The organism is Microbacterium sp. LWH7-1.2 (assembly GCF_038397755.1).
Classification (GTDB): Bacteria; Actinomycetota; Actinomycetes; order Actinomycetales; family Microbacteriaceae; genus Microbacterium.
The window spans coordinates 1980900-2094929 of the sequence record NZ_CP151637.1; the positions used below are offsets into that span (position 1 = coordinate 1980900).

109 protein-coding genes, 1 tRNA gene and 2 pseudogenes (1 of these 112 cut by a window edge) are annotated in these 114030 nt (G+C 69.5%); 51 read left to right on the forward strand and 61 right to left on the reverse strand.

Going from position 1 to position 114030, the window contains the following annotated elements:
- Positions 1–109, reverse strand: the start of a protein-coding gene (locus MRBLWH7_RS09310; RefSeq protein ID WP_342001458.1) for a DEAD/DEAH box helicase. 3269 nt of this gene lie to the left of the window's left edge; only the first 109 of its 3378 coding nucleotides appear in the window; it begins with the start codon at positions 107–109; the stop codon falls past the left edge of the window.
- 233 nt (positions 110–342) lie between these two features.
- On the opposite strand from MRBLWH7_RS09310, the gene MRBLWH7_RS09315 reads away from it, so the two are divergent.
- Together MRBLWH7_RS09315 and MRBLWH7_RS09320 are read left to right on the forward strand one after the other, a co-directional pair.
- Positions 343–750 (forward strand): DUF4383 domain-containing protein, encoded by a 408-nt coding sequence (locus MRBLWH7_RS09315; protein ID WP_342001460.1) that lies wholly within the window; start codon positions 343–345, stop codon positions 748–750.
- The gene (locus tag MRBLWH7_RS09320; RefSeq protein ID WP_342001461.1) at positions 747–1277 is read left to right on the forward strand and encodes a hypothetical protein; all 531 of its coding nucleotides are present in this window, start codon (positions 747–749) and stop codon (positions 1275–1277) included. The genes MRBLWH7_RS09315 and MRBLWH7_RS09320 overlap by 4 nt, the downstream gene beginning before the upstream one ends.
- Positions 1278–1394: 117 nt before the next feature.
- Here MRBLWH7_RS09320 and MRBLWH7_RS09325 read toward each other — a convergent pair whose 3' ends face one another.
- Positions 1395–1871, reverse strand: coding sequence for a MarR family transcriptional regulator (locus tag MRBLWH7_RS09325; RefSeq protein ID WP_342001462.1), 477 nt, complete (start codon positions 1869–1871; stop codon positions 1395–1397).
- 54 nt (positions 1872–1925) lie between these two features.
- Here MRBLWH7_RS09325 and MRBLWH7_RS09330 point away from each other — a divergent pair, with 54 nt between their 5' ends.
- Together MRBLWH7_RS09330 and MRBLWH7_RS09335 are read left to right on the forward strand one after the other, a co-directional pair.
- Positions 1926–2294, forward strand: a complete 369-nt coding sequence (locus tag MRBLWH7_RS09330; RefSeq protein WP_342001463.1) for a VOC family protein — start codon at positions 1926–1928, stop codon at positions 2292–2294.
- 228 nt (positions 2295–2522) lie between these two features.
- Positions 2523–2598: transfer RNA gene (locus tag MRBLWH7_RS09335), tRNA-Met, on the forward strand.
- A 451-nt stretch (positions 2599–3049) separates the two neighbouring features.
- On the opposite strand, the pseudogene MRBLWH7_RS09340 reads toward MRBLWH7_RS09335, so the two are convergent.
- Positions 3050–3587, reverse strand: a pseudogene (locus MRBLWH7_RS09340) (recombinase family protein); the annotation flags it as partial.
- Positions 3588–3727: 140 nt separating this feature from the next.
- Here MRBLWH7_RS09340 and MRBLWH7_RS09345 point away from each other — a divergent pair.
- Positions 3728–3898, forward strand: a complete 171-nt coding sequence (locus tag MRBLWH7_RS09345; RefSeq protein WP_342001464.1) for a hypothetical protein — start codon at positions 3728–3730, stop codon at positions 3896–3898.
- A gap of 308 nt (positions 3899–4206) precedes the next feature.
- Here the strand turns inward: MRBLWH7_RS09345 and MRBLWH7_RS09350 are convergent, their stop codons facing one another.
- Positions 4207–4425, reverse strand: coding sequence for a hypothetical protein (locus tag MRBLWH7_RS09350; protein WP_342001465.1), 219 nt, complete (start codon positions 4423–4425; stop codon positions 4207–4209).
- A gap of 239 nt (positions 4426–4664) precedes the next feature.
- On the opposite strand from MRBLWH7_RS09350, the gene MRBLWH7_RS09355 reads away from it, so the two are divergent.
- Positions 4665–4874 (forward strand): hypothetical protein, encoded by a 210-nt coding sequence (locus MRBLWH7_RS09355; RefSeq protein ID WP_342001467.1) that lies wholly within the window; start codon positions 4665–4667, stop codon positions 4872–4874.
- Positions 4875–5126: 252 nt separating this feature from the next.
- Positions 5127–5540 (forward strand): hypothetical protein, encoded by a 414-nt coding sequence (locus tag MRBLWH7_RS09360; RefSeq protein ID WP_342001469.1) that lies wholly within the window; start codon positions 5127–5129, stop codon positions 5538–5540.
- Positions 5541–6155: 615 nt separating this feature from the next.
- Here MRBLWH7_RS09360 and MRBLWH7_RS09365 read toward each other — a convergent pair.
- Positions 6156–6662: a hypothetical protein gene (locus MRBLWH7_RS09365; RefSeq protein WP_342001471.1), complete on the reverse strand. Its 507-nt coding sequence runs from the start codon at positions 6660–6662 to the stop codon at positions 6156–6158.
- 456 nt (positions 6663–7118) lie between these two features.
- Positions 7119–7553: a hypothetical protein gene (locus MRBLWH7_RS09370; protein WP_342001472.1), complete on the reverse strand. Its 435-nt coding sequence runs from the start codon at positions 7551–7553 to the stop codon at positions 7119–7121.
- A 480-nt stretch (positions 7554–8033) separates the two neighbouring features.
- On the opposite strand from MRBLWH7_RS09370, the gene MRBLWH7_RS09375 reads away from it, so the two are divergent.
- The 5 genes from MRBLWH7_RS09375 to MRBLWH7_RS09395 all read left to right on the forward strand — a co-directional run bounded on the left by MRBLWH7_RS09375 (position 8034) and on the right by MRBLWH7_RS09395 (position 12336).
- On the forward strand, positions 8034–8438 hold the full coding sequence (locus tag MRBLWH7_RS09375) for a hypothetical protein (RefSeq protein WP_342001474.1): 405 nt from the start codon (positions 8034–8036) through the stop codon (positions 8436–8438).
- Between the two features lie 444 nt (positions 8439–8882).
- On the forward strand, positions 8883–9287 hold the full coding sequence (locus tag MRBLWH7_RS09380) for a DUF4259 domain-containing protein (protein WP_342001476.1): 405 nt from the start codon (positions 8883–8885) through the stop codon (positions 9285–9287).
- A gap of 669 nt (positions 9288–9956) precedes the next feature.
- Positions 9957–10373 carry a hypothetical protein gene (locus tag MRBLWH7_RS09385; protein ID WP_342001478.1) on the forward strand — a complete coding sequence of 139 codons (417 nt, stop codon included), beginning with the start codon at positions 9957–9959 and terminating at the stop codon, positions 10371–10373.
- A gap of 241 nt (positions 10374–10614) precedes the next feature.
- Positions 10615–11145, forward strand: coding sequence for a hypothetical protein (locus MRBLWH7_RS09390; protein ID WP_342001480.1), 531 nt, complete (start codon positions 10615–10617; stop codon positions 11143–11145).
- 285 nt (positions 11146–11430) lie between these two features.
- Complete coding sequence (locus MRBLWH7_RS09395) at positions 11431–12336, forward strand: hypothetical protein (protein ID WP_342001482.1); 906 nt, start codon at positions 11431–11433, stop codon at positions 12334–12336.
- A 658-nt stretch (positions 12337–12994) separates the two neighbouring features.
- Here the strand turns inward: MRBLWH7_RS09395 and MRBLWH7_RS09400 are convergent.
- Entirely contained in the window at positions 12995–16294 is a 3300-nt protein-coding gene (locus MRBLWH7_RS09400; RefSeq protein WP_342001484.1) for a BTAD domain-containing putative transcriptional regulator, read from the reverse strand.
- Positions 16295–16705: 411 nt separating this feature from the next.
- Between MRBLWH7_RS09400 and MRBLWH7_RS09405 the strand changes: the two genes are divergently transcribed.
- Positions 16706–17272, forward strand: coding sequence for a hypothetical protein (locus MRBLWH7_RS09405; RefSeq protein WP_342001486.1), 567 nt, complete (start codon positions 16706–16708; stop codon positions 17270–17272).
- Between the two features lie 208 nt (positions 17273–17480).
- A complete protein-coding gene (locus MRBLWH7_RS09410; protein ID WP_342001488.1) occupies positions 17481–17669 on the forward strand; it encodes a hypothetical protein in 189 nt (62 codons plus the stop codon).
- Between the two features lie 227 nt (positions 17670–17896).
- Here the strand turns inward: MRBLWH7_RS09410 and MRBLWH7_RS09415 are convergent, their stop codons facing one another.
- A complete protein-coding gene (locus tag MRBLWH7_RS09415; protein WP_342001490.1) occupies positions 17897–18700 on the reverse strand; it encodes a nuclease-related domain-containing protein in 804 nt (267 codons plus the stop codon).
- 1281 nt (positions 18701–19981) lie between these two features.
- Between MRBLWH7_RS09415 and MRBLWH7_RS09420 the strand changes: the two genes are divergently transcribed.
- The 7 genes and pseudogenes from MRBLWH7_RS09420 to MRBLWH7_RS09450 all read left to right on the forward strand — a co-directional run bounded on the left by MRBLWH7_RS09420 (position 19982) and on the right by MRBLWH7_RS09450 (position 25370).
- Entirely contained in the window at positions 19982–20812 is an 831-nt protein-coding gene (locus tag MRBLWH7_RS09420) for a pyruvate, water dikinase regulatory protein (protein ID WP_342001492.1), read from the forward strand.
- Positions 20813–20860: 48 nt separating this feature from the next.
- On the forward strand, positions 20861–23266 hold the full coding sequence (gene ppsA / locus MRBLWH7_RS09425; protein WP_342001494.1) for a phosphoenolpyruvate synthase: 2406 nt from the start codon (positions 20861–20863) through the stop codon (positions 23264–23266).
- Between the two features lie 192 nt (positions 23267–23458).
- Positions 23459–23838 (forward strand): annotated as a pseudogene (locus MRBLWH7_RS09430) (recombinase family protein).
- 92 nt (positions 23839–23930) lie between these two features.
- Positions 23931–24182: a ribbon-helix-helix protein, CopG family gene (locus MRBLWH7_RS09435; RefSeq protein ID WP_342001991.1), complete on the forward strand. Its 252-nt coding sequence runs from the start codon at positions 23931–23933 to the stop codon at positions 24180–24182.
- A complete protein-coding gene (locus tag MRBLWH7_RS09440; protein ID WP_342001496.1) occupies positions 24179–24418 on the forward strand; it encodes a toxin in 240 nt (79 codons plus the stop codon). The genes MRBLWH7_RS09435 and MRBLWH7_RS09440 overlap by 4 nt, the downstream gene beginning before the upstream one ends.
- 394 nt (positions 24419–24812) lie before the next feature.
- A complete protein-coding gene (locus MRBLWH7_RS09445) occupies positions 24813–24956 on the forward strand; it encodes a hypothetical protein (protein WP_342001498.1) in 144 nt (47 codons plus the stop codon).
- A 6-nt stretch (positions 24957–24962) separates the two neighbouring features.
- The gene (locus MRBLWH7_RS09450) at positions 24963–25370 is read left to right on the forward strand and encodes a hypothetical protein (protein ID WP_342001500.1); all 408 of its coding nucleotides are present in this window, start codon (positions 24963–24965) and stop codon (positions 25368–25370) included.
- Positions 25371–25450: 80 nt separating this feature from the next.
- Here MRBLWH7_RS09450 and MRBLWH7_RS09455 read toward each other — a convergent pair whose 3' ends face one another.
- Entirely contained in the window at positions 25451–26299 is an 849-nt protein-coding gene (locus MRBLWH7_RS09455; RefSeq protein ID WP_342001993.1) for a DUF808 domain-containing protein, read from the reverse strand.
- Positions 26300–26464: 165 nt separating this feature from the next.
- Positions 26465–26812 (reverse strand): hypothetical protein, encoded by a 348-nt coding sequence (locus MRBLWH7_RS09460; RefSeq protein WP_342001501.1) that lies wholly within the window; start codon positions 26810–26812, stop codon positions 26465–26467.
- Between the two features lie 138 nt (positions 26813–26950).
- Between MRBLWH7_RS09460 and MRBLWH7_RS09465 the strand changes: the two genes are divergently transcribed.
- Entirely contained in the window at positions 26951–27271 is a 321-nt protein-coding gene (locus MRBLWH7_RS09465) for a GNAT family N-acetyltransferase (protein WP_342001502.1), read from the forward strand.
- Between the two features lie 259 nt (positions 27272–27530).
- Here the strand turns inward: MRBLWH7_RS09465 and MRBLWH7_RS09470 are convergent, their stop codons facing one another.
- The 8 genes from MRBLWH7_RS09470 to MRBLWH7_RS09505 form a co-directional block, all read right to left on the reverse strand.
- Positions 27531–28244, reverse strand: a complete 714-nt coding sequence (locus MRBLWH7_RS09470; RefSeq protein ID WP_342001504.1) for a head GIN domain-containing protein — start codon at positions 28242–28244, stop codon at positions 27531–27533.
- A gap of 214 nt (positions 28245–28458) precedes the next feature.
- Complete coding sequence (locus MRBLWH7_RS09475) at positions 28459–29136, reverse strand: signal peptidase I (protein WP_342001506.1); 678 nt, start codon at positions 29134–29136, stop codon at positions 28459–28461.
- Entirely contained in the window at positions 29133–30044 is a 912-nt protein-coding gene (locus MRBLWH7_RS09480) for a hypothetical protein (RefSeq protein ID WP_342001508.1), read from the reverse strand. Before MRBLWH7_RS09480 ends, MRBLWH7_RS09475 begins: the two co-directional genes overlap by 4 nt.
- Entirely contained in the window at positions 30041–30637 is a 597-nt protein-coding gene (locus MRBLWH7_RS09485; RefSeq protein WP_342001510.1) for a hypothetical protein, read from the reverse strand. The genes MRBLWH7_RS09480 and MRBLWH7_RS09485 overlap by 4 nt, the downstream gene beginning before the upstream one ends.
- Before the next feature lie 74 nt (positions 30638–30711).
- Positions 30712–31284 carry an alternate-type signal peptide domain-containing protein gene (locus MRBLWH7_RS09490; RefSeq protein ID WP_342001512.1) on the reverse strand — a complete coding sequence of 191 codons (573 nt, stop codon included), beginning with the start codon at positions 31282–31284 and terminating at the stop codon, positions 30712–30714.
- Positions 31285–31672: 388 nt separating this feature from the next.
- Positions 31673–32758: a glycosidase gene (locus tag MRBLWH7_RS09495; RefSeq protein WP_342001514.1), complete on the reverse strand. Its 1086-nt coding sequence runs from the start codon at positions 32756–32758 to the stop codon at positions 31673–31675.
- A gap of 407 nt (positions 32759–33165) precedes the next feature.
- Positions 33166–33480: a TraR/DksA family transcriptional regulator gene (locus MRBLWH7_RS09500; RefSeq protein ID WP_342001516.1), complete on the reverse strand. Its 315-nt coding sequence runs from the start codon at positions 33478–33480 to the stop codon at positions 33166–33168.
- Between the two features lie 83 nt (positions 33481–33563).
- Positions 33564–33728, reverse strand: a complete 165-nt coding sequence (locus MRBLWH7_RS09505) for a hypothetical protein (protein ID WP_342001518.1) — start codon at positions 33726–33728, stop codon at positions 33564–33566.
- Between the two features lie 437 nt (positions 33729–34165).
- On the opposite strand from MRBLWH7_RS09505, the gene MRBLWH7_RS09510 reads away from it, so the two are divergent.
- Positions 34166–35023 (forward strand): NmrA/HSCARG family protein, encoded by an 858-nt coding sequence (locus MRBLWH7_RS09510; RefSeq protein ID WP_342001995.1) that lies wholly within the window; start codon positions 34166–34168, stop codon positions 35021–35023.
- Between the two features lie 17 nt (positions 35024–35040).
- On the opposite strand, the gene MRBLWH7_RS09515 is transcribed toward MRBLWH7_RS09510, so the two are convergent.
- The 6 genes from MRBLWH7_RS09515 to MRBLWH7_RS09540 form a co-directional block, all read right to left on the reverse strand.
- Positions 35041–35367: an antibiotic biosynthesis monooxygenase gene (locus MRBLWH7_RS09515; RefSeq protein WP_342001520.1), complete on the reverse strand. Its 327-nt coding sequence runs from the start codon at positions 35365–35367 to the stop codon at positions 35041–35043.
- A 9-nt stretch (positions 35368–35376) separates the two neighbouring features.
- Positions 35377–37419 (reverse strand): VWA domain-containing protein, encoded by a 2043-nt coding sequence (locus tag MRBLWH7_RS09520; protein ID WP_342001522.1) that lies wholly within the window; start codon positions 37417–37419, stop codon positions 35377–35379.
- Between the two features lie 981 nt (positions 37420–38400).
- The gene (locus MRBLWH7_RS09525) at positions 38401–39789 is read right to left on the reverse strand and encodes an AAA family ATPase (RefSeq protein ID WP_342001524.1); all 1389 of its coding nucleotides are present in this window, start codon (positions 39787–39789) and stop codon (positions 38401–38403) included.
- A 192-nt stretch (positions 39790–39981) separates the two neighbouring features.
- On the reverse strand, positions 39982–40701 hold the full coding sequence (locus MRBLWH7_RS09530) for a hypothetical protein (RefSeq protein ID WP_342001525.1): 720 nt from the start codon (positions 40699–40701) through the stop codon (positions 39982–39984).
- Between the two features lie 56 nt (positions 40702–40757).
- Positions 40758–42053 (reverse strand): HAMP domain-containing sensor histidine kinase, encoded by a 1296-nt coding sequence (locus tag MRBLWH7_RS09535; RefSeq protein ID WP_342001526.1) that lies wholly within the window; start codon positions 42051–42053, stop codon positions 40758–40760.
- Positions 42046–42723, reverse strand: coding sequence for a response regulator transcription factor (locus tag MRBLWH7_RS09540; RefSeq protein ID WP_342001527.1), 678 nt, complete (start codon positions 42721–42723; stop codon positions 42046–42048). The genes MRBLWH7_RS09535 and MRBLWH7_RS09540 overlap by 8 nt, the downstream gene beginning before the upstream one ends.
- A gap of 75 nt (positions 42724–42798) precedes the next feature.
- Between MRBLWH7_RS09540 and MRBLWH7_RS09545 the strand changes: the two genes are divergently transcribed.
- From MRBLWH7_RS09545 to MRBLWH7_RS09555, 3 genes are all read left to right on the forward strand, one after another.
- Entirely contained in the window at positions 42799–43662 is an 864-nt protein-coding gene (locus MRBLWH7_RS09545) for an O-acetyl-ADP-ribose deacetylase (RefSeq protein WP_342001529.1), read from the forward strand.
- A 147-nt stretch (positions 43663–43809) separates the two neighbouring features.
- Positions 43810–44277, forward strand: coding sequence for a type VI secretion system tube protein Hcp (locus MRBLWH7_RS09550; RefSeq protein WP_342001531.1), 468 nt, complete (start codon positions 43810–43812; stop codon positions 44275–44277).
- Between the two features lie 57 nt (positions 44278–44334).
- Entirely contained in the window at positions 44335–44817 is a 483-nt protein-coding gene (locus MRBLWH7_RS09555) for a hypothetical protein (protein ID WP_342001533.1), read from the forward strand.
- A gap of 42 nt (positions 44818–44859) precedes the next feature.
- Here the strand turns inward: MRBLWH7_RS09555 and MRBLWH7_RS09560 are convergent, their stop codons facing one another.
- A complete protein-coding gene (locus tag MRBLWH7_RS09560; protein WP_342001535.1) occupies positions 44860–45888 on the reverse strand; it encodes an NADPH:quinone reductase in 1029 nt (342 codons plus the stop codon).
- A gap of 98 nt (positions 45889–45986) precedes the next feature.
- On the reverse strand, positions 45987–46736 hold the full coding sequence (locus MRBLWH7_RS09565) for an ABC transporter permease (protein ID WP_342001536.1): 750 nt from the start codon (positions 46734–46736) through the stop codon (positions 45987–45989).
- 93 nt (positions 46737–46829) lie between these two features.
- Here MRBLWH7_RS09565 and MRBLWH7_RS09570 point away from each other — a divergent pair, with 93 nt between their 5' ends.
- Positions 46830–47708 (forward strand): PhzF family phenazine biosynthesis protein, encoded by an 879-nt coding sequence (locus tag MRBLWH7_RS09570; protein ID WP_342001539.1) that lies wholly within the window; start codon positions 46830–46832, stop codon positions 47706–47708.
- 88 nt (positions 47709–47796) lie between these two features.
- Positions 47797–48771 carry an alpha/beta hydrolase gene (locus MRBLWH7_RS09575; RefSeq protein ID WP_342001541.1) on the forward strand — a complete coding sequence of 325 codons (975 nt, stop codon included), beginning with the start codon at positions 47797–47799 and terminating at the stop codon, positions 48769–48771.
- Between the two features lie 18 nt (positions 48772–48789).
- Here the strand turns inward: MRBLWH7_RS09575 and MRBLWH7_RS09580 are convergent, their stop codons facing one another.
- A complete protein-coding gene (locus MRBLWH7_RS09580) occupies positions 48790–50430 on the reverse strand; it encodes an amidohydrolase (protein WP_342001543.1) in 1641 nt (546 codons plus the stop codon).
- Positions 50427–51860, reverse strand: a complete 1434-nt coding sequence (locus MRBLWH7_RS09585; RefSeq protein WP_342001545.1) for a cytosine permease — start codon at positions 51858–51860, stop codon at positions 50427–50429. Before MRBLWH7_RS09585 ends, MRBLWH7_RS09580 begins: the two co-directional genes overlap by 4 nt.
- 81 nt (positions 51861–51941) lie before the next feature.
- On the opposite strand from MRBLWH7_RS09585, the gene MRBLWH7_RS09590 reads away from it, so the two are divergent.
- The 4 genes from MRBLWH7_RS09590 (at position 51942) to MRBLWH7_RS09605 (ending at position 54963) form a co-directional block, all read left to right on the forward strand.
- A complete protein-coding gene (locus MRBLWH7_RS09590) occupies positions 51942–52583 on the forward strand; it encodes a TetR/AcrR family transcriptional regulator (RefSeq protein ID WP_342001547.1) in 642 nt (213 codons plus the stop codon).
- Positions 52584–52699: 116 nt separating this feature from the next.
- Positions 52700–53755, forward strand: a complete 1056-nt coding sequence (locus MRBLWH7_RS09595) for an iron-containing redox enzyme family protein (protein ID WP_342001548.1) — start codon at positions 52700–52702, stop codon at positions 53753–53755.
- Positions 53756–53759: 4 nt separating this feature from the next.
- A complete protein-coding gene (locus MRBLWH7_RS09600) occupies positions 53760–54764 on the forward strand; it encodes a glycosyltransferase family 2 protein (protein WP_342001550.1) in 1005 nt (334 codons plus the stop codon).
- A complete protein-coding gene (locus MRBLWH7_RS09605) occupies positions 54748–54963 on the forward strand; it encodes a CDGSH iron-sulfur domain-containing protein (RefSeq protein WP_342001553.1) in 216 nt (71 codons plus the stop codon). Before MRBLWH7_RS09600 ends, MRBLWH7_RS09605 begins: the two co-directional genes overlap by 17 nt.
- Before the next feature lie 3 nt (positions 54964–54966).
- On the opposite strand, the gene MRBLWH7_RS09610 is transcribed toward MRBLWH7_RS09605, so the two are convergent.
- Both MRBLWH7_RS09610 and MRBLWH7_RS09615 read right to left on the reverse strand, forming a co-directional pair.
- A complete protein-coding gene (locus tag MRBLWH7_RS09610; RefSeq protein ID WP_342001555.1) occupies positions 54967–57327 on the reverse strand; it encodes a glycosyl hydrolase family 65 protein in 2361 nt (786 codons plus the stop codon).
- A 129-nt stretch (positions 57328–57456) separates the two neighbouring features.
- The gene (locus MRBLWH7_RS09615) at positions 57457–57774 is read right to left on the reverse strand and encodes a hypothetical protein (RefSeq protein WP_342001557.1); all 318 of its coding nucleotides are present in this window, start codon (positions 57772–57774) and stop codon (positions 57457–57459) included.
- A gap of 120 nt (positions 57775–57894) precedes the next feature.
- On the opposite strand from MRBLWH7_RS09615, the gene MRBLWH7_RS09620 reads away from it, so the two are divergent.
- Positions 57895–58671, forward strand: coding sequence for an alpha/beta fold hydrolase (locus MRBLWH7_RS09620; RefSeq protein ID WP_342001559.1), 777 nt, complete (start codon positions 57895–57897; stop codon positions 58669–58671).
- Between the two features lie 79 nt (positions 58672–58750).
- Here the strand turns inward: MRBLWH7_RS09620 and MRBLWH7_RS09625 are convergent, their stop codons facing one another.
- A complete protein-coding gene (locus MRBLWH7_RS09625) occupies positions 58751–59074 on the reverse strand; it encodes a metalloregulator ArsR/SmtB family transcription factor (RefSeq protein WP_342001561.1) in 324 nt (107 codons plus the stop codon).
- A 16-nt stretch (positions 59075–59090) separates the two neighbouring features.
- Between MRBLWH7_RS09625 and MRBLWH7_RS09630 the strand changes: the two genes are divergently transcribed.
- The gene (locus MRBLWH7_RS09630; RefSeq protein WP_342001563.1) at positions 59091–59555 is read left to right on the forward strand and encodes an SRPBCC domain-containing protein; all 465 of its coding nucleotides are present in this window, start codon (positions 59091–59093) and stop codon (positions 59553–59555) included.
- A 109-nt stretch (positions 59556–59664) separates the two neighbouring features.
- Here the strand turns inward: MRBLWH7_RS09630 and MRBLWH7_RS09635 are convergent, their stop codons facing one another.
- A complete protein-coding gene (locus MRBLWH7_RS09635) occupies positions 59665–60150 on the reverse strand; it encodes a MarR family transcriptional regulator (protein WP_342001565.1) in 486 nt (161 codons plus the stop codon).
- A gap of 91 nt (positions 60151–60241) precedes the next feature.
- On the opposite strand from MRBLWH7_RS09635, the gene MRBLWH7_RS09640 reads away from it, so the two are divergent.
- Positions 60242–60817: an NADPH-dependent F420 reductase gene (locus MRBLWH7_RS09640; protein WP_342001567.1), complete on the forward strand. Its 576-nt coding sequence runs from the start codon at positions 60242–60244 to the stop codon at positions 60815–60817.
- A gap of 10 nt (positions 60818–60827) precedes the next feature.
- Here the strand turns inward: MRBLWH7_RS09640 and MRBLWH7_RS09645 are convergent, their stop codons facing one another.
- The 3 genes from MRBLWH7_RS09645 to MRBLWH7_RS09655 all read right to left on the reverse strand — a co-directional run bounded on the left by MRBLWH7_RS09645 (position 60828) and on the right by MRBLWH7_RS09655 (position 64560).
- Positions 60828–61925 carry an ABC transporter permease gene (locus tag MRBLWH7_RS09645; RefSeq protein ID WP_342001569.1) on the reverse strand — a complete coding sequence of 366 codons (1098 nt, stop codon included), beginning with the start codon at positions 61923–61925 and terminating at the stop codon, positions 60828–60830.
- Positions 61922–62956 carry an ABC transporter ATP-binding protein gene (locus MRBLWH7_RS09650; RefSeq protein ID WP_342001571.1) on the reverse strand — a complete coding sequence of 345 codons (1035 nt, stop codon included), beginning with the start codon at positions 62954–62956 and terminating at the stop codon, positions 61922–61924. The genes MRBLWH7_RS09645 and MRBLWH7_RS09650 overlap by 4 nt, the downstream gene beginning before the upstream one ends.
- Before the next feature lie 593 nt (positions 62957–63549).
- Positions 63550–64560: a glycerophosphodiester phosphodiesterase family protein gene (locus MRBLWH7_RS09655; protein WP_342001573.1), complete on the reverse strand. Its 1011-nt coding sequence runs from the start codon at positions 64558–64560 to the stop codon at positions 63550–63552.
- A gap of 154 nt (positions 64561–64714) precedes the next feature.
- Between MRBLWH7_RS09655 and MRBLWH7_RS09660 the strand changes: the two genes are divergently transcribed.
- Together MRBLWH7_RS09660 and MRBLWH7_RS09665 are read left to right on the forward strand one after the other, a co-directional pair.
- Positions 64715–65635, forward strand: a complete 921-nt coding sequence (locus tag MRBLWH7_RS09660) for a Bax inhibitor-1/YccA family protein (RefSeq protein WP_342001997.1) — start codon at positions 64715–64717, stop codon at positions 65633–65635.
- A 95-nt stretch (positions 65636–65730) separates the two neighbouring features.
- A complete protein-coding gene (locus MRBLWH7_RS09665; protein ID WP_342001575.1) occupies positions 65731–66159 on the forward strand; it encodes a hypothetical protein in 429 nt (142 codons plus the stop codon).
- Positions 66160–66265: 106 nt separating this feature from the next.
- On the opposite strand, the gene MRBLWH7_RS09670 is transcribed toward MRBLWH7_RS09665, so the two are convergent.
- Positions 66266–69388, reverse strand: a complete 3123-nt coding sequence (locus tag MRBLWH7_RS09670; protein ID WP_342001577.1) for a S8 family serine peptidase — start codon at positions 69386–69388, stop codon at positions 66266–66268.
- Between the two features lie 261 nt (positions 69389–69649).
- On the opposite strand from MRBLWH7_RS09670, the gene MRBLWH7_RS09675 reads away from it, so the two are divergent.
- Both MRBLWH7_RS09675 and ligD read left to right on the forward strand, forming a co-directional pair.
- Entirely contained in the window at positions 69650–69988 is a 339-nt protein-coding gene (locus tag MRBLWH7_RS09675) for a helix-turn-helix transcriptional regulator (RefSeq protein WP_342001579.1), read from the forward strand.
- Positions 69989–70041: 53 nt separating this feature from the next.
- Positions 70042–71301 (forward strand): non-homologous end-joining DNA ligase, encoded by a 1260-nt coding sequence (gene ligD, locus MRBLWH7_RS09680; protein ID WP_342001580.1) that lies wholly within the window; start codon positions 70042–70044, stop codon positions 71299–71301.
- A 21-nt stretch (positions 71302–71322) separates the two neighbouring features.
- On the opposite strand, the gene MRBLWH7_RS09685 is transcribed toward ligD, so the two are convergent.
- From MRBLWH7_RS09685 to MRBLWH7_RS09740, 12 genes are all read right to left on the reverse strand, one after another.
- Positions 71323–71925, reverse strand: a complete 603-nt coding sequence (locus MRBLWH7_RS09685; RefSeq protein WP_342001583.1) for an ATP-dependent Clp protease proteolytic subunit — start codon at positions 71923–71925, stop codon at positions 71323–71325.
- Positions 71922–72551 carry an ATP-dependent Clp protease proteolytic subunit gene (locus MRBLWH7_RS09690; protein ID WP_342001585.1) on the reverse strand — a complete coding sequence of 210 codons (630 nt, stop codon included), beginning with the start codon at positions 72549–72551 and terminating at the stop codon, positions 71922–71924. The genes MRBLWH7_RS09685 and MRBLWH7_RS09690 overlap by 4 nt, the downstream gene beginning before the upstream one ends.
- Before the next feature lie 87 nt (positions 72552–72638).
- A complete protein-coding gene (locus tag MRBLWH7_RS09695; RefSeq protein WP_342001589.1) occupies positions 72639–73235 on the reverse strand; it encodes a TetR/AcrR family transcriptional regulator in 597 nt (198 codons plus the stop codon).
- A gap of 79 nt (positions 73236–73314) precedes the next feature.
- Positions 73315–74157 carry an alpha/beta hydrolase gene (locus MRBLWH7_RS09700; protein WP_342001591.1) on the reverse strand — a complete coding sequence of 281 codons (843 nt, stop codon included), beginning with the start codon at positions 74155–74157 and terminating at the stop codon, positions 73315–73317.
- 184 nt (positions 74158–74341) lie between these two features.
- Entirely contained in the window at positions 74342–75736 is a 1395-nt protein-coding gene (locus MRBLWH7_RS09705) for a glycosyltransferase (RefSeq protein WP_342001593.1), read from the reverse strand.
- 95 nt (positions 75737–75831) lie between these two features.
- Positions 75832–77430, reverse strand: coding sequence for a glutamine-hydrolyzing GMP synthase (gene guaA / locus MRBLWH7_RS09710; RefSeq protein WP_342001595.1), 1599 nt, complete (start codon positions 77428–77430; stop codon positions 75832–75834).
- On the reverse strand, positions 77427–77927 hold the full coding sequence (locus MRBLWH7_RS09715) for a DUF3817 domain-containing protein (protein ID WP_342001597.1): 501 nt from the start codon (positions 77925–77927) through the stop codon (positions 77427–77429). The genes guaA and MRBLWH7_RS09715 overlap by 4 nt, the downstream gene beginning before the upstream one ends.
- Positions 77928–77992: 65 nt before the next feature.
- The gene (locus tag MRBLWH7_RS09720; RefSeq protein ID WP_342001999.1) at positions 77993–78796 is read right to left on the reverse strand and encodes an SURF1 family cytochrome oxidase biogenesis protein; all 804 of its coding nucleotides are present in this window, start codon (positions 78794–78796) and stop codon (positions 77993–77995) included.
- An 80-nt stretch (positions 78797–78876) separates the two neighbouring features.
- Positions 78877–79995, reverse strand: coding sequence for a GuaB3 family IMP dehydrogenase-related protein (locus tag MRBLWH7_RS09725; RefSeq protein ID WP_342002001.1), 1119 nt, complete (start codon positions 79993–79995; stop codon positions 78877–78879).
- Positions 79996–80042: 47 nt separating this feature from the next.
- Complete coding sequence (locus MRBLWH7_RS09730; protein WP_342001599.1) at positions 80043–81731, reverse strand: ATP-binding cassette domain-containing protein; 1689 nt, start codon at positions 81729–81731, stop codon at positions 80043–80045.
- Positions 81732–81817: 86 nt separating this feature from the next.
- Positions 81818–82102: a DUF2277 domain-containing protein gene (locus MRBLWH7_RS09735; protein WP_342001601.1), complete on the reverse strand. Its 285-nt coding sequence runs from the start codon at positions 82100–82102 to the stop codon at positions 81818–81820.
- A 175-nt stretch (positions 82103–82277) separates the two neighbouring features.
- A complete protein-coding gene (locus MRBLWH7_RS09740) occupies positions 82278–82952 on the reverse strand; it encodes a TetR/AcrR family transcriptional regulator (RefSeq protein ID WP_342001603.1) in 675 nt (224 codons plus the stop codon).
- Positions 82953–83048: 96 nt separating this feature from the next.
- Between MRBLWH7_RS09740 and MRBLWH7_RS09745 the strand changes: the two genes are divergently transcribed.
- Positions 83049–84512, forward strand: a complete 1464-nt coding sequence (locus MRBLWH7_RS09745; RefSeq protein ID WP_342001605.1) for an MFS transporter — start codon at positions 83049–83051, stop codon at positions 84510–84512.
- Positions 84513–84654: 142 nt separating this feature from the next.
- Here MRBLWH7_RS09745 and MRBLWH7_RS09750 read toward each other — a convergent pair whose 3' ends face one another.
- Together MRBLWH7_RS09750 and guaB are read right to left on the reverse strand one after the other, a co-directional pair.
- Positions 84655–85278, reverse strand: a complete 624-nt coding sequence (locus tag MRBLWH7_RS09750; RefSeq protein WP_342001608.1) for a TMEM175 family protein — start codon at positions 85276–85278, stop codon at positions 84655–84657.
- A gap of 467 nt (positions 85279–85745) precedes the next feature.
- Entirely contained in the window at positions 85746–87248 is a 1503-nt protein-coding gene (gene guaB, locus MRBLWH7_RS09755) for an IMP dehydrogenase (RefSeq protein ID WP_342001611.1), read from the reverse strand.
- Positions 87249–87542: 294 nt separating this feature from the next.
- Between guaB and MRBLWH7_RS09760 the strand changes: the two genes are divergently transcribed.
- The 4 genes from MRBLWH7_RS09760 (at position 87543) to MRBLWH7_RS09775 (ending at position 91744) form a co-directional block, all read left to right on the forward strand.
- Positions 87543–88904, forward strand: coding sequence for a branched-chain amino acid ABC transporter permease (locus tag MRBLWH7_RS09760; protein WP_342001613.1), 1362 nt, complete (start codon positions 87543–87545; stop codon positions 88902–88904).
- Positions 88905–88906: 2 nt separating this feature from the next.
- Positions 88907–89914 (forward strand): branched-chain amino acid ABC transporter permease, encoded by a 1008-nt coding sequence (locus tag MRBLWH7_RS09765; protein ID WP_342001615.1) that lies wholly within the window; start codon positions 88907–88909, stop codon positions 89912–89914.
- A gap of 103 nt (positions 89915–90017) precedes the next feature.
- Positions 90018–90965, forward strand: coding sequence for an ABC transporter ATP-binding protein (locus MRBLWH7_RS09770; protein ID WP_342002003.1), 948 nt, complete (start codon positions 90018–90020; stop codon positions 90963–90965).
- Positions 90962–91744 (forward strand): ABC transporter ATP-binding protein, encoded by a 783-nt coding sequence (locus MRBLWH7_RS09775; RefSeq protein ID WP_342001618.1) that lies wholly within the window; start codon positions 90962–90964, stop codon positions 91742–91744. Before MRBLWH7_RS09770 ends, MRBLWH7_RS09775 begins: the two co-directional genes overlap by 4 nt.
- Before the next feature lie 195 nt (positions 91745–91939).
- Here MRBLWH7_RS09775 and MRBLWH7_RS09780 read toward each other — a convergent pair whose 3' ends face one another.
- Positions 91940–93223, reverse strand: a complete 1284-nt coding sequence (locus tag MRBLWH7_RS09780; protein ID WP_342001619.1) for an ABC transporter substrate-binding protein — start codon at positions 93221–93223, stop codon at positions 91940–91942.
- 311 nt (positions 93224–93534) lie between these two features.
- On the opposite strand from MRBLWH7_RS09780, the gene MRBLWH7_RS09785 reads away from it, so the two are divergent.
- The 3 genes from MRBLWH7_RS09785 to MRBLWH7_RS09795 are packed head-to-tail and all read left to right on the forward strand — an operon-like array spanning position 93535 to position 96430.
- On the forward strand, positions 93535–93744 hold the full coding sequence (locus MRBLWH7_RS09785; RefSeq protein ID WP_342001620.1) for a heavy-metal-associated domain-containing protein: 210 nt from the start codon (positions 93535–93537) through the stop codon (positions 93742–93744).
- Positions 93741–96089 (forward strand): heavy metal translocating P-type ATPase, encoded by a 2349-nt coding sequence (locus MRBLWH7_RS09790; protein WP_342001621.1) that lies wholly within the window; start codon positions 93741–93743, stop codon positions 96087–96089. The genes MRBLWH7_RS09785 and MRBLWH7_RS09790 overlap by 4 nt, the downstream gene beginning before the upstream one ends.
- An 11-nt stretch (positions 96090–96100) precedes the next feature.
- The gene (locus tag MRBLWH7_RS09795) at positions 96101–96430 is read left to right on the forward strand and encodes a metal-sensitive transcriptional regulator (protein ID WP_342001622.1); all 330 of its coding nucleotides are present in this window, start codon (positions 96101–96103) and stop codon (positions 96428–96430) included.
- A 3-nt stretch (positions 96431–96433) separates the two neighbouring features.
- On the opposite strand, the gene rarD is transcribed toward MRBLWH7_RS09795, so the two are convergent.
- Positions 96434–97348, reverse strand: a complete 915-nt coding sequence (gene rarD, locus MRBLWH7_RS09800; RefSeq protein WP_342002005.1) for an EamA family transporter RarD — start codon at positions 97346–97348, stop codon at positions 96434–96436.
- A gap of 291 nt (positions 97349–97639) precedes the next feature.
- Positions 97640–97936: a co-chaperone GroES gene (gene groES, locus MRBLWH7_RS09805; RefSeq protein ID WP_308867967.1), complete on the reverse strand. Its 297-nt coding sequence runs from the start codon at positions 97934–97936 to the stop codon at positions 97640–97642.
- A gap of 429 nt (positions 97937–98365) precedes the next feature.
- Here groES and MRBLWH7_RS09810 point away from each other — a divergent pair, with 429 nt between their 5' ends.
- The 3 genes from MRBLWH7_RS09810 (at position 98366) to MRBLWH7_RS09820 (ending at position 103594) form a co-directional block, all read left to right on the forward strand.
- Complete coding sequence (locus MRBLWH7_RS09810) at positions 98366–100150, forward strand: Hsp70 family protein (RefSeq protein ID WP_342001626.1); 1785 nt, start codon at positions 98366–98368, stop codon at positions 100148–100150.
- Positions 100151–100172: 22 nt separating this feature from the next.
- Positions 100173–102722 carry a LuxR C-terminal-related transcriptional regulator gene (locus tag MRBLWH7_RS09815; RefSeq protein ID WP_342001628.1) on the forward strand — a complete coding sequence of 850 codons (2550 nt, stop codon included), beginning with the start codon at positions 100173–100175 and terminating at the stop codon, positions 102720–102722.
- 128 nt (positions 102723–102850) lie between these two features.
- Positions 102851–103594 carry an IniB N-terminal domain-containing protein gene (locus MRBLWH7_RS09820; protein ID WP_342001630.1) on the forward strand — a complete coding sequence of 248 codons (744 nt, stop codon included), beginning with the start codon at positions 102851–102853 and terminating at the stop codon, positions 103592–103594.
- Between the two features lie 615 nt (positions 103595–104209).
- On the opposite strand, the gene MRBLWH7_RS09825 is transcribed toward MRBLWH7_RS09820, so the two are convergent.
- The 3 genes from MRBLWH7_RS09825 to MRBLWH7_RS09835 all read right to left on the reverse strand — a co-directional run bounded on the left by MRBLWH7_RS09825 (position 104210) and on the right by MRBLWH7_RS09835 (position 108922).
- On the reverse strand, positions 104210–105835 hold the full coding sequence (locus MRBLWH7_RS09825) for a dynamin family protein (protein ID WP_342001632.1): 1626 nt from the start codon (positions 105833–105835) through the stop codon (positions 104210–104212).
- A complete protein-coding gene (locus MRBLWH7_RS09830; protein WP_342001634.1) occupies positions 105832–107724 on the reverse strand; it encodes a dynamin family protein in 1893 nt (630 codons plus the stop codon). Before MRBLWH7_RS09830 ends, MRBLWH7_RS09825 begins: the two co-directional genes overlap by 4 nt.
- A 145-nt stretch (positions 107725–107869) precedes the next feature.
- Positions 107870–108922, reverse strand: coding sequence for a hypothetical protein (locus MRBLWH7_RS09835; protein WP_342001636.1), 1053 nt, complete (start codon positions 108920–108922; stop codon positions 107870–107872).
- Between the two features lie 176 nt (positions 108923–109098).
- Here MRBLWH7_RS09835 and MRBLWH7_RS09840 point away from each other — a divergent pair, with 176 nt between their 5' ends.
- Positions 109099–110286, forward strand: a complete 1188-nt coding sequence (locus MRBLWH7_RS09840) for a class I SAM-dependent methyltransferase (RefSeq protein ID WP_342001638.1) — start codon at positions 109099–109101, stop codon at positions 110284–110286.
- A 128-nt stretch (positions 110287–110414) separates the two neighbouring features.
- Here MRBLWH7_RS09840 and MRBLWH7_RS09845 read toward each other — a convergent pair whose 3' ends face one another.
- From MRBLWH7_RS09845 to tsaE, 5 genes are all read right to left on the reverse strand, one after another.
- On the reverse strand, positions 110415–110996 hold the full coding sequence (locus MRBLWH7_RS09845) for a hypothetical protein (protein WP_342001640.1): 582 nt from the start codon (positions 110994–110996) through the stop codon (positions 110415–110417).
- Positions 110993–112060, reverse strand: coding sequence for a tRNA (adenosine(37)-N6)-threonylcarbamoyltransferase complex transferase subunit TsaD (tsaD, locus tag MRBLWH7_RS09850; protein WP_342001642.1), 1068 nt, complete (start codon positions 112058–112060; stop codon positions 110993–110995). The genes MRBLWH7_RS09845 and tsaD overlap by 4 nt, the downstream gene beginning before the upstream one ends.
- Entirely contained in the window at positions 112057–112671 is a 615-nt protein-coding gene (rimI, locus tag MRBLWH7_RS09855; RefSeq protein ID WP_342001644.1) for a ribosomal protein S18-alanine N-acetyltransferase, read from the reverse strand. Before rimI ends, tsaD begins: the two co-directional genes overlap by 4 nt.
- Positions 112668–113327: a tRNA (adenosine(37)-N6)-threonylcarbamoyltransferase complex dimerization subunit type 1 TsaB gene (gene tsaB, locus MRBLWH7_RS09860; protein WP_342001646.1), complete on the reverse strand. Its 660-nt coding sequence runs from the start codon at positions 113325–113327 to the stop codon at positions 112668–112670. The genes rimI and tsaB overlap by 4 nt, the downstream gene beginning before the upstream one ends.
- A 190-nt stretch (positions 113328–113517) precedes the next feature.
- A complete protein-coding gene (gene tsaE / locus MRBLWH7_RS09865) occupies positions 113518–114030 on the reverse strand; it encodes a tRNA (adenosine(37)-N6)-threonylcarbamoyltransferase complex ATPase subunit type 1 TsaE (RefSeq protein ID WP_342002007.1) in 513 nt (170 codons plus the stop codon).

Sequence of the window (114030 nt, forward strand, 5' to 3'; positions counted from 1 at the left end):
GAGTGCGGGCGGACGAGATGGCGTCGATGAGCGCGACGAGCAGGTCGGCACCCTCGCCGTAGTTCGACAGCCGCCGCGGCTCCCCCGCCGGCTTCACGTGCTCCCCCATGTCCGGGCCAGCGTACCCGTGCACGCGGACACCGGTTTTCGGTCGTTGAGCGAGCGAAGCGAGTCGACACGCCCCCTCCCCGCCCCAAGTGATCGGTCGTTGAGCGAGCGAAGCGAGTCGAAACGCCCCGAGCCTCCGAGCAACCGCACCCCGCAGCATCCCATCCAATTCCCCCCTCACTCCGAACAACCCTCACAGCACGGCAGATCGCCGCTGGGAAAGAGAGGTCTCTCATGGGCTCGTCACCGAACCGCATCGTCGCCACGGTCTTCGGCGCCGTCTACCTCCTCGTCGGCCTTCTCGGGTTCTTCGTCACCGGCCCCGTCATCTTCATCGCGACCGAGGGCGGGCTGCTCCTGGGCATCTTCGAGGTCAACCCGCTGCACAACGTCGCGCACCTGCTCATCGGGGCGGCGCTGCTGATCGCCGGCATCGCCGGCTCGCGCCCGGCCAAGATCGTGAACATCACGGTCGGCGCCGCGTACCTGCTGCTGGGTGTCGTCGGCTTCTTCCTCGTCGGGACGCCGGCGAACATCCTCGCGCTCAACGCGCCCGACCACTTCCTGCACCTCGCCAGCGCCATCGTGCTGCTCGGCGTAGGCCTGGCCGCCGAGCGGTCGCCGCGAGTCGCGACGGCGTGACGATGGTTCAGGCACCCACGACGGGGCGCGTCAGCCGCGCCCCGTCGTGGGTGCCCGTCGCCGCGTGGGGCTTCGGGCTCGTCGCCGTCGGGCTCGGGGCCGCGGCGATGGTCGCCGTGCAGGCCGACGCGCTCTCGCGGGTGCTTGGCGCACTGTCCGTCGCGGTCGGGCTGGGTGCGCTGGGGTGGGGCGCTACGAGTCTCTCCCTCAACCGGACGCCGACGCCGCGAGCAGCCGTCGCCGCCCTGTTCGTCGGAATGGGTGTCGCGGTGGCGCTCCTCGCGACCGCGCCGGGGCGCGCGAGCATTTTCGCGGTGGCGCTGCTGCTCGGGCTCGGAGCCACGGTTGCGTGCGGCACAATTCGGGGCACGCGGCATCCGTCCGCGCGGTCGAGCCTTTGGGGTCTGATCGGTTCAGCGGCGCTGGTCACGCTCGTCGTGGTGCCCGCGCTCGGCGTGTGTCAGGGCGCCGCGCTGCTCGACGCCGACGGGGCCGTGCTCCCCGTCGTCACCCACGACGGACATTGACGGCTCTTCGGACCGTCTGTGGGTGATGGGTTAGGCCGTCGGCGCGAGGAGCATGCGGAGCCGGTAGTTGCCGCTGCTGCGGTGCCGCGGCGAGGCGTGGTGCAGGCGCGAGGAGCTCTAGTGCGCGGCTCTCGTCGTCTCCTGTCCCGTACCCGCGCTACCGGTCAGCGAGGCGACCATGCTTCTCAGCGCGGACCGCGCCACATCTTGCTCTTGCGGCGTCATCGCCCGCAGCATCTTGGCCTCAACCGATCGGACGGCGGTGCTCGCCTCGTCCAGACGCTGCCGGCCGAGTGCGGTGAGCTCCGCAGGCAGCACCCTCCCCACTCTCGCCTCCACTGGTCTCGTGACGGATCCGTCCTGCTCGAGGGATTGCAGCAGCACGTTCATCGACTGGCGCGTCACGAACGCTCCTCGCGCAAGCTCGGAGTTCGACAAGCCCGGTCGCTGTGCCAGCAGTTCGAGGCAGGAGTAGTGGGTCACCGTCATCCCGAGGGGCCGCAGCACAGCCTCCATGGCCGAACGGAGTGCGCTGGATGCCTCTTTCAGCAGGTAGCCGAGGGATGTTTCGAGGTCGATCACATCTTGACTCATGTCAGAAGTCTGACATAGGGTAGTTGTCAGTTGTTTGACATTCAGGAGTAAAGCATGCCGGTCACCGGTCCCGATTTCGTCTCCCTGCAGGTCCGCGACCTCGATGCGTCGCAGGCGTTCTACGAGCAGTACCTCGGCCTCGTGCACTCACCGGCGGGACCGCCTCACGCCGTCGTCTTCGACACGGTTCCGATCACATTCGCCCTGCGCGATATCACGCCGGGAACCGACCTCGTGTCGGCCACTCGCCCGGGCATCGGCGCAGCGATCTGGCTCCACGCGACCGACGCGCAGTCGATCCACGACGCTCTCGCCGACGCAGGCCACACGATCGTGTCGGCGCCCATCGACGGCCCGTTCGGCCGCACGTTCACCTTCGCAGACCTTGACGGCTACCACGTCACGATCCATGACCAGGCGTAGAACATGACGAAGTCGGACCGTTCAGACCCGACTCGTTCCATCGTCGCGTCGATCGTCCCGCAGTTGAGGATCGTTGATTCCCGCCCCACCCGATGGCCGAGGAGCCACACTGACGGATGCCGCGACTGCCGCCGTGACGCGGCTCGCGCCGCGTCACATCTCGTCATGACCCGACACGCTCAGACACTCACACGCGGACCACCCACGCGGCGTCTAGCGTGGTGACATCGCGGCGATCCGGGCGGTCCCGGGCACCGGCTCATACCCGGCAGCGTTGCGGGTTCGACTCCCCTCGCCGCGTCCAATCCGGGAGGACCGCGTCCCCTTGGAAACGCTGGCATCGCGCCCCTCGGCGTCACGGCTGCCGCCGGTCTCGACACAACTTGGACACAGCTGCAGAACGACCTCGCCGCTCCCGCGCGACCGAGCGGCAGCAACTCGCTCAGCGCTCGGAACCGGACCGCCACGCGCTCCTGCCACTCGCCGGTGCAGGAAGAGGCGTGATCCCCGTGCCTCACCGGCGCCCCGCGCAAGGCACGTTTGGCGTTCCGCACCCGCGCGGACCAGCGGGCAGGGTAAACGAGCGTCTCGCTCTTCATTTGCAGAAAGCTGCGGTCTCGCAGAGCCGACCTGGCGCCGCGCGACCGGCGTCCGCGCAGTGACGGACCGCAACCGGGCGCGTTCGCGGTTAGAAGACGTGTGCCTCGCAGAAAGCGAGGTACATCTCGCGGCGGTGCAGGAGCTCGCGGTAGACAGTTGCGCGGTACCCCGAACAGTTCGGCGATCTCGGTCTGGGAGTACTCGCCTCGGTCGTAGATTTCGAAGAGGAGCTTGCGCTGGGCTTTGGAGAGCTTGGGCTGCTTTCCCTTCAGTCTCCCCTTCGCACGCGCGACGGCCATCCCTTCCTTCGTTCGCATGCTGATGAGATCTCCTTCGAACTCGGCGACCATGGCGAGCACGTTAAACATCAGCCGCCCGACGGGATCGGTGGGGTCATAGCGGCTTCCGCCGGGACTGAGCGCTACTCCCTTCGTGGTGAGCTCATCCGCGATGCCCCGCATCCCTGAGCGATCGAGCGAGCCGATCGAGTTTGGTGACGACGAGAGTGTCCCCACCGCGCACCGCGGCGAGAGCTTCCCGCAGCCCCGGTCGGGCGCGGTTCGTACCGGTCATTCCGTGATCCACATAGATGTGTGCGTCTCGAACACCCACCCGCAGGAGAGCGTCTCGCTGGGCAGTGAGGTCTTGATCGGTGGTCGAGACCCTGGAGTAGCCAATCTGTATTCCACCCATGTCCCCAGCGTCCTCCGGCGCAATCGGCCACCTTCAGTGCAGGTGCCCTTGTGCTCCGCCGTGGACCGACCGACGTGCGCTGAACGACCGGCAGTCGCGCCGACGCATTCGCTCCCGTTCGCCCGCGTATGCTCGGCCGCATGACCGACAACGCGTTCAAACCTGGAGACGACGTCTTCACCCAGGGCGCACGCGGCACTGTGATCGACGTCCGGGCAACTCCGTCCGGCAAGTGGGTCTTCGGTGTCGAGGACGCCAACGGGACGGTCGACTACTACACCGCTAGGGCTCTCCGGTCGGCGTCGAGCTAGCGTCGGCCTCAGACCTCCGTCGAAGGAGGATGCCTCGCAGGACAGGGCTTGAGGCTAGCGCGGATGGAATCGAGTCATCCACACAAAGAAGAAGCCCCGACTGTTACCACACAGCCGGGGCGAGACGAATGAGAAGTTCGCCTATCCTGCCCAGAGTACCGCGCGCACCTGGGAGGTGACTGGCGCCGACACCGATCAATTGGGTCTGAACGCTCTATCCAGCCGACCGACAAGGGACCCTCCACCGAACGAGGAGGCTACGGGTTCAAGTCCCGCTACTCGGCCGCCGTCGGCGCGGTCGAGGATCCTCACTCGGCCAGGTAGCCCGTGCGCGGGTCGATCTCAGACAGGAACGCGCGGATCTCGGAGCGGATCTGCTCGTCTGTGAAGGCTGTGGCGCTCGATCCTCCTATCGAGAATCCGTAGCTCGCGTTCGGGCCGCTAACCCAGGTGTGGTGGATTGAGTTGTCATCTCTCACAACGTCGAACTCCTCACCGTCGACGACGAATCGCACTGGTTCGGTCACGACGCCATGATCTCACTCCGTCGCACCTCGCCCGCTGACGGACCCCCGTACAATCCCGCCGAGCTTCCGTCACAGCCGCCACCCGCCCTCAGCTGACAACGTGCATGTCGACTGGCTCGAGCAAGTTCGCAAACGACGCGCGCTTCCGACCTGGCCGCTTTGTCTGGCGAACGCACGCCAAAGGAGATGGCGCGCAGGCGAGTTCCATATAGTCTGTCGCAAACCAACAGGAGGATCGGGTGGATGCCTTTCCGCTGCTAATCATCATCGGGCTCGTGTTGTTCATCGGCGCGGCGCTCTTCGTCGACCGATGGAGGAAGAGCGACAAGATCACCGCCGAGAAGCGGCGCATCATCAACCTTTGGTTCTCGGCGCTCTTGACCATTGGGATCACCGCACTCATTCTCATCACGATTTGGATAGTCATTTCGGTGACCGTGGCTCGATAAGCCGCATGACACAAGCGGGTTGGTGGTCATGCGGCCGCACCGTCTGGGCGCGTCAGCGAATCTACGGTTGCGAACTATCTGGCCCCCGACCTGCACCCGTTCCCCGCCGCCCGGACAGCGACCGCCTGGCGCGCGGGGTCCTGGGCGTAAGCGGCTCCGCGTTTCGGCACCGGGGACATGCTCGACGAAGGACCCCCGTCCGCACCTTGGCCGACCTCCCACCCCTCAGGCACGACCGGACCATAATGAAGCGTGAGCCGAAGGATTGTGGGGCCTGACCCCGAGCCCGACGCGGGGCTAGACCCGCTTCGGATGGGCCTTGCCCGGGTGTACTCCGACACGGCTTTCGTCGGTTATCTATCGACCCGAGTTGACGTGCGGCGGACGGAGGTTCGCCGGCTTGGTCGGCGGGCGCTCTTGGTTGACCCGCATGAGTTCGTCGAGTGGTTTTTCGAGATGACGGCCGACTGGCCGAGACGACATCCTGACGGCTGGGATGACGGCTGGGAGCACCAGGATGAGGTCAGAACCGAACTGTTGGCAGGTCAATTCGTCTACCCCGATGGCCCGCCACTGACAGTGGAATGGGTTGATGGAACCGAAGCCACGGTGTGGCGGGAACACTACGCGTTCGCAGACCGCCACGAGGAGACAGCTGGGAAGTAGGCGCGATCCACCGGGCCAACGGTGACCTCATGAACGCGCATGCGGCGGCCGTTGAGGCCGTATGCGCGTGCATGGTCCGGCACGCATCACCGCTCTGCACAGGACCGGTTTTGCGTGCCGCGGGATGGGTGGGCGGCGGCATCTATGCTCGGCTCATGATTCAGTCCGGCCGAGCGTCGTTGGTTGTGCTTCCACCGACACGGAGCCCGCTGCCATATCGGAGACGCTTGCACTCTCGCCGACCAGGGTCGAACACAAAGGCACCGTGGGCCGATCCGGTCGCATCCGCGCGAACCACGTCTGGTCGCTCGATGTCGACTCTCTCGACAACACCGGCGACGACCAAACCGGTACGCGAGCCCTCCGAGCGCTTCTCATGCGCAGCGGTCCGGCATTTGGGCGGGTCACGGACTTGCCGAAGGACTGCGATGCCCGGATTTGGTGGTCGATGGATTCAGACTCGACCCAGGGCGGGTTCGTTCTCCCAGTGGACCTGGCCGGCAGGATCTCGGCGCTCGGTGTCGACCTCTACGCAACGGTCTACCTGGATGAAGATGACGAGTAACCGCGACGAGGTAGACGCCGCGCGTTGGCCGACTGGCGTACGGACGTCGATCAAGCTTGTCGTAGCAGTGCTGCTGCCCTCGCTCGGATGGCCGCTGCGGCGAGTAGCCCGGCCGCGGGCAACGTGTTGATGCTCAGCCCCGGTTGCAGGAGGCTCGCGAGGACGAGGCCGACCGCGGCGGCCGTTGACAGGATCACGGCCAGGCGGCCGCGGAGGAACAGGGCAACAATGGCGATCGTGAGGCTGACTCCGCTGGCAACGGCAGCCGGTCCGGCCGCGTACAGCCAGTACTGCTCGCCTGGCATCGGGGCGAACACGTCGTCGACGAGCTCGCTGGACCCGTATCGGGTGAGGCTGAGGATCCACACCGCCGAGGCGGCCGCGAGAAGCACGAGAAGTACACGTGCCGCTCGATCGTGGCGGACCAGCCCGGCGGTCAAGGATCCGAGAAGGACCGCGAGAAGCCACATGGCGCCGAGCGCGACCGCGACGCCGAGATAGCCCACCCCGTCGATGCACGTCCAGGTATCGGCGCCCTCCGAGCCGGGCTGCCCCATGCTGCACCTGATGTGCAGTTGCTCGCGAACGAGCCAGAGCGCACTGGAACCGAGGAAGAGCGCAAGCACTCCGCTGCAGAGGATCACCGCAACAGCGGGACTGCCGGCGCCCTTGCGCGCCCCACCGGGGTGCGTAGCGGCAGTCGGCGAACTCGTGACATCCATACCTGAGCGACGCTAGCAACAACCTGCCCGGCCAAGGCGCGTAATCGGACAAGCGTGTGCATGGCCCGAGCGGAGTGAGCCTTCCGCCAGTCGATGGCGAGAACGCCGCATCGCCGCCGCATGCACCTCAGCGGTCCCGTACTCGTTCGTCGCGCTGCCGGCGAAGCTCGTCCGCACGGAAGTGGACCGGCATGCGGTCGAGTGAGTAACGGGTTCAAATTCCGTTCCTCACCCTCGAATCAGCACGGTGGACGACCGGGAGGCGAAGGTCGGATCCGCACGGTGCGGCGCTCATCCGCCGGTGAAGCCCTCGGCCGCGAGCTCCGCTCCTGCGGCAGAGCAAGCATCCGCGAGCGACGCACCGTTGTACAACTCTGGGGTGCCGAGAGTCGTAGATCCCATGGCGCCTTGAGGAAGCGGTGGAGCCGCCTCCTTCAGCGCGGCGATCGCATCGCTGACAGCCCCTTTGCCACTTGTAGGGACGCGATCGAGAACCCGTGTTGCAAGCCGCAGCCATCCGTCGTACTCCTGCTGCGTCATCCGCTCCTCGGTGAGGCCGACCATCGCATTGTGCAGGATGGTGAGAACGTCTCCGAAGGCTGCGCACGATTCCGCATCCGTGACCATGTGCTCCGCGGCCGACGGTGTTGCGATGGCTGTCGACGCGGTGTCGGGCGCGGTGTCTGTTGGCGTTAGAGCGGCACAGCCGGCGGCGCTGGCGATCATCGCGACGACCCCAGCCGCCAAAGCACAGCGCAGCGAAAGGGTCGTGCGCCGGTGGGTTGTGACCACACTCTGGCCAGGTGTTCTCATCCGAGGGACTCGCTTTCCGATGGCTCGAGGCGATCTTTCGCGCAACGGCGCGGCGGGGGATCTCAGCGTATTGGCTTAGCCCGGCGCAGAGCGAAGCCCGGGTCTCGTGTCGGCGTTCAATTGGTGCTGAGCCGCGGACGCGGGGGCAGGGGGTGCCTCAACGAGCACCGGAGGCTTGAACGCGGGCGGGTTTGCGGTGAGGACCGGAGCCGACGTGCTCGCGCCCGCGTGGGCCCGCGGGCACGAGGACGAGCAACCACCACATGCTTGACCGCCCGTCGGAGGATCATGTGCCGCAAACACGCCGGCGGTGCCGCTTCTGTGAGCCGAGCGGTTAAGGACCGTTAATCGCGCCTCGCGACGGACCGCGGGTGGAGTTGATATCGTGCGGCCATGCGATCGTCGGCGAAGGTGCTTCTGCTGTTGTCCACGGCTTGGCTCCTGACGGCATGTGCACCGACGGTGGTCCCAGAGTTTGAGGCGCAGCAGAGCGACCGCGACATTCTTGCTGAGACATCGTCGGAGCCGGACATCGACGCCAAGACCACCCGGTTCGTAGGCGAGGTTGAGGGCATAGAGCTCTACATTGCCCGAGGGAGCAACGACACCCTCTGTGTGATCCAGGTCCATGACGAGGAATGGCTGCAGATGGGTTGCGGCGCCGGCGCAGGAGTGGGTATCGAGCTCGAGAGCGGCACCCGCATCGAAGCTGGGACCTTCAAGTTCCCCGAGCAGCAAGTCGGCGACGGAGTGCGCGAGCAGCTCAGCGAGAGCGTCACCGTGATTACCTATCCATAGGGGATCAACGAATCGCGTGGTCCCCCGGTCTCGTGACCTGAGGCATCGATAGGGTTCACGGATGGCGAAGAGCGCACGGACGTGGCCCCTCTAGCGACGCTGGTAGCGCTTCAATCCCCGTATGACCGCATACCCTTTGCGAGTGGCGATCAATGACGGTGACCGGCGCCAGACCCGACTGATCCTCCGCTGGGTGGGTTGTGGAGGCTGTGCTCTGCTCGCCCTGTCGTTCCTTGGTTTGGCCATCTCGGTTGGGGTCGCGCTCGGCATGCCCTTGTTCCGCGTTGGCGGCTAACTGCACGGTGGCCGACCGGCTACCGCACGTCATCATCGACGGCTCAGCCCTTGTCACTTTGGGTCGCCGGCAACACCCGAGATCCGTACTGCGGGCGATGTTATCCACAGGAGAGCATCGCGGGAGGCAGCTATCGCTACTCTCCCTGCATGGGGACTTGGAGTGGTGAACCGTTCGGCAACGATGTGGCTGCCGACTTCGCGTGGGAGCTCGATGAACAGAAGCGTTGGAATGTCGTGAGGGATGCGCTCCGTGAGGCGCTGCGGAGTAAGGAATTACTCGACGCCGACACCGCGTGCATCGCAATTGCGGCCGCCGAGGTCGTTGCCCACGGCCTCGGCCGCCCTACGCAGACCGACGCCTACACCGAGAGCGTTGAAGCGTTTGTCGGCCGGGCCCGCAAACCTTCGGGGCGACTAACGAAGGCTGCTTTGCGGGCTGTCGCCATCGCAAGTTCGCCGGAGGGAGAACTTGCTGAGCTTTGGGCCGAGGGTGACGCGCAGGAGTGGCACGACGCGAACTCGCGCCTCGTATCCGCGCTCACACGGATGTAGTCGCGGACTCGGAAAGCGATCCGATTCGCACGAAACCCACTCACCGCGACAGATCTCGGGCTCGGCGCCGATCTCTGCGCCGTGATGGACCGACAACCGCGCAGCTATCTTCTCGACGAGCACCAGCGCGGTGTTAGCGTTTGGTCGGAGCGAGGAGGGGCTGAATGCAGGGTCGGGTACAAGTGCCTTGGGGCGCCGTCTACTTGGTGCTGTTCCTCGGATTTGGCCTCGTCGCGACTCCGAGCATCTTCGCGTGGAACGTCATCCAAGCCGGCGGCGACTTGTCCGCGCAGGTCTGGTACGGGTCAAAGTGGGGATGGCAATCCCTCGCCGACGTCCTACCCGCCCTGGTCCTCCTGATGCCAATCATTCTCGTCGCGGAGATTCTTGCGGTCCGCCACCTGACATCGTTGGTGCGCCGAAGCGCACGGGAGCGGGAGCAATCAACTCGAGAGTCGGCAGACCCGGACGCCTGACCAGTTGCGAGATCGAGGACGGCGCCTCGCGTAGCCCAACCTCGTGCCTTCCGGGATCGCGGTCGCTGAGCCGGCTCGCATGCGACGGTTGCCATTGCGCCCGCCGAGCGACCCGCAACCGACACCAACGATCGGATGAGAGCGGCAAAAGCTCGGCCGCTTCACTGTCGGAGGTTAGCGCTAGCGTCGATTCGTGATCGAGATTGCCCGAACCCGCCGCACATCAAGTGCCTCGGCCGCGCTGTTCTTCGAGCGCTGGTGCGCTATCGAAACACACCCCGAGTGGGCGCCGAGCATGGAGTACTTCAAGCTGTCAGAGCCCTTCGGCGTGGGCGCCCGCGGAGTCCTGAAAGCGGTCGGCGGTCAAGAGTCACCGTTCCGCGTCACGACGGTGGGGCCGGGCTTCGTCTATGCCGACACCACCGAACTCGATGGGGCGGAGTTGACCGTGCACCACGAGGCCGTCGAAGGGCTCGACGGCACCGAGGTCACACTGTCTGCATGGCTCGATGGGCCAGGCGAAGCGCAGCTGGCACGGGGAATGTCTGACGGGGTTCAGCACAGCCTGGAGCGCGACCTGGCCGCGCTCGCAGCGCTGCTCGAGGGCTAGCATCAGTCGGCGAGCCAGGCGACGGTGCCCGCGGACGCGGAGACACGATCGAACAAGCGCTGCTGGTTCCTGAGCGCTCAGGAGACCGTCTCACGTTGCCCGTCCGCGGACCCACGTCAGGGCATTGCCTGAGAGCTAGCAACTGTGGTCGGCTGGGTGGATGCGGCGTGACCCGAGCGCTCCCGATACGTCTGACCGACCGCCGGCATGGTGGGGGCCAACGAATGACGAGCTGCCGGCTGTGCTGGCCGTCTCGGAGGTCATCGTCTCCACTGCGACCTTTGCGGTCGCACTCGTGGGGGCACACGCCTACTCCACGGGGCTGGAGGTGCAGTTGCAACTGCATGCGAGACGGCAGGACGAGGATGACGCCGGCTGGGAGCGAGTACGGGAGATCTTCTTCGGACGGCCGGGTACGCCCGAAGGTCCTGGCGGGAACCGGGCGCTGACATACGCAGTCGCGCTTGATGGTGGGCGAGAGGTTGTGGCGTTCTCGCCCTTTCACCATCCCCGCGCCTGGGGTGAGATGCCGGACGGGCTCTCGGTGATGTCGACGCGTCCCGGGGGCGGCGGTGGCCCGTCGTCGATGGCATCCAGTCCCGGGCTCTGGTTGTGGGGCTTGCCCGCTGCGCACAGGCTCGAGCTCATCGTCCGCTGGCCGGCGGCAGCAATTGCCGAGGCGCGAGCTGAAATCGATGTGAACGAGGTGGCTGGCAACGTAATGGCACGGCATCTCAGGATCATCGAGACGCTCGGCGCCTCGGCGTTCTAGTGACCATTCTTGGAGCGCCGTCGACACGGGTGAAACGGCCCTGGAGTTCGGCGCCGCAGTGTCCCTGTGCACGGTGTTTTCGTTTATGGGACACACCGTTGGTTGGATGCGTCTAGCCCCACTATGCTCACGTCTGACGCGCTGCATGGAAGCGCGTCAGGGTCGTCATCTGGGGGTTCCGACCTGTCGCGTCCGCTCGCCCTGCAGCGCTGTGTCGGCACCTCCCGGTATTGCTTGTACGCCCAGCTACACCTGCCGCCCTGGCACGATCACCGAGAGAAACACATGACCGACGCAACACAGCCCCCTCTCCTTCCACAGCAGGCTGCACCGCAGCAGCCCGCGTACGCGACTCCCCCGCACCAGCCCGGCTACCCCAACGCACCCCAGCCCTGGCCCGCCCCAGAGCAGCAGAAGCCGCAGCGCAACATCCTGGGCCTGGTCGGCCTGGGCATCGCCGCAGTGGGCTTCATCTTCGCCTGCATCCCCGGTGCGCTCATCGTCGGATGGGTCCTGCTGCCCATCGGCTTCCTGCTCGGGCTCATCTCCGTCTTCTTCAAGGGCAGGGCGAAGTGGCCCGGCCTGACCGCGATCATCGTCGCGGTCGTCGGCACCATCGTGGGAATCATCGTGTTCTTCTCGGTGGTCGCCGCGGCGTTCAACGACAGCTTCGCCCGGACCGACACTGAGATCAGCACCGGCGACGACACGTCCATCGTCGAGGAAGGTTCGGCTGAGGAGCCTGCGGAGGAGCCCGCCGCCGAGGTTGGCACCCGCGAGAACCCGGCGCCGCTGGGCTCGACTATCGAGGGTGGCGAGTGGACGGTCGTCATCAACTCGGTCACCCTCGGTGCGCATGACCAGATCCTCGCTGAGAACTCGTTCAACGAGGCGCCGGACGCCGGCACGGAGTACATCCTCGTGAACTACACGGCGACCTACACGGGCACCGATTCGGAGGGCCAGATTCCTGCGTCCGTCGGCGTGGAGTACGTCACCGCAGACGGCGTCACTGTCAACGCCCTCGACAAGATCGTCGTGGCGCCCGGGGCGATCGACAGCCTGAGCACGCTGTACAGCGGCGCGTCGGCGACCGGCAACGTGGCCATCCAGGTGCCGACCCCAGCTGACGGCGTCATCGCTGTCCGTCCCGGCGTGATCGCCGACAAGGTCTTCGTCGCCATCCGATAATCGAGACGAACATCACGGGGGTCGGGAGGAAATCCTGACCCTCGTGTCGCTCGACCACCGCCCCGTCGACGATGTCCACCCGCACCGGAGGCTACAGTCCAGCTCGATCCCCAGGCATCCTCGAAGGCGCACACCACCACCCCTTACCGCGCGAGGCACGCATGGGGATCCCGAGCGGGTAGCTGCGCAACTGGGTCGACGCCCATCAGTCAGCTCGCTGTCGCGCGTAGGGGATCCGCTGTTCGCCCCCGGGTCGTGCGCCGTCGAGTCCCAGCGGCCCCGTGACTCCAGAGGCAGGAGTCCCCGATCCCAGCGCGAACCGAGGACTCCTCCATCGATAGAGGTGAGGCGACGTCCCGTTCTTCCGCGGATTCCAACTTGGCATCTTCGACTGCGCGGTCGGGTTGCTCTTGGTGGGCTCTCTTGACTGTCAGTGCCGTCGCCTTGTCGCAACACGGTGAGGTTCTCGCCCCTCAGGCAACGGCCGGGCATCCGCCTTCCCGAACCGCCGTATACGGGGCCGCCGCCGGGCACCTACCGTGGGAGACCAACCCACAGTAGGTTCGGCGGTGAGATCGCCTTTCGCGTGCGAGCCCGCCTCCGAACACGGGGGGGTGATCCACGCGAGCCCAAAGGCGTTCTGAAGTCGCATCCGTGGTCATTCGCGGCATGCCGGGGAGTACGGCCGAGCCCCGAGGAGCTCTCCCCACTCCTGCTCGGTCAGCACTCGTCCCGCGACCTGACACGCGCGTTCCTCCCATTCCGCGGGGTTGGCGACGGTGACCTGCGTGGTCCCGTCTGACTTCTCGAGTGCAACGGTTCGTTCATCGAGCTCGACGGATGCGTTCGGCCGGTCGAACTGTTCGGTGCGGAAACTAGCCGACCAGTCGCCGAGATCCCACGTGATGATCGCGCCGTCTGCACCGGCTGTGACCAGCTCGCCGTTGGTCCGGAACTCGACTGCGATCACCGCGCCGTCATGGTCGCGGAGCATCTCGGCGATGACGCCCGTGCCGGTGCTCGCGACCACGACGACGTTGTCGGCGGCGATGGCGAGTTGATGGCTGTCGGGGCTGAAGTCGGCCACTGAGGGAAAGAATGAGAGCGGGACGGTGGTGGGTGGTGCTACCCCGGAGGGGTCGACGATGCGCACCGCCAACGAGCCATCTCTCACGGCGATCCGATGGCCGTCCGGACTGACCGCGAGTATCCCGTTTCCGGGGATGCGACGCAGCTCCTCGCCTGACGCCGTGTCGATCACGATGGTCGGGCCGAATCCGCTGGCGTACAGTCGCGAGCCGTCCGGCGAGAACTTCACCGCTCCGGCCTCCAAGCCGCGCTGTGGATCGAATCCGCTGACATTCAGATCCAGGAGCACGGGATCTCCCCCGCCGGCTCGCCAGATGGCGACGCGCCCGGGCGACTGGAGTCCCGTGGACGCGGCAAGGGCTGCGAAGAGGGAGCCGTCCGCCGAGTACTCGACGTCTGCCGCCGTCCTACCGAGGCCCTTGTAGGTCGTCACGCCCGAGCGGCCCGCGTCGCCGACGGAAAGGGTTGCTATCCGGCGGAAGTCGCAGCGGACCTCGGTGCAGGTGTCGGATGTCTCGCTGAACGCGACGGACCCAGTGATGGGGTCTATCGCCGACGTTCCCACTGTTTTGAAGAACGGCGAGTATTCAGTGAGCTGCGATCGGTCGTCGAGATCGAACAGGCGCACATCGTGGTCGCTGTCGATCACCGATGCCCGAGCCCCGTCCTCCGCGAGCGACATACTCAATGGGACCACTCCGTCCTCCGGCATCCGGATGATGCTCGTCAGTCGGGGTGCTCGTGAGATGACGCGTACCAGGTTGACGCGTGCCTCGGAATCGTCCCAGAGCCCGATCGCTTCGACGGCGAGCAGCAGCGCGCGGTCGAAGTCCGGTTCCTCGAGCGCGAGTGCGGCGACGCGCCGTGCCTCGGCGACCGTGTCACGCTCCGCTGCGAGGTTCGCCTGGACTCCCGCGATGAGGCTCGCCGTAACCGTGGCGATCGCGAGAACCGCTGCGCCGGCGGATACCCAGGATAGTCGCCGCACCATTCGGCGCTCTTTGCGCAGCTGATTCTGCGCGGCCGCGAGTGCCGCGGTCTCATTCGCCGAGGAGGCATCGAGGAACTCTTGTTCGACTGCGGTGAGTGCGGGATCGACCGCCTCCCTCCAGTGTTGGGCCGTCGTCAGTCGGCCGCCGCGATAGAGCTCGCTCGCGGGGCGTGCCATGGATTCCCAGGCGCCAGCTGCGGCACCGAGGTGTCTCATGATTCGCTGGCCTTCGACGTCATCGGCGAGCCAGTCCTTGAGCCGGGGCCACTCCCGGGCGAGCGCTTCGTGCGAGAGCTGCACGGAATCCTGATCGGTGGTGAGCAGCCGCGCGTCGACCAGCTGATCGATGATCCGCGCATGGGCGTCGTCGATCGCGATCCGGGTACGCTCCACCCGGCGAGCGACGACCGCGCCGTCCGTGGAGGCCTCGACCAGACGGAGGAGGATGTCGCGCAACAGCCGCTCGCCGTCCGGCGAGAGCGCGGCGAACACCTCCTCTGCGGTCTTCGCGACGGCACCGTCGATCTCGCCGGATGCCCGGTACGCCTCGACGGTCATGACGCGGCCCTCACGACGTGACCACACTTGACGCAGGGCGTGGGAGAGCAGCGGCAGTGTTCGCCCGTCGGCGTCGCGGAGGAGGATCTCCACCAGGCCCGGCTCCAGGATGAGCCCGGCCTGCTCTGCGGGCTCTTCGATCACGGTCCGCAGTCCGTCGGGGCTCAGCGTGGTGAGCATCAGCATGTGAGACTGGATGATCTGTGCGAATCCTTGGTGCTCGGCCAGGTCTCCGAGCCGGTCCGCACGGATCGCGACGACGAGCATGCCGCGGAACACCATCTGCGACAGCGCGTCGAAGAACTCACGGATCTCGGCGGGGTCATCCGCGGCGAATGCCTGTTCGCACTGATCCACGATGAGCAGCGACCCTCCGACCGGGAGATCGAGGTCGCGCAGAGCGTCGATCGGATGCTCGCCCGGAGTCACGATCGCGGCCGGGACTCCGCGCGTATTGAACTGCGCACCGATCCCGGCCCTGACGAACGAGGACTTGCCGACCCCCGATGAGCCGGCGACGAGTAGCACGCCGTGCTGCTCGAGCACCCGCACTGCGCCGGCGAGTTCCTGCTCGCGACCGAAGTACCGTTCTGCGTCGCCCACCCCCGCGGGGGGCAGTCCGAAGTAGGGACAGTCGGGGCTCGCGGCTCGGAACACCTGGTCGGACAGCAGCGAGGGATCTTGGCGGAGGATGGCCTGCTCCAGCGCCGCGAGCTCGGCACACGGGTCGAGGCCGAGTTCCGCTGCAAGCAGCCCCCGGGCGCGGCGCACCGTGTCGAGCGCGTCCGCTTGCCGACCCTGACGATACTGCGCCACGCCAAGGATCACCCAACGGCGCTCGCGCAGCGGTGCCTCGGCGACACGGGCGCGCGCCAGCGCGGCGACGTCTTGAACCTCGCCCGCCTGAAGCCGTGCGTCTAGGAGCAGCTCCTCGACGCCGAGAAGCATCTCGGCCAGGCGACCCGCCGCGATCTGGGCCGGTTCCCAGTCGGGGAGCTCGACGAAGGGCTCGCCACGCCACAGCGCGAGCGCCTCCGAGAACGTGTGCGCGGCGCGTTCGGGCTCACCCAGCTCCAACTGCTGCGTACCCCGCTCGACGAGTCGCTCGAACCGCTCGGCGTCGACCTCGACGTGCTCTGGGACGAGTCGGTAGCCGTGCGGAGTGGTCTCGATCTGGGCCGGTGCGATAAGCCGCCGCAATCGCATGATGCACCCCGGGACGATATGCGTCCAGGAAGCCGGCGGATCGTCACCCCACAGCGCCGCTGCGAGGGATGCTGCGGACAATGGCCCACCCCGGCGAACCGTGAGCGCAGCCATCACCGCACGATCGCGCGGAGCCAGTGGGACCCGGCCGTCGTCGAGCGTCAGCGTTCCAAGAACGCGCACCTCCATGGGGCCACTGTGCGCCCGGCTCCGACATCCGTCAAGACGGCTGATACCGGGCCGATACACACCCGATGATCGCCGTTATCCTGCTGATACACACGAGTCCTTGACTGATCGAGCAGCCATCGCGCTGCAGGGATCGAACGAAAGGACGTGGACATGTGGACTTCAAGCCGGCGCTTCCGCGCCGCTCACGCGACACGCTCGCGGCGGGTGGGTATTGCCGTCGCAGTGGTGGCGTGCCTCGGCCTCACTGCGTGCACTGCAGTCGATGCGCCGTCCCCCGCATCCACCGCGGAGGCCGACACGGTCACACCGTACCCCCCGCCGGAGACCGGCGTCATGGACGCTGGCACGTACCTCGTGACCGGCTACACGGTGCCCTTCGAGATCACGGTCCCCGACGGCTGGACGACCTACGACGGCGCGGGCGTGGGCAAGGACGATCCGGATCTCCCGGATTCATGGAATGCCACAGTGATTTTCTACCCTGCGCAGTATGTGCCGGCGGACGCATGCGCCTGGCGGGGCAAGCTCGTCCAGATTGACCCGACGGCTGAGGCGTTCGTCGATGCGATGACGGCGCAAGCGTCGGCGGTGAGCACCCCTCCCGTCAAGGTCGTGGTGGGCGATTACTCCGGTGTCGAGTTCGATTACGCCGTCGAGAGCGACGTCGACTTCACCGACTGCGACGGCGGCAGGTTCTGCGTCTACTCGGAGTCGGCGCAGGACTGCAATGGTCGCGTCTACTCGAGGGAAGGCGAGCGTGAAACTTACCTCGTGGTCGACCTGAACGGCGAGCGCGCCGTGATCGCGTTGGGTCAATCCGACGAATCGATGGATCCGGCGCTGATCGAAGAGGCACGCGCCGTCTTCGACTCGATCGAGTTCGTCCGACCCGACGAGTGACGGTGGACCCGTTGTGGGCGTCAGCGGCGTGAGCGGGACGAGTGGCGGTAACGGGTACACGGGGCGCTGACGATATGGATCGGTTGCGTGCGGCGCGGCCTTGCTCGTTCTCCATCGACGCGAACGCGCGTGTGCTGTGGGCGGCGAAGCCCGCGGCATCATGGGTATCCACGAATAGATCTTCGAGACAACAGCGACCAGGACGATCGTGTCCACGACCGAATCATTCGCCGGCTCACCGGTCGACGGACCTCGCGACGTGCTCCAATCTCAGCTCGACTTGTCACTCACCTCGTGGCTCGAAAAGCTCAAGACCGCGGGCGAAGCGAACGAGGCGCACGCGGTCGACCATCCTCTTCTTTACCTGTTCGCGATGAGCGTCCCCAACGGAGGCTAAGGAGACCCTGTCGTCGCGCCGAGCATGACGTGTTCCATACGGTCCCCGGTGGCGAGGGAGGCTGTCCATCGCTTGCCCGCAGGTCGGCTTGCCTGTCGCCCTCCGCGGCCCAGCGAGCGCACGCACGCGCGCCTCTTTCGCGCAGTGCCCGGATATGGATCGCGTGCGAATACGGTGGTCCCGGGCTTATTGGCGAGAGGCTTCCGGGGAACCGACCTCAGTGCTGACTATCCGCGGAGGAGCGATGAGTAGGCGTTGACCGCGAGCGTGGCGGCGACTGCCACGGAGCCGGCCATTATGGTCATCACCCACAGCGCACGCGCACGACGCGCGCTATCGACCTCGTGGCGAAGCGCGGCAAACGCTTGAATGTCGACCTCTGGCGCCTGGACAGAGGGTGCAGCCCAGTGATCCCGCTGTCCCAACGCGATGGTGAGGCGCTCCCGCACGTCCGCATCGAGTGTGGTGGGGCAGCGATTGAGCCAGCGGACCAATTCAGTGTCACGGAGTACCGCCACGTCTGCGGGTCGCTCCCGAATTGTGATGCTGCGGATCCCGACCAGAACGATTACGGGTCGAGTGTCGATCGGCAGTCCCGTGATCGCCGTGAGTGCTCGTGTGACGCGCTGCGCCTCGAACCGGGAGTTGCGGAGGTGGTCGGTCTTCTGGCCGCTGACGAGCAGTCGCTTGCTGCCGACCCAGATGCGGGCATCCTCGTGGAACTTCGTGTCGATCGTGAAGACGCCCGCTGTGCCGATGACGACGTGATCGATATCGCTTCCACGCTCTCCGATCGGGACGGAGTGCAGGACGGTCCACCCGGCCCCGAGCTTGGCCAACTGTTGCGCGACTTGCAGTTCGCCGAGTGCACCGAGGTACCAGGGGCGCGAGTCGTCCGAGAGCGGCGATCGACCGAACAGACGCGAGACACCTGATCGCGTGGGAACGCTGGACTGGGTCTGTAGGCAGGCGGCGATCACCGCAGCGGCAGGAGTGCTTCCGAACTGTTCCGTCGGGTCTCTCGTCGTCATCGGCGCCGACGCCGCCGGGCTGGGGTGAGCTGGAGCCAGACTGCCCCCACGACGATTCCCGCGAACAGAAGAGCTATCCACGGGTTCGCCGTGAGCGCTGCCCACAGCATGCCGAATCCCGTGGCGAAGCCGTCCCCAACGACTTCCCGAAAGTCGATCATGCGGTCAGCCTAGGGTGGGTGACGACGCCGCACCTGGATACACGCGACCGGCAACGTCCCCCGATCGCGCAATGTCCGTAAACGGATCGCAGTCGCGTGGAGTTCTCTCAGCTCCAGGTGCGCGCCGTCCGCATCGAGTCCGGAGTCGTGAGGCGACGTCGGCGTGTCCGGTGCGCGGGACAAGTCACGGGTTGAACTGAGCAAAGAGTCAATCGTTCACATGCCGAATTGCTTGGAGGGTGTCGTCTGGGACCAATATGGTGGGCGCAGGCGGAGCCCGTGTCTGGTTGCGTCGCACGGCATCCCCAGTGTCGGTCCCTCCCCAGTGGACGCGTGACGCGTCGGGCGATGCTTAGGTCCCTCGGACGTCTCAGCCACAATCTGTTACGTCCGAGGGACCGCCCTGCGCTAGCGGCGAAGTTAGCGGTCCCCTGCCCCAGAACTCCCCAGCTCAGCGTGTGGTCGAGTGAGTCGCCAGGACTCCGACACATCACGCTTCCACTCACCCTAAGTGTCCCCCTTTCGGGGGACAAGGCATCGACGGCATCGGGGCGAGTCTGCGGGAGACTTTCTCGGCATCGAGGGGTTCGCGGATCGCGACCATGGCAAGCCCGCGAAGTGGGCGTGGCCCGGGAACGTCCCGTGAGCGCGCCGGCGATCCCTCCGGATCGCCGCGAGTCAGGCCGATGCCTTCGATCTGCTCGAGCTCGCGACGGAGCGGATGCGCGACGGACGTCCCTATCGTGCCGATGCCCGCATACGGATCGCGTGTCGACGACATGGAACCCGCACAGCTCAAGCACCTCGCGCGACTTTGGGTTCGCGGATGAGTTAGCGCCGGAGGAGAGCCGCCGCGGGAGTGGCACGAGCGTCTGTAAGAAATCCGACCGTGGATCTTCTCACAGGGCGGACACTCGCCGCGATCTGGGAGTCGATCGGGTAATCGACGCCCTTCCCGCGACATCGGAGCCCTTGCCGCCTGACTCAGCGATGTCGGCCGTCTGGAGGCGCGACGAGGGATCGCACACATATCACCATGTCAAGAACAGGCCATCTTTCACTCTCACGTTCACGTAGGTTCGGGGCATCAGCTCTGTAGCGTCAATGCATGCAGGCGCTGATGACCGATGGACGAGCCGCGTCCTCGCGTCGCTCGGCGTACTTCGTCTCCGACAGCACGGGCATCACGGCCGAAACCTTGGGCAACGCCCTGCTGGCGAACTTCCCGGGCTTCGCCTTCGTCCGGCACACCGTCCCGTTCGTCGACACTCCGGACGGCGCGGCGAACGTGGTGCGCGACATCGCGCGCGACGCCGACGCGGGTCTCGCTCCGATCGTCTTCACAACGACCAAAGATGCCGCGGTCAGCCGCACGCTCGCGGCCGCACCCGCCACCATCATCGATCTGCTCGGCGGGCACCTCACGGAGCTGGAGTGTGCGCTGGGGACGACAGCATCCGAGCAGCTCGGCCAGTTCCACACGCTCGGCGACACGACGCAGTACTTCGCCCGCATGCGGGCCGTCGAGTACGCGATCGAGCACGACGACGGGCAGAGCTCGCGGGCGCTCGACATCGCGGACGTGATCATCGTCGCGCCGAGCCGTTGCGGCAAGACGCCGACCACGATGTACCTCGCCCTCCAGTACGGACTCCTCGTCGCGAACTACCCGCTGACCGACGAGGACTTCCCGACCGACGGGCTGCCGCGCCTCGTCGCCCCCTACGCCGCGCGCTGCTTCGGCATCACGACCACGCCGCTGCGCCTGAGCCAGGTGCGGCACGAGCGCCGACCGGACTCGCGCTATTCGAGCCTCGCGCAGTGCACCCTCGAACTCCGCCGGGCCGAGGACCTCTATCGACGCAACCGCGTGCCGTTCCTCAACTCCTCGACGAAGAGCGTCGAGGAGATGTCCGCCGTGATCCTGCAAACCCTCAGACTCCGCGCGTGATCCACCCTCAATCCAACCTGACCTGATCCCCTCACGAAGGAGAGCACTATGAGCAGCATCCTCTGGTTCCACGAACTCAGCATGACCGACCTGCCTCAGGTGGGCGGCAAGAACGCGTCACTCGGCGAGATGGTCTCGAACCTCTCGCATCTCGGCGTGCGAGTGCCCGGCGGCTTCGCGACGACCGCCGACGCGTATCGCGACTTCCTCGCGCACGAAGACCTGCGCGGGCGCATCCGCGACGCGATCGCGGGCCTGGACGTCGACGACGTGACCCGGCTCACGCACGTGGGCACCGAGATCCGGTCATGGATCGAGGAGCACCCGCTCCCCGAGGCCCTCGAGCGCGACATCCGCTCCGCTTTCGACAGCCTGGTGTCCACGGATGCCGAGCCCGAGACCGTCACGTGGGCGGTGCGCTCCTCGGCGACGGCCGAGGACCTTCCGGACGCGTCGTTCGCCGGCCAGCAGGAGACGTTCCTCAACGTCGGCGGCATCGACAACGTGCTCACCGCGATCCGGCAGGTCTACGCCTCGCTCTACAACGACCGCGCGATCGCGTACCGCGCGCACCACGGCTTCGACCACGACGAGGTCGCGCTCTCCGCAGGTGTGCAGCGGATGGTGCGGTCGGATGTCGGCGCCTCCGGCGTCATGTTCACGGTCGACACCGAGTCCGGGTTCGACGGCGCCGTCTTCGTGACGAGCTCGTACGGGCTCGGCGAAGCCGTCGTGCAGGGCGCCGTGAACCCTGACGAGTTCTACGTCTCCAAGCCCGCGCTGCGCGCCGGCCGGCCCGCGGTCCTCAAGCGCTCCGTCGGCGAGAAGGCCATCGCGATGCGATACACCGACAGTCGCGAGGCCGGTTCGAGCACCGCGTTCGTCGATGTCCCGCATGCGGAGCGCATTCATTTCTCCATCACCGATGCCGAGCTCGAGGAGCTCGCGCGCCACGCGCTCGTGATCGAGGAGCACTACGGCCGCCCGATGGACATCGAGTGGGGCAAGGACGGCGTCGACGGCAACCTATACATCCTCCAGGCCCGTCCCGAGACCGTCGTCTCGCGCACGTCCGCGAATGTCATCCGCCGGTTCCGGCTGCACGAGCGCGGTACGGTCGTCACGGCGGGCCGCGCGATCGGGCAGCGGATCGGCGCGGGCCCCGTGCGCGTGCTCACCGATATCGCGCAGATGGCCGAGTTCCAGACCGGCGATGTGCTTGTCGCCGACATGACCGATCCAGACTGGGAGCCGATCATGAAGCGCGCCGCGGCGATCGTCACCAATCGCGGCGGCCGCACATGTCACGCCGCGATCATCGCGCGCGAGCTCGGCATCCCTGCCGTCGTCGGTGCGGGCGACGCGACCCGCACCCTGCGCGACGGCCAGGCCATCACCGTTTCGTGCGCCGAGGGCGACACCGGCTTCGTGTACGACGGGATCCTCGACTTCGCCGAGGAGGAAACGTACCTGGATCGGATGCCGGAGGCTCCGGTCAAGATCATGATGAACGTCGGTACCCCCGACCAGGCCTTCTCGTTCTCGCGCCTCCCCCACCGCGGCGTCGGGCTGGCGCGCCTGGAGTTCATCATCAACCGGCAGATCGGCATCCACCCCCGCGCGCTCCTGGAGCACGACACGCTGCCCGCCGGGCTGCGCGACGAGGTCGACGAGCGCATCGCGGCGTACCCGTCGCCGCGCGACTACTTCGTGCAGCGCGTCGTCGAGGGCGTCGCGACGATCGCGGCGGCGTTCCATCCTGAGCCGGTAATCGTGCGGATGAGCGACTTCAAGTCGAACGAGTACGCCAACCTGATCGGCGGCGAGCTGTACGAGCCGCACGAGGAGAACCCCATGCTCGGCTACCGCGGCGCCTCGCGGTACATCTCGCCCGACTTCCGCGAGTGCTTCGACATGGAGTGCGAGGCGCTGAAGTTCGTGCGCGACGAGATGGGGCTCGCGAACGTCCAGATCATGGTGCCGTTTGTGCGCACCGTGGCCGAAGGTCACTCAGTCGCCGAACTCCTCGCGCAGAACGGGCTGCGCCGTGGCGAGAACGACCTCAAGGTCGTGATGATGTGTGAACTACCGACCAACGCGCTGCTCGCCGACGACTACCTTGAGTTCTTCGACGGATTCTCGATCGGCTCGAACGACATGACGCAGCTGACCCTCGGCCTGGACCGCGACAGCGCCCTCGTGGCGAGCACGTTCGACGAACGCGACCCGGCAGTGCTCAAGCTCCTGTCGATGGCGATCGAAGCCTGCCGCCGGCAGGGCAAGTACATCGGCATCTGCGGCCAGGGCCCAAGCGACCACCCCGACCTCGCCGCATGGCTCGTCGACCAGGGCATCGAGTCGGTGTCGCTCAACCCCGACACCGTCGTCGACACGTGGCTCCGGCTCGCCGGCGGCGCACCAATCGGACTGCCGGCCGACGGGAGCGCCGTGTGACGGTCGGCGAGAAGAAGCGCCTTAATAGCGGCAGCGTTGGGGTAATGACCGGATAGGCCTACTGGCAGAGACACGCATAGCGATCGCGGTCGCGCGCTCCCATGCCCGCTCGCTATGGGCCTCGTGCGGGCGATGCCCGAATGCGGATCCATCCCGGGTGCGCCTGCGCGCTGCGAGGAGCACGCTCGCGGCATGAATGGAATACAGATTGGCTATGCCAGAGTCTCCACCGCCGATCAGGACCTCACGTCACAGCGGGATGCGCTGCTGGGACTCGGGGTTCTCGATTCGAACATCTACGTCGATCACAGGCTAACGGGCACGAACCGCGCACGGCCCGGATTGAGAGAGGCGCTTGCCGCGGTTCGGGAAGGGGACACCCTCGTCGTGACGAAGCTTGATCGGCTCGCCCGGTCGGTGCGGGGATGGCCGTGGCCCGCGCGAAAGGACATCTGAAAGGCAAGCAGCCCAAACTGTCCGAGTTGTTCAACGTCTCGCGCGCCACCGTCTACCGCGAACTCCAGCGCCGGCGCGTGGCATTCCTCGCCGCCTGCGGCGTACATGTCTTCTGACACCTGCCAATGCCGCGGCTACAGCCGCTGCCGTCGCAGCGGCCAGCGGCCCGCGGCCCGCGGCCGCGGCCGCGGCGCGATCCGAGTGACCCATTCACTGCGCGAAAGCCTGGAGTGAGTCCGAGCAGATCACGGCATGGGCAAACGAGGCCGAAGCCGGCTACGACGTAGACGCTCTCAAGCGCCGCGGACGCGGACGCCCAGGGCGGGGAGCGGAGCCCGCACAAGTGGTCGCGCTCCGTCTGACCGCCGACGAACTCGCCGCCCTTGACGCCCGTGCCGCCCGAGAACACAAGTCACGATCGGAGTTGATCCGCGAGGCGATCGCCGCGTACGCGGCGTGAACATCCACGACGCCGCCCTCAAGGACGGAATCGCGCCAGACGACATCCGGCAAGCGGCCTCCTGGCCACTATGGATTGAAGACCTCGACGAAGACTCTCCCGCGCGCCAGCTGCGACTCGGCTTCGACACACAAGGGCGCCTGCTCGAGACCGTCGTCCTCGTCTTCGACAGCGGCAACGAGCTCGTGATCCACGCCATGAAGGCGCGCCCAAAGATGCTCAACCTCCTGCCCTGAGATCCCGCCGACACCAACGTCGCACCGGCCGCCGAGAGCCCGTCACGGCCCCCAACCGGGCATTGCACGCACGCGGACCGGCTACCGTGCGAACGACTGGGTGAGGCGACGAGCGTGGGATGCTCGTGCTCGCGAGAATGTCGCCAGAATCGACGAGGGCGATGATCGTCGGGCCGAACCCTGTGCCGACGAGTGTTGCTGCGGGACACTATTGCCAAGGCGCAGTTGCGCGCATTGCTTGACAGCTCCAGGGCGAAAGGGGAGCGCGTGAGATGGACAGCGTGCAGATCGATGCCGACTCCAGCTCTGCCCCAGATCTACCGCGCCCGGCAGAGCTGAGTATCCTCCTGGCGCGCTCCTCGGTGTCACCTGGGCCGCCGGTTTCCGGGCCTTCATGGCGGAGATCGCAGGCCCGGAGTCTACGTTCGGCTGGTACGCGACCTTCGTCGCCGTGCTCGGCGGCGCAGGAGTCGTCGGCGGGCTGCTGGGCTGGGCGGACCAAATCCGGCGCACGGGCGGTCGGCTGCACTGGCGGTAGCTCGCCTTGTCGCCGCTCATCCTGGGCCTCCTTCCCCTCACGGTGCCGGGGACCCTCGCAGCGCTCTCGCAGGGCATCGGCACGGCCGGGATGGCCGTCGCGCTCATCGCCATCGGCCTCGGTTACGGCCTCGGCGGCCGGGGACGCACCTGGCGCCGCGTCGTCATCGGCGTCTTCTCAGCTCTGGCGGCGGTCGCCCTGGTGGCCTTCACCCCGGTAATCAGCGAGGGGCGGATCTCGTTCACCGATCCGCGCGGCGCATGGGCGGGAACACTTGCACTGGGCTCCATCCTGGCGCTCGGTCTCGCGACGTCGATCCCGTTCAGACCGGTGCTCCCTTTGAGCCGATCTGCCGGTGTGCCGCCCACCATGTCCACGGACCCTTCGCCGAGCTCAGCGCGATCGAACGATTGAGACGGTCAAAGTTTCGGCCTGGCCCACAGTCCTCCGTCAATGCGGAGGGTCAACTGGCGCCTTGCGCTTCAGAACTCTCATCACCGCGATACGATCCCCGCGATGATCAGTCCGAGCGCCAGGCCGAACAAGCCCGAGAGCGCTGTGTCGACGATCCACACCACAACCGGCCCGAGCGATTCCACCGCATGCGTGGCGGCGTGCAGCAGATTGTACGGGCCCGCCCAGAAGGTCTGCGCCAGATTCGCGATCACCAAATGGCCGCCGACCCAGAGCATGGCCACCGTGCCGATAACGCTGATGATGCGGAACACCGTGGGCATGGAGCGCACGATCCACTCACCGGTGGCGCGAACCCGGCCGACCGAACTCTGCGCCATTCCTAGTCCGACGTCGTCGATCTTCACCAGCAGCGCAACGGCGCCGTACACGAGCAGCGTCATAGCGAGAGCGATCACGGACAGAACGCCGAACGTCATCCACAACCCGAAATCACGGTCGAGACTTGCCAGCGCGATCAGCATGATCTCCGTGCTCAGGATGAGGTCTGTGCGGATCGCACCGAACACGAGCCTGCGTTCGTCCCGCGGTTCGTCCTGACCGGGTCCATGGTGGGCTCCGAACCACTCCATGACCTTCTCAGCGCCTTCGAAACAGAGGTACGAGCCTCCCACAATGAGCAGCCACGGCAGCACCCACGGTGCGAACGCGGTGAGCAGCAGAGCGAGGGGGATGATGATGATGAATTTGTTGACCAGACTTCCGAGTGCGATCTTCCCCACAATCGGCAACTCGCGTGCGGGAGTGACTCCCTGCACGTACTGCGGAGTGACGGCCGCGTCATCGATCACCACGCCGGCGGTCTTCGCGCTGGCTTTGACGGCGGCGGTGAGGATGTCGTCCACGACTGCGAGCAAACCGACCGACATGCTCAAACCTCCGCGCTGGACCTCCGACGCGCGGGCGCGCGCCGATCGGACTTCATGCACGCTAATGCAGCCTCGCCGCCTCGACAAACGGGTTGCGTTCAGGCGACCACTCCCTGAGCTTTCAGGCGCCACGGCCCGAACGCATGACCGGCCCACTGCGATGCTCTAACCATGGGGAACCAAGTCGGCTTCGCGGGAGCGCTCATTTTGCCGCGATCGTGGGCTGCCGAGGTCACCTTTCGACGCCCATCTGGCCAACCCAAGGCCTCGGAGCGCGATGGGGCCGATGGTGACAGTTGTGGTGGCGCTGAAGATCTTCTGTTCCGGACTCGTGTCGAATCGCTCCGCATCGGCGGCCGCGATGGGACGAAGCTGGTGCAGAGCCTGCAGTCTCAGGTTCAGCGAGTCGCCGCGGCTCTCGGCGACGAACCGCCACACGTCACCGGCGTCCTCTGCCTTCTCGAAGCCGACTGGCCTCTCATCGGCGGCTCGTTCACGGTCGATGGTGTGCACTCTTGTGGCCCCGCCTGCTGTCAAGCGCATAGTTGAAGCACCACCGCAGAATGTCGAGGTCGGCCGCATCCACACCCGCCTTGCGACGGCTTCCCGAGCGCCTGACCAGAGGCCTGCGACGTTCGCTATGGTGCTGAGGTGCTTCCCCCAGACACCGCGGGAGTTCGTTTTCGCGAGATGCTGCCGACCGACATCGATGACATGGCTGACCTCGTGGGAGATCCCGAAGTGATGCGGTTCTACCCCGGACCGAAGACTCGCGAGCAAGCCGCGGCCTGGATCGCATGGAACCAACGCAACTACGCAGAGCACGGTCACGGGCTCTGGATCATCGAGACGCACGAGGGCGACTTCGTCGGGGACTGCGTGGTTCCGGAGCAGGGCCGACCAGCAGGCGTGGCGAGAGCGGTACCCGGCGAAGCTGGAATTCCGACCGCAGGAGATTCGGGGATGCGGTGATCTCTGGATCGCGGAGGGACTGCTGAGCTACGACGGAAGTGACCCGCTCCATTTCGTGAAGATCATCCACTTCAGAGGCGAACGGGTCGACCGCGAAACGCTCTACTTCGCTGAACCGTTTCCTGCGCCCGACTGGCGTCAACCATGGACCGCTCCCGGGCCCAGGCCGAGTCGACAGGACGATCTCCCTGCGCGCATCTCGGGCGGGCAGTGACACACCAGGCATCGACGTCGGCCGTCGACTCTTCACGGAGTCCGCTCAGCGGCGCACGACATCCCCCGAGCCCGACACGCGCACGTCGGTGCTCGGATCACCGGAGTACGTGACGCGGCCGCTGCCGGAAAGGTCGACCGACAGGCTGTCGCTCGCCGAGATATCCACCTCGCCCGACCCGGAGAGGGTGACGACGGCGTCCTGCGCCTCGAGCTGTTCAGCGTCGACGTTGCCGCTGCCCTCAAGGTCGATGGATAGCTCGGCGGCCGAGCCCGTCAAGGTGACGTCGCCCGACCCCGAGATGCGCACCTCGACACGATCGGCCGCCAGGCCCGACCAGTCGACGTCGCCCGAGCCATCGATATCGAGCTGCACTGTGCCGTCCGCCGAGACCGTCGCTTCGACATCGCCCGAGCCGTTCAGTTCGATCAGCTCCAACCGTCGCAGGGTCAGGTCGTAGCGCACGTCGCCCATCCCCATCGTGAAGCCGGGCGCGGAGTCCAGCACGAGGGTGTCGCCGTCCACGGCGGACGTGAGACGGTCGATCGCCCCCTCCGGCGCGTGCACCGTCAGCGCCGGCTCGCCCTCCGAGACGACAAGATCACCGGATGTCTCGAGCACCACGTGCGACACGTCGCTGATGTCTCGCTCCTCAGAGGTCATCGGCCCGACCGGGATCATCATCGAGCACCCCGACAGGGCGACCACCGACGCCGCTATCACGACGGCGCTGAGGCGGCGGCATCCGTGTGCGTTCACCGGTCGCTCCTTCCGCGATCGAAGGTGTGCCGTGAGATCTACGGTGGCCCTCGACTGCCCTCGCCAATAGGGGGCGAAGCCGCGAAACTTTGAGCGCCCCAGCCACACCCGCTGTCACCATGATGGAAGACCGAACGCGCCGGTGCCACCCCTCCGGAGTCACCCGACGCACTGACGAACGATGCGGCCGACGCGCCCAGCGCGGTTTGCAGGTTTACCGGTGCGCGCGGCGAGACGAGGCTTCCGCAGAGCGGCGGGTTGCGGCATCCGTCTTCTTCCGTCGATCGCGAACGGCCCCGCCGACCGACACCGCGGCGTAGAGGAAGAGCGAGCCGGCGACGACCGCCAGCACGATGGCGCGGTTCGAGCCGTTCAGCACGTTGTTCACCCAGCCGAGCAGCGGCAGGCTGTACCAGAGCGTGCCGCGGATCTGCACGGGGTTCACCGGCGCAGGGTCGAGCGTGTCGTTGTTGTCACCCTTCGTGATGAAGGTCAGCTCGCCGTCGGCGTAGGTCTTCGACACCACGCGGTGGCTCACCACGGCCGCCTCGCCCGAGCTGATCTGATACGTGATGACGTCGCCGACGCGGATCTCGTCCACCGGCGTCGGGCGGATGACGACGAGCGTTCCGGGCGGCAGGCCGGGCTCCATCGACTGGGTGAGCACCGTCATCGCACTGCCGCCGATGACGGCGGGCAGGCCGACCACGGCGACCGCGACTCCGAGCAGCAGCACGAGGATCGACGCGCTGACCGAGACGGCGAGGTAGTGCAGCAGGCTCTGTCCCTCGTCACCACGGCGGGCGTCGGCGCGACGGGTTCTGCGCGACGACGGCTCGGCCGCGCCGAGCGTCGGGAGGGTGGTCGTCGACACGGGAGTGGAGAGGGTCATGGCATCACGCATTCGTACTTGATGTTGGAGTTGCCGACGGCGGTCCGCCGTACCAGGAGGGTGGAGCTGTCGGACGAGACGGTGCCCGCCGCGGTCTTCTCGGTGGCGACGATGCGGAGCTCGTGGACGCCGTCCGCCGCGATGTCGGTGGCACCCAGAACGACGGACAGGGTGGCGGCGCTGGAACTCAGTTCCTTCACGACGACGTTCGCGGTGTCGACCACGCGGTACTGCAGGGTCGCGCCCGCGCCGCGGTTCGTGGGGGCGGTCCAGCTCAGCTGCACCCCGTGCGGCGGCGCCTGCACGCAGCTCGGAGCGCCCGCGGCGGCGAGACCGTAAACCGACTGGGTGAAGACGGCGGTCGTCGCGGTGGTGGTCCAGCTCGTGCCGACGACACCCGTCACGGCGAAGGTCGCCGTCACGGCCTGCCCCGCCATCGACGAAACGCTCTGCGCGTCGAGCTGCGTGGCGACGCACACCACCACGGATGCCCCGGGGGCGAGCGTGCGCGCCGCGGCCGGCAGAGCGGGCGCGGCGTTGGCGAGGGTCGTGTTCTCTGCCGTGCTCGGGGCGGTGGTCCCGCAGGCGCTGCCGGTCCACAGGCGCAGCGCGATCTTGTCGGCGAGGGCCGGGCTGCTGCCCGCGCCGAGCTGGGTGGCGAGCGTGTACGACAGCGGCGCCCCACCGGTGTTGGCGATCGTCAGCTGGCCGGCCGCCGGGGTGCTCGTGTCGGCACGGTAGGTCGTGGTGAGCCCGCCCGTGAGCTGCACCGTGGTGGCGACCGTGGTGGACGAGACGGATGCCGTCACCGGCGCGCTCGCCATCCACGCGGCGGCCGCGCCGCCCGCGCCGCCGAGCACCGCGAGGGTGACGAGCGCGGCGATCGGGCCGAGCAGGCGGCGGATCATCGGCGCACCTGCGTTCCCGAGATGGTGATGGTGAGAACGGATGCCGCTCCGCCGGCCGCTGCGGCAGGCGCGGCCTGCGGCAGGCCGACGCCGATGCAGAGCAGCTGCGACGCGCCGGGGGCGAGGGTGAGGCGCAGGTCCGACGCCGCGGCGGCGCCGACGCCGGTGGTCACCGCGGCGGCGATGCGGCCGGCGGCGCAGTCTGCGGCCGAAGCGGTCTGGCCGACGGTGACCGCCACCGAGCTCGTGAACGGCGTTGTCGCCGTCGAACTCGTCACCGGGTCGATCGTGAGAGCGAGCGGCGTGGTGCCGGTATTGCGCACCGTGGTGGCCGCGTAGATCGTGCGACCCGGGTACAGGCCCGTGGCCGAGAGGTCGAGGGGCGTGGCGGTGACGCCGGATGACCCGGCCTGCAGCGTGACCGCCGCAGCCACGGGTGCCGCCGCCGTCCAGAGTGCGAAGGTGCCACCGCCGGCGAGGATGCCGAGCACGATCGCGCCCGCCGTGCCGAGTGCGCCGAGCAGCATGCGCCGCGGAGCCGCCGCACGGCGGGCGTCGCGCCGTGCGGCGTGGCGGCGGGTGCGGCGGCTCATCGCGGTTCCTTCTCAGTGTCTGACGGACGTGGAACCGGAGACCCGCCTCTCGGGCAGAGACGGGCCCCCGGGGCTTACTTGGTGTTCTGCGTGAGGCTGACGGTGAGCTCGTCGAGCGTGACGGCACCGTTCATCGCCGCGTTGTTGCCGCCTACGACATCGCCGTACGGGAAGGCGATGGTGACGGTGACGGTGACGTCCTGGCTGACGACGTCGCCGGCCGGGGTGACGGTGAACGTGGGACCGGTGCCGGTGATGCCGGCACCCGAGGCCGTGAGGACCGCCGAGTCGGTGAGGTAGCTCGCGAGGGCGATGTCGGCGGGCTCCGCCGGGTCGGCGGGCGCGATCGACGAGTCGGTCAGGGCGAGCGTCGCGCTCAGGCTGTCGCCCTCGGCGCCGACGTTCATCGTCTTCGTGTAGGTGAGCACGTCGCCCGGGACGATCGCGTAGTCCGCGATGTCGATGGCAGAGCCGTTGGCGGTCCAGGTGCCGGCTTCCTGCGATGCCTCGACGACCAGGTTGCCCGCGACGATGGATGCGCCCTCGGCGGTCGCCGACGAGTTCCAGGTGGCGAAGGTGCCCGCGCCGCCGAGCAGCAGAACGACACCGGCGGTGGTGGCGATGGAGGCCTTGACGATCTTCTTCATGGGAGTGTCCTTTCGCGGGCGGCGCCCGCTTGTTCTGGTGAGGAGCGAAAGGTGCGGGTGGGCAGTCGGTGAGATTTCCGATCGCTCCTCGAGCACGACCCCAGTCTTCGGCCCGCACCGCAAGGTGCCGCCGAGCAAACGTCAGCGGTACCGCAAGATCGCGCGAAGGATCGAGCGGACCACGGAGTGCTTCCACAAGAAGCGCAAGATCAGCGCAAGACTGCACTGAGACGAACGGCATCGGTGCTCCGTCACCGGAGGACGGACACGTCGCCCGATCCGGTCAGGACCCCGAATAGTGGTGAGACCCGCGGATCATCGCGCGACGCCGGGCGGCGGGTTCCCAGCGGCACGCTCGTCGAGGTCGGCATCCGTCCCGCACGAGACCTCAGGGCTCGACGCGCACGAGCTCCGCGACACCGATCGACGAGTCGGCCATGCCGTAGAACACGAAATGCCGGTCGCCGATCTTCTCGATCGCGGTGGGGAAGACGACGTTGCTCAGCGTGCCGTGGATCTCTTGCGGAGTCTCGGGCTCGAGAAGCGGCTCGGTCGTGCGTGCGATCACGCGCCGGGGGTCGTCGGCGTCGAGCAGGATCGCACCGACGGCGTAGCGCGAACCCGGGGCGAGCGAGAAGCCCGTGGGCAACTGACCGGCGACGCCGTGGTGCAGCAGCAGCCACCCCTCGGGCACGCGCAGCGGGGGCGGGCCGGCGCCGATCTTGGCGGACTCGAACTCCGCCACCGGACCGGCCACCGGGGCCGAGTCCTCGACGTAGGTGAGAGCGGTGAGGTCGCGCTTGGCGGCATCGAGGTCGATGTAGCCGATCCAGATCGATGCGCGCACGTCGTCGACGCCCGCGGGCGGGCGCACGCCCTCGCCGGGCCGCAGCCAGTCCAGGTCCCACATGGGTCGATGCAGCAGCGCGAGCTTCGGCTCGCCGTCGGGGCCGGGCACCGGCTCGGGGAAGAAGACGATGTCCTTGTTCGTGTAGAGGTTGAGGTCGGTGTCGAGCTCGGGCTGATAGGCGAACCGCAGCGGGCCGAGGCGCTGCCACGAGATGGTGTCGTGCGACACGGCGAGCGCCGGCTTCGGGCCGAACGGTCCGAACGCGATGTACGACATGACGTGGACGCCCAGCGGTTCGAGGAAGGTGATGCGCGGGTCCTCCACCCCGGCATTGCGTCGGCCGTACTCCCAGCCCTCGTCGGGTGCGAGCACCACGCCGAGCCGCTCGACGCCGACGGGCACGCCGTCCTCGATGACGACGCGCGCCCGGCCGATGCGCGAGACGTTCGCCAGGGCGACGATGCGCGGGTACAGGTACAGCTCGCCGTCGCTCCCCCACGCCGTGGCGGGGTTGAGCACGCCTTCCAGTTCGAGCGGGTCGCTCACATTCGCCGTCATGAGGGTTCCCACCCGCCGCAGCGCGTAGGGCACCCGCTGCGTGGTGACGGTGTCGGGTTCGGTCATTCGGACCCCCGTGGTCGTGTCGGTCCCTGCAGGGCGAGCGGCGCAGGACGAACGGATGCCTCCTTCCGCGGCCGCACCGCGGTTGAACAACAGGATCGCCCACCCCGCCGCAGCGCGCCAGAGCGACGTCGACCTCGCGCTCTGCGCACCCGCCGCGCCGCGGCATCCGTTCTCGTTCTGGACCCGGTCAGCCCATCGCGACCCAGCGCGCGGTCACGCCGCGGAACGTGCTCGCCTGCTGAGCCGCTGGGTCGCTCGATCGGTCGACAGGAACGCCACGCGACTCGGAGAACCGATCGGCGAGGCGCCGATGCACCGTGCGATGGCCGTCTCGCGGTCGGAGGAGGTCGTCGTCGCGAGCTTCGTGACCGACGGGAGCGCGGGACGGGATCGCCACGGGCTTGCGGTTACGCGGCGTCAGCATGGCTCTGACATTCGATGCAGGCGGCGGCGTGCGGGAGGACCTCCAGCCGCGCGGGTGCGATCTGCCTTCCACACCGGGTGCACTGGCCGTAGGTGCCTCCGGCGATCCGGTTCAGCGCCGCGCTGATCTGCTCGATCGCGGCCCGGTGGGATGCTGCCGACTGGTATGCGACCGGGTCGACGCTCGGGAGGGCGAACGGCTCGAGCTCCTGGAGGACGGCCAGCCGTTCCTCGAGCTGCCGCTCAAGCTGGCGCTGCACGTCGGCGATGGTGCCGGAGTCGGGGGCTTCGATGGTCATGTCCTGCTCCTTGGGTACAAAAAAAGCGCCGCATGTGCGACGCGCTGGGTGTGTCCGGTTGGACCGATCGAGGAGATCGGTCATCACGGGGGCGCGACGCGGCGGATGGGCTGCGGGAACAGTCCACCCGCGGTGCTCCGCCGGGGCGGCAGCACTTCGTGGCGGGCGCCGGCGATTTCGACCACGGACGTCACCACGGAGGCGTCGGTGAGACGCTCCATGCGGTGGGGACGGGCCATCGTGGTCATGGCCATCACCATAGCCCGGTTCCAGAAAAAGGCAAGTCAGCGGTTTTTTCGTGGCGGGGGTGCAGCGAATTGACTTTCCCGGGAAGCCGACTATGGTCATGGGTTCACCCGCCAGCCAACAGGGGAAGCGAGTCGTCATGTCAGGCAGATCACCGCGAGCACGCGACACCAAGAAGGTCGCTCAGTCATCGATCAAGCAGAAGCGCGCGGAGAAGCGCGCGAGCGCGGAGTCACGGGCGTTCATCAAGCCACGCAAGGGCGCGTCCGGTTGACGAACGGCGCGGGCTCCTCGCCACGAGGGGCCCGCGACATCCTTCGATCACTCCGCGGGGCACCGCCGCGGTGCACCACCGCGAGGCGTCGCCCGCGGCGACCTTCCGCCGTACAATCGGCGCAGGCGCAACGGAGCGCCAACTCTCGCGTGGGAAGTGACGTCCATGTCGACGACGGGGCGAACGATCGCGGTCCTCGGTGCCACGGGCCGCCAAGGCGGTCAGGTCGCGCGTCATCTGCTCGACGGTGGATGGAAAGTCCGCGCGCTCACCCGCAGCCCGGATGCCGCCGAGGCGGCTGAGCTGAGGCGCCTCGGCGCTGACGTCGTGCGCGCCGACCTCGAGGATCCGGCGTCGCTCGACGCGGCTTTCGCCGGCGCGTACGGCGTCTACAGCGTGCAGCTGCCGAAGTCCGGGTCCATCGAGGTCGAGCTCGGCCAGGGCCGCAACGTCGGCAGCGCGGCGGCGGGTGCCGGCGTCCAGCACGTCGTGTACGGGTCAGCGGGATTGGATGATCAGAAGCGGGGCATCGAGCAGTGGGATGCCAAGATCGAGATCGCCGAAGGGTTCAGACGGCTCGGCCTTCCGCTGACCGTCCTGCGACCGATGGCGTTCATGGAGCTCATGACCGACGCGGCCTACTTTCCGCAGAGTTCGACCTGGTACACGATGCCGAAGCTCTTGGGAGACGACTATCGCGTCGCCTGGATCAGCGTCCGTGACCTCGGGGCCATTGCTGCCAAAGCCTTCGCCGATCCGCAGCGCTTCATCGGGCGGGACCTGAACCTCGTTGCGGACTCCACGTCGATCTCGGAGTGCAGAGAGATCTACCGAGAGGTCCGCGGCCGCAAGCCGGCCCGCTTCCCCATGCCGTTGTTCCTGTTCCGCCGATTCGTCGGCGACGACCTCATCAACATGTGGCGCTGGCTGCACGACAACCCGGTGAATGCCGATCCCGCCGAGACACGCGAGATCCTGCCTGAGGCGATGGATGTGCGTGCCTGGCTGAGCAGCACGAGCTGAGGAGGCGCGACCAGCACTCAGAGCGCGGCGGCGGGTCCGAGCTCGACGAGGAGCGGAGTCATCGTCGTCCACGTCGTCGGTGTGTCGACGAACGGAGCGACCCGACGGTCCAGCTCGGCGAGCGCCGGCGTCTCGTTGTGGCGGTCGAGATGCGCACGCGAGGCCCACTTCTCGATCAGCACGATCGTCCCGTCTTCGGCGTCGTGGATGGCATACAGAAGGCAGCCCTCCTCGCGATGCACCTCAGGAAGGTAATCGTGCAGCGCCTCGATGAGTTCGCCCTTCGCCTCCGGGCGCGGTGTGAACACTGTGACGACCACCACGGCCTCCGTGTCTTCGGCCATGTTCCCTCCTCACCACCACCACGATCGCCCGTGGAGCATGTCGCCGAAATCCTCCGGCGTCCCACGCCCGGTGTGCCGCGCGCCGAGGTAGCTGTCGACCACCGCGCGCCCGAGGTCGTCCAGCTCCGGCGCCACCACGTGCCCGCCCGCGCGCCGCGCGAGCGCGTCGATGAACCGGGCCAGACCCGGATCCTCCCCCAGGCGGAAGAACGTCGTCTGCGCGCCGAGCCGCTGCACGTTGTCGAGCTCGCGCACCGTCACCGCGACCGTCCGCGGGTCCGGCGGATACGAGAAGAACACGCTCCCGTCGGGGCGCAGGTGCGACGTCGGCTCGCCATCCGTCACGATCAGCAGCACCGGCTGCGCCGCCGGGTTCTTGCGGAAGTGCCGCTGCGCGAGCAACAGGGCGTGCTGCAGGTTCGTGCCCTTGTCCCACACGGCATCCTTCGCGGTGAGCTGCTCGATGTCGATCACCTCGGCGTGACGGGCGAACGCGATCAGCTGCAGCTTGTCGCCACGGAACCGCGTCGAGATCAGGTGATGCAGGGCCAGCGCCGTGCGCTTCATCGGCACCCAGCGGCCGTCCATCGCCATCGAGAAGGACGTGTCCACGAGCAGTGCGACCGCGGCCTGCGTGCGCTCCTCGGTCTCGACGACCTCGACATCGCGCGTGTCGAGCCGCACCCCGCCCGACACCTCTCCCCCGTCGAGCACCGTCCGTAGCACCGCGTTCGACACCGTGCGCGGGATGTCCCACGGCTCGGTGTCGCCGAAGGCCCACTCGCGCGTCGAACCCGTGCGGTCGCCGGCGGCCCCCACATTCCGCGTCTCACGGCGACCCGTGCGACCCGACTGCCGCGTCGCGATGTCGCGCAGCAGCGCACGCCCCAGCTGCCGCATGGCCCGCGGGGTCAGCCTGAGCTGTCCGTCGGACGCGCGCTGCAGCATCCCGGTATCCCTCAGCTCCTGCTCCAGCTCGCGCAGCGTGCGGGCGTTGACGGCGGCGTCCTCGCCGATGAGCCGCTCGAGCGCGTCGAGATCGATGTCGTCCATGCGCGCGCCCGGGTACATCTGGCCGAGCTGATCGGTCAGCGAATCGAGATCGGAGAGGTCCTGCATGATGCCGGTCGCCTCGCCGAGACCCGTCGGCTGATCGCCGGAGAAGGATGCCGAACCCGACCAGTCCTCGCCGGGCCGGAGCGAACGCAGATTGTCGTCGAGACGCGAGAGCGACTGCATGAGGTCGGGCGAGCCGAACGCCTGCTCGGCGAGGCTGAGCAGCTCGTCGCGCTGCTCAGGGGTCATGGAGTTGAGCATCCGCTGCGCCGCGGCGGAGCGCTCGGAGAGCGTGTCGAGGAGCTCGTCGAGGTTCTGCGGATTCTCGGGGAACTGATTCCCGTGCTTGCGCATGAACTCGTCGAAGTCCTCCTGCGTGTCTTCGCCGAGCCGGCGCTTCTCGAGCAGGTCGTTGAGATCGTTGAGCATGTCGCGGATCGCCTGGCGATCAGCATCCGTCGCGTTCTCGAGCGCGTTCTTCATGCCGGCGAAGCGCTGATCCAGCAGCTCGCGGCCGAGCAGCTCGCGGATGCGGTCGTAGTCGGCACGCGCGGTCGGGCTCTGCCACTCGTAGTCGGCGAGGTCGTTGACGGCCGCCGCGGTGCTGGTGGGGAGGCTCTCGAGCCGCATCTCTGAGAAGGCGCGGACGTCGTCGTCGAGATCGACGTCGCGGACGAGGTGCTTTCGCTCTTCGAGGACGGCGTGGTCGAGGAGGCGGCGGACCTCTTCGAGCGTGCCGTCGAGGCGGTGGCGCTGGGTGAGCTGGGTCCGGCGCTCGCGGACGCGGCGAGCGAGTTCGTCGAGGCCGGCGCGGTTCTGGTCGCCGCGGCGGAGGTATTCGCGCATGGCGCGCTCGGCGGAGGTTCCTTCCATGACCTCGCGGCCGATCGCCTCGAGCGCCGACTGGATGGGGACGGGAGGCGCAAGGGGGTCGCCGCCGGCGTAGCGGCCGTAGCGGGAGGTGTGCGCAGGGGTGCGGTGGAAGGAGCGCGGCATTACGAATGCCTCGGGGAGGGGTTGCGACCGCGTTCGGGGCGTTTCGACTCGCTCCGCTCGCTCAACGAGCGAGTCCCCGGCGAGAGGGACTCCGGCCCCCGGTCGTTGAGCGGAGGGCGCTCTAGCGCCCGAAGTCGAAACGCCTCGAGAATGCGCTCCGCGCCGGATCCGGGGCGTTTCGACTCGCTCCGCTCGCTCAACGAGCGAATCCCCGGCGAGAAGGACTCCGACCCCCGGTCGTTGAGCGGAGGGCGCCCCAGCGCCCGAAGTCGAAACGCCTCAAGAATGCGCTCCGCGCCGGATCCGGGGCGTTTCGACTCGCTCCGCTCGCTCAACGAGCGAATCCCCGGCGAGAAGGACTCCGACCCCCGGTCGTTGAGCGGAGGGCGCCCCAGCGCCCGAAGCCGAAACGCCTCAAGAATGCGCTCCGCGCCGGATCCGGGGCGTTTCGACTCGCTCCGCTCGCTCAACGAGCGAATCCCCGGCGAGAAGGACTCCGACCCCCGGTCGTTGAGCGGAGGGCGCCCCAGCGCCCGAAGCCGAAACGCCTCAAGAATGCGCTCCGCGCCGGGTCCGGGGCGTTTCGACTCGCTGCGCTCGCTCAACGAGCGAGTCCCCGGCGAGAGGGACTCCGACCCCCGGTCGTTGAGCGGAGGGCGCCCCAGCGCCCGAAGCCGAAACGCCTCAAGAATGCGCTCCGCGCCGGGTCCGGGGCGTTTCGACTCGCTCCGCTCGCTCAACGAGCGAGTCCCCGGCGAGAGGGACTCCGACCCCCGGTCGTTGAGCGGAGGGCGCTCTAGCGCCCGAAGTCGAAACGCCTCGAGAATGCGCTCTGCGCCGGGTCCGGGGCGTTTCGACTCGCTCCGCTCGCTCAACGACCGAGAAAGGGCGGGGCGTTTCGACTCGCTCCGCTCGCTCAACGAGCGGGAATAGGCGGGGCGGGGCGGGTCGACTTGCTCGTCCGGCGGGCGGGAGGTGACGTCAGCCATAGACCGTCTCACCGCCTGCGCTGTCTTTGCCGATCTTCTTCTCGAGGTACAGCGACTCGAGAAGGAGCTCCAGCGCGCCCGCGCGCTCACCCGGTGTGCGAGCCTCGAGGCGCTCGGCCACCTGGTCGTACAGGTCCGACTCGCCCAGCACCGGCATCGCCGACAGCACCTCGGCAGCCGGAACCTGCTCGCCCGTCATCACGGTCGCACCGGTGTGCAGCGCGTCCGCGAGAGCCCGCGAATCAAGACCGCGCAGGTGCGCCCGAGCCGTGTCCGCCACCGCAGTGCGCAGCAGGTGCTCGAGGATGGCGCGCTCACGGCCCTCCTCCCCCGTCTCGAACTCGATCTTGCCGCCGAGCACGTCGACGGCGGTCTCGAGGTCCACCGGGCGGGCGACGGCGACCTCTTCGTGCTGCCGCGTCGCGCGATGCAGGGCGGCAGCGGCGATCGTCTCGGCGCCGGCGATCGCGAACCTGGCGGATACGCCCGCGCGCTGGTCCACGGCATCCGATTCCCGAAGGTTGCGCGTGAAGCGCGCGAGGATCTCGAGCAGGTGGCCCGGGACCTCGGCGACGAGGTCCGCTTCCTGCCGGATGACGGCGATCTCCTCGTCGATGGTCTGGGGGTAGTGCGTGCGGATCTCGGCGCCGAAGCGGTCCTGCAGCGGCGTGATGATGCGGCCGCGGTTGGTGTAGTCCTCGGGGTTCGCGGTGGCGACCACGAGCACGTCGAGGTCGAGGCGCAGCACATAGCCGCGGATCTGGATGTCGCGCTCCTCCATGACGTTCAGCAGCGACACCTGGATGCGCTCGGCGAGGTCGGGCAGCTCGTTGATCGCGACGATGCCGCCGTTGCTGCGCGGCACGAGCCCGTAGTGGATCGTCTCGGGGTCGCCGAGCGAGCGGCCCTCGGCCACCTTGATCGGGTCGACGTCGCCGATGAGGTCGGCCACCGACGTGTCGGGGGTGGCAAGCTTCTCGGCGTATCGCTCGCTGCGGTGGCGCCATTTCACGGGGAGATCGTCGCCGAGCTCACTTGCACGACGGACGGATGCCGGGGCGATGGGGTGGAACGGATGCTCGCCGAGTTCCGACCCGTCGATGACCGGGCTGTACTCGTCGAGGAGCCCGTTGAGGCTGCGGAGGAGCCGGGTCTTGCCCTGGCCACGTTCGCCCAGGAGGACGATGTCGTGGCCGGCGAGGATGGCCCGCTCGAGCTGGGGGATGACGGTGGTGTCGAAGCCGTGGATGCCCGGCCACGGGTCGCCGCCGTTCGCGAGGGCGGCGAGGAGGTTCTCGCGCATCTCGATGCGGACCGGGCGGTAGGTGTGACCCGATGCGCGCAGCTGACCGGCGGTGGTGATCGCGGGTGAAGGCGTCATGTCGGCACGCTACGCCTGGTGCGCGCGGGTCGGGGCCGGATCGGAGGAATTCCTCAGGCTCCCCCGCAGATCGTCGCGGCCGCGCGCTGAGAACGACGCCGACCGGGCTTATGCAACGCGGGCGTCCCGATCGACGCGAAGGACGGCGACCGCCGGCGTGAGCCGGAGCGGTCGCCGCCCTTGGTGGCGCCCTCAGTCGTCGCTGTCGGTCCCCGTCGCGACCACCGCGAACTCGGCGTCCAGATCGAGCTCGACGAACTCGCCGGCGCCGGTGAGGACCGTGACGTCCCACGGGGACGTGCTGTCGTCATCGGCCTCGATCTCGACGATGCGGCCGTCGGCCTCGGCGAGCGCCGCGTCCACGATGGCCGCGATCGTATCGGCGTCGAGGACGTGCTGCGGGGCGCCGTCGTCGTCGGCGGACTCGGTGGAGACGACGGATGCCTCGCCGCCGGCGTCGACGCGGACCTCGGTCTCGGAGCCGTCGGCGACCTCGAGCGTCACCTCGGCGCTGCCGTCGCGCTTGAGGTCGATCGACGTGGGCTCGCCCTCGCCGGCGGCGGAGGCTGCATCGATCATCGCGACGAGGTCGTCGGCGGAGTCGGTGCCGAGGTTCGACACGTCGCCGCTCGTGCTGTCGTCGCTCGAGTCGTCTCTCGAGTCGTCGTCGCGGCGGTCATCCGACACCGACGACGCGTCGTCGTCTGCCGCGTCGGCGATCTCTGCACCGACGGCGATGCCGCCACCGGCGAGAAGCGCCGCGGCGAGCACCGCACCGCCGCCGATCAGCCAGCCGCGCGTGCGGCTGCGCTTCGGGAGGGGAGCGGGTGACGGCGTGGCCGTGGCGGCCTCGGCACGATCGGCGGGCTGAGCGGCGGGGGAAGTCTCGGGGGTGCTGTTCTTGTCATCCATGCTTCGATGGTGCCGAGCGGTCGCTGAAGCAGACCTGAAGCATCCTGAAGCTCCGTTCAGCGTGCCCCGGGCAGGTCGACCGCGAACCGTGCGCCTCCGAGTGGCGAGTCCTCGACACGGATGCTGCCGCCCTCCGCCTCCGCGATCGCACGCGCGATCGCGAGCCCCAGGCCGCTGCCGCCGGCGTCGCGCGCGCGGGCCTCGTCGAGCCGCACGAAGCGCTCGAAGATGCGCTCGCGCTCCGCGAACGGCACACCCGCACCGTCGTCATCGACCGTGAGCAGGACCCGCCCATCGCGCTCGAGCACGCCGATCGCGACGGCGGTTCGCGCGTGGCGGGCCGCGTTGTCGGCGAGATTGCGCACCAGCTGACCCAGCAGGCGCGCATCCCCGGTCACCCGCGCCGCGTGGACGCCGGACGCATCCACCACCGCACCCGCGGCGCGGAGCCGGTTCGCCTCGGCGAGCGCGAGGTCGTCCACATCGACGTCGCCCCGCTGCATCACCGCCCGCTCGTCGAGCCGGGTCAGAAGCAGCAGGGCATCGACGAGCTCCTGCATCCTGAGGCCCTCGTCGTGCACCACCCCGGCGAGGTCGTCGACGGAGGTCGCCTCGGGGTGCACCTGCGCCAGCTCGGCGTGCTGGCGGATGGTCGCCAGGGGCGAGCGCAGCTCGTGCGACGCGTCGGACACGAAGCGGCGCTGCGCGGTGGCGGCAGCATCCAATCGGTCCAGCATGCGGTTCATCGTTCCCGCGAGCGCGGCGATCTCGTCGCCCGACGGCGGAACGGCCACCCGCCGGTCGAGGCGATCGGCGGTGATGTCGTCGACCTCCGCACGGATGCGCGAGACCGGGCGCAGCGCCCGCCCGACGACCCACCACGTGATCCCGGCCACCAGCGCGACGACGGCGACGACGGCGACCGACAGCAGCATCGCCACCGTCGCGAGCGTCTGCTGGTCGTCCTCCACCGGCACGGCGAGGAGCAGCGTGCCGTCGTCGAGGTCTTCCCGCACGACGAGCATCGGCTCGTCGTCGTACGTGACGGTCCCCTCGGAATCCGGCAGGTCTGCGCTGTCGGCCTCCTCGGAGGCGGCGACGACACGGCCTTCGTCGTCGAGCACCTGGGCGAGGTCGTCGTCGAGCTCGGTCACCGCCGAAAGGCCCTCGGCGTCGATCCGCGCGGCGAGCTGCTCGGCACGCGTCTCCGCCGCGCGGACCGTCGCGTCATGGACGCTGGCCGACAGGATGCCGTAGAACGCCAGCGCACCCACCACCAGCGCGGCGGCGACGACGAGCGTCGCGACGGCCGTGATGCGCGTCCGCAGCGAGCGGCGTCGCGGCTCAGCCACCGTCCGCCGCCAGTCGGTAGCCCGCCCCGCGGATGGTCTCGATCGCGGCCCGCCCGAACGGCCGGTCGACCTTGCGCCGGAGGTGTCCGACGTACACCTCGACGATGTTCGGGTCGCCCTCGAAGTCGTCGTTCCACACGCCGGCGATGAGATCGCGCTTGGAGAGCACCTGCCCACGATGGCGGATGAGGTGCTCGAGCACGGAGAACTCCCGCGACGTCAGGTCGAGCTCGGCGTCACCGCGCCAGACCTTCCGCGCTCCCGGGTCCAGCCGCAGGTCCCCCGCTTCGAGCACCGTCGGCCGCTCGATCCCGCCGCGGCGGATCAGCGCACGCAGCCGGGCGACGAGTACGGCGAACGAGAAGGGCTTGGTGACATAGTCGTCGGCGCCCGTCTCGAGCGCTTCGACCTGGTCCCACTCGCCGTCCTTGGCCGTGAGCATGAGCACCGGCGTCCAGTTCTCCTCCGCCCGCAGCGCCTCGCAGACCTTCCACCCGCTCATGCCCGGCATCATGAGGTCGAGCACGATGGCGTCGTACGCCGTCTCGCGCGCCCGCCACAGTCCGTCCACGCCGTTGTGTGCGACATCCACCCCGAAGCCTTCGGCCTCCAGCCCGCGACGGATGCCGTCGGCCAGGCGCACCTCGTCATCCACCACCAGAATCCGCATCCGCTCCAGTCTGGCCCGCTGCGCCTGAATCCACCCTGAAGCGCGCGCGGCGGCAGCCTGCGCGAGACTGGGCACATGGTCACCGTCACCGCCGTTCACGGCGACATCACCCGGCAGCAGGTCGATGCCATCGTGAACGCCGCGAACAACCGGATGCGGGGCGGGGGCGGAGTCGACGGCGCCATCCACCGCGCGGGCGGACGGGCGATCCTCGACGACTGCATCGCCCGGTTCCCCCACGGGCTGGCCACAGGGGACGCCGGATGGACCACCGCCGGAGACCTTCCGGCGACCTGGGTGATCCACACCGTCGGCCCCAACTACGCCGCCGGCGAGCGGGACCGGGCGCTCCTCGAGTCCTGCTACCGGCGCGCGCTGGAGGTCGCCGACGAGCTCGGCGCCCGCACCGTCAGCTTCCCCCTCATCAGCGCCGGGATCTACGCGTGGCCGCTGAACGACGCCATCGACGCGGCGGTCACCACGATCGCGACGACGCCGACCCGCGTCGAAGAGGTCGTGCTGGTCTCGTTCAGCGAAGACACGCATCGGCGGGTGCAGGCACAGGTGCAGCGCCGGTTCCCGCCGCTCACAGAGGCGGGGTCGGTCGGACGACTTTTCGAGCGCGCGCCCGCACAGATGGGCATGCGGGGAGACGCCTACCTGTGGCTCGCTCTCCGTGCCGAATTCGCGACGACGCCGCTGCCGCCCACCTGGTTCGAGCTCCGCTCGATGATCCAGAAGGCAGCGGAAGCGATCATCGGCGCTCCCCTCGCGCACACCGATGATCCGATCCACGTGCCCGAGTTCGATCCCGGCCATGGCATGTCGGCGGGCAACGTGCTGCCGTCGTGGTGGCACGACACGGGCATCCCGATTCTCATCGATCGGTACGAAGCGGCGCAGCAGGCGATCGGCTCGGACGATGCCGAGGGCCGATAGGCGCGGCGTACTGCCTCCATCTCGGGACCATCGGCGCAGGGACCACCGACCCTCTTGCGGGAGCGGCGTGCCGGGAGTATCTGTGAGGTGGTCGCGCGAGCGATCGCGCGATCTGGGAATCGCCGAGACAGACGGGGAGCGTGTGCGATGACCGATGAGCAGTTCCTCACCATCGCGTCGATCCCCGGGGAGGTCGTCGACGACCGGCACCCGGGTGCCATCGAGGTCCTGAGCTGGAGTTGGGCGGTGTCGAACGCCGCTCCGGCCGGCGGCGGTGCGGGCGGAGGCCGCGTCGGCAAGCCGACGCTCAGCGACATCGCGGTGTCACTGCGGGTGGATGCTGCGACCCCGCGCCTCTTCGATGCTTGCGCACGCGGCATCCATCTGCCGGAAGTACTGCTATCCGCGCGACGCGTGGGCATGATCGGCGACTACTTCACGGTGCGCATGGAGGAGGCCGTCGTGACCTCGGCGACAACCGCTTTCGCGGGCGAGGAACCCGCCGTGCAGATCACCCTGGGGTTCGCCGCCCTGACCATGACCTACCAGACGACGCTGCCCGACGGTTCGCTCGGTGATCCGATCGCGGTCACGATCGGGCGCGCCCAGAGGTGATCGGCGGGGAGTGACGGTACGTGGAAATCAATCCACCGATCCGAGAAGGAGTCACCGATGAGTTGGAACGAGATCACCCCCACGGTTCGCATGCTCTCGCTGCTGGGGCGCATCAAGCCGGAGATCTTCGACGTCTTCCCGCCGCACGGTCATCGGGCGGCGTTGCTGAGCCGGGTCGAGGCGGTGGCGCTCAACCCGCAGCCGCTCCCGCCCCGGTGGATGCTGGCCGCCTCCGACCTGGCCGGCTACATCGCCCAGGAGGTGCTCGCCGCCGACCTCAGGGGTGAGGACCGTCCGGGCTGGGTGATGGAGGTACTGGACGACTGGTGCGGCACCGGCTGGCCGAGGAGGCTGCCCATCCCACTCCCCGGTCCGCGCGGCGAAGGCCCGCAGCCGGAGCCGTGGGATGTGGCGGCGGCGCAGATCACGGGTGCGGTGGCGTTCGCCTCCCTCGCGGCGCGGATGAGTGCGGGCGGCGCGCAGGAGACCTTCGCCCAGATGGCCGAGAGCCTGGCAGAGGCGTCGAGCCGAGACATGTAGCCGGCGTTCAGAGGCGGCGGCCGTCGCCTCTGAACCGTGCCATCAGTGGTTGTCGCCGGTGACGTCGATGAGCACCTTGCCGACGGCGCCCTGCTCGACCGCGTCGTGGGCGGCGGCGGTCTCCTCCAGCGGGAACCACGTGAGCGGCAGCCCCGAGTCCTCGCCGACGGGGAGAGCACCGTCGCGCAGCGCCGCTGTGATGTCCGCTGCAGCGGCGGTCAGGGCGGTCTCGCCGACCGTATAGAGGAGCAGACCCTGGATGCGCACGTTCTTCGCGAACGTGGGTCGCACCGGCAGCGTCGCCTCGTCGCCGCCGTTGTCGGCGTAGTACGCGATCGATCCGTGGTTCGCGACGATCTGCCCGTCGAGACCGGCGTTCTGCGCGATCGACACCTCGACGATGTGGTCGACGCCCTGGGGAGCGAGCGCGCCGATCTGCTGGGCGGCGTCGCCATGTCGGTAGTTCACGACGTGGTGCGCGCCCGCGGCGAGCGCGAGGGCAGCCTTCTCGTCGCTCGAGATCGTGGCGATCACCGTCGCCCCCGCCCACACCGCGAGCTGGATCGCGGCGTGCCCGACGGCTCCCGCTCCTCCGGCTACGAGCACGACCCGCCCCTCCAGGGCACCCGGCGATAGCCGAGTCGGCCCGAACTCGTGTACGGTGAGCGCCCGGTGCGCCGTCATGGCGGGAACACCGAGGCTCGCCGCCACATCGAATCCGATCCCGTCAGGAAGCTTCACCGCCCGCGCGGCGGGTACCACCGTGTACTCCTGCGCGGTGCCGGTCGGACGCTGGTGCTGAGCGAGGTACAGCCACACGCGGTCGCCGACCGCGAGGTCGGTCACACCATCGCCGACCGCGTCGACGACTCCCGCGCCGTCCTGATTCGGAACGATCTCGTCGAACGCCAGGCGCGCGCCGCTTCCCGCGCGTGCCTTCCAATCGGTCGGGTTGACGCCTGAGACGACGACCTTCACGCGCACCTCCCCCGGGCCGGGCTGCGCGGGATCCCGCTCGCCGAGCGAGAGGACGGACGACGTTCCACTGCGGGAATACACGATCGATCGCATGCGAAGGGCCAACGCACGCAAGGCGACGCGCATTTCCCGCGAACCGGGTGGTTCGGCCGCCCGAACCCGAGGACAGGCTCCGACGAAAGGGGCCCGTGTCAGGCCGGTTGCGCCGGCTTGGTGCGCACCGGCCCCATCCACGTCGCGACCAGCACCGACGTGATCGCGCCCGCCGCCATGATCGCGGCGAGCACCACGATCTGGAAGCGACCGGCCTCGATCGGCGAGATGCCGCCGAAGATCGCCCCGACGAAGGCGCCGGGCAGCACGACGAGCCCGGTCGTCTTCGTCTGGTCGATCGCGGGCACCAGCGCGTCACGCACGGCGCGGCGAGCGAGCTGCAGCGTCGACGTGCGTGGCGTGGCTCCGAGTGCGAGCCAGCCCTCGACCTCGCCCCAGTGATCCGCGATCGCAGTCGTGAACATGCGGCCCGTGAGAGTCGCGATGCTCATCGCGTTGCCGATGACGATCGCCCCGATAGCGAGCGCGTAGCGGGTCGTCAGCTCCAGTGCGCCGGTCGCGAACACCGCCGTCGTCGCGACGAGGACGCCCGCCGTGATCGACGATCCCATCATGAGGGCAGCGCGGCCGGACCAGCCGACGCGGCCCGTCGCGACGGAGGTAGCGATCGCGAGCATGACCACGAGCGCGACGGCGATCCACACCGGGCTGGTGATGACGCCGGTGAGGATGACGCTGATGACGGCGAGCTGCACGGCGCCGCGCAGGATCGCCACGACAGGCGCCCACAGGCCCGGAATGCGGAACGCCGCCAGGACGGCGGTCGCGATGACCGCGAGCACGAGCACGCCGACGAGCGTCGGGCCGAGGTCGGCGGGCAGGCTCACGGTCGGAGCCTACCGAGACGGACCCCGCGCCGGATCGAGTGACTTCTGCCAGGCTCGTCGTGTCGGACACGCCTCGAGACCGGATGGGATGACATGGCCGAGCTGCGCTTCTCCTGGGTGGACGTCTTCGCCGAGACGCCCCTGACCGGCAATCCGCTCGCGCTGGTGCCGGGCGCCGACGGGCTGAGCGAGCCGGAGATGCGCGCCGTCGCGCGAGAGTTCAATCAGTCCGAGACGACGTTCCTCGTCACGCCGACCGCTTCCGGCGCGGACTACCGCCTGCGGTCGTTCACGGCGGCCGGGGTCGAGGTGCTGGGCGCGGGCCACAACGCGATGGGCGCGTGGATCTGGCTCGCCGACACCGGCGCGCTGCCGCGGGAGCGGGATGAGTTCACGCAGCAGATCGGCGACGACGTGCTGCCGGTGTGGATCACCCGCACCGAAGGCGGGCGGTCAAGGATCACGATGCGGCAAGCCGCACCCCGGTTCCTGCACTCGACCACCGACCACGCGGATTTCGCCGAGGCCCTCGGCCTCGCCCCCGCCGCTCTCGCCGACCGGCCGGCCGAAGTGGTCTGGACCGGCGCCGAACACCTCATGCTCGGCTTCCGCACGCGCGCCGACGTCGACGCCGCCACCCCGGAGCCGGCGCGACTGCGGGCTCTCCTCGCCGGGGTCGGCGCAGAAGGGTGCTACGTCTACTCGACCGAGAGCGGCGCGGACGGCGCCGACGCGTACGCCCGCTTCTTCAACCCCACGGTCGGCATCGTCGAGGACCCCGCCACGGGCACGGCCGCGGGACCCCTCGCCGCGCTTCTCGCGCGCGACGGTCGGGCGCCGGCACGCAGCATCCGTATCCTCCAAGGCCACGCCATGGGAAGGCCCAGCATTCTCGAGGTCGCCGTGGACGGCGACCTCGTCAGCCTGTCGGGCACCGGCTTGGTGGTCGCCGACGGCGTGCTCAGGCTCTGACCGCGCACTACCCGGGCCGGTTGCGCTCCTGGCGAATCCCTCGGAATCCGCCCTGGAACGAACACTAGAGACGTAGTATCCTCGCGGCATGGGCGCGATCAAGCCCCGAGCGGGCACCGATCACCGAGGGGCGGCGGTCGCCGGCGCCACACCCGAGGCACTGCCGCATGTCGAGGGCGTGCGCCACCGGTTCGTCGATCTGCCGGGTCTGCGCATGCACGTCGCGGAGGCCGGCGACGGCCCGCCCCTCCTCCTGCTGCACGGCTTTCCGCAGCACTGGTGGGCCTGGCGAAAGGTGCTCCCGGCGCTGGCCGCCCACTACCGCGTGATCTGTCCCGACCTGCGCGGGTCGGGCTGGACCGACGCCCCGCCCGACGGCTACACGTCCGAACAGCTGGTCGACGACGTGATCGCGCTCCTCGACGCCCTGCAGGTCGACCGCGTCGACATGATGGGGTACGACTCGGGCGGGATCGTGGGTTTCCGGGTGTGCCTGTCGCATCCTCAGCGGGTCGGCCGGTTCGTGTCGTTCGGCACGCCGCACCCCTACCCCGCATTCCACCCGCGGATCCTGCTGCACCTGTGGCGGCTGTGGCCGATGTTCGCGATCGCCACGCCCGGGCTCGGACCGTGGCTGCTTCGAAGCGGGCGGCAGCCGCTGCCGCGGTGGCTGATGACCGCGGACACCCGGGATCCCGAGGTCTTTCCGCCCGACGTCGTCGAGCAGTACGTATCGCGCCTCCGCGACCCCGCACGGGCGCGCGCCGGGTCGCGGCTGTACCGCGACCTGGTCATGACCGAGGCACGGCGCTCAGGTGCGCGCGCCTACCACGGCACCCGCCTCACGACTCCCACGCTCTCGCTGTACGGAGCGGTCCTCTATGGCAGCAACCCGCCGTCAGGGGAACACCCCGAGATCCTCGACGGGTACCAGGAGCATGCCGACGACTTCACCCTCGAGCACATCCCGGGCGCCGGGTACTACATCGCCGAGGAGCAGCCCGACGTGGTGGCCGCCCGCGCCCGCGCCTTCCTCACCGCTCCCTCCCACGGCGAGGGGTAGGGGCGTCGGCTCGGCGCATCACCGGCGGCGCGCCTCAACGGGCTCGACGGACGCGGCGTAGCGGGAGCGCCCGGCGACGATCGTCTCCACGACCCGAGTGTCCAGCAGCGCTTCCGCCCCGACCGCGAACGGGTCGGTGTCGAGCACCGTGAAATCGGCGGCGAAGCCGGCGGCGATGCGTCCGCGCCACTCGCCGTCACCGACGGAGGCGGCGGCGTCGCGCGTCGCGTGACCGATCGCGCGCTCGAGCGGCAGCGCGTACTGGGGGTGGGTCGCGGGCACGGCCCTTTCGAGCGCGGAGGCGCGCGTCGCGGCGATGTACATGTTCGCGAGCGAGCTGTGCGGCGCCGTCGGCGCGTCGGTCGAGAACGCCAGCAGCGCCCCGGCCTCCTCGTACTCGGGCCATGCGAAGGCGCGCTCGACACGTTCGTCGCCGAGCATCTCGGCCCAGTTTGCGAAGATCGCGGGGTCGGAGTGGACCGGCTGCATCGACGCCGTGACACCGAGTGACGCCAGCCGCGCCGCGGTCTCGGGAGCGGCGTACTCGAGGTGCTCGATGCGGTGCCGCCGGTCGCGCGGGCCGTTGACCGCGATCGCGTGCTCGATGGCATCGAGGGCGATGTCGCTCGCGAGGTCGCCGATCGCGTGCTGCGCGATCTGCAAGCCGGCCGCGTCGGCGGCCGCGACCACAGGCTTGAGCTGCTCGAGTGGCCAGATCGGAGCCGCGTTCGTTCCGTGGGCGTACGGGTGGCGCATCGCGGCGGTGCACGCGTCGATGACGCCGTCGAGGATGAGCTTGATGCCGACGACCCGCAGCCATGGCGACGACGGGTTGTCGGCGAGCTCGGCCGCGCGGGCCACCTGCGCGACGTTCGCCGCGTCGTCCCCGGTGTTCTCGATGAGCCAGTGCGCGGCGACCCGGATCGGCAGGTCGCCCCCGCGGCGGGCGCGGGCGCGCTCGAAGGCGGCGAGTCCGAACTCGTCGAAGGCCATGTCGACGACCCCGGTGACACCGGTCGCGAGGTATGCGTCGATCGCACGCTCGGCAGCCTCGTCGCGGTCGGCATCGGTCGTGCTCGCGTCGCGGTGGGCCCACGCGAACTGCACCGCCGCCGTCTCGTACAGCATCCCGGTCGGCTCGCCGTCGGCGTCGCGGGCGATCTCGCCGCCCAGCGGATCCGGCGTGTCACGCGTGATGCCGAGCTCGGCGAGGGCCGCGCGGTTGACCCAGCACGAGTGGTAGTCGTTGGCGTCGAGATAGACGGGGATGTCGGAGACCACGGCGTCGATCATCGCCGCGGTGGGCGCTCCGCCGGGGACGGAGTCGAAGAGCCATCCGCGTCCGCGCAGGACCGCAGCATCCGGATCCCGATCGCGCGCCTCGCGCAGCCGGGACTGGATCTCGTCCAGCGACCGGGCGTCGGTGAGGTGCACCTGCCCGAGCGCCGCGCCCATCATGAGCAGATGCGTGTGGGCGTCGGTGAAACCGGGCAGCACCAGCCGGCCCTGCAGGTCGACGGTGTCGTCGGCCTCGGGGACCTCCGCACTGTCGCCGACGAACGCGATGACGTCGTCGCGGAGGGTGAACGCCTCTGCCCACGCGTTCTCGGGGTCGGGGTCGGCGGTGAAGACGCGACCGTTGACGTAGTTGGTGATCATGGACGACCCTTCCTTCCGAGCGGGGTGCGCTGCAGGCCGGCGTAGAGAGCGGCGGCGACGAGCATGCCGACCGGCACCGAGAGGTCGATGTACCCCGTCGCCATCGCGATCGGTCCCGACCAGACGCTCGTCGAGAGGCACAGCGCGGTGGCGAGCCCGCCGACCAGCAGGGCGATCACGCCCGGCAGTCCCCATCCGCCCGAGTACCAGAAGCGGCCGCCGGGGTGGTCGTCGAACAGCTCCACGCCGTCGTACCGGTACCGGCGCAGCAGCACGTCCACGACGAAGATCGCCATCGCGGGCCCCGAGACGATCACCAGGAACTGCAGCATGAGGTTCGCGGCCTCCAGCAGGCTCGACGACAGCACGAGGTAGATCGTCAGGGCCGTGCCCACCGCGCCCACGATGATGGCGGCGGGGATGCGGCGGAGCCGGAAGCCGATCGCCTGCAGCGCCATGCTCGAGGTGTACGTCGTCATCGCGTTCAGTGCGATCGTGTTGATGACGACGCCGATCACGAGGATCGGGCCGAACCACCCCGGCAGCAGGTCGAGCAGGGCCACGTCGAGGCCGGCCTCGAAAGCCGCTCCGCTGAGGCCCGTCGCCAGCAGCACGCCGACGATCGTGAAGACGATGAACGGGATGCCGCCGCCCAGCCCCGTCGCGAGCGCGATGTGCGACGGCTTCGTGGAGCGCGGGAGGTAGCGGGCGATGTCGGGGCTGTTGATGAACGACAGCGGCGTCGACGCGAGGATCGTGAACCCGATGGCCATCGCCGACCAGAGGCCGACCCCCTCGAGCGGCACCGGCGCGGTGTACTGCCAGTCGACCGTCGGCAGGATGAAGGCGGCCACCCCGAGGAAGATGACGAACAGTGTCGCGGCCATGTACGAGTAGGCGCGCACGATCAGCCCGTGCCCGAAGATCGCGACCAGGATCGTGATCGTCGCCACGACCACCGTCACGCCGATGGGGACCCAGACGGGATCCTCGAGGCCCATCCGGCGCAGCAGGTCCGCCCCCATGAACGACGAGGCGAGCCACGTCAGCGACAGGAACACCGCGCCGATGAACCAGCCGACGAACGCCACGAAGAGCCGGTTGCCGAGGATGCCGTACATCGCCCGCGTCACGACGGAGCCGGAGGTGCCGGACGCGGGTCCGCTGCCGGCGATGAGGCCGGGGAAGACCCACAGCAGCGAGGCGGCGAGGATGACCGCGATCGACTGCCACAGCTCCAGCCCGAGCAGGATGAGCGTCGCGCCGACGGTCAGATTCAGGATGCTGACGCTCGGCGCCGCCCAGATGAAGAAGAGGTCCCGTGCACGGCCGTGGCGTTCGGCGTCGCCGACCAGCTCGATTCCGCGCGTCTCGGGACGCGATGCGGTGTCGACGAACTCGTCATCGAGTGCCGTCTGTGAATGGGTCACGGTGTTCCTTCCGGGAAGCGTCGTTGCTATTGGTCACATGCCCAATGGACTATTGGTCACACATTCAATAGCATGAGTGGTGTGACGTCAAGCGAGATTCCGGTACGGACGCGCAAGCGTCCCGAGGAGCGCCGGGAAGAGATCCTGGAGCACGCGACGGCGATCGCCCTCGACGAGGGCCTCGAGCGCATCACGCTGCGCGCTGTCGCCGACCGGCTCGGGGTGCGCCCGGGCCTGATCACGCACTACTTCCCCGCCGCCGAGGCCCTCGTCATCGAGGCGTTCACGCGCGCCGCCGTGCAGGAGCGCGAGCGGTTCTTCACGACGTCGGGGACCCCGGTGGACCGCGTGGCGCATTTCGCGGCGCACATCGAACGGGGCGCGTCACTGCCGCTCGCGCGGATGTGGCTCAACGCGCGGCACCTCGCCCGCTTCAGCCCGGCGCTCGACACCGCGCTGCAGCAGCAGGATCAGCTCGACCGCGAGCGGCTGACCGCGATCATCGAGGACGGCATCGCCTCGGGCGACTTCCCGATCACGGATGCGGAGACCGCCTGCATCCGGATCCTCATCGCCGTCGACGGCGGCGGCTCGTACGTGAACACCGCGACCCCGCCGACGCACCGCGCGCATCGTCAGGTCGTCGCCGACGTCAGCGAATGGGCTCTCGGGCTTGAGCCCGGCGCGCTGCGCGCGGCCGTCGACGCGGCGTCCGCGGCCTAGTCACGCAGCCGACCGGACGCGGACGGCGTGTATCCGGGACGCGGAGTCCCGTCAACCCCCGTGCTCCCCCACCCGGGTTCTGCGACGCTTCAGGCGCCACATCCCGGGAGTTGACGATGACCGACCTGATGCCGCGCACCATGCCGGCCCCCTTCTCCGCTCGCGGCCAGCTCAGCGAGCTGCTCCTCGACACGCTGCCCTCCGAGCCCGATGACGCGCTCGTCGACGGCGTGGCCGAGGCGACCGCCGCCGCCCTCACGACCGACGACGTGCTGCGAGACGACGACGTGCAGCTGTCGCTGTTCCTGCTGTTCGCCCTGTCGTACGGGTCGGTGCCCGGACTCGACGCGGATTGGGAGTGGCATCCCGCGCTCGTCGCCGCCCGTCGACGACTCGAGCGGGCGACGGAAGCACGGCTGCGGGAGATCGTCCCGCTGCCACCGACGCCCGAGGCCACGCGAGACGCGGTCGCACGGTGCCTGTTCGAGCTGACCGCGCCCTCTCACGGCCCGAGCGTGTCGCGCTTCGTCGCGAAGAAGGCCGATCGCCGCCAGCTCGACGAGTTCCTCATCATCAAGAGCATCTACACGCTGCGAGAGGCCGACCCGCACTCGTGGGCGATCCCCCGGCTCACCGGCCGCGCGAAGGCTGCGCTCGTCGAGATCCAGTCCGACGAGTACGGCGGCGGCGACCCGGGCCGGGTGCACGCCGCCATCTTCGCCGGGACCATGCGCGGCTGCGGGCTCGACGACACCTACGCCGCATACGTGGACCAGGTGCCGGCGATCGTGCTCGCGTCGCAGAACATGATGTCGATGTTCGGGCTCAGCCATCGTCTGCGCGGCGCGACGGTCGGGCACCTCGCCGCGTTCGAGATGACCTCGTCGCTCCCGAACCGCTCCTACGGCGACGGCTTCCGCCGGCACGGCTTCGGGCCGGACGTCACCTGGTACTTCGACGAGCACGTCGAGGCGGATGCCGTGCACGAGCAGATCGCGGGGCGCGACCTCGCGGGCTCCCTCGCGGAGGACGAGCCCGCCCTGCTGCCCGACATCCTGTTCGGTGCCGCCGCCTGCCTCACCGTCGACGACCTCGTCGGCGAACACATCCTCGAATGCTGGTCGGCCGGGCGCAGCGCGCTGCGGCAGCCGGCATCCCGCGGTATCGGGTGAACGGATGCTGCAGCCCGAAGCCCTCGAGTACGTGCTGCCTCTGCGGTGGGAGAGCGACGAAGGACTCGACGAGCTGACGGCCTACCTCCGCCGTCTCTCGGAGTGGGTCGACGTGACGGTGGTGGACGGGTCGCCGGCGTCCCGGTTCGAGGAGCACCGGCGCGCGTGGACCTTCCTCCGGCACGTGCCGCCGGCCCTGGCCGGCGCGAACGGCAAGGCTCGTGGCGCGATGACCGGGATCGCCATCAGCCGGCACGACCGCGTGGTGATCGCCGACGACGACGTGCGGTACGAACGAGCGGATCTGGTCCGGCTGAGCGACCTGCTGCGCATCGCGGACTTCGTGCGGCCGCAGAACGTGTTCCGCCCGCTGCCCTGGCACGCCCGGTGGGACACCGGCCGCAGCCTTCTCAACCGAGCACTCGGAGGCGACTTCTCGGGCACCGTGGGCGTCCGCCGCTCGGCCCTGCGCGGCCGGCCCTACGACACCGACGTGCTGTTCGAGAACCTCGAGCTCGAGCGCACCGTGCGCGCCCACGGCGGCCGTGTCATCGTCGCGCATGAGCTCTGCGTGACGCGACGCCCGCCGAGCGTGAACCGGTTCTTGGAGCAACGGGTGCGCCAGGCGTACGACGACTTCGCGCAGCCGGCGAGGCTCGTGCGGGAGCTGCTCGTCCTGCCGATCGTGGTCACCGCGGTGCTGCGTCGCAGGTGGGCGGCCCTGGCGGTCGGGGTCACCGCTGTCGCCGTGCTGGCCGAGACGGGACGCCGGCGCGGCGGCGCAGCGAAGGCCTTCCCGCGGACATCCGCCCTGTGGGCGCCGCTCTGGCTGGCCGAGCGCGCCGTCACGGTCTGGATCGCGCTCGGTCTGCGCCTCCGCGGCGGCGTGCGCTATCGCGAGAGCCGGATCTCGCGGGCGGCCACACCCCTGCGGCGGCTGAAGCGAGCGGCCGCAGCATCCGCCGACGAAGAGAACTCGAAGGAGCACGCGCATGACCGAGCCGCATGACACCGTGACCATCACGCCCTACACCGACGGCCCGCTCATCGTGCGGGGCGCGGCGCAACTGATCGATGAGCACGGCGAGCCGATCGCGCGTCACCGCCGGACGGTGGCGCTGTGCCGGTGCGGCGCCTCGGCGATCAAGCCCTGGTGCGACGGCACCCACAAGCTCTCGGGGTTCCGCACCGAGCCACCCGCGGCCTGACGCTCAGTCGCCCTTCGCGGCGCGCACCTCCTGCGGCGAGCGCCCCTTCGGCTGCGACGGACGGGGGCCCGGGTCGGGCGCAGGCGGGATCGGCAACCGCGTCGGCTTCCCCGCACGCAGCTCGACGGCCGCCCCGAAGTGCCGGATCGGCAGCGGTGCGCCCTCGCTGAGCGTGTACGACGCCGTGTCGCCGGAGACGTCGACGCGCAGCATCCGTCCGCCGATCCTGATGCCGAACGCGAGACGTGTGATGGGCGCGGTCAGCCGCGGGCAGAACTCGAGACCGTTCGGTCCGTCCTTCATGCCGCCCAGGCCCGAGACGACCGCCGTCCACACTCCCCCGAGCGCCGCGATGTGCAGGCCGTCGTCGACGTCGTCGCGCAGATCGTCGAGGTCGATGGTGGCGGCCTCCGTCAAGTACTCGATCGCCAGCTCGCTCTGCCCGACCCATGCCGCCACGACCGACTGGGTCGACGCCGAAAGCGACGAGTCCCGCACGGTGAGCTCCTCGTAGTACGCGAACGCGCGGGCGGTCTCTTCCGTCGTGAACGCCTCGTGGAACAGCTGCAGCGCCAGCACCAGGTCGGCCTGTTTCAGCACCTGCTTGCGATAGAGGTCGAAGTACGGGAAGTGGTTCTGCAGCGGGTACTGCTCGGGCGACGTCGCCTCGAAGTCCCAGCGCTCGAGGTCGGTGTAACCGGCGGCCTGCTGGTGCACACGGCGCTCCTCGTCGTACGGCAGCGCGATCGCGTCGGCGATGATCTCCCACCGGCCGATCTCGTCGTCGCGCACCCCGAGCTCCCGCGCCCGCGCGTTGTGGCGCCTCGCGGCGTCGGCGGCGCCGCGGAGGTTGCGCTGCGCCGCCAGGTTCGTGAACGTGTTGTCGTCGACGAGCGCGGAGTACTCGTCGGGCCCGGTGATTCCGTCGATGTGGAACACGCCGCCCGCGTCCACATAGCCCAGCGAGACCCACAGTCGTGCGGTCTCGACGAGGATCTCGAGCCCCACGTCCCGCTCGAACTCCTCGTCGCCGGTCGCGCGCACGTGACGCGTCACCGCTGCGGCGATATCGGCATTGATGTGGAAGGCGACGGTGCCCGCCGGCCAGTACCCCGAGCACTCGCGTCCGCTGATCGTCCGCCAGGGGAAGGCGGCGCCGTCGAGGTGCAGCTGCTGAGCCCGCTCGCGCGCCGTGTCGAGTGTCGAATGGCGCCACCGCAGCGCGTGGGCCGCCGCCTCGGGCGCGGTGTACGTCAGCACCGGGAGCACGAAGGTCTCGGCATCCCAGAAGGTGTGCCCCTCGTAGCCCGGACCGGTGAGCCCCTTGCCGGGAATCGACCGCAGGTCGGCCCGCGCCGCCGACTGCAGCACCTGGAACAGCGCGAAACGCACCGCCTGCTGCAGCTGCGTGTCGCCCTCGAGCTCGACGTCCGCGGCATCCCAGAAGTCGTCGAGGTACGCCCGCTGCTCGCGCGCCATGCCCTCCCATCCGAGACGCACGGCCGTCGCGACGGCGGCTTCGACGCGGTCGCGCAGCGCAGCATCCGTCAGATCATCAGACCATTCGTGACCGACGAACTTCACGACACGGATGCTGTCGCCCGCCGCGAGCCGTGTCGTCACCGTGGTGCGGGCCTCGTCCTCCCACGCCTCGGTCTCGACGGACGACGCCGCGCCCGAGATCGCGTGTTCCATGGCGACGGCCACGCCGATGCGGCTGCGCTTGGTGCGATGCACGAGCGTCGCCCCGGTCTTCGTGACGACGCGGTCGATCGGCTCGTAGGGATGCCGGAGCGGCTCCATGACGCGCTCGTCGGGGTGCACGTCCGGCAGCGGCTCGTCCGCGACGATCTCGGAGAGCACCGTGATGTCGATCGGACCGCTGAGCGCGGTCACGCGGTAGTCGATCGCGGCGATCGCGCGATGCGTGAGCGAGACCAGCCGCACCGACTCGACACGCACCGTGGCGCCGGAGGGAGAGGTCCAGCGCACATCGCGCCGCAGCGTCCCCGCCCGGAAGTCGAGCTGCTGCTCATGGGATTCGAGTCGCCCCTCGCGGATGTCGAACGGCTCGTCGTCGACGAGGAGCCGGATGATCTTGCCGTCCGGGGCGTTGACCACGGTCTCGCCGTGCTCGGGATACCCATAGCCGTCCTCGGCGTACGGCATCGGGTGGTGCTCGAAGAGTCCGTTGAGATAGGCGCCCGGCGTCTCGCAGGGATCGCCCTCGTCGAGGGTGCCGCGCCAGCCGATGTGTCCGTTCGACAAGGAGAAGACGGACTCACGGCGGGCCTGGCGCGACGGCTCCCAGCCGCTCCAGCCGATGCCCCACGGTGAGACGTCGAAGGGCGAGATCTCAGGCATGCCGCCATTCTGCGAGCGGGAGGACGCACGCCGCGAAGGCCTTGCAATCCGGGCCGCGCCCCGGTAACGGGTGCGGGAGGCCGGTGCCGATCCGGTTCCTCGCGATCCGGTCGTGGTGAGGAGCGGCCCTCAGTAGAGGTCGAGCGGGTCGTCCACCGTGCGCGCGGGTGGAGGCGAGACGATGCGCCGCGTCTGCTCCTGCATGTAGCCGATGGCCTCGTCGTTCGTCGGACCGTCGAGCGCGTTCGGCGTGGTCTGCGTGAGCAGCGCGGTGGCCGCGTTCAGCAGAAATGTCGCGTCGATCTCGTTGCCGTCCAGTCCGATCGCGTGCAGCATGATCGAATCCGTCATCCCCGCGTTGCCCAGTGCGCGCGCGTACTCCATGAGCCAGTCGGCCGCCTCGTCCTCGAGGAAGAGTGCCCTGCCCGCGTAGGTCACGTGCTTCATGCCGCCAGGGTGCGCGCCGTCCGCCACTCCCGCACACGTGGTTGACACGGATACCGTTGCATGCATCGACAGGATGCTGCGCCCCTGTCGGATGTCGGGCACCCGTGGTTGGCTGGCGCAATGAACACCGCGACCTCCGCCGACGGCACCCCCATCGCCTACGAAGAGACCGGCGACGGCCCCGTCGTCGTCATCGTGAACGGCGCCATGTCGACCGCCGCCGACGCGGCAGGACTCGCGACGGCCCTGGCGGATGCCGGCTTCCGAGCCGTCACATGGGACCGCCGTGCACGCGGCTCCAGTGGTGACAGGCCGGGCTCGACGCCCGATCGAGAAGTCGAGGACCTGGCAGCGGTGATCGGCGCCGTCGGCGGCGAGGCGGCCGTTCTCGGGCACTCGTCCGGAGCGGTGCTCGGACTGGTCGCCGCCTCGCGCGGCGTGCCGGTCCGGGCGCTGTTCCTGTCGGAGCCACCGCTGCGCTTCGGCGAGGACGAACCCGCCGACGACCTGGCCGAGCGGCTGCAGGCCTTCGTCGACGAGGGGCGGCCCGAGGAGGCGATCGTCACTTTCCAGCTCGAGGGCGTCGGACTCCCCCGCGAGATGGTGGACCAGATCCGGGCCAGCGAGATGTTCCCCGGCCTGGTGGCGCTCGCGCAGTCGACCGTCTACGACACCAACCTCACGAGGGAGGCGTCGACGCCAGGCCCGGAGATGCTCTCGGTCGCCGCTCCGATCACGGTGCTGCGCGGAGCCCAGACCTTCCCCATGCTGATCACCGCCGCCGACCACCTGGCCGACGAGGTCGACGGCGCCGAGCTCGTCGTCGTTCCGGAGTCGGTCATGCATCGCCCCGACCCCGCCGCCACGGCGCGCGTGGTGCGGGAACGTCTCGCGTAACGCCGATCCGGGTCGCTGAGCGAGCGGGCAACCAGGGAGACGAGACGCCCACGGCGCAGCGCAGACCCCTGCGCCGGCGTCAGTCCCCGAGGCGGTCGAGCAGATCGACCGCCGCGCGCGTGTACTCCCCGATCCAGCGGTCGTGGATGCGCTTGATGGGGACGGGCGCGAGCGCCAGGTGGCGTTCGCGCCCGATCTTGCGACCCGTCACGAGCTCGGCCTTCTCCAGCACGCGAAGGTGCTGCAGCACTGTGGTGCGATCGACCTCGGGGAACCGGGCGCACAGTGCCCCCGTCGTAAGCGGCTCCTGTTTCAGCGCGTCCAGCATGCGGCGGCGCAGCGGCGCCGCGAGCGCTTTGAACACGAGGTCGTCGTCAGACCCCTTGTGCGCGGCATCCATCATGTTATAAAACTACAACATGTCTGAGGAACTCACCGCACTCTCGTTCACCGTGTCGGGGCGCGTGGCACGACCCGTCGCGGAGGTCTACGAGGCCGTCGCCGACCCCGAGCAGCTGTCGCGCTACTTCACGACCGGAGGAGCGCACGGCCGGCTCGAGCAGGGTGCCGACGTCACATGGGACTTCGCCGACTTCCCGGGCCGCTTCCCCGTGACCGTCGTCGAGTCCGAGCCACCGCGCCGGCTCGTCATCCGATGGGAGGCGCGAGCCGGCGTCGAGGCCGAGACCACGACCACGTTCGAGTTCGAGCCCGTCGACGACGGCGCCCGCACGCTCGTGACGATCACCGAGTCCGCCTGGCAGGCGAACGCGGACGGCGCGAAGAACGCGTTCGGCAACTGCGAGGGCTGGACCGGAATGCTCGCCGCGCTCAAGGTCTGGGTCGAGCACGGCATCAACCTGCGCGACGGCTTCTACGCCTGAGGCTGCCGCTATCGTGTGCTCTCGCCGAGAGGACACGATCCGTGCGTGCAGAACGTGTGGTCTCGGCGAGAGCACACGATGTCGGCACGCGAGCGGCGGCCGCGCCGGGTCAGCGCGGGCGGCTTGCGGCCATCCGCCCGTCGGGGTCGAGGCGGGCGAGCACGGCGGCGGTGATCTCCCGCAGCTGCTCCGCCTGCTCGGGCGTGATGACGTCGAGCAGCACCTCGCGCACGGTCTCCACGTGCCCCGGAGTCGCCTGCAGCACCTTGCGCCGGCCGTCGGCGGTGATGACCGCGTCGGTGGCGCGGGCGTCGGAGGCGTTGCGCTCCCGCCGCACGAGGCCGCGCGCCTCGAGCCGCGAGATCACGTGCGACAGGCGCGGCAGCGTCGCGTTGGTCATCGACGCGAGCTCCTTCATCTGCAGGCGGTGGTCGTCGGCGTTCGACAGCATCGACAGCGCGAAGTAGTCGAAGTGCGTGAGGTCCTCGTCGCGCAGCAGCTGGGCGTCGAGCTCGCGCGGGAGCAGTTCGAGGAGCGCGGCGAACGGCACCCAGGTGTCCTGCTCGTCCGCCGTGTAGAACCGCGGCCTGTTCATCCTCCGATTCTAGGAATAGTTGTGGCGACAAGCGAGTTGTTCCCTACAGATGCTTGAAGCTACAAGCAATTCGGACGACAGGAGAACAGCCATGACCACGATCACGATCTTCGGAAACGGCAACATGGGCCAGGCAATCAGCGGCGTGCTCGCCCGCGGCGGTGCCGACATCCAGCACATCGGCAGCGCCGACACCGGTGCCACCGTGAACGGCGACATCGTCGTGCTCGCCGTCCCGTACCCGGCGCTCGCGCAGATCACCGCCGCCTACGGCGCGCAGCTCGCCGGCAAGACCGTCATCGACATCACCAACCCCCTCGACTTCTCGACGTTCGACGCGCTCGTCGTGCCCGCCGGCAGCTCGGCGGCCGCCGAGCTCCAGGCCGAGCTCCCCGCGTCGAAGGTGCTGAAGGCGTTCAACACGAACTTCGCCGCCACCCTGGTAAGCGGTCGCGAGGGCGACGCCCCGACCACCGTGCTCGTCGCGGGCGACGACACAGACGCCAAGGCGGGCCTCATCGCGGCGATCACCGCCGGCGGACTCGAAGCCGTCGACGCGGGCTCCCTCGCGCGTGCCCACGAGCTCGAGTCGATCGGATTCCTCCAGCTGACCCTCGCGGTCGGCGAGCAGATCGGCTGGGCCGGCGGCCTGGCGCTCGTGCGCTGAGGCTCGACCGCTACGCGATGCGCGTCCCCGTCGGCAGGCGCCCGGCGGGGGTGCGCGTGCGGGCCCATGCCCACCACATCAAGCCCACTGCGAGCAGCAGCTGCAGCGCCATGCCGACGAACCAGCTCGGCGTCGAGTGGTCGATGACCTCCGCGGGCGTGGGCCGTTCGTCCTCGAGCGCGGGCGCGCAGTCGTCCCAGCGCTGCTCGAGCTCGGGCGGCTGCTGAGCCGCCCGCACACCGAACTTGATCTGGCCGAAGAGGTCGTTCGGGTTGCCGTACGCGTCGTACTGCGTCGGCGTCGCGTCCGCGAGGATCACGAACGGGTTGGCCGCGAACAGCCACCACACGTGGTCGAACCGCGGCATCTCGTAGGTCGACGTCCGCCACTCGCCGCACCGCACCTCGATGTCGTCATCGCACGGATACTCGTCGCTCGGCGTCTCGCCGGGCATGCACGGGAAGCTGTCGCCGGAGTACTGGTCGTACTCGATGGAGCGGTAGTGGTTCGTCACCTCGGACCGCATCGTCATGCCGACGAGCGCGAACGCGATGAGCGTGCCGACCACGAGCGCCGCGACCACCAGGTACGTGGTGGCGACCGAGAACAGCGGTCGCGACAGGATGCCACTCAGCGCGACGCCGATCGCGGAGATGATGCCGACCTCGAACACGAGCACGAGCAGCGACACCGTGATCGTCGCCGGCGCTCCCCCGCCCCCGAGCGTCGCGAGCACGAGGAACGGGACGGCCACCGCCACGAACGCCAGGCCCGTGACCCATGCGGCGAGGAACTTCCCGACCAGGATCTCGAGGGTCGTCGCCAGCGTGACCTGCACGGGCGCGAGGGTCGCGGCATCCCGGTCTCCGTTGATCGCGTTGCCGCTCAGCGTGGGCGACACCAGCACCACCAGCAGGAGCGTGATGTAGACGATCGTGGAGTAGATCGCTCCGCCCGGCTGGAGCGCCGACCCCCACGCGAGGAACGACAGCCCGGTCACGATCGCGAGCAGCAGCGCGAAGACGCCGAGCAGCACGTACCAGGCGATGCTCCGGGTGCGCTGGGTCAGCTCGAGGCCGACGATGGTGCTGAGTCGCTGACCGTTCACGACGTCGCCTCGCTCTCGTCCTCGCGCGGCAGCGGTGGTTCGGATGGCGGCGGCGCCTGCGGTGGGCGCCCGTCGCCGAGGTCGAGGAACGTGCGCTCGAGCGCGCCCTGCGCCGCGGCGAACTCCACGACGTCGAGCCCTGAGCGGACGAGGTCGCGCAGCGCGCCGGCCGCGGCATCCTCCGATTCGAACGACACCACGATGTCACGGCGGTCGACGCCCAGGCTCTCCGCCGGGATCCCCAGTGCGTCAGCAACGGCCTGGACGGCGACGGATGCCTCGGCCCCGGCGATCCGGACCCGCCACGGGCGGGCGCGGCGGGCGGCTGCCTCGACGCGGGCCGGGTCGACGGTGGCGCCCGCCATCAGGAAGACGGCGTCGTCGACGACCTCCTCGAGCTCGGACAGGATGTGACTCGACACGAGCACGGTGCGCCCCTCGGCGGCGAACCGCCGCAGCAGCAGGCGCAGGTCGATGCGCGCCTGCGGGTCGAGACCCGACGCCGGCTCGTCGAGCAGCAGCACGCGCGGGTCGTGCACGAGGGCGCGCGCCAGTCCGAGGCGCTGCTTCTGCCCTCGTGACAGTACGCGGGCGGGCGCATCCGCGAGATCGACCAGGCCCACTTCGGCGAGAAGCGCGTCGGCGCGGACGGATGCCTCGGCCCGCGGCATCCCGTACAGCCGCGCCGTCACCGCCAGGGTCTCGCGCGAACTGAGCGAGTTCCAGGCGCCGAGAGCGTCGGGCATCCAGCCGAGCAGCGCCCGGGCCTCCTGCGGGTCGAACACAGGGTCGACGCCGTCGATGCGGATCGAGCCCGCGTCGGGCGCGAGGAGGGACGCGAGCATGAGGAGAAGCGTCGTCTTGCCCGAGCCGTTCGGACCGACGAGGCCCGTGACCCGGCCGGCGTGCGCCCGCAGCGTCACGTTGCGGACGGCCTGCACCTCGCCGAACGAGCGGCGCACGCCCTGGACGACGATGCCGGGCTCGGCGGGGATTCCGGGGGCCCGAGGGGCCGGGCTCGGCGTGCTCACGGCCCCACCCTAGCGACCCGGCGCCGGTCGACCGAGCCTTGACGAGACGGGGAGTGCCAAGACACGGGGCATCCCGTCGACGATGCCGCCTGTCGCGCCACACGAGGCCCGCCGCTGCCCCGCTTCGGGGGCCGCGACACGCGGCATCACGCGAGCCATTCGGCGTGTTGCGGCCCCTGAAGGCCCAGGGCTGCCCCGCTTGGGGACCGCGACACGCGGCATCACGCGAGCCATTCGGCGTGTTGCGACCCCTGAAAGCCCAGGGCCGCCCCGCTCGGGGACCGCGACACGCGGCATCCCGCGAGCCATTCGGCGTGTTGCGGTCCCTGAAGGCCCAGGGCGGCCCCGCTCGGGGACCGCGACACGGGGCATCCCGTCGACAATGCCGCCTGACGTGCCACACGAAGCCCGCCGCTGCCACGCTCGGGGGCCGCCACACGCGGCATCACCCGAGCCATTCGGCGTGTCGCGGCCCTTGAAAGCCCAGGGCGGCCCCGCTCGGGGGCGGCGACACGCGGCATCACGCGAGCCATTCGGCGTGTTGCGGCCTCTGAAAGCCCAGGGCTGCCCCGCTGGGGGGCGGCCGCGCGAGGTCAGGAGCGGAAGAACGCGACCCCGAGGTCGGGATGGTCGACGAAGACGCCGTCGACGCCCGCGTCTCTGATCACCGCCCACTCGGATTCCCAGTCGCCGAACGACCCGGGACCGCCGCGGGTGCGGAACTGCCCGATCAGGAACCTGTTCTCGGGGCGGCAGGTCCAGGTGAAGACGCGCAGGCCCCGGTCGTGCGCGTCGGCGACGACGCGCGAGGGCCCGGCGGTGCGCCCGAGCCGGTCGGGGCGGAGGATGGTGCGCTTGTTGACGCTGATCCCGTCCACGCGCCCGACAAGTGCGTCGAGCCCCGCCGGCGCTGCCGTCTGCCGGTACGTCAGCGAGGCCTTGCCGTGCGCGCTGAACAGGTCGAACGGGCGTCCCGCGTCCTCGAGCAGGTACACGTAGGACCCACGGATGCCGCGCTCCTGAAGCGCGTACAGCACCGTCGACTCGAACGACTCGATGGTGAGCGGCAGCTCGCCCGACGCCCAGCCCGCCTCGCGCAGTTCGGCGTCGACGAGCTCCGCGACATCCCATCCGATCGATGCGAAGTACGTGGCGTGCTTGATCTCGAGCACGACGCCGATCTCGCGGCCGAACTCGAGCGAGGCCTCCCGCGTCGCGTCGAGCACGTCCCGCAGGCGCAGCACGTGCTGCTCGTCGTCGAAGCTCGCGCTCGTCGGGCGCACGTCGGAGATCCGCTCGCGGCAGCGCAGCGTCGACAGCTCGTCCCACGTGAAGTCCTCGGTGAACCAGCCGGTCAGCTCGGCCCCGTCCACGTACTTCGTCGCGTGCCGGTCGGCGAACTCCGGGCGGTCGGCGACATCCGTGGTGCCCGAGATCTCGTTCTCGTGCCGCACCACGAGCACGCCGTCCTTCGACACCACGACGTCGGGTTCGACGGCATCGACGCCCATCTCGAAGGCCAGGGCGTACGAGGAGCGCGAGTGCTCCGGCCGGTACCCGGGGGCACCGCGGTGTCCGATCACGAGGGGATGTCGACGGGGCACCGCTTCAGCGTAACCACGAGCGCCCCGCTGACCGGGCCGCAGCATCCGTTCATAGTCCACTCACAGCACGCACCCGTGCCGGCCGGGCACCCGTCGGATAGTGTTGATCAACAGCATCGTGCTGGGATTCCCTTGACATTGGAGTGTGAGAGCAGTGGCCCTCAACAACCCCGCGTTCAACAACCCGGCCTTCCAGGACCCGAAGGCCGTTCAGACCTACCCCGGCGGTTCGCAGGCGGCGAACCTGGGCGGCCAGTCGCAGTTCGCGACGGCGCAGCGTGCCGGAGCGGATGCCGCGGCCCAGGCGCAGCTCGAGGGCATGTACGCGGCACCGTCCGCGGGCGCCGCCGAGACCGGCCGCATGTCGTATGAAGACACCATCTGGAAGACCGTCGGCCTGTTCGCCATCCTCCTCGTCACCGCGGCAGTCGGCTGGGTATGGACGATGGCGGGCGTCACACCGACGAACCCCGCGCCCTCGATCCTCCCGTGGATGATCGGCGCGCTCGGTGGCTTCGTACTGGCGATGGTCGTCATCTTCACGTCGCGCAAGAAGATCCGCCCGGCGCTCATCTTCGCCTACGCCGCCTTCGAGGGCCTCTTCGTCGGCGCCATCTCGGCGTTCTTCGAGTTCCTCTGGCCGGGCATCGTCGTGCAGGCCACGCTCGCGACGCTCGCCGTCGTCGGTGTGACCCTCGCTCTCTTCGCCAGCGGGAAGATCCGTGCGTCGAAGCGCGCCACCAAGGTCTTCATGATCGCGATGGTCGGCTACCTCGTGTTCTCGCTCATCAACATCGGCCTCATGATCTTCAACGTGCCGCTCGCCGGCGGGGCATTCGGTCTGCTCAGCGGCGTCGAGATCATGGGGATCCCGCTCGGCCTGATCATCGGCGTGCTCGTCGTCATCATGGCGGCGTACTCGCTGGTGCTCGACTTCGACCAGATCCAGCAGGGCGTGCGCAACGGCGCTCCCCGTCAGTTCGGCTGGCTCGGCGCGTTCGGCATCATGGTGACGGTCGTCTGGCTGTACCTCGAGATCCTGCGCATCCTCGCGATTGCGCGCGGCAACAGCTGACGCCGCGCTCCGCTTCGAACGGCCGCCCGGTCCTCCGGGCGGCCGTTCTGTTCTGTGCGCACGACGCTTAGGCTGAAGGCGATTCGAGGAGCGGCATGTCTCGACGTCGTACGGCCTTCGGCGCGATGGCAGTGCTGCTCGTCTGCCTCACCGCCTGCTCAGGAGGCCCCGTGACCGAGCCCACGCCGTTCCCGCCGACGCCCGCGCAGCCGACGCCGGGCCGCACTCCCTTCGAGACGACCCCGCGCGGGCCGATCCTGCCGACGGGCGAACCGGTCGCCGTGCCATCCGCGCGCTGGGACGCCATCGTCGCCGACCTCGCCGAGCGCGGCGTCGCCGGCACGCCGGAGCTCGTCTCGGCTCACGCCGTCACATGGAACAACGGCGCCCTCGGCTGCCCGTCCCCCGGAGTCTTCTACACGCAGGCGCTCGTCGACGGCATGCGCATCGTCGTCCAGGTAGACGGCACGACCTACGACTACCGGTTCGGCACGACGGACACCCCGAAACTCTGCACCCGCTGACCCGAGACGGATGCGGCGACCCAGGGGCGCAGCATCCGTTCGTGTTCATGAATACGACGAGGTGGCGCCCCGCCCTGCGACGGAACGCCACCTCGTGTCGTGCGGCTTACTTGGCCTTGACCAGCAGCGCCTCGTCGGCGCCCGCCGCGTTGTCCTGCACGACGACCATGACGCCGAGCGGCTTCTGCGCCGAGAACGCGGCCCCGTTCACGGTGACAGGCACGTCGATCTTGCCGCCGACCGGAACCGACTCGAACTGCCCGTTGGTGAGCGCGGGCGCCCACGGGTCGTAGCTCGCCATGGCGTCGATCGCGTCCGAGCCGTCGTTGACCGACGAGAAGCTCTGCACGGTGTAGCTGAACGCACCCGACGTGATGCCCAGGTCGCTCGCGACCACCGGAAGCAGGATCGTGCTGCTGTCGGTGGGGGCGGAGGCGTTGAAGCCCGCGGCGAACACCTCGCCGGTGGCCACCTCGTACTCGAACACCTGCGAGATGCCGTTCGCATCGCCTGCGGTCACCAGACCGCCGTCGGCGGAGAACACGATCCAGTCGGGCTCGCCGTCGCCGTTCGTGTCGATGACCACGTCGAACTCGTTGGCGGCCGCGTTGGACCACCGGCTGTGGGTGTTGACCGCGAAGACGAGCAGCTGGTCGCCGGCGTCGTCCCAGCCGAACGACTGCACGCCCGCGGCGCGAAGGTCGTAGCCGGTGTCCGTGAACGCCTTGGGGGTGTCCTTCTTGTCTTCCAGGCCCCACGTGTAGAAGTCCGCGTCGCCCGCGAAGGCGCCCTGGTTGTTCTTCAGCGTGACGGCGACGTCACCGTCGACCGGGGTGTTCTTCTTCGTGACCTTGAGGTCGCCCACCGCCGAGACCGCGGTCGTGGCGCGGGGCACGAGCAGGTACGGGACCCGCAGGGCTCCGCCCGCCGACGTGAGCACGACGTCGCCGGAGAACTCGTAGAAGGCGAACCCGCCGGTGCCCGAGCTTCCCACCGCCGTGGCGGGAGCGCTGAGGTCGACCGTGACCTTCTCGGAACGGCCCGGCTTCACGGTGACCTGATTCGGGCTCGCCGTGACGGTCGCAGCCTCGGACTGGGCGGAAGCCTCGATGCCCACGCTGTAGGTCACGGGCTCGCTGCCGTAGTTCGTCACCGTCACCGTCTTCTTGCCCTGGAAGGTCTTGGCGGTTTCCTGGAAGCCGAAGCTGAGCGCCGTCTCGCGGAGCTTTCCGTCCTCGGTCTTGAACGAGTCGCCCGTCGCCGTCACCTGCTCGGCCACCGCCTGCGCGGTGTCCACGAGCCCGACGCCGCCGCGGACGAGGTTCTGGCCCACGACCTTGTCGGGGTCGGCGGTGGAGACGAGCACCGACGCGACCTCCGAGGCCGACCAGGCCGGGTGGGCCTCGACGGCGAGCGCCGCGACACCTGCCACGTGCGGGGCGGCCATCGACGTTCCCGAGATGGTCGCCGGGCCGTTGCCGGTGCCGACGCCGGTCGAGACGATCGAGACGCCGGGTGCCGCGACATCGACGCCGAGGGCGCTGTCACCGCTGCGGGGTCCGCTCGAGCTGAACGACGCGTATCCGCGGAAGGCGGGGTTCTCCAGGGGAGCGGGCTCGACCGTCGCCTCCGCGTCGTCGACGAGCTTGGGCCCGTCGGACATGCGCACGCCGAGGAACGGGATGGTGACGGTGTAGTCGTCGCCGGTGTCGGGGTTCTCGGTGATCTCACCCTCGAACGGCGGGTAGTCGTCCGAGGTGTTGATCATCACGGCTGCCGCCGCACCCGCCTGCTGAGCGAAGATCGCCTTCGCCACGCGGGCGCAGACGCCGCGCGTCGAGACCGCGAGCTGGTTGCCGCCGATGGTGATGCCGGCGTATTCGTACGCCGCGACCGAGCAGCCGAGCGCCTCGTTCTCCTCCGGGGTGGCGGGGTTGTCGGTGAGCCGCACGACGGTCATCGCGGGAAGCCCGGTGAGGACCGCACCGTTCGCGTTGATGGCCGGCACCGCGACACCGTCGACGGTGATGAGGGCACCGGGGAACGTGGCCGTGCTGTCGACGGCCGCCACCGAGACCACGCCGTCGCCGTTGCCGGCGAGGTAGGGGCTCGGCCCTTCGTTGCCCGCGGACTTGACGACGACCACACCGGCGCCGACGGCGTTCGACGCCGCGACCTCGTCGGGGTCGTCACCGCGCCCGAACGGTGAACCGAGCGACATGTTGATGACGTCCATGCCGTTGTCGACGGCCCAGTCGATGGCCGGCACGACCACGTCGGTCGAACCGCCGCAGCCGAAGACGCGGAGCGCGTAGAGGTCGGCCTGCGGGGCGACGCCCGGGCCGATCGTCCATTCGGCCGAGGCCGTGGACTCGTCGTACGGGCCTGTGTAGGTGTCGCCCTCAGCGGTGACGCCGCTGCCCCCTGCGGTGCCGGCGACATGGCTGCCGTGCCCGTTGCAGTCGAGCGGGTTCGCGTCGGGCATCGGCACGGGCTGGTAGTCCTCGGAAGCCGGATCGGCGTTGTACGAGTCGCCGACGAAGTCCCAGCCGCCCTTGATGCGCGGGGCGTCCGGGCCGAACTGCGCAGGGTCGGCCGGCTGTGTCTCGGCCGCGTTCGCCGCGGCGTAGGCCTCGGGTGTGCCGATGCCGCCGAAGTTCGCGTGGGTGTAGTCGATGCCGGTGTCGATCACCGCCACCTTGATGTTCTCACCGGTGAAGCCGGTGTTCTCCCACACCTGCGGCACCCCGAGGAAGGGCACCGACACCGCGTTGTCCAGCGTGTACGTCTTCACCGCGTGCACGGCGACGACGTTGGGCAGGGCAGCCACGGCGTCGACCTGCTCGGCGGGGATGTTCATCTGGATGCCGTTGTAGGCGGACTGCATCGTGGCTTCGATGCGGCCGTCCTTGGCTTTGATCGTGCCGGCGATGGCGTCCTGATTCTTCTTCAGCGAGCTCTTGATGGCCTTGCGCTCGGCGGCGGTCAGCTCGCTGCCCTTCTTCGCCTGGGCAACGGCGACCGGATCGCCGGCCATCTCGACGATGACGGTCACCCGGCCGTCGGCGCCGACGCTCAGCGGCCGGGCGGTCGTGCCGACCGGACCCTTGGTGTCTGACTTCTCGAATCGCGACGACGGGTCGTCGTCAGCAGTGGCGGCCATCGCCGCGGTGGGAGTGGCGATCGCGAGCGCGAGCGCGCTGACGACGGCTAGGGAACGTCGGAACAAAGGGGGAGCCTGCTTTCTCGTCCGCGAAACCGCGAGGGGTACGCCGCACGCTATGCGCGAACTCTCAAAAGATCAACAGAGATCTCCCAGGTTGAGCAAACCGCTCAGCTCATCACCCTCGCCGGTCGACGTTTCGCGCATCACGCCCATTCACCGAGGCGATCCACCCAAGTTGCCCAGTCGGCGAGCGCTGTGCGCCGCCATTCTGCTCAGAGCGGAATCGTCTCGGCTTCCGGCGTCCTCGCGTTCTATCGTGAGCGCATGGCCGAGATCATCCCGCTGCCGGCGAAGGCCCCGCGTCCCTCCCGTGAGCGCGAGCCGCTGTGGCGCGACGCGCTGGGCGAGCGGCTGCGCAACCTGCGCCATGAACGGGGCGAGCGCCTCGCCGACACGGCCGACCGCGCCGGCGTCTCTCCGCAGTATCTCTCCGAGATCGAGCGAGGTCTCAAGGAGCCGTCCAGCGAGATGATCGCCGCGGTCGCCGGTGCCCTCGAGGTGACGCTGATCGAACTGACGGCGGGTGTCGTCGACGACCTCCGCTCGCGCGCCGGCGAGCGTGCGGTGGTCGGATGCCGCGCCACTTACGCTCTCGCCGCGTGACCGGGCCGGCCGCGCCTCTGGCCGATGCCCGGGGCCGTCGCTAGCCTGGCCGAGTGACGCCCGCGAAGTCGGAAGCCGAGATCCTCGAGATCGACGGGCACGAGGTGCGCATCTCGAGCCCGAGCAAGATCGTGTTCCCCGAGCCGGGGATCACCAAGCTCGACGTCGTCCGGTACTACCTCGCCGTCGCCGACGGCGCGCTCCGCGGCGCGGGCGGCCGCCCGATGGTGCTCAAGCGCTTCCCGAAGGGCATCGACCAGGAGCCGTTCTTCCAGAAGCGCGTGCCCGAGAACCACCCCGACTTCATCGACACGGCGACGCTGCAGTACGCGCGGGGCACGTCCGCCGAGGAGGCGGTGATCCGGGATGCTGCGGGCCTCGCGTGGGTCGTCAACCTCGGGTGTCTCGACCTGAACCCGCATCCCGTCCGCGCGGAGGACCTCGACCGTCCCGACGAACTGCGTATCGACCTCGACCCCATGCCGGGGGTCGACTGGTCGCAGATCGTCGACGTCGCGTTCGTCGCGCGCGAGGTGCTCGACGACGTCGGACTCGTGGGCTGGCCCAAGACGAGCGGCTCGCGGGGGATGCACGTCCTGGTGCGCATCGCTGCGCACTGGGACTACAAGCAGGTGCGCCTCGCCGCCGAGACGCTCGCCCGCGAGGTCGAGAACCGTGCGCCCGGACTCGCGACCGCGCGGTGGTGGAAGGAGGAGCGCGGCGAGAGCGTGTTCGTCGACTTCAACCAGAACGCGAAGGACCGCACCGTGGCGTCGGCGTACTCCATCCGCCCGCTGCCCGACGCACGCGTCTCCACCCCGCTCGACTGGGACGAGGTGCGCGCACGGCGCCCCGCCGAGTTCACCGTGCTCACGGTGCCCGGGCGTTACGCCGACGTCGGCGACCCTCACGCCGGCATCGACGACGCGGTCGGCACGCTCGACGGGCTCCTGCGCCTCGCCGAGGAACTCGGACCGGCCGAGAAGCCGCCCCGCGGGGGTGACGGGTCGGGTCGCCGCCAGTCGACGATGCCGCTCATCGAGATCGCCCGAACGAAGACCAAGCCCGAGGCGGTCCACGCCCTCGAGGCGTGGAAGAGCAGCCACGCGTCCGTGGTGGCGCAGCTGCACCCCGCCGACGTGCTCATCGACGGCATGCGCGGGTCGAGCTCGCTCTGGTATCGCGTGCGCGTCAACCTGCAGCACGTGCCCGAGGCCGAGCGCCCGCCGCAGGAGGAGCTCCTCGCCGACTACGACCCCTGGGAGGGCAAGACCTGGCCCGGCGCTCCGGGCGGGCCCGCCCCCGCTCGTTGAGGGACCTCGAGCACCCTCCGCTCAGCGAGCGGGGGCAGATGCCCGATCGAGCACGTGGTCGGCGAGGCCGTAGGCCACCGCGTCGGCGGCGGTGAAGACGCGGTCGCGGTCGGTGTCGGTCCGCAGCTTCGCCGCATCCTGTCCGGTGTGCCTCGCGAGGATCTCCTCCACCTCGCCGCGCACGCGCACCAGCTCGTCGGCCTGGAGGATCAGGTCGGGGATCGCGCCCCTCCCCTGGCCCGCCGGCTGGTGCAGCACGACGCGCGCGTGCGGCAGCACCGAGCGCTTGCCGGCCGCGCCCGCCGCGAGCATCACGGCGCCGACGCCGATCGCCTGTCCCACGACGGTCGTCGCGACGTCCGGCCGCACGTGCTGCATCGTGTCGTACACCGCGAGCATCGCCGAGGGATCGCCGCCCTCGCAGTTGATGTAGAGCTGGACGTCGCGGTCCGGGCTGTCGGCGTCGAGGTGCAGCAGCTGCGCGATCAGCGCGTTGGCGACGCCCGCGTCGATACCCGTGCCGAGGTAGACGACCCGCTCGGCGAGCAAGTGCGAGTAGACGTCCATGATGCGGTCGCCGCGCGGATGCTGCGCCACCACGTTGGGGATCGTGTACGAGCTCATGCCGCCACCTCCGCAGGTCCCAGTCCGAGCCCCGCGGGCCGTCGCCGTCGGGGAACCACCTGTGCGAACGACTCGACGATCCCGTCGATGAATCCGTAGTCCCGGGCCTCGGCGGCCGTGTACCAGCGGTCGTGCAGCGAGTCCTCGAAGATGCGCTCGACGCTCTGCCCGGTGTCGTCGGCGATGAGGCCCAGCACGGTGTCGCGCATGTGGCGCAGGTCGTCGGCCTGCACTTCGACATCGACGGCTGAGCCGCCGATGCCCGCGGAGCCCTGGTGCATGAGGATCCGCGCGTGCGGCAGCGCGCGCCGCTTGCCTCGTGCACCCGCCGACAGCAGGAACTGCCCGGCGCTGCATGCGAGGCCGAGCGCGAGAGTCGCCACGTCGTTCGGGATGAGGTTCATGACGTCGCGGATCGCGAGCATCGATGGCACGGATCCCCCGGGAGAGTGGATCCAGAGGGCGATATCGGATGCCTCGTCCTCCGCCGCGAGCGCCAGCAGCTGCGTCGCGATCAGGGTGCCGTTGTCGTCGTCGAGCGGGCCGTCGAGCACGAGCACGCGCTGGTGGAACAGCTCGCGCCGCGCCTCGGTCCCGAAGTGGGGAATCCGGATGTCTTCAGTCATGCCTTCAGCCTGCGCGCCCGCGGCGGCCGCGGCATCCGTTTCCGCTCCCGGCGGCTCTGCCGTCGGCGGATCGCGCGCTGCCGTCGACTAGCGTCGCCGGGACGACGCGCGATCCGGCCCCGTCGGCTTCGCGAACGCCGCGTCGATCAGAGTCTCGGCGGCACCGCGCGCGACGGCTGCGGCGTCGGGTGAGCCGAGGATCGCCGCCGTCGTCTGCGCGCCCTCGGCGAGGATCGCCAGCTGCGGGCCGAGCGCGGGGGGCGCACCGGCGTCGGCGACGAGGTGATCGACGTAGGCCTCGAAAGAGAGCTTGTGCGCGCGCACGGCCTCGGCGACCGCAGGCGACGTCGCGCCGAGCTCGCCGAAGGCGTTGATGAAGCCGCAACCGCGGAAGTCGTCCTCCTCGAACCACGCGGCCAGATGGTCGTACACCGCGAGCAGACGATCACGGGGGGTGTCCGCCCGTGCCACCGCGCTTTCGACACCGCGTGTCCACAGGTCGTGACGATGATCCAGCACGCCGAGCACCAACTGCTCCTTCGAGGGGAATTGACGGTAGATCGTCTTCAGCGACACACCGGCCGCGTCGCGCACCGCGTCCATTCCGACGTTGCCGATGCCCTGACCGTAGAACAGACGGTCGGCGGCCTCGACGATCTGGGCGCGCACCTCTGCGTCCGTCATGTGGTCACCTCGTTCCGAGTCTCATGATACGGGGCGGAGAACCGCAGTTCTCCGCCCCGCATCACACTCCGCGTCCTGCTCAGGCGCGGACGAACGCGAGCAGCGCGGCGTTGACCTCGTCGGCGTGCGTCCACAGCAGACCGTGCGGCGCGCCCTCGATCTCGACGTAGTCGGCTGCGGGAACAGCCTCGTGGAACCGGCGGCCGGTGACGTCGATCGGCAGGATGTTGTCGGCCGTGCCGTGCAGGATCAGCGTGGGCAGGCCCGCGTCGCGGACGGCGGCGACATCGGGGCGGAAGTCCTCGATCCATGCGTCGACGACCGCGTATGCGGCGACCGGGGCGCTGCCCACCGCGGTGATCCAGTTGGCGCGCACGACCTCCTCGGTGATGCGCGATCCGAGCGTCTCGTCGAGGTTGTAGAAGTCCTTGTAGAACTGGGTGAACCACGCGTACCGGTCGCTGCGAGCGGCATCGACGATGCCTTCGAAGACCGCCCGCGGCACGGCGCCCGCGTTGTCGTCGCGCTCGACGAGGAACGGCTCGAGCGATGCCAGGAATGCCAGCTTCGCGATGCGCTCGGTGCCGTAAATGCGGGTGTAGCGGGCGAGCTCGCCGGTGCCCATCGAGAACCCGACGAGGATGACGTCGCGCAGGTCGAGCGTCTCGAGCAGCGTGTTGAGGTCTGCAGCGAAGGTGTCGTAGTCGTAGCCGGTGCCGGCCTTCGTCGATCCGCCGAAGCCGCGGCGGTCATAGGTGATGACGCGGAAGCCGGCGGCGAGCAGCTCGCGGGTCTGCTTCTCCCAGCTGTCGCCGTCGAGCGGATAGCCGTGGATCAGCACGACCGGCTGGCCGGCCCCCTGATCCTTGTAGTGCAGCTCGATGGGGGTCGAGTTCTCGGTGCCGACGGTGATGGAGCCCATGATTTCCACTCTCTCTTCGGGAGAACGTGCGTTCTCCGATAGACAAGAGCATAGGGAACGATCGTTCTCAGCGCAAGTCGTCCGGGCGCGACGACGGACGGAGCCCTGACGCGGCATCGCGGCGCACCGGCGTGACGGCGTAGCGGGGTGTGCTGACCGGCAGGGTCGATCACCCGCCGCGGGGTCAGCGCGCGCGGCGCGAAGGCTTCTCGACCACCGAGCGCAGGGCAGTGACGAGCGCGGGGCGCACGGCGTCCGATGCGAAGCGCGCCGCGGCCGCGCGGGCGCGGGCGGACAGGGCGGCGCGACGCTCGTCGTCCTGGAGCAGGCCGATGATCGCGTCGGCGAACGCGTCGAGGTCACCCGGCGGCACGAGCACGCCGGCGCCGTCGACCGCTTCGCGGGGACCGTACCGGGCGTCGGTCGACACCACCGGCAGGCCGCGCGCGAGGGCTTCGGCGATCGACAGCCCCTGCCCCTCGAACGCCGTCGACGTGACGAACAGCGCGGCACGGTCGAAGATCGCGTCGCGATCGGCGGTCGCGCCATGCAGACACACGGATGCTGCCACCCCGAGCTCGTCGATCAGGCCCTGCAGCTCCTCGCGCAGCGGGCCGTCGCCGTAGACATCGAGCCTCGCTCCGGGTACGGCCTCGACCACCCGCACCCACGCACGGATCGCGAGGTCGACGCGCTTCTGCGGGGCGAGCCGGTTGAGCATCACGACGCGGTGCGGGTCGCGCGACTCCACGCCCGGCGGCTCGGTGCCGAGCTCGACCGTGTTGGGCACCACGTGGAACGTTCCGGGGTCGCCGAAGCGCGCGGCGACCTCGTCCCGCTGAGCCGCGGTCGGCCAGAGCACGGCGTCATAGCGATCGAGGGTCGACAGCCACCGCTGCCACATCCCGGTGACCGCAGCATCGGGGTCGTCGTACGGCTCCGGCAGGTGCGAGTTGTGCACGGTGTGCACGAGCCGCACGCGGGGATCGTCCCAGTCGACCATCGCCTCGCCGATCTGGCGCGACTCGAAGATCACCACGAGCACGCGGTCGGGGTCGCCGGCGGCCGCGCGACGCTCGTCGGCCAGGTGCGTGAGCCACGCGCCGTACAGGCTCCGGAAGCCGCGCAGCACGCGGTCCCCGTCGGGGGCGTGCACCACGATCGGGGCGTCGGTGAGGTGCCACGTCGGGTTGTCGCGGAACACGGGCAGCGAGACGATCGCCGAGCCCGAGGCATCCGTGATCACCCGCTGCTCCCCGTCGAACGCGCCATCCGTGAGGGGCTCGCCCGCCGCGCGGAGCCACGACGGATCGGCGACGATGTCGTCGAAGAGGTTGCGTGCCGACGCCGTGCTCTCGAGCAGGCCGGCGTCGACGAAGGCCTGCCGCTGCGCGGCGTGGACCTCGGGCGACGCGCCGTCGACGCTCAATTGCAGCGGGTCGGGCGCCCCGGCCGACGCGAGCAGGCGCAGCCGCGACGGCACGGCGACCGCGAACCCGCCGTCGAGCCCCAGGGCGACGCGGCTGCCGACCAGCACATAGTCGGCGTCGGGCAGCGAGGGGGCGGGGTCCGTCGTCACCCGTCCATCCTCACCCATGAGCAGACCACCCGGCCCGCCGAGGCGCCCGGGAAAACGACGAACGCCCCGGCATCGCCGAGGCGTTCGTCATGAGCTCACTCCCACTCGATGGTCCCCGGGGGCTTCGACGTCACGTCGAGCACCACGCGGTTGACCTCGCGGACCTCGTTGGTGATGCGGTTCGAGATCCTGGAGAGCACGTCGTAGGGCAGGCGCGTCCAGTCGGCGGTCATCGCGTCCTCGCTCGAGACGGGGCGCAGCACGATCGGGTGGCCGTAGGTGCGGCCGTCGCCCTGCACGCCGACCGAGCGCACGTCGGCGAGGAGGACCACCGGGCACTGCCAGATCTCGCCGTCGAGCCCGGCCTTCGTCAGCTCCTCCCGGGCGATGGCGTCGGCATCGCGCAGAATCTCGAGACGGTCAGCGGTGACCTCACCCACGATCCGGATGCCGAGGCCGGGGCCCGGAAACGGCTGGCGGCCCACGATCACCTCGGGGAGCCCCAGTTCGCGTCCGATCGCACGCACCTCGTCCTTGAACAGGGTGCGCAGCGGCTCGACGAGCTCGAACTGCAGGTCCTCGGGGAGGCCGCCGACGTTGTGGTGCGACTTGATGTTCGCGGTGCCCGTGCCGCCACCCGACTCGACGACGTCGGGGTACAGCGTGCCCTGCACGAGGAAGCGGATGGGCTCGCCGTCGGCCTCTGCCTCCGCGACGAGCGCGGCCTCGGCCTGCTCGAACGTGCGGATGAACTCGCGGCCGATGATCTTGCGCTTCTGCTCGGGATCGCTGACTCCGGCGAGGGCGTTCAGGAACTGCTCGCGCGCGTCGACGGTGACCAGGCGCACACCGGTCGAGGCGACGTAGTCCTGCTCGACCTGCTCGCGCTCGTGCTTACGGAGGAGCCCGTGATCGACGAAGATGCAGACGAGCTGGTCGCCGACGGCCTTGTGCACGAGGGCCGCCGCGACAGCGGAGTCGACACCGCCCGACAGACCGCAGATCACGCGGCCTGTGCCGACCTGCGCCTGGATCTTCGCGACCTGCTCGGCGATGACATTGCCGCTGTTCCAGTCGGCCGGAAGACCCGCCGCCTTGTGCAGGAAGTTCTCGATGACCCGCTGGCCGTGGTCGGAGTGCTTGACCTCGGGGTGCCACTGCACACCGTACAGGCGCCGCTCGTCGCTGCCGAAGGCGGCGACCGGCGTGGCAGCCGTCGCCGCGAGCACCTCGAAGCCCTCCGGTGCGCGCGACACCTGGTCGCCGTGGCTCATCCAGACGTTCTGCTCGAGGGGCTGCCCAGCCAGCAGCACACCACCGTCGTTCGCGACGACGGCATCCGTCGCTCCGTACTCACGGAGTCCGGTGTTCGCGACCTCGCCGCCGAGCGCCTGCGCCATGACCTGGAAGCCGTAGCAGATGCCCAGCGTCGGCACGCCGAGGTCGAAGACCCCGGTGTCGAGCGCGGGGGCGCCCGCTTCGTACACCGACGACGGGCCGCCCGACAGGATGATGCCGACCGGGTTCTTCGCCGCGATGTCGGCGGCGCTCGCGGTGTGCGGGACGATCTCGCTGTAGACGCCCGCCTCGCGCACACGGCGCGCGATCAGCTGCGCATACTGGGCGCCGAAATCGACGACGAGAACGGGGCGCTGGGACGTATCGGTCGCTGTTTGTGAAGGGCTCTGGGTCAACGCTTGTTCTCCGTCGGGATGGCGTGGGTGAGAGTGGAGTGCCCGGCCTGCGAGTGCAGCTCGGCTGCCTCACGCTCGGCCAGGTAGGTCTTGACGTCGCGGCCGACGCGCGCCTCCATGAAGAACGAGAGGAGGGGCACGATGCCGCCCGCGGCGAGCATGCCCAGACGCAGGAGGTTCCACCGCATCAGGCTCCACACGCGGAAGCACGAGATCAGGTAGACCACGTAGAACCAGCCGTGGGCGACGAGGATGCCGAGCGACAGGTTGAACCCGTCACCGGTCGACTCGAGGCCGGAGGCCGTCTCGACGACGGGCGCGAACCACAGGAATCCGCCGGAACCACCGAGGAACAGCTCGTAGCCGACCGCGTACTTGACGATCATCTCGGCGACGAGCAGCAGCAGCATCGTGCCCGTGATGATCGAGCAGATCTGGTAGAACTTCAGGGCTCCGCGGATCGCCGGAAAGGAAGCGAGCTTCGGGGCGCGGGGCATGGCCCCCAGTCTACCCGCGGCGCTGTGCCCGAATCCCTGGCTCAGGGCTGCGGGGCGTTTCCCGCTCAGGATGCTGCGGGCTCGGGGTCGTCGCCGGACGCGCGGTCGTCCTCGAAGTCCTCGACCTCCTTCTCCCACGCGTCCTTCGCGAGGCGGTACCAGAGGTAGAACGCGAAGCCCGCGAAGACCGCCCACTCGACGGCGTAGAAGATGTTGAGCCAGTTGATGCCCGAGCCCTCGACCGGCGCCGGCGATGAGATCGCGTCGAGACCCGCGACGGCCTCGACCGAGGCGATGTAGGGCCGGTAGACGAACAGGGCGTCGACATCGTGCCACTGGCCGAGCAGTGCGGCCGGCGACATGCGCGTCAGCGTCTGCGGATCCTCGCCACGGGGCGGAAGCACCGGCCCTTCGTCGGAGATCAGGCGTCCGGTCACCTCGACGGTCTCGGAGACGGATGCTGCGCCCTCGAGCTGCTCGACGGCCGCGCGTGCGTCCTCTTCGGTGGAGGCCCACCCGAGCGCCACCGCGACCGAGGTCGGGCCGACCGTCGCGCTCACGTCGGGGTCGATGCGCAGCTGCCCGGTCACCCAGTAGCCCAGGGCACCGTCGTTGTAGCGCGACTGGACGACGATGAAGTCCTCGGGCACCCAAGTGCCGCGCGTCTGAACGCGCTGGCCCACCAGCGGCTCGGGGAGGTACTCGCCCGGCAGCGCGACGTCCGCGAGGGGCTGCACCTCCTCCGTCGCCCCCGGGGGCACCGCATTCGTCTGCACCGCACGACCCAGCTGCCACTGCCCGAGCCACGCGAACACTCCCGCGACGACGAGGCAGAGCAGCAGCATCCCGATCCATCGCGGCCGCAGCATCACCTCGCGCAGGGTCGGCGGGAAGGCTTCGGGGGCGAGGTCGGCCGTTCCCGCCGGGTCGGGGTCGGTCATGGCATCCGTCATCCCGCGGCGTACGGCGCGACGACGACCTCGACCCGCTGGAACTCCTTGAGGTCGGAGTATCCGGTCGTCGCCATGGACTTGCGCAGCGCCCCGATGAGGTTCGCGGTGCCGTCGGCGACCGGGGCGGGGCCGTAAAGGACCTCTTCGAGCGATGCGACCTGGTCGACCCTCACGCGGCGGCCGCGCGGCAGCTTGGCGTGGTGCGCCTCGGGTCCCCAGTGGAAGCCCTGGCCCGGAGCATCCGTCGCCCGCGCGAGCGCGACTCCGAGCATCACGGCGTCGGCGCCCATCGCGATCGCCTTGACGATGTCGCCCGACGTGCCCACGCCACCGTCGGCGATGACGTGCACATAGCGCCCGCCCGACTCGTCGAGGTAGTCGCGGCGCGCGCCCGCGACGTCGGCGACCGCGGTGGCCATCGGGGCGTGAAGGCCCAGGGTGGCGCGCGTCGTGGACGCCGCTCCCCCGCCGAAGCCGACGAGCACGCCGGCGGCACCCGTGCGCATGAGGTGCAGCGCGGCGGTGTACGTCGACGCGCCGCCGACGATGACGGGAACGTCGAGGTCGTAGATGAACTTCTTGAGGTTCAGCGGCTGGTCGACGCTCGAGACGTGCTCGGCGGAGACCGTGGTTCCGCGGATCACGAAGACGTCGACGCCGGCGGCCACGACCGTCTCGTACAGCTCCTGGGTGCGCTGCGGAGTGAGGGAGCCGGCGACCGTCACGCCCCCGGCGCGGATCTCGGCGAGGCGATCGCGCACGAGCTCGGGCTTGATGGGCTCGGCGTAGAGCTCCTGCATGCGGCGCGTCGCGGCGGCCTTCTCGAGGCCGGCGATCTCGGCGAGCAGCGGCTCGGGGTCGTCGTAGCGGGTCCAGAGGCCCTCGAGGTCGAGGACGCCGAGGCCGCCGAGCTGACCCAGCATGATCGCGGTGCGCGGGCTCACGACCGAGTCCATCGGGGCGCCCAGCACCGGGATGTCGAAGCTGAACGCGTCGATCGTCCAGGTGGTCGAGACGTCCTCGGGGTTGCGCGTGCGCCGCGACGGCACCACGGCGATGTCGTCGAACGAGTAGGCGCGGCGCGCGCGCTTGGCCCGGCCGAGTTCGATGTCCATGCTCACGCGTCCACCCTACCTTCCGGGGTTATCGCGACTCGAAAGCGTCAGCGCGCCCGCGCGACCCGGGTCTCGTCCCAGACGGGCTCGGTGGCCTCGAAGACCCGGCCGTCGGAGCCGAACACGAGGAAGCGGTCGAAGGATTTCGCGAGCCAGCGGTCGTGCGTCACCGCGAGCACGGTGCCCTCGAAGCGGGCGAGCGCGTCCTGCAGCGCCTCGGCCGAGACGAGGTCGAGGTTGTCGGTCGGCTCGTCGAGCAGCAGCAGCGTGGCGCCGGAGAGCTCGAGCAGCAGGATCTGGAACCTCGCCTGCTGTCCGCCCGACAGGCTGTCGAAGGTCTGCTCGGCCTGCGCGACCAGTCCGTAGCGGTCGAGCGCGCTGCTGGCCGCCTCGCGCGGCAGACCGGCCCGGGCGTCCTCCCCGCGATGCAGGATGTCCAGCAGCGTCTTTCCGTCGAACTCGGGATGGCGGTGGGTCTGCGCGAACCATCCCGGCACCACGCGCGCGCCGAGGATGCCGCGGCCGGTGTGCGCCACCGTCTCGAGCCCCGCGCCGGTGGTCGTCACGTGCCCGAGCCGCGCGTCGGGGTCGGTGCCGCCGCGGGCGAGCAGCCGCAGGAAGTGCGACTTGCCCGAGCCGTTCGAGCCCAGCACCGCGACTCGGTCGCCGAACCACACCTCGAGGTCGAACGGCTTCATGAGTCCGGTCAGCTCGAGTTGCTCCGCGACAACCGCGCGCCGCCCGGTGCGCGCACCGCGCAGGCGCACGTCGAGGTCCTGCTCCCTGGGGCGTTCCTGCGGCGGGCCCGCCTCCTCGAACTTGCGCAGGCGCGTCTGGGCGGCGCGGTACCGCGAGGTGAACGTGTCGTTCGCGGTGGCCTTCACCTTGAGGGTCGCCACGAGCTCCTTCAGCTTGACGTGCTGCTCGTCCCAGCGGCGGCGCAGTTCGTCGAGGCGCAGCATCCGATCCTCCCGAGCACGGTGATACGTGCCGAAGCCGCCGCCGTGCACCCAGGCCGTGCTGCCGGCACCGCCCGCCTCGAGCGTGACGATGCGGTCGGCCGCCCGGGCCAGCAGCTCGCGGTCGTGCGACACGAGCAGCACCGTCTTGTTCGTCTCGCGCAGGCGCTCCTCGAGCCAGCGCTTGCCGGGCACGTCGAGGTAGTTGTCGGGCTCGTCGAGCAGCAGCACCTGGTCGGTGCCGCGCAGCAGCGCCTCGAGCGCCAGCCGCTTCTGCTCACCGCCCGAGAGCGTGGTGAGCTCGCGGAACCGTGCCCGCGAGAACGGAATGCCGAGAGCCGTCGTCGTGCACGTGTCCCAGACGGTCTCGTACTCGTAGCCGCCGGCCTCGGCGTAGTCGGCGAGCGCCCCGGCGTACCGCATCTGCGTGTCGAGGTCGTCCTGCTCGATGATCGCCGCCTCGGAGTCCTCGAGCTCGCGCGCGGCATGGCGCACGCGGTCGGGCGAGACGGAGATGAGGAGGTCGTGGACGGTCTGCCCGGCCTCGCCGTGGCCGACGAACTGGTCCATCACGCCGAGTCCGCCGTCGATCGCGACGACGCCCGAGAGCGCGGGCGTCTCACCCCGGATGATGCGCAGCAGCGTGGTCTTGCCGGCGCCGTTCTGGCCGATGAGCGCCGTCGTCGACCCCTCGCCCACGCGGAACGAGACCTCGTCGAGCAGCGGCCGGCCGTCCGGCAGCGCGTACGAGACGGCGGCGATGTCGATGTACCCCACGGTGCTTCCTGTCTGCTCCGCGGGACGGGTTCGTCCGCTGGGGAGCCGACCAGACTATCCCACCGCTCTGCGACCGGAGGCGGGGCTCAGGCGGCCGGCGCGGCGTACCGGCCGGACTTGATCGCGCGCTCGCGGGCCTTGGCGGCCTCGACTTCGCGATTCTTCGGCGGCGTCACTGCGACGAGGTCGTCGAGCAGGTGCTGCGTGATGTGCGCGATCTCGTGCACCGCGCGATCGAACGCCTCCTGGTTCGCCTTCGACGGCTTCGTGGTGCCCGCGATCTTGCGCACGTACTGGAGCGCGGCGGCGTGGACCTCTGCGGACGAGGCGGCGGGCTCGAAGTTGTGGAGCGTGTGGATGTTCCGGCACATGCCCCCGACCCTACGCCGCGCCCCCGACGCGGGCCAGGGCGCAGCATCCGTCGCCGCCCGTTCACATCGCGTGCTCTCACAGAGGCGACACGTTGTGCACGTGAACGACGTGTGCGCTCGGCGAGATCACGTGATGCGAACGGATGCTGCGACCTGCGGCATCCGTCCCGCTCCGCTACCAGCGGTCGGTGCCGCGCGGGAGGACCTCGAGCACGTGAGGCAGCTCGGTCGGGAAGCAGGAGCGGAAGAGCTCGGTGATCTGCGGGTCGGAGCCGTAGTCGTCGACGATGCGCAGGCCGATCATCGTCGAGATGAGCATGCCCTCGGCCATGAACGCGCGCGACTCGTCGGCGTCGAGCCCCATCTCGTCGCGGAAGAAGCGCCACACCTTCGCGAATCCCCGCCGCGCGGCGGCCCCGATCGCGGGGTGGCTTCCCAGCAGATAGGCGTGCGCGAGAGTCTGGTGGAGGCCTCGCACCTCGATGAGGTCGACGTAGGCCTGCCCGATGCGCTTGGCGGCGGACTTCTCGGGCGTGATGTCGGGATCGTGCGGGGTCTCGTCGGCAAGCGCCGCGCGGAAGCCCGCGAGCATGCGCGCGAGGGCGTCGTCGAGCACCGCGAGGAAGAGGTTCTCCTTCGAGCCGAACAGGCGCACGACGTACGGCTGGCTCACGCCGGCCGCCCGGGCCACCTCGTCGGTCGTCGCACCCTCGTAGCCGCGGGCGCCGAACACCGCGAGCGCGGCCACCAGGATCTGGCGGCGCCGCTCTTCGGACGACAGGCGCTTGCCCGTGTCGGCCGCCTCGTCGGCGGCGACGGTGCCGCTCGCACTCGCTGCTGGAGCTGTCATGCCGAAAGGTTATCAGCGAATTACTTGACTTTGTAATCAGTCGATTACTACATTGGCGTCCAGTACGTAATCATCCAATTACAACCGGAGTCTCTCGTGACCGAATCACCCCTCACCGCGACCCCGCGGCGCGCCCGGCCGTTCGCGCTCGTGGTGGCCGCAGCATCCCTTCCGATGTTCATGGCCACGCTCGACAACCTCGTCATGACGAACGCGCTCCCGGTGCTGCACCAGGAGATGGGCGCGAGCGTCGAAGAGCTGCAGTGGTTCGTCAACGCCTACACGTTGGCGTTCGCCGGCGCGATCCTCGTCGCCTCCGCGCTCGGCGACCGGTTCGGTCGCCGCACCCTCTTCGCGATCGGCATCGCGGTGTTCGGCGTGGGTTCGGTGCTCGCCGCGCTCAGCACCGACCCGACACAGCTGATCGCCGCCCGCGCCGTGCAGGGCCTCGGCGCGGCGGGCGTGATGCCGCTGTCGCTCGCCCTGCTGAGCGGGGCGGTGCCGCCCGCGCGACGCGCCCTCGCCATCGGCATCTGGGGCGGCGTCTCGGGCCTCGGCGTCGCGGTCGGCCCGCTCGTCGGCGGGGCGATCATGGAGGGCTGGGACTGGCAGGCGATCTTCTGGATCAATGTGCCCGTGGCGATCATCGCGATCCCGCTCGCCCTCGTCGTGCTGAACAATGACTTCGGCGCCCGTGCGCGCATCGACGTCCCGGGTGCGCTGCTTGCGGCCGCCGGCGTGCTCGCCCTCGTCCATGCGATCGTCCGCGGCAACGACGACGGCTGGGACTCGGTCGGGGTCATCGCCGAGATCGTGCTCGGCGCCCTCCTCATCGCGGCGTTCCTGTGGTGGCAGACGCGGGCGCAGGCCCCGCTGATGCCGCTGCGCCTCTTCCGCGACCGCTCGTTCTCGATCACGAACCTCGTCGGCTTCGCGTTCAGCTTCGGCACGTTCGGCGCGGTGTTCATCCTCATCCAGTACCTGCAGGTCGTGCAGGGCTCGACCCCGCTCGAGGCCGCCGTGCAGACCACTCCGTGGACGCTCGCGCCCATGATCGTCGCCCCGATCGCCGGCATCCTCGCCCCGCGTGTCGGCACACGCGTGCTCCTGGTGCTCGGCCTCGCGCTGCAGGGCCTGGCCCTCACCTGGATCGCCGCCGTCATGTCGACCGACCTCGACTACCCCACGCTCATCGCGCCGTTCATCATGGCCGGGGTCGGCATGGCGCTCGTCTTCGCCCCGTCCGCGACGGCACTGCTCGCGACCCTCGGACTCATCGACCACGCCAAGGCGTCGGGCGTGAACTCCACGGTCCGCGAGCTCGGCGTCGCCCTCGGCACCGCCGTGATGACGGCGATCTTCGTCAGCGCCGGCGGCGAGCTCCTCCCCGACATGTACGTCGATGCCGCGCGCCCCGCCGTCTTCACCGGCGCGGTCGTGCTGTTCGCGGCGACGATCGCGGCGCTGTGGCTCCCGTCCGGGAAGGGCGCGACGGATGCTGCCGCCCCAGCTTCGCCCGAGACCGAGGCCGCCGAGCCCGAGCTCGCAGCCGCTGCGTAGGCCCGCGCGTTGGGAGCGTGTGCTCTCGCCGAGATGACATGGCGTGTACGCCGACAACGTGTCTCCTCGGCGAGAGCACATGATGTCGACGGATGCCTCAGCCCGAGGCATCCGTCGACATCACCGTCCGGGGTGCTGCGCGTCAGCTGTTCCGTCCGCGCAGCAGGCGCGTGAAGGGCCCGTCGAGCACGAACAGCAGGAATGCGATCGACCCGATCCACGGTGCGAGCACCACGACGACGGCCGAGATGATGAGGGCGCTCAGCGAGCTGCGCCCGTAGGCGATGGCATCGTCCTGGCTCATGTCGGGAAGCAGCACGTCACGCTGCCGGACAGCCCAGCCCCACTGCAGCCAGCTGAACAGGATCGCGAGGAAGAACGTCACCGGCATCGCGAGCCGTCCGGCGAGCCACTCGGAGTACTCCGTAGTCAGGTTCGTCGCGAACGGCACGAGCACGATGAACAGCAGGCGCGCGTTGTTGAGCCACACCGTGGTCGCGTCCACGCGGGCGACGTGCTCGAACTGCTGGACGTGCACCATCCACATCAGACAGAGCAGCACGAAGCTCAGGCCGAAGTTCAAGAACAGCTCGTACATGCCGGCGAGTGCGGCCCACATCTCTGCATTCGAGTCGACTTCGCCGAGCGAGTGCTGCGTGAGGTCGAGCACAAGCAGTGTCGCCGCGATCGCGAACACCCCGTCGGTGAACGCCTCGAGACGCGTCGTGCGCTGCGTCGCCGCCGGGTGCCGCCGCTGCCGGATCATGCCGCCAGGGTAGCGACACCGGCGGTGGGGCGCCCACAGTCACACTCCGTCACCGCGTCCGGGACGGTGTCGCGCGCGGCGGTCGGATAAGAGACGGTCGGATGCTGCGCGCCACCGCCGGCGGACGCGCGAGGCAGTCGCGTCGGGCCGGCAACCGCGGCGGCTCCCCCGCTCCCACCCCACCCCAGCTTCCGGAGGCCCCCATGACCGAGCATGTCCCGTACGTTGCCGTCGGTGCGGGTGCGATGGGCCTGGCGACCGACGACTCCGCCCAGACGGCCGAGCTCCTCCGCGTCTCCTTACGTGATTCACTCGCTCCGCCGGAACGAGAAACCATGATCGGGTGCGCACATCACGCTCCGCGCGGTTTCTCCGGCGGATCGCGGTTTCTCGACGAGCCTCGGCCGGAGAGACGGATGCTGCGGCCCGGCGCAGCGCGCCGGGCCGCAGCATCCGTTCCGAAGGGGTTACTTCTTGTAGTTGGGGGCCTCGACGACGATCTGCACGTCGTGGGGGTGGGATTCCTTGAGGCCGGCCGCGGTGATGCGGACGAACTTGCCCTTGGCCTTGAGCTCGTCGATCGTACGGGCGCCGACGTAGAACATCGACTGGCGAAGGCCGCCGACGAGCTGGTAGGCGACGGCCGAGACCGGACCGCGGTAGGCGACCTGACCCTCGATGCCCTCGGGGATGAGCTTGTCGTCGTTGGGGACGTCTGCCTGGAAGTAGCGGTCCTTCGAGTACGAGGTCTTCTTGCCGCGGGTCTGCAGCGCGCCCAGCGACCCCATTCCGCGGTACTGCTTGAACTGCTTGCCGCCCTGGAAGACGATCTCGCCCGGCGACTCGTCGGTGCCGGCGAGGAGAGAACCGAGCATGACGGTGTCGGCGCCGGCGACGAGCGCCTTGGCGATGTCGCCCGAGTACTGCAGGCCCCCGTCGGCGATCACGGGGATGCCGGACTCACGAGCGGCGAGGTACGCCTCGTATACGGCGGTGACCTGCGGCACGCCGACGCCGGCGACCACGCGGGTGGTGCAGATCGAGCCCGGTCCGACGCCGACCTTGACGGCGTCGACGCCGGCGTCGATGAGCGCCTGTGCGCCCTCGCGGGTCGCGACGTTGCCGCCGATGACGTCGATGTGGTCGAAGCTCGCGTCGGCCTTGAGGCGGCGGACGATGTCGATCACGCCGGCCGACTGGCCGTTGGCGGTGTCGACGACCAGGACGTCGACCCCGGCGTCGCGCAGCGCCTCGGCGCGCTGCCACGCGTCACCGAAGAAGCCGATGGCGGCGCCGACCCGCAGGCGGCCCTGTTCGTCCTTGGTGGCGAGCGGGTACTTCTCGCTCTTGTCGAAGTCCTTGATGGTGATGAGGCCGGCGAGCTTGCCGTGCTCGTCGATGAGCGGGAGCTTCTCGACGCGGTGCTGCGCGAAGAGGGCGATGACCTCACCCGCACTGATGCCGACGCGTCCGGTGACGAGGCCGTCGGTCGTCATGACGTCGCGCACCTTGGTGGTCTGGCGCTCGAAGCCCGAGACGAACCGCATGTCGCGGTTGGTGACGATGCCGACGAGGTGGTTCTCGTCGTCGACGACCGGAAGGCCGGAGATGCGGTATTGGGCGCAGAGGGAGTCGACCTCTTCGATCGTCGCGTCGGGGGTGGTCGTGATCGGGTCGGTGATCATGCCCGACTCGCTCCGCTTGACACGGTCGACCATCGCGGCCTGATCCTCGATCGAGAGGTTGCGGTGGATGATCCCGAGGCCGCCTTCGCGGGCGATCGCGATCGCCATGCGTGACTCCGTCACCGTGTCCATCGCGCTCGAGATGAGCGGGGTCGCGACGGTGATGCGTCGCGTCACTCGGGACGAGGTGTCGGCTTCGCTGGGGATCACGTCGGTGTGGCCGGGCAGCAGCAGCACATCGTCGTAGGTCAGTCCGACGAAGCCGAAGGGGTCGTTGTGCTCCATGGGGGTCTCCTCGCGCGGGCGCGCGCGTGCTCTCGGGGTCTTGGACGGCGGCGGCCGGTGCGCTCGTGACGCTCCGTACTCGATTCTAAGCGTCGGCGGGCGCCGATTGTTCCCGCGATAACGGCACGGGCAGGCGCGCGCGGGCCGGTGAGTGCCGGCCGGTTGCGATCGCATCACTTATCCACAAGGGACCTTGGGCGAAACAGCGACGACACATTACAGTCGTAGCGTCGTCATCACGGCCGATGCGACCCGAGCTTCGGTGTCCGCGTGGTGTGCCGAACTGGAGGTTCTGTGGGTCCTACGACTGCGACCACGATCAACAGCCGCCGCTGGATCCTCGCGATCTTCGGCGCGCTCTTGGCCGCGGGAATGGTATTCCTGTCCGCACCCACGGTTGCGCGCGCGGACGCCCCCGACACCCCCGGAGGGGACCAGGAGCAGACCGACTTCTACTTCGGCGGCGTGATCACGTACGACGACGAGCCCGTCGAGGGCGTGACGATGTCGATCGAAGGCAACGGCTTCGAGGCCGAGACCGTCACCGATGCCGAGGGCAAGTGGCGTCTGTACGTGCCTGAGAAAGAGGAATACGTCCTCACGGTGGATGAGGACACCCTTCCCGAAGGCGTCATCGTCGACCCGGCGCAGCTGCCGGAGGGCACTCAGCCGAAGCAGGGCACGACGGCGTCGTTCGACGTCTCGTTCGGCCTCACCGGGTCGAAGATCGTCAACCTCTTCCTCGGTGAGGGCGAGAGGGTCACGACGTCGTTCTGGGACCAGCTCATCGAGCGGCTCATGAACGGCGTCAACTTCGGCCTGCTGCTCGCGCTCGCGGCCGTCGGCGTCTCCTTGATCTTCGGCACGACCGGCCTCAGCAACTTCGCCCACGGCGAGATGCTGACGTACGGCGCCGTGATGGCGCTCATCTTCGGCGTGTGGCTCAAGGTGCCGATGTACATCACCATCCCGATCGTGATCGTGCTCGGCGCGGCCCTCGGCTGGGCGCTCGACGCGGGTCTGTGGAAGCCGCTGCGCCGGCGAGGACTCGGGCTCGTGCAGCTCATGATCGTGAGCATCGGCCTCTCGCTCGCCGGCCGCTACGTGTTCCAGTTCTTCATCGGCGGCGGCACCTACCAGCTGCCCGGAGCCGGCGCCCCTCGCGACATCGTCTTCGGCCCGATCAAGCTGTCGTGGATCGATGTCGCCTCGATGGCGATCAGCATCGTGCTCCTGATCGCCGTCGCCTACTGGCTGCTGCGCACCCGCATCGGCAAGGCGACGCGCGCCATCAGCGACAACCCGGGTCTGGCCGCCGCGTCCGGCATCAACGTCGACCGCGTGATCCGCATCGTCTGGATCCTCGCGGCAGCTCTCGCCGCCATCGCCGGTGTGCTGTGGGCGTACTTCCGCCCCGGCGTGAAGTGGGACATGGGCGTGCAGGTGCTGCTGCTGATCTTCGCGGCGGTGACGCTCGGCGGCCTCGGCACCGCCTTCGGCGCCCTCATCGGCGCGCTCATCGTCGGCATCCTCGTCGAGATCTCGACCCTGTGGATTCCGCCGGACATGAAGTACGTCGGCGCGCTGGCCGTGCTGATCCTGATTCTGCTGGTGAGACCCCAGGGCATCTTGGGCCGGAAAGAGAGGCTCGGTTAGTCATGGACTGGGGACAGATCTTCAACAACACCGCTTACTGGTTCTTCAGCCCGGAGACCATCGCGTACGCCCTCGCGGCGACCGGCCTCGCCGTGCAGTTCGGCTTCGGAGGCCTGCTGAACTTCGGTATGGCCGGGTTCATGGCCCTCGGCGCCTACGGGTACGCGATCTCGATCCTGAGCTTCGGCTGGCCCTGGTGGGTCGGCATCCTCGTCGGATGCGTCGCGGCGGTCATCTTCGCGCTCATCCTCGGTATCCCGACGCTGCGTCTGCGAGCCGACTACCTCGCCATCGTGACGATCGCCGCAGCCGAGATCGTCCGTCTGCTGCTGACAACTCAGCTCTTCGACGAGTGGACGAACTCCGCCGACGGCCTCGGCGGCTACCACGCCGGCTTCCGCGGGGCGAATCCGTTCCCTAAGACCGGGGCTGACGGCGAGCCGATCGTCTACGGCTTCGGGCCGTGGGAGTGGACCGCCGACCAGCTGTGGGTGCGCGTCTTCGGCATCATCCTGCTGGGGATCGCGATCTACATCGTGTGGGCGATCATGCGCAGCCCGTGGGGCCGCGTGCTCAAGGGCATCCGCGAAGACGAGGACGCCGTGCGCTCGCTCGGCAAGAACGTCTTCTCCTACAAGATGCAGGCGCTCATGATCGGTGGTGTCTTCGGCGCCCTCGGCGGCGTGGTGTTCGCGCTCCCCTCGGCCGTGATCCCGGCGACCTACACGACCAGCCTCACGTTCTTCATCTGGACGATCCTGCTGCTGGGCGGAGCCGCCACCGTGTTCGGCCCGGTCGTCGGCTCGGTGATCTTCTGGGTGATCATGGGCTTCCTCGACAACGTGCTGCCCGTCCTCGCCCAGTCCGACATCCCGGTCATCTCGCTGCTGTCGAGCCAGCAGGCCGCGACGCTGCGCTTCATCCTCGTCGGCGTCGCGCTCATGCTCATCGTCATCTTCCGCCCGCAGGGCATCTTCGGAAACAAGAGGGAGCTGACCTTTGTCAAGTAACCCGCCCAGCAACCCGCCCGCCGCCGAGCCGGTGGTCCCCGCGAACTCGGCGGCACAGCCGGTGCCGTCGAGCACGGGCACGGTCACGACCCCGACCGGCAGCATCCGTCGTCCCAAGACCGGCGGTCTCGCGAAGGGCGATGCCGTCCCCGGCGTCGCCAAGAACGACCCGATCCTCGTCATCGACGACATCACCCGACGCTTCGGCGGTCTGACCGCCGTCGACGTCGGGCACCTCGAGATCCCGCGTCACGCGATCACCGCGCTCATCGGCCCCAACGGCGCCGGCAAGACGACGCTGTTCAATCTGCTGTGCGGCTTCGACAAGCCGAACAGCGGAACCTGGAGTTTCGACGGCAAGAACCTGTCGGGCATCCCGTCGTTCAAGGTCGCCCGCATGGGCCAGGTGCGCACCTTCCAGCTCACCAAGGCGCTCTCGCTGCTGACGGTGCTCGAGAACATGAAGCTCGGCGCCACCGCCCAGAAGGGCGAGAGCCTCTGGGCGAGCATCGTCCCGGCGATCTGGCGCAAGCAGGACAACGACATCGAAGACAAGGCGATGGAGCTGCTCGCGCGCTTCAAGCTCGATGCCAAGTCCGACGACTACGCGGCCTCGCTCTCGGGCGGTCAGCGCAAGCTCCTCGAGATGGCGCGCGCCCTCATGAGCGACCCGACGCTCGTGATGCTCGACGAGCCCATGGCCGGTGTCAACCCGGCGCTCACGGAGTCGCTCCTCGACCACATCCTCGACCTCAAAGACCTCGGCATGACGGTGCTCTTCGTCGAGCACGACATGCACATGGTGCGGCACATCGCCGACTGGGTCGTCGTCATGGCCGAGGGCAAAGTCGTCGCCGAAGGCCCGCCCGACACCGTCATGCAGGACCCGGCGGTGGTGGACGCCTACCTCGGCAGCCACCAGGACGTCGACCTCGGCGTCGTGACCGGGCGTGTGGCCGGCGAGCTCGACGCATCCGCCGAGGAGCTGCTCGAAGAGATCAAGGAGGCCGAGGAGGCCTCGATCGCCGAAGCCGAGGAGGAGAACAAGTGACCGACCCTTCGACAACGCCCGCCGTCGGCGGGGGCACCGCGGTCAAGAGCGACCAGGTCGTCGTCGAGGTCAAGGACCTCACCGCGGGCTACCTGCCGGGCATCAACATCATCAACAGCGCCAATCTCATCGCCCACAAGGGCGAGCTGATCGGCATCATCGGCCCCAACGGCGCCGGCAAGTCGACGCTGCTGAAGTCCATCTTCGGCATGGTCAAGGTGCGCGGCGGCGAGATCACGGTCGACGGTGAGAGCGTCGTCGGGCTGAAGTCCGACAAGCTCGTCCAGCGCGGCGTCGGGTTCGTGCCGCAGACCAACAACGTGTTCCCCTCGCTCAGCATCGAGGAGAACCTGCAGATGGGCCTGTATCAGCGCCCGAAGGTCTACGCCGAGCGCCTGGAGTTCGTGACGGGCATCTTCGCCGAGCTGGGCAAGCGTCTCAAGCAGCGCGCCGGGTCCCTGTCAGGCGGCGAGCGGCAGATGGTCGCGATGTCGCGCGCGCTCATGATGGACCCCTCGGTGCTTCTGCTCGACGAGCCCTCGGCCGGTCTGTCTCCGGTCCGCCAGGACGACGCCTTCATCCGCGTCTCCGACATCAACAGGGCCGGCGTGACCACGATCATGGTCGAGCAGAACGCCCGCCGCTGCCTGCAGATCTGCGACCGCGGCTACGTCCTCGACCAGGGACGCGATGCCTACGAGGGCACCGGCCGCGAGCTGCTGAGCGACCCCAAGGTCATCGGCCTGTACCTCGGCTCCCTCGGCGCCGACGGGGTCTGACCCCGACACGCAGAGAAGGAGGGGACCGGATGCTGCAGCATCCGGTCCCCTCCTTGTTCGCTGCCGTCCCTCCCCTGTCGTGCGCGGGCGACCCCGGGTTCAGCCCGTGAGACCGAAAGGGCGGCTCGGGACCGCCACCGGCGAACGCGACAGGGCCCCGGATCGCTCCGGGGCCCTGTGCTGCGTCAGCCTGGTTTACAGGTCGATGCGCGTGTAGAGGTTGTCGGCACCGTACTGGAAGACACCGATGGTGGCCTCGGTCGGGTCGCCGTGCTCGTCGAAGGTGATCGGGCCGGAGAAGCCGTCGTAGTCGGCCGTGCCGCCTTCGAGGATGATGTCGGCGCAGTCGGCGAAGTTGTCGCACTTCTCGCCGTCACCCGAACCGCCCGAGACCTCCTGCAGGCTGCCCGCGACGTCGGCGGCGTCGGTCGAGTTGGCCGTGAGCGCCGCAAGGGCCAGCAGGATGACCGCGTCGTACGCCTCGTTGGCGTACGAGAAGTCGGTCAGCTCCGAGTTGCCGTCGGCGACCCACCAGTCGTTGAGTCGACCCTGGAACTCGGTGTCAGGAGCCGGACCCGCGGGGGTCGTGCCCTTCGCACCCTCCATGCTCACGCCGGCCGGCCACTTCTCGTCCGAACCGAAGTTCTTCAGGTTGCCGTCGACGAGGTACAGGTTCTCGGCGGGGTAGCCCGCGGCGATGAGCGCCGGGCCGATCGTGTAGATCTCGTCGAAGGTGATCAGCGCGATGGCGTCCGGGTTCGAGGCGAGGATCGCGGAGATCTGCGCGTCGAAGTTGGTGTCACCGGTGTTGTACGACTGCTCGGCGACGATCTCGCCACCGGTGCCGGTGAAGACCTCCTGGAAGACCTCGTTGAGGCCGGTGCCGTAGGAGTCGTTCTGGTAGAGCACCGCGACGTTCTTGTGGCCGTCCTCGGCGACGACGTTGCCGAGGACCTCGCCCTGGAGCGTGTCAGCGGGAGCCGTGCGCCAGTAGAGGCCGTTGTCGTCCCAGTTGGTGAAGTCGAGCGACGTGTTGGCCGGAGAGAACGTGATGATGCCGGCGGCGACCGCGTCGTCGAGGAAGAGCTTCGTCACACCCGAGGAGGCGGCGCCGATGGCGGCGGTCACGTCCTCGGAGATCAGCTTCTGGATGGTCGTCGCGTAGGCCTTGTTGTCGGTGTCGCCCGAGTCACCCCAGACGATGTCGTCGATGGTGATGCCCTTTGCGGCCTCGTTGATGTCGGCAGCGGCGAGTCCGACGCCGGCCTCCTCCGGCGGGCCGAGGAAGGCGAGGGTACCCGTCTGCGGGAGGATCGTCCCGATCTTCAGGGTGAGGTCGCGCTCCTCGGTGGGCGGGGTGGTCTCGTCGCCGCCCCCGGTGCCCCCACCGGCGCAACCGGCGAGGACGAGGGCGCTGGCGCCGATGAGCGCGATGCCACCGATGACGGTGGACGTGCGCGAGCGGGTGAAGACGCTCATGTTGCTCCTTGCTGTGCGATTACAACGGGAACGGCTCGGGCGCCGACCCAGTGCACTAAACCTAATCGCCGTCAAGCGTCGCCAATGTTGCCTTTCGTTAACGATCTGTAACAGCTTGAAAACCGTGATCGGACCGTAATTCTGGGGGCGTGTCGATGGCCCGTGCTGTGGATAACCCGTCGGCCTCGGCGGCCGAGCGGCCGCAGCAGGTGCCACATCCGACGCACGGCCCTCATACCCCTTACCCGTATACACTGGAACGACGGAGTACCCCTCAGGGGTATCCATCCCCGATCTACAGAGGAGAAGTCATGGCTGAGGCCGAGTACACGGTGACAGGGATGAGCTGCGGGCACTGCGAGGCGTCCGTGCGTGGCGAGGTGTCGAAGCTCGCGGGCGTGCAGGACGTCCAGGTGAGCGCCGCCGCCGGCACGCTCAAGGTCGTCTCCGCCGCCGAGATCGCCGATGACGCCGTCATCGCGGCCGTCGACGAGGCCGGCTACAGCGCGGTCCGCGCATGAGCGAGGCCTCGATCCCCGTCGCCCGGTTCGAGCTCGAGATCGGCGGGATGACGTGCGCGTCATGCGCCGCGCGGATCGAGAAGCGGCTGAACCGGATGGACGGGGTCGAGGCATCCGTCAACTACGCCACGGAGAAGGCGTTCGTCACCGTTCCCGCAGGACTCGACCCGCAGGCGCTCATCGAGGAGGTCGAGAAGACCGGCTACACCGCCGCCCTCCCCGCCCCGCCGGCGACCGAGGTCGCCTCCGAGGAGCCCGCCGACCCGGAGCTCACGGGCCTCCGCCACCGGCTCATCGGGTCGATCGTGCTGTCGGTGCCGGTGATCCTCCTGGCGATGATCCCGGCGCTGCAGTTCACCTACTGGCAGTGGGCGTCACTGGCGCTCGCGGCGCCGGTGGTGGTGTGGGGCGCGTGGCCGTTCCACCGCGCCGCCTGGATCAACCTGCGCCACGGCGCCGCCACGATGGACACGCTGATCTCGCTCGGCGTCTCTGCCGCGTTCCTGTGGTCGCTGTACGCGCTGTTCTTCGGGCACGCGGGCATGCCGGGCATGACGCACACGTTCGAGTGGTCCGTCGCGCCCAGCGACGGCGCGGGCGACATCTACCTCGAGGTCGCCGCCGGCGTCACGACGTTCGTGCTCGCGGGCCGGTACTTCGAGCAGCGATCCAAGCGCCGCGCGGGCGCTGCATTGCGCGCCCTGCTGGAGATCGGAGCGAAGGACGTCGCGGTGCTCCGCCCGGCGGGCGCCCCCGCCGGTCAGGTCGCACTCGGGATGCCGGGGATCGGCTCGCCCGCCGCGCCCGCACTCGTCGAGGTGCGTGTGCCGGTCGCCGAGCTCCGCGTCGGCGAGGAATTCGTCGTCCGCCCCGGCGAGAAGATCGCCACCGACGGCGTCGTGGCCTCCGGCACATCCGCGGTCGACGCCTCGATGGTGACGGGCGAATCGGTGCCGGTCGAGGTCGCGCCCGGTGACGCGGTCATCGGCGCCACCGTCAACGCGGGCGGGCGCCTGGTCGTGCGCGCGACACGCATCGGCGACGACACCCAGCTCGCGCAGATGGCGCGGCTCGTCGAGAACGCCCAGTCGGGCAAGGCCAAGGTGCAGCGCCTGGCCGATCGCATCTCGGGGGTCTTCGTCCCGATCGTGCTGCTGATCTCGCTCGGCACGCTCGCGGCTTGGCTGATGGTGGGCGCCTCCGCCGCGATGGCGTTCACCGCGGCCGTCGCGGTGCTCATCATCGCGTGCCCGTGCGCGCTGGGACTCGCGACGCCGACCGCGCTGCTCGTCGGCACGGGTCGCGGCGCGCAGTTCGGCATCCTCATCAAGGGTCCGGAGGTGCTCGAGTCCACGCGCACGGTCGACACCGTCGTGCTCGACAAGACCGGCACCGTCACGAGCGGCCGCATGTCGCTCGTCGACGTCGTCGTGGCCGGGTCGCTCGATGCGCACGCGAACGAGGCGTCGGCCGCGCGTGCCGAGCTGGTGCGCCTCGCGGGGGCACTGGAGCACGCGTCCGAGCATCCGATCGCGCAGGCGATCGCCCGCGCCGCCACGGCGGAAGCAGGGCCTCTCCCCCACGTCGAGTCGTTCCAGAACGTGCCCGGCAAGGGCGTCTCGGGCGTCGTCGAGGGGCATGCCGTGATCGTCGGGCGCGAGACGCTGCTCGCGGAGTGGGCGCTGAGGCTCCCCGAGGATCTCGCCGCTGCGAAGGCCGCGGCCGAGGCGCACGGCCGCACCCCGGTGCTCGCCGGGTGGGATGGCGCCGTGCGCGGACTCCTCGTCGTCGCCGACCAGGTCAAGCCCACGAGCCGAGAAGCCGTCGATCAGCTGAAGGCCCTCGGCCTCACGCCGGTGCTGCTCACCGGCGACAACGCCGCCGCGGCGGGGGCGATCGCCGACGAGGTCGGGATCGAGCGTGTGATCGCCGAGGTGCTCCCGCACGACAAGGTCGCCGTCGTCACCGAGCTCCAGGGCGAGGGCCGCGTCGTCGCGATGGTGGGCGACGGCGTCAACGACGCCGCCGCTCTCGCGCAGGCCGACCTGGGTCTCGCGATGGGAACGGGAACGGATGCGGCGATCGAGGCCTCCGACATCACCCTGGTCCGCGGCGACCTGCGCAGCGCTGCCGACGCGATCCGCCTCTCGCGCGCGACCCTCGGCACGATCAAGGTCAACCTCTTCTGGGCCTTCGCCTACAACGTCGCGGCGATCCCCCTCGCCGCGCTGGGCCTCTTGAACCCTATGATCGCCGGAGCGGCGATGGCGTTCTCGAGCGTCTTCGTGGTGGGCAACAGCCTGCGCCTGCGGCGGTTCCGCAGCCTCTCGACCACTCACCGTTGAAGGAGTCCGACATGACCGACACCGCTCTCGAGCACTCCCCTTCGCACGCCGACGAGCACTCCCACCACGGCTACATCACCGACAAGGACAAGTACCTCAACCGCCTCAAGCGGATCGAGGGTCAGGCCCGCGGGATCCACAAGATGGTCGAGGACGAGAAGTACTGCATCGACATCCTCACGCAGATCAGCGCGCTGACCTCCGCCCTCGAGGCGGTCGCCGTGGGCCTGCTCGACGACCACCTGCGACACTGCGTCGTGGATGCTGCGCGCCTGGGCGGCGCCGAGGCCGACGCCAAGATCAGCGAGGCCACCCAGGCCATCGCGCGACTGGTGCGCTGACCCCTACGACGCGACGCGCGTACGGCGCGCGTGGATGAGGGAGTCCACGGTCAGCACGATGAGCGACACCCACACCAGCCCGAAGCCGATCCAGCGTTCGACGGGCATCGGCTCGCCGAGCACCAGCCAGCCCACCAGGAACTGCAGCACCGGCGCGACGAACTGCATGAGCCCGATCGTGGTGAGCGACACGCGGCGCGCACCCGCCGCGAACAGCAGCAGCGGCACGGCCGTGATCACGCCGGTCAGGCTGAGGAGCACGGTGTGCTGCCATCCGTACGCACCCATCGTCAGGCCTTCGGTCGCACCGACGATGACGAGCACGACCACGGCGATCGGCGAGAGCCACAGCGTCTCGAGCGTGAGGCCGCTGACGGCGTCGACCGACGGGCCGACCTTCTTCTTCACGAGGCCATAGAGGCCGAAGGATGCGGCGAGCGTGAGCGCGATCCAGGGGAAGGCGCCGTAACCGATCACGATGACGAGCACCGCGGCCGCGGCGATGCCGATGGCGACCCACTGCGTCGTGCGCAGGCGCTCGCGGAGCACGAGCACCGCCAGGAGCACGGTGGCGATCGGGTTGATGAAGTAGCCCAGGCTGGTCTCGATGACGTGGCCGCTGAGCGCCCCGTAGATGAAGACCTGCCAGTTGACGTAGATCAGTAGACCCGCGATGACGGTGAGCCCGAGCACCTTCGGCTGCCGGAAGATCGCGGCGAGCCGCGGCCACGAGCGGGTCACGGTGAGCAGCAGGGCGCAGAAGACGAGCGACAGCAGGATGCGCCACGCCACGATCTCCCACGGCCCGGTGGGCGCGAGGAGCAGGAAGTACAGCGGCAGGAAGCCCCACAGCAGGTACGCCGAGAACGTGAAGATCCCGCCGAGCCGGCGCTCCCGGGCCGCGGCGACGTCGGACACGACCCGGCGGGTCCCTGTGGTGACGCCGAGGTCGAGCGCCGTCGCGTCATCGAGTCCGTCCACCACGTCGCGATCGGGAAGGGAAGACTGCTCGTGACTCACCGAGTCAGCCTACGCCCGCCCTACCCTGGGCACGGTGGCATCTTCGGGCTCGCAGCATCCGTTCCCTGACGTCCTCGGCCGCAATCCTGCCACCCGTGACGCCCCGCCTCCCTGGCCGCCGATCCGGGCATGACGAAAGGGCCGGATGCCGAAGCATCCGACCCTCTCGGTACGCGCTGTGCGCGGGACTCAGCGAACGACGACCGCGAGGACGTCGCGAGCCGACAGGACGAGAAGCTCGTCGCCGCCGAACTTGACCTCGGTCCCGCCGTACTTGCTGTAGATCACGCGGTCGCCGACGGCGACGTCGAGCGGGATGCGGTTGCCGTTGTCGTCGATACGACCCGGGCCCACCGCCACGACCTCGCCCTCCTGGGGCTTCTCCTTGGCGGTGTCGGGGATGACCAGACCGCTGGACGTGGTCTGCTCGGCCTCGACCTGCTTGATGACGATGCGGTCCTCGAGCGGCTTGATGGAAACCGACACGGTCTACCTCTTCCTTCTTGAGACTAAGACTCGTTAGCACTCTGACATTGAGAGTGCTTACGTCAGTCTAGGCAACCGGCTGGCACTCATGCAACGTGAGTGCCAATGAGTCGTCACGCTCGAACCGGGTTTCGCCTCATGACCTCGGCGCTTCGCAAAATGAGCCAACCCCTTGAGTGCCATTTCGAAGCGGATGTATCATCGCAGACGTCGGCCGCTCTTTCGTGGGGAACGAACTAGGGCGGTCGATGCGAGGTCGGGGGAGCTCGCACGCAAACGATGTGGGGGCGTTTCAGCGTGGAATCCTATTTCCTCTCGGTTGATGTCGGGACCAGCCGAGTAGGGGCGGCAACAGCCAGGCTTGCTCCCGACGGCAGTATCGTCACCTCCTCTTTCCCGCTCGGCCGCCGCGCCGACAGCGTGGCAACCGTGGTCTTCGTCGCCGAAGACGGCGAGATGCTCTTCGGCGATGCGGCAGAGCGCCGCGGTGTGACGCAGCCAGAGCGATTGATCCGCGAGTTCAAGCGAAGCATCGGCGACGAGGTCCCGATCGTCGTCGGCGGCCACTCGATCCGGGCTGAACAGCTGTACGCACGGACCGTCGCCGATGTGATCGACACGGTCGCGGAGCGCGAGGGCGCACGCCCGGAAGGCGTGATCCTGACGCACCCCGCGATGTGGGGTCCGCACCGCATCGGCCTGGTGCGGTCGGCGCTCGAGGCGATCGGCGTAGGCGCCGTCGCCTTCATCACCGAGCCCGAGGCGGCCGCGCGCCACTACGACGCGTCCCGCAACATCGACGACGGCCACATGCTGGCCGTGTACGACCTCGGCGGAGGCACATTCGACTGCGTGGTCCTGCGCAAGGAGCACGCCGCCTTCGACCTCGTGGGCGAGCCGGTGGGCATCGACAATCTCGGTGGCGCGGACTTCGATGACGCCGTCCTGCGCCACGTGCTGCGCACAGCCGAAGTGCCCGCCGAAGCTCTCCAGGACACCTCCCCCGACTCCCGCATCGCGCTCTCCCAGCTGCGTCGCGAGTGCGTCGACGCCAAGGAGGCGCTCTCCTTCGACTCCGACGCCGTGATCCCGGTGCTCCTGCCGGGTGGGCGCTCGAGCGTGCGGCTGACTCGCGCGGAGTTCGAGGGCATGATCGACGAGTCGCTGGCCAAGACGATCGACGCTCTCGAGGATGCCCTCGAGGACGCGGGCATCGACCCCGACCAGGTCGAGTCCATCCTCCTGATCGGGGGCTCGTCGCGGATCCCGCTGGTCACCCAAGGTCTCTCCGAGCGGTTCGGTCGACCGACCGCGATCGATGCCGACCCGAAGTCCTCGATCGCGCTCGGCGCCGCCCACACCGCACTCATCCGCGCGAGCGACGTGCAGCTGGGGGTGTCCGGCGAACTTGCCATCTTCGATGCCACCCGGGCCGCGGCCGCCGAGATCGAGCTCGCGGGATCCCCGGTCGAGCGCGGCATCCCGGCTCCGGTCGGGCCGGCAGCGGCGGCATCGTCCGCGCCCAGCGCCCGGCACATCGTCGCGATCGCGGGCGGCGCGGTCATCGTCGCGGCCGCGATCGTCTTCGGAAGCACGCTCACGGCCGGCACGGGCGCGCTGAACGGGTTCTTCACCGTCTCGAGCGACCCGACGCCCGAGCCCACGACCGAGGAGGTCGTGCCCGAGACGACCGCTCCCCAGGCGCAGCAGCCGGCTCCCGAGGGCGCCGCCCCGGTCGCACAGCAGCCGGCCCCGCGTGCGGCCAACCCGCAGCGCAAGGGCGCGACCCCGCAGAAGAAGACGACCACCACGACCACCACGACCGAAGCGGCACCGGCGCCCCGCCCGACGAAGGGCGCGTCACCCGCTCCCAGCACCGGCACGCAGACCGCAGGCACCGGCGACAGCGGCGGCACGGGCACCGGCGACACGGGCACCGGCGACACAGGCGGGACCGGAAGCACCGGGGGAACCGGTGGCACGGGCACCACCGGCACCGACCCCGAACCCACGCCGGAACCGACGCCGGATCCCACCCAGGAACCGACGCCTGAGCCGACGCCGGAGCCGACGCCTGAGCCGACGCCGGAGCCGACCCAGGAACCGGCACCCGAACCCACCCAGGAACCGGCACCCGAACCCACCCAGCCGGTGGACCCGCCCCCCGCGGATCCGGCGCCGGAGCCCACGCCCACCACGGACCCTGCGCCCTGACGTCGGGGAACGACGATTCATCATGGCTTCACCCACAATGACCGTGGCGGCGTTCTTCGACGCGACGACCTTCACCGGTTCGCGCCACGCACGTCCTCTCATCGACGCGCTCACAGCTCAGGACATGCCGCCGCGCGTGCTGATCTCGGGGAACGCAGGCTCCGGCAAGACCACGATGCTGCGCGGCGCCCAGCGCTTCCTCACGCAGAACAGCGCAACGGTCACCGTCCTCGGTCCTGAGACCGATGTCCTCGACGTTCCCGCCTCGAGCATCCTGCTCGTCGACGACCTGCATCTGCTGCCCGCCGCACAGATGGAGGGGCTGCGAGTGCGCGCGAGCGACCCCGACGCGGCTCTGGTCGCGACGAGCCGGCCCTGGCCGCACTCTCACGCCCTGTCGTCGATCGCGCGGCACCTCGAGCGCAGCCGGCCCGCCGTGGTGCTGGGCCACCTCACGCGCGCGGACGTGCTGGACTACCTCGAGGCGAACGAGCGCACACTGCAGCCGGCGTGTCTGGATCACCTGCTCGAGGTGACGGGCGGGGTGGCGTGGCTCGTGTCGGCCGCGCTCGCCGCCCACGACGATCGCGACTGCGCGGACGACAGCAGCCACGCCGCGCTCGGCCACGTGCTCGAGCAGAGCGTCGCCCACCGGATGGGCGTCGTCGAGGAGGAGGTACGGCGCACCATCGAAGCCATGAGCGTATGGTCGGACGACGCGCCGGCGATCACCGACGCTCTCGACGATGTCGAAAGCGTCATCGCACAGGGCTATGCGGAGGGGCTGCTGCTGCGCAACGGGCGCCCGGTGCCGGTGGTGCGCTCCGCAGTACGCGCGAACCTGTCAGCTCGGCGGCTGGTCGACCTCATCGCGGTCATGCCCGGCGGCATGGACCCGCTCGCCTCCCGCACCGGCGACTGGCTCGCGGACATCCGCGACCCGCGCCTGTCATCGGCCCTCGTCGAACACGGCGACCAGCTCCTCGATTCCGATCCCGTTCGTGCGGGCGAACTGTACTGCGCTGCGGCGGAAGCGGGAGTGAACTCGGCTGACCTCGCCGCGAAGCGCGCACAGGCGGCGTGGTCATGCGGCGACATCGACTCGGCCGCCCAGCTCCTCGACGAAGCGATGGCGTTCGCCGACCGCTCCGAGAGCGTCACGGCGCGCATCGCCGATGTCGCGGCCGCCACCTGGTCGATGCGGGGAATGCTCCACACCGGGTCGGGGTTCTACGATGTCTTTCCGCCGACCACGGCCGAGGCATCCGTCCGCCGCCTGATCGCCCGCATCGGGATCGGCGAGGCGGGCTCGGCCGAGACCGAAGACGCATCCGCGCCCGGAGTGCAGCGCGCGGCGCCCTCGACGCTGGGCGTAGCGATGAACCTCCTGCAGCGAGGTCTTCAGACGTCGCTGCGCACCGATCACGCCGATGCAGCGGTAGCCGATCTCGTGCGCGCGTCGCACCTGTACACGGCGTCGCGCTCGTCGACGCCGATGCCGGAGCACCCCGCGGTGATCGCCGCCGTCGCCGCCATCAGCGCCGGCGACCTCGCGACAGCGCGGGCGGTCATCGACGCGGCGATCGAGGGACATCAGGGGACCCCGTGGGTGATGTCGCGGCTCCTGCTGTGGAAGTCGTGGATCGCCCTGCAGCAGGCGAGGGGCGCGCGGTCCCGCGAAGCGCTCGAGGCCGCGGTCGCGCTGACGCCCAAGGCTGCCGCGCGCGATGAGCTGCTCCTTCAGGCGATCCGCGTCGGACTGGCGCGGCGTTATGAGGACGCCGCGGGCCTGGAGGCGGCGTGGGAGCGCGGCCGCGACGGCCTCCTCGACGCGGACGTCGATCTCTACACGCTGCTTCCGCTGGTCGAGTTCGTCAGCGCCGGTGCGCGGGTGGGCGACGAGACGGTCACCGAGCCGCTCTTCACGCGTGCGCTCGCGCTCGTCGACGCGCTGGGTCGGCCGGCGCTCTGGTCGGCGCATCTGCGGTGGGCCGGCATCCAGCGCGGCATCCTCCGCAACCTCCCCGAGTCGCTGAGCCCTCACGCCCACGCGCTGGTGGACGCCGCCCCGCACAGTGGTGTCGCCGAGACCATGGCGAAGGCCGGGCGACTGTGGACGTCCGTCCTCGCGGGCTCGGTCGACGTCGACGAGGTCGACAGGGCGGCCCAGTCCCTCGCCGCGATAGGACTGAGATGGGATGCCGCGCGGCTGGCCGGTCAGGGAGCCGGACGCTCCGACGACCGCAAGGTGTCGGCACGTCTGCTCGCGCGGGCGCGGGAGGTGTACCCGCAGGAGAAGCCCGCGGTCGCCGAGACGCCCGGCGAGAACGCCGAAACGCCTTCGGACGCCACGGAATCAGTGCTGAGCGAGCGCGAGACGGATGTCGCGCGTCTCGTCGTGGAGGGCAAGACGTACGCCGAGATCGGCGAGACGATCTTCATCTCCCCGCGCACCGCGGAGCACCACATCGCCAGCATTCGTCGGCGGCTCGGCGCGACCTCGCGCTCCGATCTGATCGCCAAGCTGCGCGTCGCCCTCTCGCAGACCCGGCCCTTCGCGGAGGACGGCTGAGGACACGGGTGCGGAACGCCCCCAGAACCCCCAAGAACCCCCCTACCGATTCGGGAAAACCCCCGATTCGCCGATTGTGAGAAACACCTAATGTCGAAAGTGATTCTCGAAGTGACAGGAGCCGAGTCATGACAACACCTTTGGCAACGATTGCCGACGCATTGATCGAGTTCATACTCAGTCTCCTGGGCGACCCGGCCGCCGCCGCGGAGTTCGAGGAGGACCCGCAGGGAACGCTGGCCCGCAACGGTCTCAGCGACGCGTGCGTCGAAGACGTCCGTGCCGTCGCCCCCGTCATCGTGGACCACCCCCACGTCAGCCCCAAGCCGCCGATGCCTCCGGCACCGCCGAAGCCGCCGTCGGTCGAGAACGAGATCTACACCATCACGAACAGCTTCGCGATCGACAACCGCGCGACGATCGTGGACCAGTCGGTGAACCAGAACATCTGGGCGGACGGCGACGTCAACCAGATCTTCGATCAGGAGGCCGTCGTCAACAGCGGCGACAACGGTGCTGCTGCCGGCGATGACGCCGAGGTCGACAACTCCGAAGACACCACCACGGTGGGTGACGTGGCCATCGGGAACGAAGACACGACGACCACCATCGACGGTTCGTTCAACGACAACTCGACGAACACCGACACCGACGTGGATGCCGAGGCCGACGACTCGTTCAACAACTCGCCCGATGCTGCGCCCGTCGTGGCTGTCGATGCTGCGCCCGCCGAGGCCGCGCCCGTCGAAGAGGTCGCGCCGCCGGTCGAGATCCAGACGGTGGCCGACGACGCCTACGATTACGCCGTTGACGCGGCGACGTTCGTCGCGGAGGAACCTCCGCTCGAGCCGGAGCCCGAGGACCAGTACTAAGGATCCGACGTGCCCGAACGGGAAGACGACGACCGCTCGCGCGCCCTGGCAGGTCCAGGGCGCGCGAGCGCGCGTCCCAAGCCGCCCCCGCCCACGTTCGAGGAGGCCCCGCCCCCGGGCGACGCCATCGGCCGTGTGCCGGTGCGCAAGGTTCCGGCCTCGAGTGTGCAGCGCCCGCCCGCGCCGACGGTCGCGCCCAGACAAGGGACGCCTCAGCCTCCGCCACCGCGGCGAGAAGCTCCGGAGCGGCCGCCGACCGCCAGCGCGAACGCGGCTCCTGTGCTCACCAAGCGTCCCCCGCCGTTCTCGGTCAGGCTCAGCCAGTTCCTGTGGGTATTGAGCCTGCTCACCGGCGGCGTGGCGGTGGTCTATCTGTTCGTCATCCGCGAGGACCAGCTCCCCATCATCGCGGACGTCGCCCGCGCCGTCGAAGAAGGCCGGAGCGAAGAGACCTACACCGCGGCGGCCGACATCATCTTCTGGCTGGTGTTCGGCACGGCGCTCGCGCTGCTGCTGGTGCAGATCGTGCTTCTCGTGTCGTTCACCAACCGCAAGCCGCACGTCCGGTGGTGGCAGCTGGCCACCGTGGCGGGGCAGATCCTGCTGTTCCTGCTCTCAGCGGAGATCTTCACCACGGGCGAGCACGCCCCCGTGCTGCGGCAGGTGCTCCTCGCTCAGTGGGCTCTCGCCCTCCTCGCGCTCCTCTTCAGCACCTTCCACGGCGCCCTCCAGTGGACCGCCCGCAAGTACGACGTCCGCCGCGCCGGTTCCGACGACGGCGAGTTCTGACGCGACCTCCTCGAGACTGCGGATCACCGAGCGGGCCACCTCCACGGTGGCCCGCTCGGCGAGCGGGGACTCGCTGAGCGTGCGCCATCGCGCCAGCAGTTCGTCGACGCGCTCCCGGCTCTCGGCGGTGGTGGCGGTCTCCGCCAGTCCCAGACGGGCGCCGGCAGAGGGCCCGGTTCCGCCGATGATGCGCTCCGCCTCCTCCGCATCCAGTCGGCTCAGCGGCAGTCCCGAGGAGCGCGCCCGCGACAGGAGCGAGAGCTCGCGCAACGTGTGCGCCGACGCGTAGATGCGCTCGACGCCACCCAGGACCGCATCAGCACCGTCGCGCGGCTTCTCACGCAGGAGCGTCTGCAGCGCATCGAGGACGCCGCGCACCTTCAGCGCCCCGGCGCGGGTGCGGAACTGCAGCTGGATGAACTGCTGCAGTTCGTTCAGTCCGCTCTGCTGAACGAGTTGTTCCGAGAGCTGCGAGGAGTCGGCCGCACCGCCGCGGATCAGCGCGCTCGCGAGGCGCACGCCGAAGATGCCGAATCGGTTGAGCAGCGCGCGGCGGACGTCCTCGCTCAACGATGTCGCCTCCGTCGGGCGCACGAATCGGTCGGCCGACACCATCAGAGCCTCACGGGAGGTGCGGTCCATTCCCGCCAGGTCGCGGAAGGCGGCGAACTCGTCCTCGCGCAGCGTCCGCGCGCTCTCGGCGAGGAGCCCCGCGACGGGCACCACCCCGAGCGACAGCGACGCGAGGTCCCCGTCCTTCTCATAGCGGCGCGCCACTTTGCCCGCCGACAGCAGCGAATCGATGCGACCGGATCCGATCTCGTCGGCGCGCGACAGCACGGCGACGGCGTTCACGGTCTGCGACGCACCGGCAGCCGTGTCGCGGAACGACTCCAGGAACTTCAGGTCCGATGCGTGCAGGTGGCGCATCAGGTAGACGATCGCGTCGGCCGACGAGGGCTCGGTGTCGGGCACGAGGAAGTCCGTGGAGCGCGCGGACACATCGCGCGAGAGCGAAGCGATTCCCGGGGTGTCGATCAGGATGAGCGAGCGCAGCCCGGTCGACGGCCAGCCGACGTCGATCCAGGCGACGTCTTCCGGCGCGACGCCGTCGAGATCGAGCACGAGCCGCCCGGCGTCGCGCCGGATGGGCATCGAGCGGGATTCCCCGTCATAGGGATGCATGGTGATCGTCGGAGTCGCCGAGTAGCGGTACCACGTCACCACCCGCGTGCATTCGCCCGCGTCCGTGGGGGCCAGGCGTTCGCCGAGCATCGCGTTCAGCAGCGTGGACTTGCCGGCCTTGACCATGCCCGCGATGGCGAGACGGATCGGCTCGCTGAGGCGCCGTTCCAGGTCGGCGAGCAGGTCGCCGGCTTCCGGATCGTCGGCGTACAGCTCGCGCGCAGCGCGGACCAGAGCACTCGCGTCGTCGAGGATCGACACCCTCACCGCTTCGCTGCCTCCACGGCTCGCAGTGCCGGAAGGGCAGGGATCTTGGCCTTCAGCGCCTCGAGCTGCTGCACTCGCAGCTGAAGCTCCTTCACTCGCTGGTCCTGCTGCCCCGCGTACGTGCCGGCGGCCTGCTTGGCGGCGAGCACCGCGTCCGAGAGCGAGCGGTGCAGCTCGTCGGCGATGCTGCCGAAGTGGTCGCGCGCGGCGCGCTGCACGATGCGCAGTCGGTCCTTCAGCTGCTTGCCGACCTGGAACTGCACCTCGTCGAGATAGCGACGCACGAGGGTCTTGGCCTCGAAGCGCCGGCGCGACAGCCGCGAGTTCATGTCCTCACGATAGGCCCTGCGCCCCACCAGCACGCCGGCCAGGAGCGACAGCGGGTTGATGAGCGACAGGCCGATCAAGCCGGTGGCGAGGCCGACCATGAGCACGCCGCCGTACGAGCCGCGGACGCCGATGAAGATCTTCTCGCCGGCCCCCATCTGACGATGGTCGAGCGTGGCGATGTTCTCCACGTCGTCGAGGATGCCCTCGGTGTCGCCGACGTAGATCACCGGAAGGTCGGTCTCGCCCTGGATGAACAGTTCGGCGACCTCCTCCGAGAGCCATCGCGACCGCTCGTCGGTCCACACGAACGTCTCCGAGACGGCCGCGGAGACGCGCTGATCGAGCCACTCGGTGAGTTGATCCCAGATCGGCCCGGGGTCGCCCTCGTCGATGGCGTTCTCCGCCTCGCGCTGCACCTTGCGAAGGCGGTCGCGCAGGTCGTGCTCCATGTCCGAGATGAGGTCGGCGACGCCGTCGTTCAGCTGCACCTGCCATTTGGACGACCGTCCGCGGAACTCGTCGGCGCGCGCTTTCGCGTCCTCGAGCTGCGCGATGAGCTTGGGGGTGTCCTCGGGGTGGAGGATCGCCTCGAGCTCGGAAGTCAGCGACATCTTGAGCTGGTCGACGACCGAGATGAGGTCGTGCACCGCGCTGCGCGCTTGGATGACCTCGGCGCGTCCGAGGACTTCCTGACGCAGGTGGCTCACGAGCGCGGGGAAGCCCGACTCCTCGTTCAGCCCGCGGTCGCGCTCCTCCGCCGCGATCAGCCGCAGGTCGCTCGAGACGGCGAAGATCGGCACGTCCCCGATATCACCGAGATGCGAGCGGTCGATGCGCTCGATGTCGCGCCATTGCGGGTACAGGTCCGTCTTGGCGAGCACGGCCGCGACATTGGGGGATACGCGCATCGCGTGCTTGAGGAACTGCACCTCGGGCTCGGTGTACTCCTGTGACGCGTCCGAGACGAGCAGGACCGCGTGCGCCGATGACAGCGCGGCGAGTGTCGCCAGGGCGTTCGTCGAGTCGAGGCCGCCGACGCCCGGCGAGTCCACCAGTCTCAGGCCGCCCTTGAGCAGCTCGCGGGGAAGCACCACCTCGGCGGTGATGACCTTGCGCTCGTTGGCGGGGTTCCCGCTCTCCGAGACGTACTGGGCCAGGTTCTCGAGGGGGATGCGCTGGCGAACGGGAGGCGCCTCGTCGTCGCCCTGGATCGTCACCCAGGCATCGGGCTCCGCCGCGTAGCCGACGGACGTCGGCACACTCGTGGCCACGTCGTCGTCGACCGGGCAGACGGGCGCGTTGACGAGGGCGTTGATGAGCTTGCTCTTGCCCTGCTTGAACTCGCCGACCACGATGACCCGCACATTGGGGTCCTGCAGACGGGCGTGCGTGTTCTCGAGGCGTTTGGCCAGGTCGCCGCGGCCCGTCGTGGTGGCGAGCTGACCGACGTTGTCGACGATGGAGACGAGCGCCTTGCTCGCCGCCGGCGCGACCGGCGGCGCTGTCGGGTTGTCGGCGTCCCCTGCGACCGCCTTCTGGACGGCTGTGCTTTCAGCCACGAATGCTCCCCCTTGTATGCACTCCCCCGCACCACGCTAGTCGAAGGTCAGGAAGCGCGGGCGGTACCGGAAAATACATGTCCATAACGTGGTCTTGCCCGGCCACCCTCGCGGAGGGCGGCCGGGCAAGGTCTGTGTGAGCGGATCAGAAGTCGACGATGTCGTCGCCCGCGACGTCGCCGCCAGGGCTGAAGAAGTTGCCGCTGTTCTCCCACTCGAGCTCGTTCTCCACCGAGTTGTCGACCTCGCTCGTGAACGAGTCCTCGATGTCGACGTCGACGTCCGTCGAGTTGTCGGTCTCGTTGAAGGAGTCGTCGATCTCGACCTCGAACTCGTTCCACTCGTTGGTCGAGTTGTCCTGGAACGAGTCCTGGATGTGGGTGTCGATCCACGTGTTGCCGATCGACACGTCGCCGACGCTGATCGTCGTCTGCGAGTTGTCGACGTCGGCGTCGTCGCCGGCAGCCGCACCCCAGTCACCCGAGTTCGCCACGGCCTCCTGCTCGAACTCCTGGTCGACGTCGCCGTTCACGAAGCCGAACGACTGCGCGACCGACTGGTCGACGACCTGTGCACGGTTGTCGATGTCGAGGTTCAGCGAACCCGACGCGGCAGCAGCCGCAGCAGCAGCGCCGCCGGCACCGCCGAGGGCGAGGTTCAGGTCGCCGCCGACACCGGTGTTGTACTGGCGGACGCCGACCGTCACCGAGTCGTCGTTGAGCGTGGTCTCGTTGAAGGAGTCCGTGTAGTTGTCCGAGTTGTCGTTGTACGAGTCGTCGGTCTCCGAGTTGTCGTCGGTGGAGTTGTCCGAGTTGTCGTTGAACGAGTCCTCGATCTCGACCTCGACGTCGGTCTCGACGGAGTTGTCCGAGTTGTCCGAGTTGTCCGAGTTGTCCGAGTTGTCGGTGTTGCCGCTGAAGTTGCCGTTGCCGGAATCCTCGATGTCGGTGTTGCCGATCTCGTTGTCGGAGGCGATGTCGTTGCCGACGGCGCTGTTGACGTTGTTGTCGTCGTTGTCGACGGCGCTGTTGACGTTGTTGTCCTCGACCTCGACGTCGGTGTCGTTGCCGACGACGTTGCCGTCGTTGCCGACGACGTTGTCCTCGACCTCTACGTCGGTGTTGCCGATGTCGTTGTTGGAGAGGACGTCTTCGATGTTGGTCTGAACACCGAGGACATTCACATTCTCGTCAGCCATGATCATTCCTTTGTTCGCGGAGCCTGGTGGCGTACGTGTAAGAGTCTGTTCTCAGGGCCGCCCGGTCACATCCGGGGTGATCCCGCAACCTCCCCAGGGGAGGTGGGGGTTCCGGTTGGGGGTTTCGGGATGCGGTCCGGGCTATCCCCGGGGCGGCGGCGCCGTAGGCTCGGCGGGTGGAACTCTCCGAACTCGAAGCGCTCCTGACGCCCGAGGGCCTGCGTCTGCTCGACGCGATGCCGCCTGTGGACTCCTCCGACGACGTCGCGCGCACCGTGACCCGACTGCGCCGCGACGGCCACTCCCCCGACCTCGTCTCCGCGGTCGTCGGCCAGGCGCGGCTGCGCACACGCGGGCGCGCGAAGTTCGGCGATCTGGCGGAACGGATGCTGTTCACCCGCGCCGGCCTCGAACAGGCGACGCGTCTGCCGATCGCGGCCCGTCACGCGGCACGGTTCCGCGACGCCGGGTTCACGCGCGTCGCCGACCTCGGCTGCGGCATCGGCGGTGACGCCCTCGGTCTCGCCGGGCTCGGCCTGCGCGTGACGGCCGTCGATGCCGACGCGGTGACCGCCGGCATCGCGGCCTACAACCTCGCGCCGTTCGGCACCGACGCCGAGGTGCGTCTGGGCACCGCGGAAGACACCGACCTCGACGGCATCGACGCCGTGTGGCTCGACCCGGCCCGCCGCACCGCCGGGCACTCCGAGACCGCCCGCACGCGCCCCGAGGACTGGTCGCCGTCGCTCGACTGGGTCTTCGACCTCGCCCGGCGCCTGCCCATCGGCGTGAAGCTCGGTCCCGGGCTCGACCGCGATCTCATCCCCGACGACGTCGAGGCGCAGTGGGTCAGCGCCGACGGGTCGACCGTCGAGCTCGTGCTGTGGTCAGGAGCTCTGGCGCGCAGGGGTGTCCGCCGCGCCGCGCTGGTCATCCGCGGCGATCAGGCGCACGAGCTGACGGCCGAGACGGATGCTGCGGACCAGCCCACCCGCGAGCTCGGCGCCTTCCTGCACGAGCCCGACGGCGCCGTCATCCGCGCGCGCCTCATCGGCGACGTCGCCCGTACGCTCGAGGCGGGGATGCTCGACGAGCACATCGCCTACCTCACGTCGGACGCCGCCCTCACCTCGCCGTTCGTCTCGACCTTCCGCGTGCGCGAGGTGCTGCCCGCCGACGAGAAGGCCCTCGCGCGGGCGCTGCGCGAACGCGACATCGGCCGCCTCGAGATCAAGAAGCGGGGCGTGGACGTCGACCCCGCGGCCCTGCGCCCGCGTCTGAAGCTGCGTGGCTCGGCCTCGGCGACGCTCCTCCTCACCCGCATCGGCAGCCGCCGCACCGCCATCCTCGCCGACCGCGTCTAGCCCCGCCCGCCGCCCCGCTTCATGCTGTTCACTTGCGCTATGTGCGCCCGAACGCGACTTTGACGTACGTGTAGCGCAAGTGAACCGATAAAGGGACCGCCGACACGGGTGCATGCGGCCGCCGCCGGTCAGCCGATGATGTGGGCCTGCGCCGCCGCGTAGAGGAGCCAGCCGGCGCTGTACAGGATCGACAGCGTTCCGAGCACGATCGCCCACACGGCGACGGAGCGGTTCTCGAGCGGGCGTCGGAGGGCGATGATGGCCGACACGACTGCGACCAGGCCGATCGGGAACCCCCAGCCGACGAACATCGACACGATGAGCCCGACGATCGCGAACGCGAGCGCCCAGCCCGCGAGCCCGCGGTGGAACCCCGAGTCCGTCGCCGTCCACGACGTGTCGTCGGCAGTGAAATCGCCGCCCGGCTCGGCCGGTGCGGTCTCCACGGTGACGGCGACCGGTGCCGTCGGCAGCCGCAGGAACCCGCCGCGATGCGCCCCCGGCAGCGGTGAGGCGTCCTGCGCGGGCTCGACGTCCGGCGACACCGGCGTCACGGTCGGTCCCCCGGGATCCTCTGGTCGCCCCGCGGAGGGCACGCCCGCGCCCGCGGTCGAGGCGCCCGGCGCATCCGCAGACGCCGGATCGACATCGGCCGGATCAGTGTCGGGCGTCCCGTCCTCGCCGGGGCGCGGCATCCGTTCGTCCGTCATGCCGACTCCGCGACCTGGATCTCGGTGACGGGCAGTGTCGAGTCGGCGCCGAACTCGAGGGTCGACGGCTCGCGGCCCGACATGATGAGCTCGGACGTCAGCGCCGCGATCATCGCGCCGTTGTCGGTGCAGAGCGACAGCGGCGGGATGCGCACGGTGACGCCCTCCTCCGCGGCACGTTCGAGGGCCACCTCCCGCAGCCGGCGGTTCGCGATCACACCGCCGCCGAGCAGCAGGCGGGGCACGCCGTGGTCCCGGCAGGCGGCGAGTGCCTTGGTGACGAGCACGTCGACGACGGCCTCGCGGAAGCTCGCGGCGACGTCGGCCACGGGCACCGCCTCCCCGAGAACCTCGCGCTGCTCGACCCAGCGGGCGACCGCGGTCTTCAGTCCCGAGAACGAGAAGTCGTAGCGGTGCTTCGCCATGTCGCTCGCGCGCGACAGCCCGCGCGGGAACGGGATCGCCTTCGGATCACCGGATGCTGCCGCCCGGTCGATCTCCGGACCCCCGGGGTAGGGCAGCCCCAGCAGCCGAGCCACCTTGTCGAAGGCCTCGCCGGCGGCGTCGTCCATCGTCTCGCCGAGGAGCTCGACGTCGGTGGTGAGGTCCCGGACGAGGAGCAGCGACGTGTGCCCACCCGAGACGAGCAGCGCGACCGTCGGGTATTCGAGGGGCGGTGCCTCGGCGTCGAGGATGTCGGCCGCGATGTGGCCGACGAGGTGGTTCACGGCGTACAGGGGCTTCTCGAGCGACACCGAGAGCGCCTTCGCCGCACCGACGCCGACCATGAGGGCGCCCGCCAGCCCGGGCCCCGAAGTCACTGCCACGGCGTCGAGGTCTGCCAGTGCGACCCCCGACTCGGCGAGCGCCGCCTCGATCGACGGCTGCAGCGCCTCGAGGTGCGCGCGGGCCGCGACCTCGGGCACGACGCCGCCGTAGCGGGCGTGCTCGTCCATCGAGCTCGCGATCGTGTTCGACAGCAGCGTGCGGCCGCGCACGATCCCGATCCCGGTCTCGTCGCAGCTCGTCTCGATGCCGAGCACCAGCGGTTCGGCGCGGTTCATGTGCACACCCCTCCGTCCCAGGCGGCCGTGTCCCCGATCCGGAATCCGGACTTCGTGCCGGTTTCCGGGGCATCGGGGGCAGCCGCTCCGGAAACCGTGCGGTCCTCCGAATTCCGGATCCGGGATTCGACGGAAGGCGAGGACGGATGCTGCGCCCCGTGCCACCCGCGCAGGTCGAGCTTCATCACCACGGCGTCGACGTCGTCGGGCTGGTAGTACCGGGGCTTGCGCCCGATCTCGGCGAAGCCCTCCGAGACGTACAGCGTCTGGGCGACCGGGTTGTCGGCGCGCACCTCGAGGAACACGTCGGTGACTCCGCGCCGGGCGGCCTCCTCGAGAAGCGCCCGCAGGATCGCGCGACCACGACCGCGGCCCCGCGACACCTCGGCGATCGCGATCGTCTGGATGTCGGCATCCTTCGCGCCGGCGACAGCCCGCAGTCCCGCGTACCCGACGAGTCGGCCGGCCTCGTCGTCGACGACGTACCAGCCGTGCGGCGACGCGAGCTCTTCGCGCATCATCGCCTCGGACCAGGCGTCGGTCGGAAACGACGTCCGCTCGAGCATCATGATCGCCGCGAGGTCGTCGGCGGTCGCGCGGCGGAGCGTCACAGATTCACCCGCTTCGGCGCGCGCGGAACCGTCACGTCGGGCGAGCGGAGGTAGAGCGCGTCGGCGGGCCCGATCGTGCGCCCGGCGGCGAGTGCGCGAGCCGCGGCGAGCGCGAGCATGCCCGCGGGGATGCGGTCGGCGTCACGGCGTGCGGCCACGGCGCTCGCGAGCACGCCGTCGAGGTCGTCGCGGGGTGCGAGCGCGGGTTCCGTGACCCGCACGGGGAGGCCGTCATCGTCGAGCCCGCGGTAGAGCGTGTACGCGAACTCGCGTCGGCGCGCATCGGTCACGACGGCGAACGTCTCGTCGCCGGCATCCTCGTATCCGCCGGTGAGGGCGTCGTGGATGAGCAGCTCGAGGGCGACGGCGTCATGGCTCGGGACCGGCACGACCGGCACGCCTCGCCCGAGGGCGAAGGTGCGCGCCGCGGCGATGCCGACGCGCAGCCCGGTGAACGGGCCGGGCCCCATTCCCGCAGCGACATGCGTGATCTCCGAGGGAGAGACGGATGCCTCGGCCAGCGCCCGCCCGATCAGCGTGCCGATCACCTCGGCGTGGCCGCGGGGGTCTGCGCTCTCGACCTGCGAGCGGATCACGCCGTCCGGTTCGACCACCGCCACCGCGGAGCCGAGCGACGTGTCGATGCCGAGGATCACCCTTCCAGGGTAGTCGGCGCCCCGCACCCGGAGATCCGAGCGGCTCGGGCGCCTCCGCTCCTCATTTGGGACCAGGGCCGAGGTGAGGAGCTTCCCGCCGGGTCTCCGTCTGGATCTCGGGCGGGACCCTCGATTGAGGACGCGGGACCAGGAGCGCAGACGGACGATGGATGCCGCGGCCGCCGCCCGCTCAGGGGTGCCGGGTGATCTTCACCAGGCGCGGGGTGTCGGCGTCGAGGTCGGCCTCGTGGGCGAGGGTGCCGCAGGCGTTGTCGACGCCGTGGCCGTGCCACTCGCGCTCGAGCTCGACCTCCCACCACTGCTCTCGGAGACCGTCGACGAGTCCGCGGCCCCACTCCACGATGACGACGGAGCCGTCGAAGTCGATGTCGAGGTCGTCGAGCTCGGCGGCCGAGCCGAGGCGGTATGCGTCCACGTGCACGAGCGGCGCCCCACCGGAGAGCGACGGGTGCGTGCGGGCGAGCACGAACGTCGGGCTCTGGATGGGTCCGCGCACGTCGAGCCCCCGGCCGATGCCGCGGGTGAGGGTGGTCTTCCCCGCGCCGAGCGGACCGGTGAGCACCACCATGTCGCCGGGGTGCAGCATCCGTCCCATGTCCTCGCCGAGCGCCTCCATGGCCTCGGGCGAGGTGACCTCGCGCGTGCCGACCAGTGCGTCGAGTCCCTGGGGCTGCGTGTTCAC

Coding starts and splice junctions, on each gene's coding strand:
- MRBLWH7_RS09315 (WP_342001460.1), top strand. CDS start 343: ATGGGCTCGTCACCGAACCGCATCGTCGCCACGGTCTTCGGCGCCGTC.
- MRBLWH7_RS09325 (WP_342001462.1), bottom strand. CDS start 1,871: ATGAGTCAAGATGTGATCGACCTCGAAACATCCCTCGGCTACCTGCTG.
- MRBLWH7_RS09330 (WP_342001463.1), top strand. CDS start 1,926: ATGCCGGTCACCGGTCCCGATTTCGTCTCCCTGCAGGTCCGCGACCTC.
- MRBLWH7_RS09345 (WP_342001464.1), top strand. CDS start 3,728: ATGACCGACAACGCGTTCAAACCTGGAGACGACGTCTTCACCCAGGGC.
- MRBLWH7_RS09365 (WP_342001471.1), bottom strand. CDS start 6,662: ATGGGGCAGCCCGGCTCGGAGGGCGCCGATACCTGGACGTGCATCGAC.
- MRBLWH7_RS09370 (WP_342001472.1), bottom strand. CDS start 7,553: ATGATCGCCAGCGCCGCCGGCTGTGCCGCTCTAACGCCAACAGACACC.
- MRBLWH7_RS09375 (WP_342001474.1), top strand. CDS start 8,034: ATGCGATCGTCGGCGAAGGTGCTTCTGCTGTTGTCCACGGCTTGGCTC.
- MRBLWH7_RS09380 (WP_342001476.1), top strand. CDS start 8,883: ATGGGGACTTGGAGTGGTGAACCGTTCGGCAACGATGTGGCTGCCGAC.
- MRBLWH7_RS09395 (WP_342001482.1), top strand. CDS start 11,431: ATGACCGACGCAACACAGCCCCCTCTCCTTCCACAGCAGGCTGCACCG.
- MRBLWH7_RS09400 (WP_342001484.1), bottom strand. CDS start 16,294: ATGGCTGCGCTCACGGTTCGCCGGGGTGGGCCATTGTCCGCAGCATCC.
- MRBLWH7_RS09405 (WP_342001486.1), top strand. CDS start 16,706: ATGGACGCTGGCACGTACCTCGTGACCGGCTACACGGTGCCCTTCGAG.
- MRBLWH7_RS09415 (WP_342001490.1), bottom strand. CDS start 18,700: ATGACGACGAGAGACCCGACGGAACAGTTCGGAAGCACTCCTGCCGCT.
- MRBLWH7_RS09420 (WP_342001492.1), top strand. CDS start 19,982: ATGACCGATGGACGAGCCGCGTCCTCGCGTCGCTCGGCGTACTTCGTC.
- ppsA (WP_342001494.1), top strand. CDS start 20,861: ATGAGCAGCATCCTCTGGTTCCACGAACTCAGCATGACCGACCTGCCT.
- MRBLWH7_RS09445 (WP_342001498.1), top strand. CDS start 24,813: ATGGCGGAGATCGCAGGCCCGGAGTCTACGTTCGGCTGGTACGCGACC.
- MRBLWH7_RS09455 (WP_342001993.1), bottom strand. CDS start 26,299: ATGTCGGTCGGTTTGCTCGCAGTCGTGGACGACATCCTCACCGCCGCC.
- MRBLWH7_RS09475 (WP_342001506.1), bottom strand. CDS start 29,136: ATGACCCTCTCCACTCCCGTGTCGACGACCACCCTCCCGACGCTCGGC.
- MRBLWH7_RS09480 (WP_342001508.1), bottom strand. CDS start 30,044: ATGATCCGCCGCCTGCTCGGCCCGATCGCCGCGCTCGTCACCCTCGCG.
- MRBLWH7_RS09485 (WP_342001510.1), bottom strand. CDS start 30,637: ATGAGCCGCCGCACCCGCCGCCACGCCGCACGGCGCGACGCCCGCCGT.
- MRBLWH7_RS09490 (WP_342001512.1), bottom strand. CDS start 31,284: ATGAAGAAGATCGTCAAGGCCTCCATCGCCACCACCGCCGGTGTCGTT.
- MRBLWH7_RS09495 (WP_342001514.1), bottom strand. CDS start 32,758: ATGACCGAACCCGACACCGTCACCACGCAGCGGGTGCCCTACGCGCTG.
- MRBLWH7_RS09500 (WP_342001516.1), bottom strand. CDS start 33,480: ATGACCATCGAAGCCCCCGACTCCGGCACCATCGCCGACGTGCAGCGC.
- MRBLWH7_RS09505 (WP_342001518.1), bottom strand. CDS start 33,728: ATGACCACGATGGCCCGTCCCCACCGCATGGAGCGTCTCACCGACGCC.
- MRBLWH7_RS09510 (WP_342001995.1), top strand. CDS start 34,166: ATGTCGACGACGGGGCGAACGATCGCGGTCCTCGGTGCCACGGGCCGC.
- MRBLWH7_RS09515 (WP_342001520.1), bottom strand. CDS start 35,367: ATGGCCGAAGACACGGAGGCCGTGGTGGTCGTCACAGTGTTCACACCG.
- MRBLWH7_RS09520 (WP_342001522.1), bottom strand. CDS start 37,419: ATGCCGCGCTCCTTCCACCGCACCCCTGCGCACACCTCCCGCTACGGC.
- MRBLWH7_RS09525 (WP_342001524.1), bottom strand. CDS start 39,789: ATGACGCCTTCACCCGCGATCACCACCGCCGGTCAGCTGCGCGCATCG.
- MRBLWH7_RS09530 (WP_342001525.1), bottom strand. CDS start 40,701: ATGGATGACAAGAACAGCACCCCCGAGACTTCCCCCGCCGCTCAGCCC.
- MRBLWH7_RS09540 (WP_342001527.1), bottom strand. CDS start 42,723: ATGCGGATTCTGGTGGTGGATGACGAGGTGCGCCTGGCCGACGGCATC.
- MRBLWH7_RS09545 (WP_342001529.1), top strand. CDS start 42,799: ATGGTCACCGTCACCGCCGTTCACGGCGACATCACCCGGCAGCAGGTC.
- MRBLWH7_RS09550 (WP_342001531.1), top strand. CDS start 43,810: ATGACCGATGAGCAGTTCCTCACCATCGCGTCGATCCCCGGGGAGGTC.
- MRBLWH7_RS09555 (WP_342001533.1), top strand. CDS start 44,335: ATGAGTTGGAACGAGATCACCCCCACGGTTCGCATGCTCTCGCTGCTG.
- MRBLWH7_RS09560 (WP_342001535.1), bottom strand. CDS start 45,888: ATGCGATCGATCGTGTATTCCCGCAGTGGAACGTCGTCCGTCCTCTCG.
- MRBLWH7_RS09570 (WP_342001539.1), top strand. CDS start 46,830: ATGGCCGAGCTGCGCTTCTCCTGGGTGGACGTCTTCGCCGAGACGCCC.
- MRBLWH7_RS09575 (WP_342001541.1), top strand. CDS start 47,797: ATGGGCGCGATCAAGCCCCGAGCGGGCACCGATCACCGAGGGGCGGCG.
- MRBLWH7_RS09580 (WP_342001543.1), bottom strand. CDS start 50,430: ATGATCACCAACTACGTCAACGGTCGCGTCTTCACCGCCGACCCCGAC.
- MRBLWH7_RS09595 (WP_342001548.1), top strand. CDS start 52,700: ATGACCGACCTGATGCCGCGCACCATGCCGGCCCCCTTCTCCGCTCGC.
- MRBLWH7_RS09600 (WP_342001550.1), top strand. CDS start 53,760: ATGCTGCAGCCCGAAGCCCTCGAGTACGTGCTGCCTCTGCGGTGGGAG.
- MRBLWH7_RS09605 (WP_342001553.1), top strand. CDS start 54,748: ATGACCGAGCCGCATGACACCGTGACCATCACGCCCTACACCGACGGC.
- MRBLWH7_RS09610 (WP_342001555.1), bottom strand. CDS start 57,327: ATGCCTGAGATCTCGCCCTTCGACGTCTCACCGTGGGGCATCGGCTGG.
- MRBLWH7_RS09615 (WP_342001557.1), bottom strand. CDS start 57,774: ATGAAGCACGTGACCTACGCGGGCAGGGCACTCTTCCTCGAGGACGAG.
- MRBLWH7_RS09620 (WP_342001559.1), top strand. CDS start 57,895: ATGAACACCGCGACCTCCGCCGACGGCACCCCCATCGCCTACGAAGAG.
- MRBLWH7_RS09625 (WP_342001561.1), bottom strand. CDS start 59,074: ATGATGGATGCCGCGCACAAGGGGTCTGACGACGACCTCGTGTTCAAA.
- MRBLWH7_RS09630 (WP_342001563.1), top strand. CDS start 59,091: ATGTCTGAGGAACTCACCGCACTCTCGTTCACCGTGTCGGGGCGCGTG.
- MRBLWH7_RS09635 (WP_342001565.1), bottom strand. CDS start 60,150: ATGAACAGGCCGCGGTTCTACACGGCGGACGAGCAGGACACCTGGGTG.
- MRBLWH7_RS09640 (WP_342001567.1), top strand. CDS start 60,242: ATGACCACGATCACGATCTTCGGAAACGGCAACATGGGCCAGGCAATC.
- MRBLWH7_RS09665 (WP_342001575.1), top strand. CDS start 65,731: ATGTCTCGACGTCGTACGGCCTTCGGCGCGATGGCAGTGCTGCTCGTC.
- MRBLWH7_RS09675 (WP_342001579.1), top strand. CDS start 69,650: ATGGCCGAGATCATCCCGCTGCCGGCGAAGGCCCCGCGTCCCTCCCGT.
- MRBLWH7_RS09685 (WP_342001583.1), bottom strand. CDS start 71,925: ATGAGCTCGTACACGATCCCCAACGTGGTGGCGCAGCATCCGCGCGGC.
- MRBLWH7_RS09690 (WP_342001585.1), bottom strand. CDS start 72,551: ATGACTGAAGACATCCGGATTCCCCACTTCGGGACCGAGGCGCGGCGC.
- MRBLWH7_RS09695 (WP_342001589.1), bottom strand. CDS start 73,235: ATGACGGACGCAGAGGTGCGCGCCCAGATCGTCGAGGCCGCCGACCGT.
- MRBLWH7_RS09700 (WP_342001591.1), bottom strand. CDS start 74,157: ATGGGCTCCATCACCGTCGGCACCGAGAACTCGACCCCCATCGAGCTG.
- MRBLWH7_RS09715 (WP_342001597.1), bottom strand. CDS start 77,927: ATGCCCCGCGCCCCGAAGCTCGCTTCCTTTCCGGCGATCCGCGGAGCC.
- MRBLWH7_RS09720 (WP_342001999.1), bottom strand. CDS start 78,796: ATGCTGCGGCCGCGATGGATCGGGATGCTGCTGCTCTGCCTCGTCGTC.
- MRBLWH7_RS09725 (WP_342002001.1), bottom strand. CDS start 79,995: ATGGACATCGAACTCGGCCGGGCCAAGCGCGCGCGCCGCGCCTACTCG.
- MRBLWH7_RS09735 (WP_342001601.1), bottom strand. CDS start 82,102: ATGTGCCGGAACATCCACACGCTCCACAACTTCGAGCCCGCCGCCTCG.
- MRBLWH7_RS09740 (WP_342001603.1), bottom strand. CDS start 82,952: ATGACAGCTCCAGCAGCGAGTGCGAGCGGCACCGTCGCCGCCGACGAG.
- MRBLWH7_RS09750 (WP_342001608.1), bottom strand. CDS start 85,278: ATGATCCGGCAGCGGCGGCACCCGGCGGCGACGCAGCGCACGACGCGT.
- guaB (WP_342001611.1), bottom strand. CDS start 87,248: ATGGAGCACAACGACCCCTTCGGCTTCGTCGGACTGACCTACGACGAT.
- MRBLWH7_RS09765 (WP_342001615.1), top strand. CDS start 88,907: ATGGACTGGGGACAGATCTTCAACAACACCGCTTACTGGTTCTTCAGC.
- MRBLWH7_RS09780 (WP_342001619.1), bottom strand. CDS start 93,223: ATGAGCGTCTTCACCCGCTCGCGCACGTCCACCGTCATCGGTGGCATC.
- MRBLWH7_RS09785 (WP_342001620.1), top strand. CDS start 93,535: ATGGCTGAGGCCGAGTACACGGTGACAGGGATGAGCTGCGGGCACTGC.
- MRBLWH7_RS09790 (WP_342001621.1), top strand. CDS start 93,741: ATGAGCGAGGCCTCGATCCCCGTCGCCCGGTTCGAGCTCGAGATCGGC.
- MRBLWH7_RS09795 (WP_342001622.1), top strand. CDS start 96,101: ATGACCGACACCGCTCTCGAGCACTCCCCTTCGCACGCCGACGAGCAC.
- MRBLWH7_RS09815 (WP_342001628.1), top strand. CDS start 100,173: ATGGCTTCACCCACAATGACCGTGGCGGCGTTCTTCGACGCGACGACC.
- MRBLWH7_RS09820 (WP_342001630.1), top strand. CDS start 102,851: ATGACAACACCTTTGGCAACGATTGCCGACGCATTGATCGAGTTCATA.
- MRBLWH7_RS09835 (WP_342001636.1), bottom strand. CDS start 108,922: ATGGCTGACGAGAATGTGAATGTCCTCGGTGTTCAGACCAACATCGAA.
- MRBLWH7_RS09845 (WP_342001640.1), bottom strand. CDS start 110,996: ATGACGGACGAACGGATGCCGCGCCCCGGCGAGGACGGGACGCCCGAC.
- tsaD (WP_342001642.1), bottom strand. CDS start 112,060: ATGAACCGCGCCGAACCGCTGGTGCTCGGCATCGAGACGAGCTGCGAC.